The organism is Klebsiella sp. CN_Kp066 (genome assembly GCF_040065135.1).
Taxonomy (GTDB): Bacteria; Pseudomonadota; Gammaproteobacteria; order Enterobacterales; family Enterobacteriaceae; genus Klebsiella; species Klebsiella oxytoca.
Window position 1 is genome coordinate 57,672 of sequence record NZ_JBEAIU010000027.1, and the last position, 113,523, is coordinate 171,194.

Genomic DNA, 113,523 nt, shown 5'->3' on the forward strand with positions numbered 1-113,523 from the left:
GGTACCCCGCTGTATGTGCAGCTGCTGGTGTTCTATTCCGGTATGTACACGCTGGAGATCGTCAAAGGTACAGAACTGCTGAACGCCTTCTTTCGTAGCGGTCTGAACTGTACGGTACTGGCGTTGACGCTGAATACCTGCGCTTATACCACGGAGATTTTTGCCGGAGCGATTCGTTCAGTGCCGGCGGGAGAGATCGAAGCCGCCCGCGCGTACGGTTTTTCTGCGGTCAAAATGTATCGCTGCATTATTTTGCCTTCCGCGCTGCGTATTGCTCTGCCTGCCTACAGCAACGAAGTGATCCTGATGCTGCATTCCACCGCGCTGGCCTTTACCGCCACGGTGCCGGATCTGCTGAAAATTGCCCGTGATATCAACTCGGCAACCTACCAGCCATTTACCGCTTTTGGCATTGCCGCAGTTCTGTATTTAATTATCTCCTATGTGCTGATTAGCTTATTCCGCAGGGCGGAAAAGCGCTGGCTGCAGCATATCAAACCTTCTTCGACGCATTGAGAACGCCATGTCCGACAATAAATTAAATGTAATCGATCTGCATAAACGTTACGGCGAACACGAGGTGCTGAAAGGCGTTTCGCTGCGGGCGAAAGCCGGGGACGTGATCAGTATTATTGGCTCATCCGGTTCCGGTAAAAGCACCTTTCTGCGCTGCATTAACTTTCTTGAAAAGCCCAGCGAAGGGACAATTGTGGTTAACGGGCAGAACATTGGTCTGGTTCGTGATAAAGACGGTCAGCTCAAGGTGTCGGATAAGAACCAACTGCGTCTGCTGCGGACTCGCCTGACGATGGTGTTCCAGCATTTCAATCTCTGGAGCCATATGACGGTGCTGGAAAACGTGATGGAAGCGCCGATTCAGGTTTTGGGCCTGAGCAAACAGGAAGCGCGCGAGCGGGCGGTGAAATATCTGGCGAAGGTGGGGATTGACGAACGCCAGCAGATTAAATATCCGGTGCATCTCTCCGGCGGCCAGCAGCAGCGCGTGTCCATCGCCCGCGCGCTGGCGATGGAACCCGATGTGCTGCTGTTTGATGAACCGACGTCGGCGCTTGATCCTGAACTGGTGGGTGAAGTGTTGCGCATTATGCAGCAGCTGGCTGAAGAGGGGAAAACCATGGTCGTGGTCACCCATGAGATGGGCTTTGCGCGCCACGTCTCCTCTCACGTAATCTTCCTGCATCAGGGCAAGATAGAAGAAGAGGGGCACCCTGACGAAGTCTTCGGTAATCCGAAAAGCCAGCGCTTGCAGCAGTTCCTGAAAGGCTCTTTAAAGTAATCCCTGTCCTGCCCCCGGCGGAATACTCTCCGTCGGGGCGGCTAACGCTCCAGCCGATATACCCAGTCGTCGTAATCAATTCCGTTCAGGCGATAGGCTTTTTCGAGCACCTGAATGCGGATAAAACCGTGTTTTTCCAGCAGACGAGAGGAACCAGCGTTACTGCCCAGCACCCAGGCATTGATGGCGTGAACGCCGAGCTGCTGAAAACCGTAGTCGCAAATCGCTTTTAGCGCTTCGCTGGCGTACCCTTTCCCCTGAGCTTCGGGCAGGAGTGCGTATCCGACATCCGCTTCGTGCGGGTTTTTACTGCTGATGCGCAGCCCGATATCGCCAATTGCCGCGCCGCTGGCATCACGTAAAACGAATACGCCAGGGTCTGCGCAGCGGGACTCAAACAGCGTCCGCAGCGCCGGCTCCTCAAGAAGTTCTCCCATATAGCGCATCACTTCTGGATCTCGCCGTAAGCGCAGAAAAAAAGGCCAGTCGGATGCGTTAAACCCAGAGAGACGCAGGCGCGGAGTGGTGAGTGTTATCATAAAGCAGTCCATACAAGTGGATTCTTCCGCCACCTTAACACCATAAAGCCGCGGAATGTTTATGCCTTTAAGCAACCGTCGGTGAAGCCTGGCGCTGACTTTCCAGCCCGCTAAGATAGTGCAACACGGTTTTGCTCTCCCGCGTAGCCCTCAGCTGCAGCGCCAGATTGAGATCGTCCAGCACCTCGGCGTGGGCGACCAGCGCTGAGTCTTCAGCAAGTCGTCCCTCCGTTACCAGCCAGCCAACGATGGTTTTCCAGCGCCATAGCGGCGAATTGCCTTTAACGCGCTGCACCGGTCCCGGAAACTGGCCCGAGCCTCGCGCGCCATCTTTCAATAAGGCGACGGCCTGTCGCGTCAGGCCGGTGAGTTCGGCAATATCGCTTAATCCTACCAGCGCGGAATCGACGGATTCGACTCGCGCATTCAGAGCCGGAGCGGATTCGATATCAGCAATGGCTGACAGAATAGCCTGCTCAAGAGAGTCTCTTTCGCGATCGAACTCCAGATAGACCGCCGTTCCGTAAAAACAGACCAGGGCGTCAGCGCAGCCTGCGGCATGCAGTGCATCTTCCAGACCCACGGTACGAGAAGTTACGCCGGAGAGGGTGAGCGTAAAATTATACAGCGCCATTGTTTAATCCTTCTTGTGGTTAAGCTGACCCGAGGCAGGCGGCTGGCAGCGGTCGACCATTCTGATAATTTGCCTGGCGTGGTTAATGGGTACCGCAGGCGTTGACCAGATGCTCATCATATGTTCCCGGTGCCGGGCCGTCCCACACATCAACCTGCCAAAACAGTGAACGCTTTTGCCGCCAGTGATAAAAATCCAGCCCCGTGCCAGCGAGTAGTCAATAGCTGCTCTGATATGTTTATCCGGATGTTCCTTCATCAATTCATCCTGGTAATGTTGAATAAGTTGTTGACGAATGTCAACGGTGTGGTGGTGTTAAATTACACACAGGGGTTATGGCAGAGTGAAAGACATATCACTGGAATAAGATTCACAGTTAAGGCGACAGAGGAATGGTGATTTTTGCGCGCTGCGAGGCGGGTTCAACAAATTAATTAATCAGGGAGAGCGATACTCTCCCTGAGAGACCTGGACTACCGCAGCACGTCGGCCAGCGCCTCTTCCAGATCGTACCAACGAAAGCCAAATCCGGCCGCTTCCAGGCGTTTAGGCAGCGCGCGCTGGCCGCCGAGTACCAGAACGGAAGATTCTCCCATCAGCAGACGAATAGCCGCCGCCGGGACGCGGAAAATCGCCGGACGGTTTAGCGCATGGCCCAGCGCATGAGCGAACTGCTCGTTACGAACCGGGTAAGGGGAAACCATATTAAACGGCCCGCGCAGGTCGTTATCAAGCAGCCACAGTATACCGTTGACCATATCGTCGATGTGGATCCAGGCCAGATACTGTCTGCCGCTGCCGATAGGGCCGCCGAGGCCAAGCTTAAAGGCGGGCGCCATTTTGGCCAGAATGCCGCCTCGCGGCGCCAGCACCACCCCGGTACGCAGCAGGCATACGCGGGTGCGATCGCTCTGCGCTTCGCAGGCAATCTGCTCCCAGCGGGCGCAAAGCTTGTGGGTAAACTCATTATGCGGCGGCTCTTCTTCGGTGACGACAACTTCGCCGAGATCGCCATAATAGCCGGCGGCTGAACCGCTAATCAGCACCGCGGGCGGCGCGTCGCTGGCGTTGATTAGGGTGACCAGCTTTTGGGTGATATCCCAACGGCTGTGGCAGAGGCGCTGCTTCTGCTCCGCCGTCCAGCGTTTATCGGCGATAGGTTCGCCTGCCAGATTGATGACGGCATCAAAACCGTTAAGATTCACCTGATGCTCAAAATCGCGCCACAGAGTGACGCGAGAATCGAGGCGGTTTTTCGCCTTTTCAGGGCTGCGGGTTGAAACCGTTACGCGATGCCCCAGCTCCAGCAGCCGGGGTATCAGATGCCGGCCAATCAGGCCGGTACCGCCAGTAAGCAGAACGTTCATAGCGCCTCCCGAAGATGCATCTAGCGCCGCCAGCTCATCGTCATGGAGACGGAATCGGCGTAGCGCAGTGCATGCAGTTTGTCGATCTCTACTTCAGCATATGTGACCCAGTGATGTTCGCGTGCGATGTCGAGCACATCCTGAGTTAATTTTTCCAGTAGAGAAAAGCGGTTATTTTCGATATGACTAATAATGCGCTTAGTAATGGTGCGGTAGTTCAGCGCATCGTTAATATCTTCGCTGTTGCGTGATTTCTCCGCCGGATAGTGGATAGCGACGTTGACCACCACATCCTGGCGGTTGGCGATCTCTTCCTCTTTAATTCCGATAAAAGTACGCAGGCGCAGGTTCTTAATTCGAATAATGGCGTCTGGTTGAGACATTGCAGGCTTCCTCCGGGTAGTAATTTCCGCCATCATACATCAAAGCTTCCCGGCCGAGCAGGGGGTTACCAGGCTTCTGTTTTCAGAAGCGCCTCAACGGTCGCCGGGCGATGACGAATGCGTTCAAACCAGTTGTGAACCGCCGGAAAACTGGCGAGGTCGATGCGCTGGCGCTGATGGGCATTCACCCACGGCCAGCAGGCGATATCGGCGATACTGTAGTGGTTGCCGCCCAGCCAGGGGCTCTCGCCAAGGCGCCGGTTGAGCACGCCGTACAGCCGCTGAGTTTCAACCTGATAGCGCTCGATGGCATAGGGTACCGCCTGCGGGGCGCAGTGGTTAAAGTGGTGGTTTTGCCCGAGCATCGGCCCTAAACCGCCGACCTGCCAGAATAACCACTGGAGCGTAGCGTGGCGCTCGCGGAGCTCACCGCTCAGTAACTTGCCGCTTTTTTCTGCAAGGTAGAGCAGGATTGCTCCGGACTCAAACAGGTTTAACGGGCCACCGCCGTCGGCGGGTTCATGGTCAACGATCGCCGGGATCTTGTTATTTGGCGAAATCGCAAGGTAGGAGGGTTGGAACTGCTCCCCTTTGCCGATATCCACCCGGATGAGACGATAGGCCAACTGAGCTTCTTCGAGGAAGAGCGTGATTTTGTGGCCATTGGGAGTGGGTGCGTAGTAAAGATCGATCATGAAAATCCCTCGCCGTTACGGGTCGCAAACTTTTCGAGTATAGGTGAACTGACGTTATTCGGCAGGCTAACCGAATCCGGGATGATTTTTGCCAGGCAAGTTCACCGCAATTAAGTATGTAAGATCCTCAAGGCGACGGTCAGTGACATCTTCTGAAAGACAGGCTATGTTGGCTTATCGCCCCATTACATTAGCCATTGAGGATGCTATGAGCCAGTCCGCGATTACCCTGTGGTCCGACGCCGATTTTTTCTCGCCCTATGTGATGTCCGTGTACGTTGCCCTGCAGGAAAAGAGCCTGCCTTTTACTCTAAAAACCGTCGATCTCGACAGCGGCGAGCATCTGCAAAGCGGCTGGAAAGGCTACAGCGTGACGCGGCGCGTACCGCTGCTGGAGGTCGGTGAGTTCTTCCTGAGCGAATCCTCCGCGATTACCGAATATCTCGATGAACGCTTCGCGCCTCCGGAGTGGGAGAGGCTGTATCCGCATGACCTGCAAAAGCGCGCGCGGGCGCGTCAAGTGCAGGCCTGGCTGCGTAGCGATTTAATGCCGATTCGTGAAGAACGCTCGACGGCCGTGGTTTTTGCCGGAGAAAAGAAACCGCCGCTCAGCGAAGCCGGGAAAAAAAGCGCCGGCAAGCTGTTTGAAACGGCTGGCGTTCTGCTATCCCATGGCGGGCAGAATTTATTTGGCGAATGGTCTATAGCCGATACCGATCTTGCGCTGATGCTCAATCGTCTGGTTCTGAACGGCGATGAGGTTCCGACCGCGCTGGCTGATTATGCCACCTTCCAGTGGCAGCGAGCGTCAGTCCAGCGCTACGTCGCACTCTCAGCCAAACGAGCGGGCTGATAAGCGTCAGCGGTTCCGTTATCATAGCGGCATCGTAATGCGTGGAGATGAATTGTATGAAGCTGATGTTTGCCTCGGATATCCATGGCTCTCTACCTGCAGCCGAACGCGTGCTTGAGCTGTTCGCGCGAAGCGGGGCGCAGTGGCTGGTTATTCTCGGTGATGTGCTGAATCACGGACCGCGTAACGCGCTTCCTGAAGGTTATGCCCCGGCCCAGGTCGCAGAGGCGTTAAACCGCGTAGCGGAGCGGGTGATTGCCGTTCGCGGCAACTGCGACAGCGAAGTCGATCAGATGCTGCTCCATTTCCCCATAACCGCCCCCTGGCAGCAGGTTTTGAGCGAGCGAACCCGCCTGTTTCTCACTCACGGACATCTGTACAGCCCCGATAATTTGCCTCCACTCGCCGCTGGCGATGTGCTGGCTTACGGCCATACTCATATTCCGGTAGCCGAGAAACGCGGCGAGATTTTTCTCTTCAATCCCGGCTCGGTCAGCATCCCTAAAGGGGGATTTACCGCCAGCTACGGTCTTCTGAACGAGGGGCGATTGCAGGTTTTAGCACTCGATGATCATCAGGTTATTGCAGAGGTCGCAATTTACCCGTAATTTACCCCTCAATCGTATAGACGCGCCGCGAGAGCGCTTTAAAAAGTAAGGTTTCCTGATGGCGGAACAGAATCATTTGGCAAGCACAGAATGGGTCGATATTGTTAATGAAAACAACGAGGTGATAGCACAATCCAGCCGCGAACAAATGCGCGCGGAGTGTCTGCGTCATCGCGCGACCTACATTGTTGTTCATGATGGGATGGGCAAAATCCTGGTGCAGCGTCGTACCGAAACGAAAGATTTCCAGCCGGGCATGCTGGACGCCACCGCCGGTGGCGTAGTGCAGGCTGATGAGCAAATGCTGGAGTCCGCGCGCCGCGAGGCGGAAGAAGAGCTCGGCATTGCCGGCGTGCCCTTCGCTGACCACGGGCAGTTCTACTACGAAGATAAGCACTGCCGCGTCTGGGGCGGTCTGTTTAGCTGCGTATCGCACGGACCGTTCGCGCTGCAAGAAGAAGAAGTGAGCGAAGTGTGCTGGCTGACGCCGGAAGAGATCACCGCCCGCTGCGATGAGTTCACTCCGGATTCATTAAAAGCGCTGGCGCTGTGGATGACCCGCAATGCCAACAATGAGCCAACAAAAGCCGAAAAACAGGAAGAGGCGGAATAGCCTTTAGCAGCTATCCCGCATGCATAAACTGGACGCGATGGGTTTCCTGTCGCTCCAGTTTCCCTCATTAAAACGCTCCAGAAGGGCTCGCCCGGCTTCTATACCAATCTTGTGGTGCGGCACAGCCATGGTCGTTAACGGCGGCTGGCACACCCGACTCACGTCACTGTCGCCAAAGCCGACGACGGCTAAATCATCAGGCACCTTGATACGCCGACGCTGGCACTCATACAGCGCCCCGCATGCCAGCTCATCGGAAACGCAGACCAGCGCATCGAGTTCTGGCCATGCCAGCAAAAACTCCGGCAGCTGCGAAGCGCCGGTGGAAAAGTTGGCCGGTAGCGCAGCGTTAATCACCCGGTTAGGCGACATATGATGGCGCAGCATGGCCTTGTACCACCCCTGCAAATGCTGCTGAAAAATCCACTGTTCCTGATTGGCGCACAGTAGACCGATATTCTGATAGCCGCGGTGAATGAGCATCTCCGTCAGCTCGAACATCGCCGCTACGTTATCAATGCCGATATTCATGTCGATAGGATCGGCGCGCATCGCCCCCATTTCCACCACCGGAATCGAGGCGTTTTGCAGCCAGTGGCGTACGGTATCGCTATGTTCAACGCTAAGCAGAATGGCGGCGGCGATATTCGAAGCCAGCAGCGTTTCCAGCAACTTTTCTTCCTGCTCAAGACGGTGCTGCGATTCCGCGAGCATGATTTGATAACCCGCCGGCTGTAGTACCTGCTGAAGCCCGGCAAACATCGCTGAGCAGCCCGCCTCCGCCAGATTGGGGACCACCATCGCGATAGTTCTTGAAGAGGCTGATGCCAGGGCGCTGGCGGCGAGGTTAGGCATATACCCGAGTTCTTGCACCGCCGCTTCGATTTTTTCACGGAGTTTATCGGAAACTTGTTCCGGCGTGCGAAGCGCGCGGGATACGGTCATGGTTCCCACACCTGCCAGCTGAGCAACATCGGCGATCGTCACTTTACCGGTACTACGCCGTTTTCGGGTTAGAGACATACATATTCCTGCTAAACAGACGTTTTTTATTTTCATCCATTCCTTCACGTGTCAGGGAGTATACGCCTTAACCGGGGCTTTTTGCTGCGTTTTCACAGGATGATTGTGAATTGATAGCGCTATCACAAATCTGAATGTTCCTTTTTGGTAGCGCTATCTTTGTGATCGTTCTCGCAGATAACTCTTCCCTGCTTGCATAAAGTTTGCCCATCTTTTGCTAAAAGACGGGGGATAAAATGCTCAACACATGGCTCTCTGATGCCACCATTGCGCTGCGGCAGAACGTAGACAGCTGGCCCCAGGCGCTGGATATCTGCGCCTGGCCGCTGCTCGAGGCCGGCGTTATCGAACCTGCTTACGTGAAGGCGATCGTGGAGCAGCATCGCAGGCTGGGGCCGTATTACGTGCTGGCGCCGGGACTGGCGATGCCGCATGCGCGGCCAGAGGAGGGGGCAAAGGGCTTAGGACTATCGCTGTTGAAACTGGAACAGGGCGTATCGTTTGGCTCTGAGGAGTTCGACCCGGTTGATATTATCATTATGCTTGCGGCACCGGATAAACATAGCCATCTCGAAATGATCGCGGCTCTGGCGGAATTATTTTCCAGCGATGAAGATATGCATCAATTACATCAGGCAACCGGCCTTGAGGAGATTAAAAAAATCATCGCACGCTTCTGAGTTAATTTAAACATCCGACTTATCGGACATTACGCGCCTGCGTGATGCGGACCTACTCTACCCAAAAAAGGTGATAACAATGAAAATTATGGCAATTTGCGGTTCTGGCCTGGGCAGCAGTTTTATGGTTGAAATGAATATTAAAAAAGTGCTTAAAAAGCTCGAAATCGAGGCCGAGGTAGAGCACTCCGATCTGTCGTCGGCAACTCCTGGCGCGGCGGATCTGTTTGTGATGGCGAAAGATATTGCTGCCAGCGCCAGCGTACCGGAAAGCCAGCTGGTGGTGATTACTAACATCATCGATATTAATGAACTCGAAGCGCAGCTGCGCGCGTGGTTCGCCAGACAATAACTATTTATAGCGAGGTGGATATGTTTATCCTTGAAACGCTGAATTTTGTTGTTGATATTCTTAAAGTCCCTTCAGTACTGGTCGGTTTAATTGCGTTAATTGGTCTGGTGGCGCAAAAAAAATCTTTCTCCGACGTTGTGAAGGGAACAATTAAAACTATTCTGGGCTTTATCGTTCTCGGCGGTGGTGCGACGGTATTAGTCGGCTCGCTGAATCCATTGGGGGGGATGTTTGAACACGCATTTAATATTCAGGGAATTATCCCTAATAATGAGGCGATAGTTTCTATTGCGCTGGAAAAATATGGTGCTTCAACCGCGCTGATTATGGCGTTTGGGATGGTGGCAAATATTGTGGTCGCCCGGTTTACGCGCCTGAAGTACATTTTTCTCACCGGGCACCACACCTTCTATATGGCCTGCATGATTGGCGTGATTCTCACCGTGGCGGGTTTTGAGGGGGTCGGGCTGGTATTTACCGGTTCGCTGATCCTTGGCCTGGTCATGGCATTCTTCCCGGCGTTGGCCCAGCGCTATATGAAGCGTATTACCGGAACCGATGACATTGCTTTCGGCCACTTCGGCACTCTGGGCTACGTACTGTCGGGGTGGATCGGTAGCGTTTGCGGTAAAGGCTCGCGTTCAACAGAAGAGATGAACCTGCCGAAAAACCTGAGCTTCCTGCGCGACAGCTCCATCTCTATTTCGCTGACCATGATGATCATCTATCTGATTATGGCGGTGAGCGCAGGGCGTGAATACGTTGAAAGCACCTTCAGCGGCGGCCAGAACTACCTGGTCTACGCCATCATTATGGCGATCACCTTCGCTGCCGGGGTGTTCATCATCCTGCAAGGGGTACGCCTGATTCTGGCGGAAATCGTACCGGCTTTTACCGGGTTTTCGGAAAAGCTGGTGCCCAATGCCCGTCCGGCGCTGGACTGTCCGGTTGTTTATCCCTATGCGCCCAATGCGGTACTGATTGGCTTCCTGTTTAGCTTCCTCGGCGGGCTGGTCGGGCTGTTCCTCTGCGGGCAATTTAAGTGGGTGTTGATTCTGCCCGGCGTGGTGCCGCATTTCTTTACCGGCGCGACCGCTGGGGTGTTTGGCAACGCGACCGGCGGGCGGCGCGGGGCAATGATCGGCGCGTTTGCCAACGGTCTGCTGATCACCTTCCTGCCGGTGCTGCTCCTTCCTGTACTGGGGGCGATTGGTTTTGCCAACACCACTTTCTCGGATGCTGATTTCGGCGTCGTCGGCATTGTGCTGGGTAACCTGGCCCGCTATCTGTCGCCGTTTGCGATAACTGGCCTGGTTGTGGCGTTGTTCGTACTGCTGGTGGCGTACAACGTTTTTGCGAAAAAGAAATCTGTGGGCCGCGGCGCGCAGGAGAACAGCGGAGCGAAATCATGAATGTGCAAGAAGTGACTAAACTGGCGCGAGACATTCGCGTCGCAACCCTTAAATCGCTGACGGATCTCGGTTTCGGCCACTACGGCGGCAGTATGTCGGTCGTGGAAACGCTGGCGGTACTGTACGGCGCGGTGATGAAAATTGATCCCGCCGATCCGGACTGGCCCGAGCGCGACTACTTTGTGTTATCGAAAGGCCATGCCGGCCCGGCGCTGTATAGTACGCTGGCGATAAAGGGATATTTCCCGATGGAGGAACTAAGCACGCTGAACAAGAACGGTACGCGGCTGCCAAGCCATCCGGATCGGCTAAAAACGCGCGGCGTAGACGCTACAACGGGGTCGCTGGGGCAGGGGATTTCCATCGCTGGCGGGATGGCGCTGTCGCATAAGCTGGCGGGACGGACGAATCGTGTGTTCTGTATCGTTGGAGACGGTGAACTGAATGAAGGCCAGTGCTGGGAAGCATTCCAGTTTATCGCCCATCATCGCCTGAATAATCTGACCGTGTTTGTTGACTGGAACAAGCTACAGCTTGACGGCAGGCTGGATGAGATCATTCGCGCTTTTAATCTGGAAGATAAATTCCGCGCCTTTGGTTTTGATGTCGTGACCGTTAAAGGCGATGACGTTCCCGGACTGCTGGCTGCGGTACAGCCCGTTCCGCCCGTCGATGCGCGACCGCGGGTAGTCATTCTCGATAGCGTGAAAGGCCAGGGCGTGCCGTATCTCGAAAATCTCAGCAACAACCACCATTTGCGCCTGACGGGCGAAATGAAAGAGACGCTAAACGAGGCAATTCGCCAACTGGAGGCCGAACATGATTAAGCTTGCACCTGCAGGGCAAAAAGATGCCGTAGAGATGCGTAAGGTTTATGCCGGGTTCGTCGCAGAGCAGATTGCAGACAAGAGCCCAATCATCGCGCTGGAAGCGGATTTGATGAGTTCCATGGCGATGGACGGCGTCGCGCGGGAGCATCCGCAGCACGTCATCAACTGCGGCATCATGGAAGCCAACGTGATAGGCACTGCCGCCGGGCTATCGTTGACCGGACGCAAGCCGTTTGTGCACACCTTTACCGCTTTTGCCAGCCGCCGCTGTTTCGACCAGCTGTTTATGTCGCTCGATTATCAGCGGAATAACGTCAAAGTAATTGCTTCCGATGCGGGGGTGACCGCCTGCCATAACGGCGGAACCCATATGTCGTTTGAAGATATGGGGATTGTGCGCGGCCTGGCGCATTCGGTCGTGCTGGAAGTGACCGATGCGGTGATGTTCGATGAGATTCTGCGTCAGCTTATCGATCTCGACGGCTTCTACTGGGTTCGCACCATTCGCAAACAGGCGCCGAGCGTGTACGCGCCGGGTTCAACGTTCACCATTGGCAAAGGGAATGTGCTGCGCGAAGGTGAAGATATCACGCTGATTGCCAATGGGATTATGGTGGCGGAAGCGCTGGAGGCGGCGCGCCAGCTTGAGCAGGAAGGCGTTAGCGCGGCGGTGATTGATATGTTTACCCTGAAGCCCATTGACCGCATGCTGGTGAAAAATTACGCCGAAAAAACCGGGCGCATCGTGACCTGCGAAAACCACAGTATTCACAATGGACTGGGATCGGCGGTGGCGGAGGTGCTGGTGGAAACCTGTCCGGTACCGATGCGGCGCGTAGGAGTGAAAGAGCGCTACGGTCAGGTGGGAACGCAGGAGTTCTTGCAGAAGGAGTATGGCCTGACGGCGCATGATATTGTCTCAGCGGCGCGCGAGCTGCTGTAAATAAAAAAGGCGACCACCCGGTCGCCTTTTTTCATGCAGCGGGCAGATTATGCTTGCTGCTGGGACGACTGAATCGCGGTCAGGGCGATGGTATAGACGATATCGTCAACCAGCGCGCCGCGGGACAGGTCGTTCACCGGCTTACGCATGCCTTGCAGCATCGGCCCGATGGAGATCAGGTCGGCGGAACGCTGTACGGCTTTGTAAGTGGTGTTACCGGTGTTCAGATCCGGGAAGATGAACACGGTAGCGCGTCCGGCAACCGGGGAGTTCGGCGCTTTGGATTTCGCAACGTCAGCCATTACCGCAGCATCATACTGCAGCGGGCCGTCGATCATCAGGTCAGGACGTTTTTCCTGCGCCAGACGAGTTGCTTCGCGAACTTTCTCTACATCGCTGCCTGCGCCTGAAGTGCCGGTGGAGTAGGAGAGCATGGCCACGCGCGGCTCGATGCCAAAGGCAATTGCGGATTCAGCAGACTGAATGGCGATTTCAGCCAGCTGCTCAGCGGTCGGATCCGGGTTGATCGCGCAGTCGCCGTAAACGTAAACCTGTTCCGGCAGCAGCATGAAGAATACGGAGGAGACCAGAGAGCTACCAGGGGCCGTTTTGATCAGCTGCAGTGGCGGACGGATGGTGTTGGCGGTGGTGTGAACCGCGCCGGAGACCAGACCGTCAACTTCGTCTTGCTCCAGCATCAGGGTGCCAAGAACCACGTTGTCTTCCAGCTGCTCGCGAGCAACCGCTTCGGTCATACCCTTGCTCTTACGCAGCTCGACCAGGCGAGCTACGTAGCTTTCGCGAACCACTTCCGGATCGACGATTTCAATCCCGGCGCCCAGCTCTACGCCCTGAGACGCGGCAACGCGGGTGATTTCTTCCGGGTTGCCCAGCAGGACGCAGGTGGCGATACCGCGCTCGGCGCAGATAGCGGCGGCTTTAACGGTACGCGGTTCGTTACCTTCCGGCAGAACAACGCGCTTGCCTGCTTTACGCGCCAGCTCGGTGAGCTGATAGCGGAAGGCTGGCGGAGAGAGGCGACGGCTACGCTCGGAAGTCGCGGTGAGCGACTCGATCCAGTCAGCGTTAATGTAGTTAGCCACGTATTCCTGAACTTTCTCGATGCGCTCGTGATCGTCAACCGGAACTTCCAGGTTGAAGCTCTGCAGGCTCAGGGAGGTCTGCCAGGTATTGGTGTTGACCATAAATACCGGCAGGCCGGTCGCGAATGCGCGTTCGCACAGCTTGCTGATGCGCTCGTCCATTTCGTAGCCGCCGGTCAGCAGGATGGCGCCGATTTCCACGCCGTTCATCGCGGCCAGGCAGGCGGCGACCAGAACGTCGGGACGGTCTGCGGAAGTGACCAGCAGCGATCCTGCGCGGAAGTGCTCCAGCATGTGTGGAATGCTGCGTGCGCAGAAGGTCACGGACTTCACGCGGCGGGTATTAATGTCGCCTTCGTTGATGATGGTGGCGTTCAGGTGACGCGCCATATCGATCGCGCGGGTGGCGATCAGATCGAAGCTCCACGGCACCGCGCCCAGAACCGGTAATGGGCTACCGTTCTGCAGCTGAGCCGGATCGATCTTCACGACTTTCGCTTTGGAAGAGTCGTCGAAGATTTCTGACAGGTCAGGGCGAGTACGGCCCTGTTCGTCAACTGGCGCATTCAGCTTGTTGACGATTACGCCGGTAATGCTGGTGTTTTTCGCGCCGCCGAAGCTGCTGCGAGTCAGCTCAACGCGTTCTTTCAGCTGTTCCGGAGTATCGGTACCCTGGGACATGACGAAGACGATTTCAGCGTTCAGCGTTTTGGCGATTTCGTAGTTCAGCGACTGGGCAAACTGATGTTTGCGGGTCGGGACCAGACCTTCAACCAGCACCACTTCAGCATCCTGAGCGTTGGCGTGGTAGTTGGCGATGATCTCTTCCATCAGCACGTCTTTCTGGTTGCTGGAGAGCAGCGACTCAACGTGGCTCATCTTCAACGGTTCTGCGGCCGGAAGGTCGGAGTTCGCGCGAATGATGGTCGTCGTCTGGTCTGGCGCATCGCCACCGGCGCGTGGTTGAGCGATTGGTTTAAAGACGCTCAGGCGCACGCCTTTACGTTCCATAGCACGGACAACACCGAGGCTGACGCTGGTCAGGCCTACGCTGGTTCCGGTAGGGATCAGCATAATTGTACGGGACACGATATATCCTCTTTCGTTACCGCCAGTATCGGGCGGGATACAAAACTGCACCACCAGCTTCCCGTCATACTTCAAGTTGCATGTGCGTTGGCTTTACTTGCTCACCCCAGTCACGTACTCCTCATACGCTCCTGGGGATTCGCTGCGTCGCCGCCTTCCTGCAACTCGAATTATTTAGGGTTATGGCTGGCGGTGTGGAATCAGGCGGTCAGACGGTTGGCGTCTTGCGCGATGACCAGCTCTTCGTTGGTCGGAATGACGATAGCCGGGCGAGTGCCTTCTTTGTTGATGAAGCCAGACTTGCCGAAACGGGCAGCCAGGTTGCGCTCGTGATCAACTTCAAAGCCCAGTACGCCCAGTTTGCCCAGAGACAGTTCGCGAACCATCGCCGCGTTCTCACCGATACCGCCGGTGAAAATAACCGCGTCCAGACGGCCATCCATCAGCGCGGTGTAGGAACCGATATATTTTGCCAGGCGGTGGCAGTAAACGTCCATAGCGCGTTTAGCATCCGCTTTGTCCTGGTAGTTGTCTTCAACATAGCGGCAGTCGCTGGTCACTTCGGTCAGGCCGAGTAGACCGGACTCTTTGGTCAGCATTTTGTTGATGGCGTCTACGCTCATGCCCAGGGCATCGTGCAGATGGAAAATGATTGCCGGGTCGATATCGCCAGAACGCGTACCCATAACCAGGCCTTCCAGCGGAGTCAGACCCATAGAGGTGTCAACGCATTTACCGTTACGGATAGCGGAAACGGAACCACCGTTGCCCAGATGGCAGGTGATGATGTTCAGCTCTTCAACCGGTTTGTTCAGAACTTTCGCAGCTTCCTGAGTCACATAGAAGTGGCTGGTACCGTGCGCGCCGTAGCGACGTACGCCGTGTTCTTTGTACAGGCTGTACGGCAGGGCATAGAGGTAAGATTCTTCCGGCATGGTCTGGTGGAACGCGGTGTCGAACACGGCAACGTTCTTATCTTTCAGATGCGGGAAGGATTTCAGCGCTTCAGCGATACCGATCAGGTGCGCAGGGTTGTGCAGCGGAGCGAAAGATGCGGAATCTTTAATGCCCTGAATGACGGAGTCATCGATAACAACGGAGCTGGTGTATTTCTCACCGCCGTGAACGATACGATGGCCGATTGCGGTCAGCTGAGCAGACAGTTCTGGTTTTTGTGCCAGAATAGTGTTAACGATAAAGTTCAGCGCTTCACTGTGAGCAGCGCCAGCGCCTAGCTCGGCTTCTTGTTTGCTGCCATCCATTTTCCATTTGATACGGGCTTCTGGAAGATGGAAACATTCTGCTAAACCGGACAGGTATTCGTCACCGTTGACGGCATCAAGGATAGCGAATTTCAGAGAGGAGCTACCGCAGTTCAGAACCAGTACTAACTTACTCGACATGGAAGTACCTTTTATGATACGTGGCTAAAAAAACGTCAGTGTGTCACAAAGCGTAGCGCAGGATGACATCGACATTTATGATTAACATCATGCCTTGCACTGTTTTCGGCACGATGGGAGAAGTACATTTGATTTTATGTCATTTTGCATAATTTTCAGCCAGTGGCAGAATATGCGATAATTTGACTAACCTGGTAAAAGGGTCTAACCGCCCCTCAGGTGCGCACAGAATACCTGATTGAGGCCGCCATTGCCAAAATCTTTTGAACGTTGTCATACACAGTTGGTGTTTTGCACAAATTTTTTAAGTTTTATATGTAAAGTTGAGGTAAGCCATGTCTGGTCCAGAAAATCGCCCTGTAAGTTTTTTCGGCTTGTTTCGCCACGGGCAGCATTATGCAAAGACCTGGCCTCTGGATAAGCGCCTTGCCCCGGTGTTTATCGAAAACCGTATTATTCGCGCCACGCGCTATGCGATTCGTATCATGCCGCCCGTAGCGATTTTCACGCTGTGCTGGCAAATCGCCCTTGGCGGCCAGCTTGGCCCGGCCGTGGCTACCGCGCTGTTTGCGCTGAGCCTGCCGATGCAGGGATTATGGTGGTTGGGCAAGCGCTCGGTGACGCCGCTGCCGCCGTCGATTTTAAACTGGTTTTATGAAGTGCGCGGTAAATTGCAGGAGGCCGGACAAGCATTAACGCCGGTCGACGGTAAGCCTGATTATCAGGCTTTAGCTGACACGCTTAAGCGCGCCTTCAAACAACTGGATAAAACTTTCCTGGATGATTTGTAATTGCATCAGGAAAACGCATATAAAAGAAGGCGCATAATTCATGCGCCTTCTTTTTTCACGCCGTAAAAAGTGCAACAGGAGTCAAAAATGGAAATGACCAATGCGCAACGTCTGATTCTGTCGAATCAGTACAAGATGATGACGATGCTCGACCCGGACAACGCCGAACGCTATCGCCGTCTACAGACCATCATTGAGCGTGGATACGGGCTGCAGATGCGCGAGCTGGACCGCGAGTTTGGCCAGCTTACCGAGGAAACGTGTCGTACCATCATTGATATCATGGAGATGTATCATGCGCTGCATGTCTCCTGGACCAACCTGAAGGACGCCAGCGGAATCGACGAGCGTCGGGTCACATTCCTCGGTTTTGACGTTGCCACTGAAGCTCGCTATCTCGGCTACGTTCGCTTTATGGTCAACGTTGAGGGACGCTACAGCCACTTTGACGCCGGGACTCACGGCTTTAACTCCCAGACCCCGATGTGGGAAAAATACCAGCGTATGCTGAGCACCTGGCACGCCTGCCCGCGTCAGTATCATCTGAGCAGTAACGAAATTAATCAAATTATCAACGCCTGATGGAGGTTCCCGTGCAGTGTAAAGGTTTCCTGTTTGATCTTGACGGGACATTAGTCGATTCGTTGCCGGTGGTGGAGCGTTCGTGGTGCAAATGGGCGGATCGATTCAGTATCCCTCATGATGAAGTGCTGAACTTCATTCATGGCAAGCAGGCAATCACCTCGTTGCGTCACTTTCTCCCCGGCCGCAGCGAAGAAGAGATTCAGGCTGAATTCACCCTGCTGGAAACGGTAGAAGCGACGGATACCGATGGCGTTACGGCGCTGCCGGGTGCGGTTGCGTTGCTCAAAACCCTGGATGAAGCCGGGATCCCCTGGGCGATTGTGACGTCGGGTTCGATACCCGTGGCCCACGCTCGTCACCGTGCCGCAGGTCTGCCTGAAGCTGAGGTGTTCGTCACTGCCGAGCGCGTAAAGCACGGGAAACCCGCTCCGGATGCCTATCTGCTGGGGGCCGAACTGTTGGGCCTGGCACCGGCGGATTGCGCCGTCGTGGAGGATGCCCCTGCCGGTCTGCTTTCCGGCCTGAATGCCGGCTGTCGGACTATCGCGGTCAACGTACCCGCCGATGCACCGCGTCTTGATGAAGCGGATTTAGTATTAACGACGCTGGAAAGCCTGCAGGTTGAGCGTCTGCCTGACGGCAAGGTGAATGTTAGCCTTAAAAACTAATCTCATGATTTAGCCCCGCGTTGGCGGGGCTTTTTTATGCCAAACTTCCAACTCCATCTTCTGACAAGGATAAGTTGTGAACGGTGAATTGATTTGGGTGTTATCTCTTCTTGCCGTAGCCGTCGTGCTCTTTGCCACCGGAAAAGTGCGCATGGACGCTATCGCTTTGCTGGTGATTGTCGCGTTTGTCCTCAGCGATACCTTGACGCTCAGCGAGGCCTTCTCCGGTTTTAGCGATCCCAACGTTATCCTTATTGCCGCGCTTTTCATTATTGGCGATGGGCTGGTGCGTACCGGGGTTGCCACTAAAATGGGTTCCTGGCTGGTGAAGGTTGCCGGTAACAGCGAAACCAAAATGCTGGTTTTTTTGATGCTGACCGTTGCCGGGCTGGGCGCTTTTATGAGCTCGACGGGCGTGGTGGCCATTTTTATTCCGGTGGTGCTCAGCGTATCAATGCGCATGAACACCTCGCCTTCGCGGTTAATGATGCCGCTCAGTTTTGCCGGGCTTATCAGCGGGATGATGACGCTTGTCGCCACGCCGCCCAACCTGGTCGTCAACAGCGAACTATTACGCGAAGGGCTGCAAGGATTCAGCTTTTTTAGCGTCACGCCGATAGGCCTGGTGGTGCTGGTTCTGGGCGTTTTCTATATGCTGGTGATGCGCTTTATGCTTAAGGGAGATGAAAGCGAACAGGTCAGAGATGGGCGTAAACGCAGCACCTTTCGCGATCTCATCAAAGATTATCATCTGACCGGCAGGGCGCGTCGCCTGGCTATTCGCCCCGGCTCGCCGATGATTGGCCAGCGCCTGGACGACCTGAAACTACGCGAGCGCTATGGGGCGAACGTCATCGGCGTTGAGCGCTGGCGGCGCTTTCGGCGGGTTATCGTGAACGTTAATGGGGTATCAGAATTCCGCGCCCGTGACGTTTTGCTGATCGATATGTCGGCTTCGGACGTTGATTTACGCCAGTTTTGCGGCGAGCAGATGCTTGAGCCGATGGTGCTGCGCGGTGAATATTTTTCCGATCAGGCGCTGGACGTAGGGATGGCGGAAGTCTCTCTGATCCCGGATTCAGAGCTGATTGGCAAGTCGGTGCGCGAAATCGCTTTTCGTACCCGTTTTGATTTGAACATCGTGGGCCTGAAGCGCGATGGCAAAGCCATTGATGGCGCGGTCACCGATGAACCCCTGCAGCTTGGCGATATCATGCTGGTGGTTGGCAACTGGCGGCAGATAGCCCTGCTGGCCAAGCGGGGGCGGGACTTCGTGGTGCTGAATATGCCCATTGAGGTCAATGACGCCTCGCCGGCGCACAGCCAGGCGCCGCACGCCATTTTCTGTCTGGTGCTGATGGTGGCGCTTATGCTGACTGACGAAATACCTAACCCTATAGCGGCCATCATTGCCTGCCTGCTGATGGGTAAATTCCGCTGCATCAACGCGGAAAGCGCCTATAAAGCCATCCACTGGCCGAGCATTATTTTGATCGTCGGAATGATGCCTTTTGCCCTGGCGCTGCAGAAAACCGGCGGGGTGGATCTGGTTGTGAAAGGCCTGATGGACGTGGCGGGGAGTAAAGGGCCCTATCTGATGCTGGGCTGCCTGTTCGTGATGTGCGCGGCTATCGGCCTGTTTATTTCCAATACCGCTACCGCGGTGCTGATGGCGCCGATTGCGCTGGCTGCGGCGAAGTCGATGGGCGTATCGCCATATCCCTTTGCGATGGTCGTGGCTATGGCGGCTTCTGCGGCGTTTATGACGCCGGTATCATCACCGGTGAACACGCTGGTGCTGGGGCCGGGTAAGTACTCATTTAGCGATTTCGTCAAAATTGGCGTACCGTTTACCATCATGGTGATGGTGGTGTGCGTACTGCTAATCCCGGTACTGTTCCCGTTTTGATAGCGCTGTAAAAATTCCCGGTCAGGCGCGCGCCGGCCGGGAAGTGATTTATAAAGGTGAATCCTGGCTAATTTCATCAAGGGAAAGATGGAAGCTCGGTACAAATACCCGCATAAAGTAGTCCATCTCTGGACTGCGGCGCGATTCCAGCGTTTTCTCCAGGCGGCCCTTGGCCAGCAGAAATTCATTGTTACCCGCCGATAGCTCTTCCAGACACTTCAGGTAGGCGCAAAGCGCATCGGCCTGTTTGACAATGGATTTTTCCTCTTCGCTATAGTGATGTTCGTCAATGAGTGGCGCAAAAATGTCGCGCAGCTCGTCAGGAACCATATCGACCAGCTTCTGCTGGGCGATTTTCTCGATGGCTTTGTACTCTTGCGCAATTTGCGAATTGAAATACTTCACCGGCGTCGGCAGATCGCCGGTCAGCACTTCCGAAGCATCATGATACATCGCCAGCAGCGCGATTCGCTCAGCGTTAACCTGACCGCCAAATTTGCGATTTTTAATCGCCGCCAGCGCATGGGCAACCATGGCGACCTGTAAGCTGTGTTCGGAGACGTTTTCTGTGCGGACATTGCGCATCAGCGGCCAGCGGTTGATCAGTTTCAGGCGGGAGAGGTGGGCAAAGAAATGACTCTGACTCATAGGAACCCTTAATCAGTTACGACGTCGGGTGCCATTGTGCGCAGGGATCGCCGCCGGATGCAAATACCGGCGGCTGGACAGGCTAAATCAGAGCTGATGGTAGCCGGAAAGGAAGCGTCCGAAGCGGGTAATCGCCATTTCAAGATCGTCTTCGCGCGGGAGGGTCACAATACGTACGTGATCCGGCCACGGCCAGTTAAAGGCGGTTCCCTGAACCAGCAGGACTTTCTCCTGCAGCAGAAAATCGAGCACCATTTTTTGGTCATCGTGAATATTAAAGCGTTTAGCATCGATTTTCGGGAACATATACAGCGCGCCTTTCGGCTTAGTGCACGAGACGCCGGGGATTTCGTTAATCAGCTCCCAGGCGCGATTACGCTGTTCATATAAACGGCCGCCGGGAACGATAAACTCGCTGATGCTCTGATAACCGCCGAGGGCCGTTTGAATTGCATGCTGGGCCGGAACGTTGGCGCACAGGCGCATGGAAGCCAGCATCTCCAGGCCTTCGATGTAGCCTTTAGCGTGTTTCTTCGGGCCGTTAAGCACCATCCAGCCCTGGCGGAAGCCGGCGACGCGGTAGGTTTTTGACAGACCATTAAAGGTTACGGTGAGCAGATCCGGGGCCAGCGGGGCTATCGAATGGTGCTGCGCATCATCGTAGAGGATCTTATCGTAGATCTCGTCGGCGAAAATAATCAGGTTATTCTGCCGGGCGATCTCTACGATCTCCATCAGCAGCTCTTTTGAGTATACCGCCCCGGTTGGGTTATTCGGGTTGATAATCACAATGCCGCGGGTGCGCGGGGTGATTTTGGCGCGAATATCGTCGAGATCCGGGAACCAGTCGGACGATTCATCGCAAAGATAATGCACCGCTTTACCGCTGGAAAGCGCGACCGCGGCGGTCCAGAGCGGATAATCCGGCGCCGGAACCAGCATTTCATCACCGCTGTTCAGCAGGGCCTGCATGGCCTGGACGATAAGCTCGGAAACGCCGTTACCGATATAGATGTCTTCGACCGTCACATCGCGCATACCGCGGGCCTGATAGTGCTGCATGATGGCCTTACGCGCGGAATAAAGACCTTTTGAATCGCTATAGCCCTGGGAGGTGGGGAGATTGCGGATGACGTCAACGAGGATTTCGTCAGGTGCGTCAAAGCCGAACGGCGCTGGGTTGCCGATGTTCAGCTTCAGGACTTTATTGCCTTCTTCTTCAAGGCGTTTCGCCTCTTTCAGAACCGGGCCGCGGATGTCGTAACAGACGTTATCTAACTTGCTGGATTTTTCGATGGGGGACATGAACCTTGACCTTTTAGCTGTTATCGCCACTCCCTGCCGTGGAAGTCAGCACGGAACAATGTACTCCGCATCCCCGCTGTTTTGAAGGGTTAACAGGAGAAGATTTTGCTATTCATGTTTTTTTGGTTTAATCAATTTCCCTGGCGTCAGGCGATTTTGTTTATACATTATGCCTTCTCTGGTTTTATAATTGGTCTTATATTGTGTGATGTCGTGTTTTTGCGAACGTTTATATGGTTTTTTCTGCCTGGAGGATGAGCGGATTATTTTTTGCGCAATAAAGCGTCTCTTAAATGAGAACGTTTATTTCACAATACACAGTAGGTTGTAACAACTTGACGCGCTATTTTTAATGAAAGTATTTAATCGATAAATGAGCTTTATTTTACATAAGGAATATTCTTAGATTTGTTAATTTAATTAAGGTTCTGAAAAGCGTTTAAAATTAGCTGAGTTAATACTGATTAACTCTTATAAATATTGTGGTTTTCGGTTAGAATATCGCCGTTAATACGGACGTAGAGCTATACCCGGTAGCTAGTCTTTTTATTAATACATTGTTATTGCAGGTTTTTGTTATCTTCCTGAGGGCTATGGCAAGTTTGTCGCCCGTGAGGATGCCGAAGATGGCCATCGCTGGCTGTTTTTTTGCGTCACATCACAAAAAGCCAGCGCGTCGTAATTAAAAGCGCTTAGGCCTACGAACAAAATATTACTCAGAAATTCCGCACATTTGCTGCGGATGAGTGCTTTCTAATGCAATAACGTTCGTCCAGTTGTTCATTCGCCTCTCTCCTGGCGGATAACGCGAAGCTGAAGGATTAGCCGGAAACCTGGAGCACAGCATCAACAAGGCAGGTAAGCATTAGCCGCCTGAAAGTGAAGCAAATATGATAAATGAAAATCGTTCGATACTAAATTTAGACCTCGACCTCTTGAGAACCTTTGTTGCCGTCGCCGATCTCAGTACATTTGCCGCTGCCGCCGTTGCGGTGTGCCGGACTCAGTCAGCGGTAAGCCAGCAGATGCAGCGGCTGGAGCAGTTGGTCGGCAAAGAACTTTTTGCTCGCCACGGGCGCAATAAACTCCTGACAGAACAGGGTATTCAGCTGTTAGGCTATGCGCGGAAGATTCTGCGTTTTAACGATGAAGCCTGTATGTCGCTCATGTTCGGCAGCCTCCAGGGGACGCTGACAGTGGGTGCTTCTGATGAGACAGCGGATACCATTTTACCGTTCTTATTAAATCGGATCGGCAGTTTTTATCCCAAGCTGACCCTTGAAATTAAAGTCCTCAATCATCCCGATATAGTAGATATGCTGAACAATGGGGCGATCGATCTCGCGCTAACGACCCGACCAACGAAGGGTTCGGAAATGCTGACGCTACGCACTTCGCCAACCCTGTGGTACTGCGCGGCGGATTACGTTCTCCCGCAGGGCGAGTCGGTCCCGCTTGTATTGCTGGATGCCGCAGATCCGTTTCGCGAAGATATCACTACGGTACTCGATGTTGCCCGGGTTCCCTGGCATCTGTCCCATACGGCGTCATCAATGGCTGGGGTCAAAGCGGCGGTGAAAGCCGGACTTGGCGTAACCGCGCAGCCGGTAGAGATGATGAGCCCGGAGTTTCGCGTGCCGGGCAGAAGCGACGGGTTACCGGTGCTGCCGGATACCCACTACATGTTGAACTGTAACCCTCAGAAGGCAAGCGAGCTCACTCAGGCGATTTTCCAGTCGTTGAGCACGGAGTACCAGCCATGGTCTAGCCAGCGCATTTATACCCCTGAAGGGGGAGATAATTCCCTTGTTTCCTGAAGGGAAAAAGCTAACAAACATCACAAAAACTGGTAACAAAATGTAAGTGCAAAAACGAACCACAGACCTGCAAAATGGCCACTGTGGTTCGTTTTTTTCAAATTTTATTGATGAATTAAATGTTTTGTTGGTTTCTTTGCATCTAAATCAGTGGCTTAGTTCTGCTCTTCCTCTCATTTCTCCACTTTTCTCTGCACTTTCAATACTTCCTGCTAATGTTAAAAAACCATCTGGTTTGTTGCTGTTTTCTTGGTTGAATTAACAAAAGCGTGTCGCAGATCAAGAAAATACCCCTCCTTAGGGGGAGGAATCGTGTCTGAATCCTGTCAAAATAGACGGGTAATTTTGATTTACGGCGGAAACGGACACGATTCAACAACACTAAAGCCGAACAGTATGCAAGGTTATTCCGCATGAAAGGGCATTTAATGTTAATGAAAAAAATCCAATGTAAATTAATGTTGTGAAAACTTTTGTTAAAGTTGACAAAAGGTTAATGAAAGGAGTAAAAAGCCACCGCAACTGGCCTTCCACATCACCCAGGGACGCTTTTTTGCACGGCATTTTTTTTATTCCTCCCCGTGAAACGCTGTGGCGTTCATCTGCCAGTAAGAGCAGAGGGTTTTAGCGCTACACTTTTTTGGTTAAGCAATGCGTATGTCAACATCCACTGAAGTCATCGCTCATCATTGGGCATTCGCTATATTTCTCATCATCGCTATCGGCCTGTGCTGCCTGATGCTTGTCGGCGGCTGGTATCTTGGCGGACGCGCGCGCGCGCGTAGCAAGAACACGCCGTTTGAATCCGGGATCGACTCCGTCGGTTCGGCTCGCTTACGTCTTTCTGCGAAGTTTTATCTGGTAGCCATGTTCTTCGTGATTTTCGACGTGGAAGCCCTGTATCTCTACGCATGGTCGGCCTCTATCCGTGAAAGCGGCTGGGTCGGCTTTGTGGAAGCCGCAATTTTCATTTTAGTGCTACTGGCTGGTCTGGTTTACCTCGTTCGTATCGGCGCACTGGACTGGACGCCTGCGCGCTCCCGTCGCACGCTGGTTAACCCGGAAACAGACAGTCCCACTAACCGTCATACGCAGTAAAAGCGAGGCAATAAGATGGATTATACGCTCACCCGCATCGATCCTAACGGTGAGAACGACCGTTACCCCCTGCAAAAACAGGAGATCGTAACCGACCCCCTGGAGCAAGAAGTCAATAAAAGCGTGTATATGGGGAAACTCGAACACGCCTTGCATGACATGGTGAACTGGGGCCGTAAGAACTCAATCTGGCCTTATAACTTCGGCCTTTCTTGCTGCTACGTGGAAATGGTGACGTCATTCACCGCGGTGCATGACGTTGCGCGCTTTGGTGCAGAAGTATTACGTGCCTCCCCGCGTCAGGCTGACCTGATGGTGGTTGCGGGGACCTGCTTCACCAAAATGGCGCCGGTCATTCAGCGTCTTTATGACCAGATGCTGGAGCCGAAGTGGGTTATCTCGATGGGCGCATGCGCCAACTCCGGCGGAATGTACGATATTTACTCAGTCGTCCAGGGCGTGGATAAGTTTATTCCGGTCGATGTTTACATCCCGGGCTGTCCACCGCGTCCGGAAGCTTACATGCAGGCGCTGATGCTGCTGCAGGAATCCATTGGTAAAGAACGCCGTCCGCTCTCGTGGGTGGTAGGCGATCAGGGCGTGTACCGCGCCAATATGCAGTCGGAACGCGAGCGTAAACGCGGCGAGCGTATTGCAGTGACCAATCTGCGGACTCCGGACGAGATTTAACTTGCGCCTGCGGGCGGGATAAAAACTTCGCAAATCAATCTACTACAGCGCGAAGCCTCGCCAGCAGTCACCACGGACCTTTTGCAATGGTGAACAATATGACCGATTTAACCGCGCATGACGCCGCACCAGCCTGGCAAACCCGCGATCACCTAGATGACCCGGTGATCGGCGAACTGCGCAACCGTTTTGGGCCGGATGCCTTTACCGTTCAGCCTACCCGCACCGGCGTTCCGGTGGTTTGGGTTAAGCGCGAACAGTTGCTTGAGGTGGGTGATTTCCTGAAGAAATTGCCGAAGCCTTACGTGATGCTGTTCGACCTGCACGGCATGGACGAACGTCTGCGCACGCACCGCGACGGTTTACCCGCCGCGGATTTTTCCGTTTTCTATCACCTGATTTCAATAGACCGCAACCGCGACATCATGCTCAAGGTTGCCTTGTCTGAAAACGATCTGCATCTGCCGACCTTCACCAAACTGTTCCCTAACGCTAACTGGTATGAGCGTGAAACCTGGGAGATGTTTGGCGTGACCTTCGACGGCCACCCGAACCTCAGGCGCATCATGATGCCGCCGACGTGGGAAGGCCATCCGCTGCGTAAAGACTATCCGGCGCGCGCCACCGAATTTGACCCGTTTGAGCTGACCAAAGCCAAACAGGATCTGGAAATGGAAGCGCTGACCTTCAAACCGGAAGAGTGGGGCATGAAGCGCGGGACCGAAAACGAGGACTTCATGTTCCTTAACCTCGGCCCGAACCACCCTTCAGCGCACGGTGCGTTCCGTATTATTCTGCAGCTCGATGGCGAAGAGATTATCGACTGCGTGCCCGATATCGGTTACCACCACCGCGGCGCGGAGAAGATGGGCGAACGCCAGTCCTGGCATAGCTACATTCCTTATACCGACCGTATTGAATATCTTGGCGGCTGCGTTAACGAAATGCCGTACGTACTGGCGGTAGAGAAACTGGCGGGTATTACCGTGCCGGACCGCGTCAACGTGATCCGCGTGATGCTCTCCGAGCTGTTCCGCATCAACAGCCATCTGCTGTACATCTCCACCTTTATCCAGGACGTCGGGGCGATGACGCCGGTATTCTTTGCCTTTACCGACCGCCAGAAGATCTACGATCTGGTGGAGGCGATTACCGGTTTCCGTATGCATCCGGCCTGGTTCCGCATCGGCGGCGTCGCGCACGACCTGCCTCGCGGCTGGGATCGCCTGCTGCGCGAATTCCTCGAGTGGATGCCGAAGCGTCTGGATTCCTATGAGAAAGCCGCGCTACGCAACACTATCCTGATCGGTCGTTCGAAAGGGGTTGCCGCCTATAATGCGAAAGAAGCGCTGGAGTGGGGCACCACCGGCGCGGGCCTGCGCGCCACCGGCATCGGTTTCGACGTACGTAAATGGCGTCCCTATTCTGGTTATGAAAACTTCGACTTTGAGATCCCGACCGGCGGTGGCGTCTCCGACTGCTACACCCGCGTGATGCTGAAAGTGGAAGAGCTGCGCCAGAGCCTGCGCATTCTTCAGCAGTGCCTCGATAACATGCCGGAAGGCCCGTTCAAGGCGGATCACCCGCTCACGACGCCGCCGCCGAAAGAGCGCACGCTGCAGCATATCGAAACCCTGATTACGCACTTCCTGCAGGTTTCCTGGGGCCCGGTGATGCCGGCGCAGGAATCCTTCCAGATGATTGAAGCGACGAAGGGGATTAACAGTTACTACCTGACCAGCGACGGCAGCACCATGAGCTACCGTACCCGCGTGCGTACGCCGAGCTTCGCGCACCTGCAGCAGATCCCGGCCGCCATTCGCGGCAGTCTGGTCTCTGACCTGATTGTCTATCTGGGTAGTATCGATTTTGTTATGTCAGACGTGGACCGCTAATTATGCACGAGAATCAACAACCACAAACCGAGGCTTTTGAGCTGAGTGCGGCAGAGCGTGAGGCGATTGAGCACGAGAAGCACCACTACGAAGACCCGCGTGCGGCGTCCATTGAAGCGCTGAAGATCGTTCAAAAGCAGCGCGGCTGGGTGCCGGACGGCGCAATCTACGCTATCGCCGATGTGCTGGGGATCCCGGCCAGCGACGTAGAAGGCGTGGCGACGTTCTATAGCCAGATTTTCCGCCAGCCGGTAGGGCGTCACGTGATTCGCTACTGCGATAGCGTGGTGTGCCATATTACCGGGTTCCAGGGCATTCAGTCGGCGATCGAGAAGAAGCTGGATATCAAACCGGGTCAAACGACCTTTGATGGCCGCTTCACTCTGCTGCCGACCTGCTGTCTGGGCAACTGCGACAAGGGGCCGACGATGATGATTGATGAGGACACTCACAGTTATCTGACGCCGGAAGCGATTCCTGACCTCCTGGAGCGGTATAAATGAAAACCATTATTCGTACTGCCGAAACCCATCCGCTGACCTGGCGGCTGCGCGACGACAAGCAGCCGGTCTGGCTGGATGAATACCAGAGCAAAAATGGCTACGCCGGGGCGCGTAAAGCGCTCTCCGGGATGGCGCCGGATGAAATCGTCACGGCGGTAAAAGACGCTGGCCTGAAAGGGCGCGGCGGCGCGGGCTTTTCCACCGGTTTGAAGTGGAGCCTGATGCCGAAAGACGAATCCATGAACATCCGTTATCTGCTGTGTAACGCCGATGAAATGGAGCCGGGTACCTATAAAGACCGCCTGCTGATGGAGCAGCTGCCGCACCTACTGGTGGAGGGTATGCTGATCTCCGCTTTTGCGCTGAAAGCTTACCGCGGCTACATCTTCCTGCGCGGAGAATATGTTGAAGCGGCTCAGCATCTGCGCCGGGCGATTGCCGAAGCGACCGAAGCGGGCCTGCTCGGCAAAAACATACTCGGCACCGGTTTTGACTTCGAGCTGTTCGTCCATACCGGGGCAGGGCGCTATATTTGCGGCGAAGAAACCGCGTTGATTAACTCTCTCGAAGGCCGCCGCGCGAACCCGCGCTCGAAGCCGCCGTTCCCGGCCAGCTCCGGCGTATGGGGCAAACCGACCTGCGTTAACAACGTTGAAACCCTGTGCAACGTGCCGGCGATTCTGGCTAACGGCGTTGAGTGGTATCAGAACATTTCCACCAGTAAAGATGCCGGCACCAAGCTGATGGGCTTCTCCGGGCGGGTGAAAAATCCGGGCGTCTGGGAGCTGCCGTTCGGCACCACCGCGCGCGAGATCCTCGAAGATTACGCCGGCGGCATGCGCGATGGCCTGAAGTTCAAGGCCTGGCAGCCGGGCGGCGCGGGTACCGACTTCCTGACTGAAGCGCATCTTGACCTGCCGATGGAGTTCGAAAGCATCGGTAAAGCGGGAAGCCGCCTGGGGACGTCGCTGGCGATGGCCGTTGACCACGAGATCAACATGGTATCGCTGGTGCGCAACCTCGAAGAGTTTTTCGCCCGCGAGTCCTGCGGCTGGTGCACGCCTTGCCGCGACGGTCTGCCGTGGAGCGTGAAAATTCTGCGCGCTCTCGAGCGCGGCGAAGGGCAGCCGGGGGATATCGAGACGCTTGAGCAACTGTGTCGATTCCTCGGACCGGGTAAAACCTTCTGCGCGCACGCGCCGGGTGCGGTTGAGCCGCTACAGAGCGCGATTAAATATTTCCGCGAAGAATTCGAAGCTGGCATTAAACAGCAGTTCAGCAATACCCATGCAATCAACGGGATTCAGCCGAACCTGCTTAAGACGCGCTGGTAATGTATCCACAAGATCATTCAGGTTGCATCAAGGCGGCAACTGAGTGAACCCCCAGGACTTACTACAGTAAGTGACCGGGGTGAACGAAGGCAGCCAACGCAGAGGCCGCCTGAATGAAGAAGTGGAAAAGATTTTTTTACTTTGGAAGCACGCTAATGGCTACGATTCATGTAGACGGCAAAGAGTACGAGGTCAACGGAGCGGACAACCTGTTAGAAGCTTGTCTCTCTCTGGGTCTTGATATTCCTTACTTTTGCTGGCATCCGGCGCTGGGAAGCGTTGGTGCTTGCCGCCAGTGTGCGGTGAAGCAATATCAGAACGCGGAAGACACGCGTGGCCGCCTGGTGATGTCCTGTATGACTCCGGCATCCGACGGCACTTTTATTTCTATCGACGACGCAGAAGCGAAGCAGTTTCGCGAAAGCGTAGTTGAGTGGCTGATGACCAACCACCCGCACGACTGTCCGGTGTGCGAAGAGGGCGGCAACTGTCACTTACAGGATATGACCGTGATGACCGGTCATAGCTTCCGTCGCTACCGCTTTACCAAGCGTACCCACCGTAACCAGGATCTGGGGCCGTTCATCTCCCACGAAATGAACCGCTGCATCGCCTGCTACCGCTGCGTTCGCTACTATAAAGACTATGCCGACGGTACCGACCTGGGCGTCTATGGCGCTCACGATAACGTCTACTTCGGTCGCCCGGAAGACGGCGTGCTGGAGAGCGAATTCTCCGGCAACCTGGTTGAAGTCTGTCCGACCGGCGTCTTTACCGATAAAACACACTCCGAGCGCTATAACCGTAAATGGGATATGCAGTTTGCACCAAGCATCTGCCAGCAGTGTTCCATCGGCTGTAACATCAGCCCCGGCGAGCGCTACGGCGAACTGCGTCGTATCGAAAACCGCTATAACGGTACCGTTAACCGTTACTTCCTCTGCGACCGCGGACGTTTTGGCTACGGCTATGTGAATCTGAAAGATCGCCCGCGTCAGCCGGTTCAGCGTCGCGGCGACGATCTGATTACCCTTAACGCCGAGCAGGCGATGCAGGGGGCGGCAGATATTCTGCGCCAGTCGAAGAAAGTGATTGGTATCGGCTCCCCGCGCGCCAGCATTGAAAGCAACTTTGCGCTGCGTGAGCTGGTCGGCGCCGACAACTTCTATACCGGCATCGCGAAGGGCGAACAGGAACGCCTGCAGATGATGCTGAAAGTGCTGCGCGAAGGCGGTATTCATACCCCGGCGCTGCGCGAGATCGAATCTTACGATGCGGTGCTGATCCTCGGTGAAGATATTACCCAGACCGGCGCGCGTATCGCGCTGGCGGTGCGTCAGGCGGTGAAAGGCAAAGCGCGCGAAATGGCGGCGGCGCAGAAGGTCGCCGACTGGCAGATCGCCGCGATCCTTAACATCGGCCAGCGTGCAAAGCATCCGCTGTTCGTGACCAACATCGACGACACCCGTCTTGATGACATTGCGGCATGGACCTATCGCGCGCCGGTGGAAGATCAGGCGCGTCTTGGCTTCGCCATTGCCCACGCGCTGGACGATAGTGCGCCGGCGGTCGAAGGTCTGAGCAGCGAGCTGAAAGGCAAAATCGAGGTGATCGTTCAGGCGTTAGCCGGAGCGAAAAAACCGCTGATTGTTTCCGGAACTAACGCTGGCAGCATCGAGGTGATTCAGGCCGCAGCGAACGTGGCGAAAGCCCTGAAAGGCCGCGGCGTCGATGTTGGCGTGACCATGGTCGCCCGGGCAGTGAATAGCGTTGGTCTCGGGATGATCGGCGGCGGCTCGCTTGAAGAGGCGCTGAGTGAACTGGAAACCGGCGCAGCCGATGCGGTTATCGTGCTGGAAAACGATCTGCACCGCCACGCTTCAGCCGCCCGCGTAGATGCGGCGCTGGCGAAAGCGCCGCTGGTGCTGGTGGTTGACCATCAGCGAACGGCGATTATGGAAAAAGCGCATCTGGTGCTCTCCGCGGCAAGCTTTGCGGAAAGCGATGGCACCGTGGTCAACAACGAAGGTCGCGCCCAGCGCTTCTTCCAGGTTTACGACCCGGCCTATTACGATGCGAAAACCGTGATGCTGGAAAGCTGGCGCTGGCTGCACTCGTTGCACAGCACAGTGAACAATCGTCAGGTTGACTGGACGCAGCTGGACCACGTGATTGACGCCGCCATTGCCGCCCTGCCGCAGCTGGCCGGGATCAAAGACGCCGCGCCGGATGCGACCTTCCGCATTCGCGGTCAGAAGCTGGCTCGTGAACCGCACCGCTACAGCGGACGTACGGCGATGCGCGCCAACATCAGCGTGCATGAACCGCGTCAGCCGCAGGATAAAGACACCATGTTCGCCTTCTCTATGGAAGGGAACAACCAGCCGTCCGCGCCGCGTTCGCAAATTCCGTTTGCCTGGGCTCCGGGCTGGAACTCCCCTCAGGCGTGGAACAAGTTCCAGGATGAAGTGGGCGGTAAACTGCGCCACGGCGATCCGGGCGTGCGTCTGATTGAAGCCTCCGCCAGCGGTCTTGAGTACTTTACCGCGGTTCCGGCAAGCTTCCAGGCAGAAGAAGGGAAATGGCGTATCGCGCCTTACTACCATCTGTTCGGCAGCGACGAGCTGTCGCAGCGTTCTCCGGTATTCCAGAGCCGTATGCCGCAGCCGTACGTTAAGCTCAACCCGGCAGATGCCGCGAAGCTTGGCGTGAACGAAGGGGCGATGGTTTCCTTCAGCGTTGATGGCCAGGCGCTTAGCCTGCCGCTGGTAATCTCGGCGGGGCTGACGGCAGGGCAGGTTGGCTTACCGATGGGCTTGCCAGGGATTGCGCCGGTGCTGACCGGAGCGCGTATTGATACTCTGCAGGAGGCGAAAGCATGAGTTGGTTAACTCCCGATCTCATCGACATTCTGTTAGGCATCCTTAAGGCGGTAGTGATTCTACTGGTGGTGGTCACCTGCGGCGCGTTTATGAGCTTTGGCGAACGTCGTCTGCTGGGCCTGTTCCAGAACCGTTACGGACCTAACCGCGTGGGCTGGGGCGGTTCGCTGCAGCTTGTCGCCGACATGATCAAAATGTTCTTTAAAGAGGACTGGGTTCCGCGCTTCTCGGATCGTGTGATCTTTACTCTGGCGCCGGTGATCGCCTTTACTTCGCTGCTGCTGGCCTTCGCCATCGTGCCGGTCAGCCCGACGTGGGTGGTGGCCGATCTGAACATCGGTATCCTGTTCTTCCTGATGATGGCGGGCCTGGCGGTCTATGCGGTGCTGTTCGCCGGCTGGTCGAGCAACAACAAATACTCGCTGCTTGGCGCGATGCGTGCTTCTGCCCAGACCCTGAGCTACGAAGTGTTCCTCGGCCTTTCCCTGATGGGCGTAGTGGCGCAGGCCGGTTCATTCAACATGACCGATATCGTCAACAACCAGGCGCATCTGTGGAACGTCATCCCGCAGTTCTTTGGTTTCGTGACCTTTGCGATTGCGGGCGTGGCGGTATGTCACCGTCACCCGTTTGACCAACCGGAAGCGGAACAGGAGCTGGCTGACGGTTACCACATCGAATACTCCGGCATGAAGTTCGGTCTGTTCTTCGTCGGTGAATATATCGGGATTGTTACCGTATCGGCGCTGATCGTGACGCTGTTCTTCGGCGGCTGGAATGGCCCATGGTTACCTCCTTTCATCTGGTTCGCGCTGAAAACCGCGTTCTTTATGATGATGTTCATTTTGATCCGCGCATCATTACCGCGTCCGCGCTATGACCAGGTAATGTCCTTTGGCTGGAAGGTATGCCTGCCGTTAACGCTGATCAACTTGTTGGTAACGGCGGCTGTCATTCTCTGGCAGGCGCAATAAGGGGTGAATTGACCATGACCTTAAAAGAATTATTGGTAGGGTTTGGCACCCAGGTCCGCAGTATCTGCATGATCGGGATGCACGCCTTTGCCAAACGTGAAACTCGGATGTACCCGGAAGAGCCGGTATATCTGCCGCCGCGCTACCGTGGCCGCATCGTGCTGACGCGCGATCCGGACGGCGAGGAGCGCTGCGTTGCCTGTAACCTGTGTGCGGTAGCTTGTCCGGTAGGCTGTATCTCTCTGCAAAAAGCCGAAACTAAAGACGGCCGCTGGTATCCGGAGTTTTTCCGCATCAACTTCTCACGCTGCATTTTCTGCGGTCTGTGCGAAGAAGCATGCCCGACGACGGCGATTCAGTTGACCCCGGACTTTGAGCTGGGCGAATACAAACGTCAGGATCTGGTGTACGAAAAAGAGGATCTGCTGATTTCCGGTCCGGGTAAATACCCGGAATATAACTTCTACCGGATGGCGGGTATGGCAATCGACGGCAAAGATAAGGGCGAAGCAGAGAACGAAGCTAAGCCTATCGACGTCAAGAGCCTGTTACCGTAAGGAGAGGGCAATGGAATTCGCTTTTTATATCTGTGGCCTGATAGCCATCCTCGCTACCCTGCGGGTGATCACCCACACCAATCCGGTGCATGCGCTGCTGTACCTGATCATTTCGCTGTTGGCGATTGCCGGGGTGTTCTTCTCGCTAGGGGCTTACTTTGCCGGTGCGCTGGAAATTATCGTCTACGCCGGGGCCATTATGGTGCTGTTCGTGTTCGTGGTGATGATGCTCAATCTGGGCGGCAGCGAAATTGAGCAGGAGCGCCAGTGGCTGAAACCCGGGATCTGGATTGGCCCCGCCATCCTCTCTGCGGTACTGCTGGTGGTTATCGTTTACGCCATCCTCGGTATTAACGATCAGGGAATTGACGGTGCGGCGATTAACGCCAAAGAGGTCGGTATTGCGCTGTTTGGTCCGTACGTTCTGGCGGTGGAGCTGGCCTCCATGCTGCTGCTCGCGGGCCTGGTTGTTGCCTTCCATATCGGCCGCGAAGAGCGCGCCGGGGAAGTGCTGAGCAACCGCCCGAACGACAGCGATAAAAGAAAAACGGAGGAACACGCATGATCCCCTTAACACATGGACTGATCCTCGCCTCTGTCCTGTTTGTCCTCGGCCTGACGGGGCTGGTTATCCGCCGCAATCTGCTGTTTATGCTGATTAGCCTGGAGATCATGATCAATGCCGCGGCGCTGGCTTTCGTGGTTGCAGGAAGCTACTGGGGCCAGACCGATGGCCAGATAATGTATATCCTCGCCATCACCCTCGCCGCCGCGGAAGCGAGTATCGGCCTGGCGCTGCTGCTGCAGCTCCATCGTCGTCGCCAGAACCTGAACATCGATTCAGTAAGTGAGTTGCGCGGATGAACATGCTTACCCTAACCATTCTTTTGCCATTGATTGGCTTTGTTTTGCTGGCCTTCTCTCGCGGACGCTGGTCGGAGAATTTATCCGCCACCGTGGGGGTGGGTTCGGTCGGTCTGGCGGCGCTGGCGACGGCGTTTGTCGGCGTCGACTTCTTTGCCAACGGCAAACAGGCGGTCAGCGTTCCGCTGTGGACCTGGATGTCGGTGGGCGACTTCAATGTTGGCTTCAACCTGGTGCTGGACGGTCTCTCTCTGACCATGCTGTCCGTGGTCACCGGCGTCGGTTTCCTGATCCACATGTTCGCCTCCTGGTATATGCGCGGTGAAGAGGGCTACTCCCGCTTCTTCGCTTATACCAACCTGTTTATCGCCAGCATGGTGGTTCTGGTGCTCGCTGATAACCTGCTGCTGATGTACCTCGGCTGGGAAGGCGTGGGCCTCTGCTCCTATCTGCTGATCGGTTTCTACTACACCGATCCGAAGAACGGCGCGGCGGCAATGAAAGCGTTCGTAGTGACCCGCGTCGGCGACGTGTTCCTGGCGTTCGCGCTGTTCATTCTCTACAACGAACTGGGCACCCTGAACTTCCGCGAAATGGTTGAGCTGGCGCCTGCGCACTTTGCCGCCGGTAATAACATGCTGATGTGGGCAACCCTGATGCTGCTGGGCGGCGCGGTGGGTAAATCTGCGCAGCTGCCGTTGCAGACCTGGCTTGCGGACGCGATGGCTGGTCCAACGCCGGTCTCCGCGCTGATCCACGCCGCCACCATGGTGACCGCCGGCGTCTACCTGATTGCGCGCACGCATGGCCTGTTCCTGATGACCCCGGAAATTCTGCATCTCGTCGGGATCGTTGGGGCGGTAACGCTGGTGCTGGCAGGTTTCGCCGCGCTGGTGCAGACCGATATCAAACGCGTACTCGCGTATTCCACCATGAGCCAGATTGGCTACATGTTCCTCGCGCTCGGCGTGCAGGCGTGGGATGCGGCGATTTTCCACCTGATGACCCATGCGTTCTTCAAAGCGCTGCTGTTCCTGTCGTCCGGCTCGGTGATCCTCGCCTGCCACCACGAACAGAATATCTTCAAGATGGGCGGCCTGCGTAAGTCTATTCCGCTGGTGTACGTCTGCTTCCTGGTGGGTGGCGCGGCGCTGTCCGCACTGCCGCTGGTGACGGCAGGCTTCTTCAGTAAGGATGAGATCCTGGCGGGCGCGATGGCGAACGGTCATCTGAATCTGATGGTGGCCGGTCTGGTCGGGGCATTTATGACCTCCCTGTACACCTTCCGTATGATTTTCATCGTGTTCCACGGCAAAGAACAAATTCATGCTCACGCAGGGAAGGGGATTACCCATCATCTGCCGCTGATTGTGTTGCTGGTGCTCTCAACCTTCGTTGGCGCGCTGATTGTGCCGCCGCTGGATGGCGTACTGCCGCAGACCACCGAGCTTGAGCATGGACGCGTCATGACCCTGGAGATTGCCTCCGGAGTGATTGCCATCGCCGGTATTCTGATTGCCGCCTGGCTGTGGCTGGGTAAACGCACGCTGGTCACATCGATTGCCAACAGCGCGCCGGGTCGTCTGCTCGGGACCTGGTGGTACAACGCCTGGGGCTTTGACTGGCTGTACGACAAAGTGTTCGTCAAGCCGTTCCTCGGCGTGGCGTGGCTGCTGAAGAGCGATCCGCTGAATGCGCTGATGAACATTCCGGCGATCCTTTCCCGCTTCGCAGGTAAAGGCCTGGTGGTAAGCGAGAACGGCTATCTGCGCTGGTATGTGGCTTCAATGGGCATTGGCGCTGTCGTGGTGCTGGCGTTACTGATGGTATTGCGCTGAGTTTGAGGATTGTGGGCGTTGTCGGTTAACCCGACTTACAAGCAGTAGGCCCGGCAAGCATAGCGCTGCCGGGCAATAACACCCGCAATCCGAAGTGAATTTTCTGTGAGAATTCGTTGAAAATCGGTCCTGAACGGGACTTTAACAAGGAATAAAGATCGCCATGTTATTACCCTGGCTAATATTAATTCCCTTCATCGGCGGCTTCCTGTGCTGGCAGACTGAACGCTTTGGCGTGAAGATGCCGCGCTGGATCGCGCTGATCACTATGGGATTGACGTTTCTGCTTGGCCTGCAGTTGTGGATGCAGGGCGGCTATTCTCTCACGCAATCTACCGGTATTCCGCAGTGGCAGTCGGAATTCGTGATGCCGTGGATCCCGCGATTCGGGATTAGCATTCATCTGGCTATCGACGGTCTGTCGCTGCTGATGGTGGTGCTGACCGGGCTGCTCGGCGTGCTGGCGGTGCTCTGTTCATGGCGCGAAATCGAGAAATATCAGGGTTTTTTCCATCTTAACCTGATGTGGATCCTCGGCGGCGTGATCGGCGTATTCCTGGCTATCGACCTGTTCCTGTTCTTCTTCTTCTGGGAAATGATGCTGGTGCCGATGTACTTCCTGATCGCGCTGTGGGGCCATAAGGCTTCCGACGGTAAAACGCGTATCACGGCGGCAACCAAGTTCTTCATTTATACCCAGGCGAGCGGTCTGGTGATGCTGATATCCATCCTGGCGCTGGCGTTTGTGCACTTCAACGCTACCGGCGTATGGACCTTCAACTATGAAGAGCTGCTGAAGACGCCGATGTCGCACGGCGTGGAATACCTGCTGATGCTGGGCTTCTTTATCGCTTTCGCGGTAAAAATGCCGGTGGTTCCGCTGCACGGCTGGCTGCCGGATGCGCACTCTCAGGCGCCGACCGCGGGTTCCGTTGACCTCGCGGGGATCCTGCTGAAAACCGCGGCCTACGGCCTGCTGCGCTTTGCGCTGCCGCTGTTCCCGAACGCTTCCGCCGAATTTGCGCCGATCGCGATGTGGCTTGGCGTGATCGGTATTTTCTACGGCGCGTGGATGGCCTTCAGCCAGTACGATATTAAGCGTCTGATCGCTTACACCTCCGTCTCCCATATGGGCTTCGTGCTGATTGCTATCTACACCGGCAGCCAGCTGGCTTACCAGGGTGCGGTGATTCAGATGATCGCTCATGGTCTGTCAGCAGCCGGTCTGTTTATCCTTTGCGGTCAGCTTTACGAGCGTCTGCATACGCGCGATATGCGCCAGATGGGCGGTCTGTGGAGCAAAATTAAGTGGCTGCCGGCGCTGTCGATGTTCTTTGCGGTGGCGACCCTCGGGATGCCGGGCACCGGTAACTTCGTCGGCGAATTTATGATTCTGTTCGGTAGCTATAAGACCGTGCCGGTGATTACCGTTATTTCTACCTTTGGTCTGGTGTTCGCTTCCGTATACTCGCTGTCGATGCTGCATCGCGCGTACTTCGGTAAAGCAAAAAGCGAAATCGCCGCCAAAGCGCTGCCGGGAATGTCCCTGCGTGAACTGTCGATCATCCTGCTGCTGGTTGTTCTGCTGGTGCTGCTGGGCTTCTTCCCGCAGCCGATTCTGGACACCTCGCACTCTGCGATGAGCAACATTCAGCAGTGGTTTGTTAATTCTGTTTCTACTACAAGGCCGTAATTCGCCATGACAATAACTCCACAACAACTGATCGCACTGCTACCGTTGCTGATCGTCGGCTTGACGGTGGTGGTTGTGATGCTCTCCATTGCGTGGCGACGCAATCATTTCCTTAATGCCACGCTGTCGGTTCTCGGCCTTAACGCCGCGCTGATCTCACTCTGGTTCGTAGGCCAGAACGGGGCGATGGACGTCACGCCGCTGATCCGCGTTGACGGCTACGCCATGCTCTATACCGGCCTGGTGCTGCTGGCCAGCCTGGCAACCTGCACCTTTGCCTACCCGTGGCTTGAGGGTTACAAGGACAATAAAGAAGAGTTCTATCTGCTGGTGCTGATTGCCGCGCTGGGCGGCATTCTGCTGGCGGGCGCGAACCATCTTGCGGCGCTGTTCCTCGGCATTGAACTGATTTCGCTGCCGCTGTTTGGCCTGGTCGGCTACGCTTTCCGCCAGAAACGTTCGCTGGAGGCCAGTATCAAATATACGATCCTGTCCGCCGTTGCCTCTTCGTTCCTGCTGTTCGGTATGGCGCTGGTGTATGCAAATTCCGGTAACCTCTCCTTCCTGGCGCTCGGTAAGAGCCTGACGGATGGCATGCTGCATGAGCCGCTGCTGCTGGCCGGTCTCGGCCTGATGATTGTCGGTCTTGGTTTTAAGCTGTCGCTGGTGCCGTTCCATCTGTGGACGCCGGACGTCTACCAGGGCGCGCCTGCCCCAGTATCGACCTTTCTGGCCACCGCCAGCAAGATTGCTATCTTCGGTGTGGTCATGCGTCTGTTCCTTTACATGCCGGTGGGTGACAGCGAGGCAGTGCGGGTGGTACTGGGTCTGATCGCCTTTGCATCGATTATCTTTGGTAACCTGATGGCCCTGAGCCAGACCAACATCAAACGTCTGCTCGGCTACTCTTCCATTTCCCATCTTGGCTATCTGCTGGTGGCGCTGATTGCCCTGCAGAGCGGTGAGATGTCGATGGAAGCGGTGGGCGTCTATCTGGCCGGATATCTGTTCAGCAGCCTCGGCGCTTTCGGCGTGGTGAGCCTGATGTCCAGCCCGTATCGCGGACCGGATGCGGATTCGCTCTACTCCTATCGCGGCCTGTTCTGGCACCGACCTATTCTGTCGGCGGTGATGACGGTGATGATGCTGTCTCTTGCCGGTATCCCGATGACGCTGGGCTTTATCGGTAAGTTCTACGTGCTGGCGGTGGGTGTGCATGCGCACCTGTGGTGGCTGGTCGGGGCGGTGGTCGTGGGTTCGGCGATTGGCCTCTACTACTATCTGCGCGTGGCGGTGAGCCTCTACCTCAGCGCGCCGGAGAAACTGAATCGCGATGCGCCGTCTAACTGGCAGTACAGCGCCGGCGGCATCGTCGTGCTGATCTCCGCGCTGCTGGTGCTGGTGCTCGGCGTGTGGCCGCAACCGCTCATCAACATCGTACAGCTGGCGACGCCGCTGATGTAATGCTGCACGCAGATTGGGAACGAACAAGGACCGCTTCGGCGGTCCTTTTTTTATCTCTACCAGCAAGCGATGGGAATTTTCTTTAATATTGCCTATTTTTCGTATTATTCATGCTTTTTATCATATTAATCTCACTTTACGTTTCCACTCATCCTCTTATTTTCCGTACTATTATTGATACGCACACTGTTGTGTTCTGTAGATGGAGAAAGTGAATGAAAACAAGGCGTAAGCATTTGACTGTCGGTGAAGTTCAGCGTTTGGTTGATGCAGCCAGGCGGGGGGCTAACCCGGAACGCGATGTCTGTTTATTGTGGATGTGTTTTAATCATGGATGCAGGGTGAGTGAAATTCGTCACTGGAAGCTCTCGGATATCGATATTCAAAGCGGGGTTATTTATATTCGACGGTTAAAAAATGGCTTTTCAACGACCCATCCCATATATAAACAAGAGGTGAAAGTTCTTAATGAATGGCTGCGCGTGCGTAAGGATTATCCCGGTAATCATTCCGGCTGGCTCTTTTTATCGCGCAATGGTCAACCTTTATCCCGGCAGCGAATATATCAGATGATGAAGAACCTGAGTCTTGTCGCCCAGCTGGAGATCAGCGCTCATCCCCATATGCTGCGCCACGCCTGCGGTTTTGCGCTGGCTAACAACGGTGTCGATACGCGATTAATCCAGGATTTTCTCGGGCACAGGAATATTCAGCATACGGTCATTTATACAGCAAGTAATGATGCAAGATTTAGAGAGGTTTGGTAAATGAAATAGTCATTTTGTATCAAACTGTCTCCTATGCTATCCACAGGTGGTAACAATGTCAATTTATGATTAACAATATTTTTTGTTATGTTTTTCATATGCTTAAATTATATATTAGTGTCATTTATTCTTGGGGTTATTTAAATTAGTTTAATGCATGAGTTGTCTCTCCTTTCGACCCTTAGTGTTTTATCGTGTTTATTAAGGTTTCACCTGGCAAATATAAAATCAAATATGCCTTCCCTGGCAATTTATATTTCAATTAATTGAAGTGGTCAAATTGATACAAAATGACCACTTCAAAATATTATATCCATTCATGGGTCAATGTTTTGAAACGTTATTAATATCAAGCGTAAATAAAAGGATGCGCTCAGTATTGCGCTTTTAAATTAATGCATTGACTGCATTGAAAAGGATAAATCATGAAAAAAACATTACTTGCTGCTGTAGTTGCCGGTTGCGCGGCGTTCTCTGGTGCTGCGCTGGCGGATGACGGTCAGGTGAAGTTTCTCGGCGAAATCATCGATGCTGGCTGTGACGTGGTTAACGACATGACCAACCCGCTGGAAGTTCATATGGGGCAGATTGCCAAGACCGCGTTTAGCGGTACCGGTTCTACTGCGGCTGAACAGGATTTCTCGATCAAACTGGAAAACTGCCCGACGACCGTCGCCAAAGCATCGGTACTGTTCTCCGGCCCTAACGTCAACGGTGATAATGAAAAACTGGAGCTGACCGGCGCCGGTACCGATCCTGACGTTGCCGAAGGCGTGGCCCTGCAGCTGGTTGATGGCAGCAACAACAATACCCTGCCGCTGTTCACCCGTTCCACCAGCCTGAATATTCCGGCTACCGGCAAAATCGATCTGCCGTTCCGCGTTCGTTATATCCAGACTGATACCACAGTGGTTGCCGGTAAGGCAGACGGTAGCGCGAACTTCACTATCAGCTACAACTGATTCTCCGTTTGTATGACAGTGTTAGCGAGCCCTGCGTGGCTCGCTTTTCCAGGGAGCTGGAGATGAAACGATACCTGAAAGTGCTAATGGCTGGATGGCTGTTAGTGGGCGCTGCGGCACATGCGGGCGTCGTCACCGGGGGCACTCGCCTGATATATCCCGGGGGCAAAAAAGAGTCCTCTCTGAGCGTTACCAATACCGATGCTACGCCTTATCTCATTCAAAGCTGGGTTGAAGCTGCGCAGGGGGCCGCCCCTTTTCTGTTGACTCCGCCTTTATTTCGCCTGGATGGCGAGCAGCAAACCCGTCTGCGGGTGATTTATAGCGGCGGCCTGCCGGAAAACAAAGAGAGCATGTTCTGGATGAACATCAAAGCGATTCCTTCTTCGCAAGCGAAAGCCGGGGCCAACACCCTGCAGATCGCGATCAAAACGCGCATCAAACTCATCTATCGACCTAAATCCGTCGTGGGTTCGCCGGAGATGGTAACGGAACAGCTTCGCTGGGCGCGTAGCGGTAACACGCTCCAGGTAACCAATCCGACCGCGTTCTATATGAATTTCGCCGAGGTCAAAATAGGCGGGGCCGAAGTCAAGGACGCCAACTGGGTGGGGCCAGGGGAAACGGCGCGCTTTGAACTACCGCGCGGTAGCGCCGGCGCTTTGCAGTGGAAGCTGATTAACGATTACGGCGGAATCGGCGCGCAGCACCGCGCTAATTTGTAGAGGCTGTCTGGCCAGGGAGTTCCAGAGAAAATGAAAAATAATCATAAAAAATGGCGGCTTAACCGGATAGCCGGAGCTCTGGCCGTTGCGCTGTTACCGCTGTGTGACGAGGTCCTGGCGCGGGATGTTTTCAACCCGGCCCTGTTGGAAATGGATGGACCTCAGACGGGCATCAGGGATTTATCAGCCTATGAGCAGGTCGGAGGCCAGCAGCCGGGCAGCTATCGGGTGGATATTTACCTTAATAACGTTTTTATGGATACCCGCGATGTGACTTTTCAGCAGGGGGAAGGCGCCGGGAAAACGGAACTGCAGCCGTGCCTGAAGGTCGAAGAGCTTGCGGAATGGGGCGTGCGCGTCTCCCGATTTCCAGATTTAGGGCGAAAGTCAGCAAACTGTGCGGATATGAGCGTCATACCGCAGGCGAAAGCCGAGTTTCGTTTCAGCCAACAGCGGCTGTTATTAAGCTTCCCTCAGGCGGCAGTGTCCAGCGCAGCCCGGGGCTGGGTCGATCCTAAACAGTGGGATGACGGGGTGACGGCGCTGCTGCTGAATTACGCTTTTAGCGGAGCCAACAACTGGTCGCGCAAGAACGACACGCCGGATAGCGATAATCAATACGTTAACCTCCGTCCCGGTATTAACATCGGACCGTGGCGTTTGCGTAACTACACGACCTGGACCCGCAGCAGCGGCGGCGGCGAGTCGAGTAACAGCTGGGATACGGTCTACACCTATGCGCAGCGCAATATTAATGCTCTGCAAGGGGTGATGACGCTGGGCGACAGTAGCACCGACGCCGACGTTTTTGAAGGCATTCCCTTTCGCGGAGCGATGCTGGCTTCCGATGACGATATGCTGCCGGAAAGCCTGCGCGGCTATGCGCCGGTTGTGCGCGGGATCGCGCGGACTAACGCCCAGGTCATTATTCGCCAGAACGGCTATGAGATTTATCAGACCTACGTCTCCCCCGGGGCATTTGAAATCACCGATATGTATCCGACCGGGGGGTCTGGCGATCTGTCGGTGACTATCAAAGAGGCCGATGGCAGCGAGCAGAACCTGATCGTGCCCTATGCTTCACTCCCCGTTCTGCAGCGTGAAGGGCGTCTGAAATATAGCGTAACTACTGGGGTGTATCGCGCCTACGACAACAGTATTGACGAGACGCCTCTCTCTCAGGCAACGGCCATCTACGGTCTGCCATGGGGATGGACGTTGTACGGCGGCGGTCAGTTTAGTAGCAAATATCAGTCGCTGGCGTTGGGTATGGGCAAAAACCTCGGCGAACTGGGAGCCGTGTCGACCGACGTTACCCAGGCCTGGTCGAATCGCCAGGATAAAGATAAAGAGAGCGGTCAGTCGGTTCGTCTTCGTTACAGCAAAGATCTTCCGGGATTAGGGACCAACGTCAGCCTGGCAGGATATCGCTATGCCACCAGCGGTTACTGGGATATGCAGGAGGTGCTGGATACCTATCGCGATGACGCCTATACGCCTTCAGTGGAACGGCGGCGCAACCGGGGAGAGGTGACGATCAGCCAGAGTCTTGGCGATGAGATGGGGTCGCTATCGCTAAGCTATATTCGCGAGGACTACTGGAGCACTGGTCGTACCATGGAGTCCGTGGGCGTCGGTTACAACAATAGCTGGCGCGGCATCAGCTATAGCATGAACTATAGCTACAATCGCAATACCACCGATCAGAACACCGGTAAACGTAATGATGAAGACCATCTGTTCGCCTTAAGCATCAGCATACCGCTGGGCGAATGGCTACCTAATCCGGTCTATGCCAACTACTCCCTTAACAGCAGCAAAAATGGCTCCACGACCAACAACCTGGGCCTCTCCGGTACCTTGCTGGAGCGTAACAACCTGAGCTGGAGCGTACAGGAAGGTTACACCAGCCAGGGAAGAGGGGAGAGCGGCAGCGTTAACGCCGACTGGCGTGCGACCTACGCGGAACTGACCGGCGGCTACAGTCATGATAAATATAGCCACCGCCTTAACTACGCCCTGCGCGGCGGAGTTCTGGCGCATGAGAATGGGCTGACGCTCGGGCAGCCATTTGGTGAAACCCTCGCTTTAGTTAAAGCCCCGGGCGCCGCTGGCGTTGGCATCAACAACCAGACCGGCGTCAGAACCGACTGGCGGGGCTATGCCCTGGTGCCTTACACCTCGCCGTATCGTAAAAACACCTTAACGCTTGATACCAGCACGATGCCGGATGATGTCGACCTTGAGCTAACGACGCAAACGGTGGTGCCAACCCGCGGGGCGGTAGTGCGCGCTAATTACGCTACCAGCGTCGGTAGCCGGGTGCTGATGACGGTGCGTCAGGATAACGGGCGGCCGGTGCCTTTTGGCGCCATGGTCAGCATTCCTGGAGCCGCGTCATCTGAGCAAGCTTTTATCGTTGGCGATAGCGGCCAGGTCTATCTGACCGGGCTGGAATCTAGCGGCGTACTTAACGTGAAGTGGGGGGCCAGCGCGCAAGATCGCTGCCGGGTCCAGTATGCGCTGCCGTCAGGGAAAAGCCTCACCGGCATTATCGTAGCCCAGGGGCTATGCCGTTAATCGAAAGGATGCAGAGACAATGAAACGATTTTCATGGGGATTACTGACCGGTCTGGCGGCGCTGGCGATATCGTCGCAGACTATGGCGGAAACGGGCTGGTGTCAGAATACGGGTAATGGCGGAGCTCCTTTCCAGGACAGCTTTTCATTTATTGAAACTTTTACTAACCCTTCGCAAAACCAGGCCGGAATGGCGTTCCCTCGTCTGTACCATTGGACTACCGGGGGAACCTATCAGGCGAAATGTGATTGCGGTAGCGATGTTACTGGTACTACGTATTTTCGAGCCACGGTTCCGGGATTAGTCGCGACGCAAACCCGAAGCGGCTTGAATTATTATCAGCTGAATAAATACCTGGAAATCGCCAGCGAGCTATTTATTGCCGGCGGGGTGAATCAGTATTTACCGACGCCCATTCAGGATAAAAGCAATCTAAATAATCAGGGTTATGCCTGTAATCCGGGCGGTACGCTGTTTAATACCGGTTCAGTGGGATATATCTCGCTCTACTTTACCCGGCCGTTCGTCGGTCAGGTGACGATCCCGCCAACGGTGATCCTGAACGTTTACGGGTCGCGGAAAACGGGGAGCTATAGCAGTATTCCTCTCACGCAGATCTCAATGAGCGGCTCGGTAACAGTACCGCAGTCCTGCGAGATTAATACCGGTCAGCCGATTAATATCGACTTCGGCGATATTGCCGCGAATAACTTTAAAACTTCAGGTCAGATGCCGACGGGCTTTACGCCGCATGTTGTCAATATGACGGTAGCCTGTACTAATATTTCCTCAGGGGTAAAAATTGCGCTTTCCTTCCAGGGAACGGCGGATACGAATGACAGTACCGCGCTGGCGACCACAAATAGTGATATTGCGGTTCGTATAGAAAATATTACTGGTGTCAAAATCCCCGTTATATCCGGAATGCTGCCGGTCAATCTGAATTACGCGACCCAGAAAGGGGACACGACCATGAAAATCTATCCGATTAATACCACCGGGAATGTACCCGATGGCGGCGGATTTACGGCGACGGCAACCATTCAAGCAGAAATCGAATAGCAGGAGTGAATAATGAAAAAGGCGCTATGGCTGGCATTGCTGCTGCCTGTTTTTTCATCCTGGGGCGGCATCCCTCTGAACGTGAAGGGTAATATTTATTATCTCCCCTGCGACGTCAGCACCGATACGAAGTATCAGGAGGTGAATTTCGGCACGCTGCTGAATATCGATTTTCAAACTGCCGGCACCGCTTCTGAGTGGAAAACCTTTAGCCTGAACGTTGAAAATTGCCCGGTGGGTACGACGAAAGCGACGGTGAAATTTGATGGCGTGACCGACGGCGATGATGCCACGCATTTCGCCAATATGGCCGCCAGCGATGCGGCGCAAAATATCGCGCTGCAGATAACCAATACCGATCATTCCACAACCTATAAAAACCAGGATCGGATGACTATTGCTATTAACGGTAGCACCGGCAAAGGCGAATTCCCGCTGGCCGCGCGCTTATATTCAACGCAGGGCGGAGCAAAAGTGGGAAAATTCGAGTCGGTGGTGCAGCTGACTTTTACCTATCAGTAATTGTATGTATTAAATGGATGAAAAGGAATGTCATATGCAGGATGAGACGGAATATCTGAGCGTTAAAGACGTTGAGCGCCTGGTGCTTGCCGCACATTATTGTGCGCACCCCGAGAGAAATAGCTGCATGATCCAAATGTGCTTTTTGCACGGTTGTCGGATTAATGAAATTACCGCATTAACTTTGCGGGATGTCGACCTGCCGGGAAAACGAATTTATATTCGCCGGGCGCGTCACGGTATCTCGGGGTATCATCCATTACAACCCAAAGAGATTATCTCATTACAGCGCTGGCTGTTGGCCAGAGAGTGTTATCCAGCCCATAATGATTTACTCTTTATCTCTTCGCGGGGAAATCAGATGACTCGCCAGCGTTTTTATCAAATCATTCGTGAATGCTGTGAGCTGGCGAAACTGAAGCAAAATATTCACCCGCGGATGCTGCGCCATGCTTGCGGATATGAATTGGGTAAAAAAGGCATAGATGATGACTCTATCCAGGATTATCTGGGCTATCGCAATTTAAAATCTATTCTGCGTTATAACGGTTATGTTGAAGAGTAATTTTTGGCGTAATCGCGGGTAACGTTCATCTCCCGCGTTACGCCTGTTTTTTTATTCGATGTTATAAACCAGAAAATCTTCCGCCAGCACGGTAGGGGGAAAGACCTCCCGACACTCAGCCAACAGCCGCTGACAGCCTTCGGCATCATAGCGCGAGCTAAAATGAGTGGCGATAAGCGTCCCGACACCTGCTTCCCTCGCTAACGCCGCCGTTTGCTGGCTGGATGAATGCCCGCGACCGTTGGCTTTTTCCGCCATCGCCTGTTCGAGCGTAACCTCATGAACCATAACGTCCACGCCGCGCGCCAGCTCCAGCGCCTCCGGGCAGGGGGCGGTATCGCCGAAAATCGCCAGCTTCTTACCCGGCGTTGCCGGCCCAAGGTAGCGGCTGCCGTCAATCAACCGACCATCTTCCAGTTCAACCGTCAGCCCCAGTTTTAAGCGGTGGAACAACGGACCGGGAGGCACGCCCTCGGCGATAAGCTGTGCGGCATCAAGGGTACCCGGCTTATCATGCTGTTCGATCCGATAGCCGTAGCACTCAACCGGATGGTTTAACGGCCAGGCGGTGACCCGGAAACCGGCTTCATCAAATACCAGACCCGGTTCGACTTCGACGATAGCCAGTGGATAATCGGTCCAGGAACCGCTAAGACGCAGAGCGGTTTCCACAAACTCCTTAAGCCCCTTTGGCCCGTACAGCGTTAATGGCAGAGAATTACCCTGCATTGAGCGGCTGCACAGCAGGCCGGGAAGACCGAAAAGATGATCGCCATGTAAATGGGTAATAAAGATCTTATTCAGCTTGCCGGGATGATAAGGGGTGTGGAGAAACTGATGCTGCGTTCCCTCCCCGCAGTCGAACAGCCACATCTCCGCCATAGTTGGCTGTTGCAAATTCAGCACCATCGACGTCATATTACGCGTACGGGTTGGCACGCCAGCGGATGTCCCCAAAAAGAGTAATTCCATCGTCCAGTGTCCTCAGGGCGTGGGTCAAAAAACAAAGTATACCAACTAAGGAACCGCAGATGATGACATGGCAGGATCTTCACCACGCTGAACTGACCGTCCCCCAACTCTATGCTGTGCTGAAATTACGCTGTGCGGTGTTCGTTGTCGAACAAACCTGCGCCTATCAGGATATCGACGGCGACGATCTGGTAGGGGAGAACCGCCATCTTCTCGGCTGGCGCGGCGATGAACTGGTGGCCTATGCGCGCATTCTCAAGAGCGATGATGAATATGAGCCGGTCGTGATTGGCCGGGTGATCGTCAGCCCGGCGGTGCGCGGCGAAAAGCTGGGCTATCAACTGATGGAGCAGGCGCTGGCCAGCTGCCGTCAACACTGGCCGCAGAAGGCCATTTATCTTGGCGCCCAGGCGCATCTGCAAAAATTCTACGCCAGCTTCGGCTTTGTGCCGGTGACCGACGTCTACGACGAGGACGGCATCGACCATATTGGCATGGCATACGAAATCGCCACCCACTAGCCGCCGGGCTGATTAAAAGCCGCTCCCTCATCGTGGGTACTGCTATTCCGCAGCAGTACCCCGTATAATGTGGGGTTTTTACTCCGTGGAGGTTTGCGTGCTGTCTGTGTCCACCGCGCTGGAAAGCTTGTACCGCTGCCTGGATGAAGCGTTTCCGCCATCGCCCGGCTGGCGCATCTTCGATATCCCCTTCGCGCTGAATGACGCTTTTGATCCGCTTCTGTGGTGTACCCATCAGCAGCAGTGGCCGCAGTTCTACTGGCAGCAGCGCAGCGGCGATGAAGAGCTGGCCGCTCTGGGGGCGGTAAAAATCTTTTCCTCTCTGCCGCAGGCGCACGCTTTTCTTCAGCAACAAGCGCGTGACGATCTGCGGATTTGCGGCCTTAACGCGTTTGATCCGCAGCGCGGCATGCTGCTGTTGCCGAGGCTGGAGTGGCGTCGGCTTGGCGGTCACGCCACGCTACGCCTGACGCTGTATAGCGATACCTCACTCCGTGACGATGCCTGCGCGGCGCGCGAGTTTCTCCGCTCGCTGACGACCCGGCAAGCGCAGCCTGGCACGCTTCCTTCTCTGCTCAGTGAGCAGCATTTCCCGGCTTATCCGCAGTGGCGAGATCTGGTTGCACAGGCGACACAGGCGATAGCGGCAGGGGAGATGGATAAAGTCGTGCTGGCGCGCGCCACCGATTTACAGTTTGCCGCCCCGCTGAACGTCGGGGCGATAATGGCCGCCAGCCGCCGCAGCAATCTGCACTGTTTTCATTATCTGATGGCCTTTAATCCGCAAGAAGCCTTCTTCGGCTCAACGCCGGAACGGCTATGGCGACGGCGCGGCGCGCTGATGCGTACCGAGGCGCTGGCGGGAACAGCGGCCAGCCATGAGGACGATCGCCAGGCGCAGCGCCTGGGCGACTGGCTGATGGGCGATGACAAGAACCAGCGGGAAAATATGCTGGTGGTTGAGGATATCTGTCAGCGTATGCAGGCGGAGACGCGCGCGCTGGAGGTGCTGCCGCCGCAGATCGTCCGTTTGCGTAAAGTGCAGCATCTGCGGCGCTGTATATGGGCCGAGCTGGACGTCCCCGATGATGCCCGCTGTCTGCGCCAGCTCCAGCCCACGGCGGCGGTCGCCGGGCTGCCGCGTCAGGTGGCGCTGGATTTTATCACCCGGAACGAGCTTTTTACCCGCGACTGGTATGCGGGCTCTGCCGGTTATCTGTCGCTGGCGCAAAGCGAATTTTGCGTTTCGCTACGCTCGGCGAAGGTACGGCAGCATACGCTCAGGCTCTACGCCGGAGCAGGCATCGTCAGCGGCTCTGACCCGGAGCAAGAGTGGCAGGAAATTGAAAATAAAGCTGCAGGATTGCGTTCGTTACTGCTCACAGAAGCAGAGATAAAACGATGCATATCAAAACGGCAATAACGGGCTTTATCTATACTTAGCGTCAATATTTGATATCGGACAAATTCATGTCAGTAAGCGCATTTAACCGACGCTGGGCGGCGGTGATCCTCGAAGCTTTAACGCGCCACGGCGTGCAGCATATCTGCATTGCGCCCGGATCGCGCTCGACCCCTTTGACCCTGGCTGCGGCGGAAAACCGCGCGTTTATTTACCATACCCACTTTGATGAACGCGGCCTTGGCCATCTGGCGTTAGGGCTGGCAAAAGCCAGCGGCCAGCCGGTGGCGGTGATTGTCACTTCCGGCACCGCCACGGCCAACCTCTATCCTGCGCTGATAGAAGCGGGTCTGACCGGCGAAAAACTCATTTTACTGACCGCCGACCGGCCGCCGGAGCTCATCGACTGCGGTGCGAACCAGGCCATTCGTCAACCGGGCATGTTTGCTTCGCATCCGTCGCAGACCCTGGCCCTGCCGCGCCCATCGCAGGATATCTCCGCCCGCTGGCTGGTCTCGACCCTCGACCAGGCGCTCGGCGCGCTGCACTGCGGCGGCATTCATATCAACTGTCCTTTTGCCGAACCGCTGTACGGCGATATGGACGACACCGGGGTCGCGTGGCAGCAGCAGCTCGGCGACTGGTGGCAGAGCGACAAGCCCTGGCTGAGTCACAATCTGCATCTGGAAAGCGAAAAGCAGCGCGACTGGTTTTTCTGGCGGCAAAAACGCGGCGTCGTGGTTGCCGGACGAATGAGCGCGGAAGAGGGCCTGAAGGTTGCCGAATGGGCGAAAACGCTCGGCTGGCCGCTGATTGGCGATGTCCTTTCGCAAACCGGGCAGCCGCTCCCCTGCGCCGATCTGTGGCTCGGTAACGGTCAAGCGGTTAGCGAACTGGCGCAGGCGCAAATTATCGTTCAGCTGGGCAGCAGCCTGACCAGCAAACGCGTTTTGCAGTGGCAGGCCACCTGCGAACCTGAAGAGTACTGGCTGATCGACAACCTGCCGGGTCGTCTGGATCCCGCCCAACATCGTGGTCGCCGACTGGTGTGCGCCATCGACCGCTGGCTTGAACAGCATCCGGCGGAAAAGCGGCAGCCGTGGGCTACCGTCATTCCTGCGCTTTCACGCCAGGCATGGCAGGCGGCTGTCGCCAGCAGCGAGGATTTCGGCGAGGCCCAGTTGGCGCAGCGAATCCGTCGCTACCTGCCGGATCAGGGCCAGCTGTTTGTCGGCAACAGTCTGGTGGTGCGCTTAATTGACGCCCTGTCGCAGCTTCCCGCAGGCTACCCGGTCTACAGCAATCGCGGGGCCAGCGGAATAGATGGTCTGCTGGCGACGACGGCCGGCGTGCAGCGTGCCAGCGCGCGTCCGACCCTGGCCATCGTCGGCGATCTCTCGGCGCTTTACGACCTCAATTCGCTGGCGCTGCTGCGTCAGGCCTCCGCGCCGCTGGTGCTGATTGTCGTCAACAATAACGGCGGGCAGATTTTCTCCCTGCTGCCAACGCCGCAGGAGCAGCGCAGCCAGTTCTATCTGATGCCGCAGAATATCCATTTTGCGCACGCGGCGGCGATGTTCGATCTGACTTATCATTGCCCCGCGGACTGGAGTGAGCTGGAGCGCGCGCTGGACGTTGCCTGGCGAGCGCCCGGCGCAACGCTGATCGAGCTGGTGGTTAATGAAACCGACGGTACGCAAACCCTCCAGCAGCTGCTTGCGCAGGTGAGTCAGCTATGATTCTGCACGCGCATGCGGAACGCGGGCTACCGGGCTATCCCTGGCTGGTCTTCTTGCATGGTTTTGCCGGCGATAGCCTCGAATGGCGGGCGGTGGGGCAGGCGTTCGGCGCGTATCCGCGTCTCTATATTGACCTGCCGGGCCACGGCGGCTCGGCGGATAGGGCAGTTAACCGTTTTACGGATGTCAGCGAGCTGATTAAGAATACGCTAATTAGTTACAACATACATAAGTACTGGCTGGTGGGGTACTCCCTCGGCGGACGGGTGGCGATGTATTATGCCAGCCAGTCGCATGAGGGGCTCTGCGGGCTGGTCGTCGAGGGAGGGCATCCGGGTCTGGCGGACGATAATCAGCGTGCGCAGCGCCGGCGCAGCGATGCCGCCTGGGCTGAACGCTTTCGCCGAGAGCCGCTTACGCAGGTCTTTGCCGACTGGTATCAGCAGCCGGTCTTCGCCTCCCTGGACGCAGCGCAGCGTGCGGCGCTGGTTGCGCTACGCAGCTGCAACAACGGCAGGGCGTTAGCAGCGATGCTGCAGGCCTGCTCACTGGCTGAACAGCCCGATCTGCGCGAGGCATTACGGGCGCGCGATTTCCCATTCCATTACCTTTGCGGCGAACGCGACGGCAAGTTTCGCGCCATCGCCGATGAGCTATCCGCCATCACGCACGTGATTAATCATGCCGGACACAACGCGCATCGGGAAAACCCCGATGCAGTCGTGGCTTGTCTGGCGCAGTTTTTAGCGAGTTAACCGAAGGACACTTTATGATCTCTCTTGATGAAGCAATGCTTTACGCTCCGATTGAATGGCAGGACTGCTCCGAAGGCTACAGCGATATTCGCTACCACAAATCGGCGGACGGGATTGCCAAAATAACCATCAACCGCCCGCAGGTACGTAACGCGTTTCGTCCGCTGACCGTCAAAGAGATGATTCAGGCGCTCTCGGATGCCCGCTATGACGACAATATCGGCGTGATCGTCCTGACCGGTGAAGGCGATAAAGCTTTTTGCGCCGGCGGCGATCAGAAAGTCCGCGGCGACTACGGCGGCTATCAGGATGACTCCGGCGTTCATCATCTCAACGTACTCGATTTTCAGCGCCAGATCCGCACCTGTCCGAAACCGGTAGTGGCGATGGTGGCGGGGTACTCCATCGGCGGCGGCCACGTTCTGCATATGATGTGCGATCTGACCATCGCCGCGGAAAACGCAATCTTCGGTCAGACCGGCCCGAAAGTTGGTTCTTTTGACGGCGGCTGGGGCGCCTCCTATATGGCGCGCATTGTCGGGCAGAAAAAAGCCCGTGAGATCTGGTTCCTGTGCCGCCAGTACGACGCGCAGCAGGCGCTGGATATGGGGCTGGTCAATACCGTCGTGCCGCTGGCTGATCTGGAAAAAGAGACCGTGCGCTGGTGCCGTGAAATGCTGCAGAACAGTCCGATGGCGCTGCGCTGCCTGAAGGCCGCGCTGAACGCCGACTGCGATGGTCAGGCGGGACTGCAGGAGCTGGCGGGCAATGCCACCATGCTGTTTTACATGACCGAAGAGGGTCAGGAGGGACGCAACGCTTTCAATCAGAAGCGCCAGCCGGACTTCAGCAAATTTAAACGGAATCCGTAATGCGGCAGGCGCAGGTCTACCGCTGGCAGCTACCGATGGACGCGGGAGTGGTGCTGCGTGAACGGCGGTTAAAAACCCGCGATGGCTTGCTTCTGCAGCTGCGCGATGGCGAGCGCGAAGGCTGGGGGGAGATTTCTCCCCTGCCTGGATTCAGTCTGGAAACGCTGGATGAGGCGCAGGCAGCGCTGCTGGCATGGGCGAACGCCTGGCGCGAAGGCCAGGATGGCGCGTTGCCGACGCCGCCTTCAGCCGCCTTCGGGATAAGCTGCGCACTGGCGGAGCTGGGCGGTGAGCTGCCGCTGGCGGCGGATTATCGCGCCGCGCCGCTCTGTTCCGGCGATCCGGACGAACTGTTCGCCAGGCTTTCGCAGATGCCCGGCGAGAAGGTCGCCAAGGTCAAGGTCGGCCTGTATGAGGCGGTGCGCGATGGCATGGTGGTCAATCTGCTGCTGGAAGCGATTCCCGATCTGACGCTGCGTCTCGACGCTAACCGCGCCTGGACGCCGCTGAAGGCGCAGCAGTTCGCTAAATACGTGAGCCCGCACTATCGCACCCGTATCGCCTTTCTCGAAGAACCCTGCAAAAACCGCGATGATTCGCGCGCGTTTGCCCAACAAACGGGCATCGCTATCGCCTGGGATGAGAGCCTGCGCGAAGCGGACTTTACGTTTGCTGCCGAGCCGGGTCTGCGCGCGGTGGTGATTAAACCGACGTTGACCGGCAGTCTGCAAAAGGTCCAGCAGCAGGTCGCGCAGGCTCATGCGCTGGGGCTGACGGCGGTTATCAGTTCAGCCATTGAGTCCAGCCTTGGCCTGACGCAGCTGGCGCGAATTGCCGCCTGGCTGACGCCGAATACCATTCCCGGTCTGGATACCCTGAGCCTCATGCGCGGCCAGCTGGTTCGCTGCTGGCCGGAAAGCGAGCTGCCGTGTCTGACCGTCGATGAACTGGAGCCGCTGCTGTGACCTTTAGCGACTGGCCCTGGCGCCATTGGCGCCAGCAGCGAGGGGAGGCGCATGCGCTGCGCCTGAACGAGCGGCGGCTAAGCTGGCGGGAACTGTGCGCGCAAATCGATGTGCTGGCGGCAGGACTGCACGCCCAGGGCGTTCGCGATGGTGATGGCGTACTGCTGCGGGCTGACAACCAGCCCGATGTTTTGCTGGCATGGCTGGCGCTCCTGCAGTGCGGTGCGCGCGTGTTGCCGCTGAATCCGCAGCTGCCCGGGCCACTGCTGGCTGAACTGCTGCCGACCCTGGACCTGCGCCACGCGCTGGTGCTGAACGGCGGCGATCTTCCGGTAACGCTTAATCCACTGACTCTGTACCCCGTCAATGGCGAGCGCGCGGCTGACTGGCGAGAAGATCGTATGGCTTCCATGACGCTGACCTCGGGGTCGACGGGGCTACCGAAAGCGGCGGTACACGCTTTTCGCGCCCATATTGCCAGCGCTGAAGGGGTACTGGCGTTGATACCCTTTGCGCCGCAGGACGACTGGCTGCTGTCGCTGCCGCTGTTTCACGTCTCCGGCCAGGGGATTCTCTGGCGCTGGCTGGTTGCCGGCGCAGGCCTGACGGTGCGCGACAAACAGCCGCTGGCGCTGGCGCTACGCGGCTGTACTCACGCCTCCCTGGTGCCAACCCAGCTCTGGCGGCTGCTGAGCGGCGATGACGAGGTGTCGTTAAAAGCAGTTTTGCTCGGCGGCGCGGCCATCCCGGTGGCGCTAACCGAACAGGCGCGCAGGCGCGGTATCCGCTGCTGGTGTGGCTACGGACTGACCGAGTTTGCCTCCACGGTATGCGCCAAGGAAGCGGATGGCCTGGCGGATGTCGGGCTGCCGCTGCCGGGGCGCGAATTGCGCATCGTGGATGGCGAAGTGTGGCTTCGATCGGACAGCATGGCCGCAGGCTACTGGCGAGGCGGCCAAACGATACCGCTCACCAACGCCGATGGCTGGTTTGCCACCCGCGATCGGGGCCGGCTTGACAACGGCAGGCTGACCATCCTTGGAAGAATGGATAATCTTTTTTTTAGCGGCGGAGAAGGCATTCAGCCGGAGGAAGTCGAGCGGGTTATCGGCGCACACCCGTTGATTGAGCAAGTTTTTATCGTGCCGCAGGATGATGCGGAGTTTGGCCAGCGGCCGGTGGCGGTAGTAGAGTGTCGCGATCATGGCGATCCATCCGTGCTGGCTGACTGGTGCGCCGATAAGCTGGCGCGCTTTCAGCAGCCTGTGCGCTGGTTACGGCTGCCTGAATCGCTGAAAACCGGCGGAATTAAAATTTCCCGCCGGGCGTTACGTGACTGGGTCAACCAGCAGCAGAGCTCCGCCTCAGATGCGCTGGACGTGCAGTAGCTGCTTCGTATGCCAGCGGCCCAGCGCAAAAACGGTGGTCAGCGCGCCGAGCAGGGCGCAGAACATATCGGACTGAGTATCCCAGGGATCGCCCTGGGTGCCGAGAAAATCATCCGCCCCCTGTCCCAGCGCCAGCGCCGCCCACCATTCGATCAGCTCGTAGACGGCGCTAATCGCCAGCGCAATGCAGCAGACCACGAAAGCGAGCATTTTACGCCCGTGAACGTAGCCGCCGCGCAGCAGAATCTCCCGCACCGCCAGGGCCGGCACCAGCCCCTGGAAAAAGTGCCCCAGCTTGTCGTAGGGATTACGACTCAAACCCAGCCACGCCTGGACATCAAAGCCGATGGGCACTTTCGCGTAGGTGTACATACCGCCGACCATCAAAATGATGGCATGGAAGAAAATCAGCACATAAAGCAGCGTCGTCAGCGGATAGCGAGAGCGCGTGGCCAGCAAAAGCGGAACGATGATAATCACCGGCGTCACTTCCATCAGCCAGGTAAGTTTTTCCCCTGCGCTGATACCGGTATAAATAAGAATCAGGGCCAGCGCCAGCGCTGCGAATGTTAACCCCGAGCGGGATGCTGCGACGGTCATAACGGATCACCAGAAAGTTAAAACCATAACTATCAGGCAGGTGCGGTGAAAATTCAACGTATACCGAGACTGGCGGCGCTGAGCGACCGCCAGTTTCGTTGCGCATCAGGAAGAGGGCAGGTCGCCCTGCGTGTTAGGCTGGCGCTTGCGCCAGTAACGCAGCAGCGGAGGGACAACAAGCACCGCGATGGCTAACACCAGGAGCGTTTTAGTTACGCCGCTTTGCCACAAAATTCCCACGTTGCCGTTACTGATGGACAGCGCGCGTCGCAGGTTTTGCTCCAGCATCTCGCCCAGCACAAACCCTAAGATCAACGGCGACATCGGGAAGTGCATCTTACGCATAATGTAGCCCAGCACGCCCAGCCCAACCATCAACAGCAGGTCGAAGGTAGTGCTGTGTACCGCGTAGACGCCGACTGCGGACACAGCGGCGATGGCCGGGGCCAGAAACCACAGCGGGATCGTCAGCATGCGGGTGAACAGACCGATCAGCGGAATGTTCATAATCAGCAGCATCACGTTGGCGATCAGCAGCGCGGCAATTAATCCCCAGACGATATCCGGCTGCTCGGTAAACATCGCCGGACCCGGAGTGATATTGTAGAGGGTCAGGGCGCCCATCATCACCGCGGTAGTTCCGGAGCCGGGGACACCGAGGGTAAGCATCGGAATGAACGATCCGCAGGCGGAGGCGTTATTTGCCGCCTCCGGCGCCGCCACGCCGCGAATATCGCCCTTACCGAAGGTATCGCTGTTACCGCTGAGCTTTTTCTCGGTCATATAGGTGATGGCGCTGGCAATGGTCGCCCCCGCGCCCGGCAGAATACCGACAAAAAAGCCCACCACCGATGAACGCAGCGTCGCGCCCACGCACTGGCCCGCCTCTTTGGCGTTAAACAGCATGCGCCCGGTTTTCCGTACCAGCCTCTGTCCGCTGCTGGTGCTCTCCAGCATCAGCAAAATCTCCGAAACCGAAAAGAGCCCAATCACCACCACGATAAACTGCACGCCGTCGGAAAGATGAACGCTATCGAAAGTGAAACGGTACACCCCGGTATTGGCATCAACGCCCACCGTCGCCAGCCCCAACCCGATTAACGCGGCGAGAAACGATTTCAGCGGATTTTGCGCCATCATGCTGCCGAGGCAGGCGATGGCAAAAATCATCAGGGCGAAATATTCCGCCGGACCGAACGCCAGCGACCACTGCGCCAGCACCGGCGCGAACAGGATGATCCCGCCGATAGCGATCGTTGAACCCACAAAGGAGCTCACGGCAGAGATCGACAGCGCCACGCCGCCGCGTCCCTGCTGCGCCATCGGGTAACCGTCGATGGCGGTCATAATGGCGGCGGCATCGCCGGGCACGTTGAGCAGGATCGACGAAATACGCCCGCCGTATTCACATCCAATATAGACCGTAGCCAGCAGAATTAACGCCGATTCTGCGGGCAGGTGCAGGGCAAAGGCCAGCGGCAACAGGATCGCCACGCCGTTAATCGGGCCGAGACCCGGCAGGAGTCCGACGATGGTGCCGACGAAGCAGCCGATCAGCGCGATCGTCAGGTTGCCCGGCGTCATGGCGACGGCGAAGCCCTGCGACAGATAAATCCAGATATCCATAACCTTCTCCGTTAACTCAACCAGCCGCCGAGCGGCAGGGTGACATCAAGCAGGGCGTCAAAGACGTACCACAGCGCGATGCCCATCGCGACGCCAGCTACCCCAGAAGCGGGCAGGGTGGCGCCAAACAGCAGGCCAAAAACAGCGGTCAGCAGCGCGGTGGCCAGAGGAAACCCCAGCCATTCAAAACCCCACGCATAAACCGCCAACGCCACGACCATCGTCAACAGCCGTTGTAAAACCAGACGCCCGGGCCAGGAGATTGCGTCGGGCCGCCGCAGTAGCAGCAAAACGGAGCACAGCAGCATCAGGCCGATAATGCCGACCGGAAAGGGGCGTGGGCCGACGGGTTCATAGGCGTATTCGCTGTGGATTTGCCAGGCGATAAACATCCCCCCTACGCAGAGCAGCAGCCATATTCCGGCAAAAATACGATCGCTCATCGCAGCCTCCGTGGGTTATTTGGCCAGGCCAAAAGATTTCGCCTGCAGGCGATACTCTTCCACCTGCTCTTTGACGTAGGCGTCCAGCTCTTTCCCGTTCAAATTGAATTCAAACAGGCCGCGCAGCTCGCGCTGTTTTTTAAACGCGTCGGTCTGCTGCAGTCGAGTAAACTCCGCCACCCACCACTGATAATCGGCATCGCTGACTTTCGGGCCGACGAAGAAACCGCGAATAATCGGCCACACCAGGTCATAGCCCTGCTCTTTGGCGGTAGGGACATCGGCGAGCGCGCCGGGCAGCCTTTCGTTAGCGAAGACCGCCAGCACGCGGATTTTATTGCCCTGGAGATAAGGCACCATTTCGCTGAGATCGCCGGATACTGCCTGCACGTGATTACCCAGCAGCGCGGTGACCGGTTCGCCGCCGCCCTCAAACGCTACGTAGCGCATTTTGTGCGGATCGACGTTTGCTTTCTGCGCCAGCAGCGCCGCTTTCATCCAGTCCTGGCTGCCGATTGAGGCGCCGGCGCCGATGACGATACTGGCGGGATTTTTTTCCATTGCCGCCATAAACGACGGCAGATCTTTCCACGGCGAGTCGGCGCGGACGGCAATCATGCCGTAATCGGTGCCGACGCTGGCCAGCCAGCGGACATCATCCACGCCGTAGCGGCCAAACTTGCCCTGCGCCAGGTTGAGCAGCGAGCCGCCGGAGAAGGCGACAACGGTGCCGGGTTCTCCGGGGCGCTGGGCGACGATAGCGTTATAGGCCACTGCGCCTACGCCGCCGGGCATATAGGTGACGCGCATCGGTTTTTGGATGGCGCCGGTTTCCATCAGGCTCACCTGAATCAGCTTACAGGTGAGATCGAAGCCGCCGCCGGGCTTGGCGGGCGCGATACATTCGGTACGGGAAGGCGCTTCGGCGGCCCAGGCAGAGGCGGTAAAAAGGCATAACGCGATAGCGCTAAGAGGGCGAAGGAACGGGATATTCATAGGCTTCCTCAGTCAGATACAGGGGACGTTTTTTTGATTATGTGAACCGGCTTGTGGCTATTCGGTTGCGTGATTGTTAAAACAATTACCTTTCATTTCCCTTTCAATGCGGCAGCAACTTTACAGGATGTGATATGCGTCTCTTACTGGCAGAAGATAACCGTGAGCTGGCTCACTGGCTGGAGAAAGCGCTGGTACAGGGCGGGTTTGCCGTGGACTGCGTATTTGATGGCCGGGCGGCCGATCATCTGTTGCAAAGCGAAAAATACGCGCTGGCGGTACTGGATATCGGCATGCCGGGCTTCGATGGCCTGGAAGTCGTGCAGCGTCTGCGAAAGCGCGGACAAACCCTTCCCGTTTTACTGCTGACCGCACGCAGCGCGGTGGCGGATCGGGTAAAAGGGCTCAACGTCGGCGCCGATGACTATTTACCAAAACCGTTTGAACTTGAAGAGCTCGACGCCAGGCTGCGCGCACTGCTACGGCGTAGCGAAGGCCAGGTGCATGAGACTCAGCAGATCGGCTCTCTGGAATATCGCGATGAAGGCTATTTTTTACTGCGCGGACAGACGCTATCGTTGACCCCGCGCGAGCAGGCGCTGCTGACGGTGCTGATGTTTCGCCGCACGCGTCCGGTGTCGCGCCAGCAGCTGTTTGAACAGGTCTTCAGCCTTAACGATGACGTCAGCCCGGAAAGCATCGAGCTATATATCCATCGTCTGCGGAAGAAACTTCAGGAGAGCAACGTGCGAATTGTGACCCTGCGTGGCCTGGGTTACGTGCTGGAGCTCGCCGATGAGGTGGGGTAAGCCGCAGTCGTTATTCGCTCAGCTGCTGCTGTTTCTTGGCCTGCCGCTGGTGTTACTGTGGGGGCTGTCGGCATTCAATAGCTACGTCAGCGCTCTGCAGGCGGCGACCCAGGCTTACGATCGTACGCTGCTCTCCTCCGCCCGCACGGTGGCGGAACGCCTGGTGGTACGCGGCGGCAGACTGGAGGTGAATGTCCCCTGGGTGGTGCTCGATAGCTTCGAGCTGAATATGAACGATCGCCTGTACTATAAGGTACTCGATCCCGGTAAACGGGTGATTTCCGGTTTTGACGATCTGCCATCGATGCCGCCCTCAACCTCTCGTACCGAGCTCTATCCGGCACTGGCGTGGTTTTATCATACCGAGTATCGCGGTCAGGCCATCCGCGTGGCGCGGCTGCTGCAGCCGGTTAACGAAGGCGGCGTTGTGGGAATGGCGGAAATCTATATCGCCGAAACGCTGCAGTCGCGGCGCTGGCTGGCGGGACAGCTGCTGTTTTCATCGTGGATCTCGCAGGGGCTATTGGTGCTGTTGACGCTGGTGCTCACCGGCTGGCTGCTGCGTCGGGTGCTGCGGCCGATGCGTCGGCTTTCGGCGCTCATGGTGCGGCGCGAACCCGGCCTGTTGACGCCGCTGCCGGAACTGCTGCCGTGGTCGGAAACCCGTTTATTGATTGTTGCTTTTAACCGCTATATCGACCGGCTGCGGGCGATGATCTCCCGGCAGGAGCGGTTTAGCGCCGATGCTTCTCACCAGTTAAAAACGCCGCTGGCGGTGCTGAAAACCCAGGCTTCGGTGGCGCTGGCGAGCGGCGATCCCCGGCTGTGGCGAGAGAGTCTGGAGGCGATGAGCGGCACGCTGGACAGTACGATTCTGCTTACCGAACGCCTGCTACAGCTGGCTACCATCAAACGTAAAGAGCAGGGAGAACACGCGTTTCCGCCGGTGGATCTGTATGAGATCGTCCACAACAGCTGCTTTTCCCGTCTTCAGCAGGCGCGGAGCAAAGCTATCGATCTCGGCTATGAGGGGGAACCCTCAACGGTGACTATCGCCGGCGATGGCGTGCTGTTGAGCGAGCTGTGCGCAAATCTGTTGGATAACGCGATCCGCTATACGCCGCAGGGCGGTATCGTCACGGTCAGCCTGCATCGTGAAGGGGAGGCGGTGCTGCTGGATGTTGAAGACAGCGGGCCGGGAATCGATGATGCGCAGATCCAGCAGGCGCTCATGCCGTTCCACCGTCTGGAAAACGTTGGTGATAATCCCGGCGCCGGGCTCGGACTGGCGCTGGTCAGCGATATTGCACGCCTGCATCGCAGCCATCCGCAGCTGCTGCGTAGCGAAACGCTGGGCGGGCTGAAGGTCAGGCTGCGCTTTTTGACTGTGGGTTCAGAGTAGGCCTTTCAGGGTGAGCGTCTTCCGGGTCGCCTCGTTCAAATCATAGTGGGGAAGATCTTCCGCTTTTACCCAGGCGTAGTCCTGAAACTCCTCGTTGATGGTTACTTCGCGATTGGCGCTGACGCAGTCGAAGATAAGATAAATCATATATATTTCTTCCTGACGGCCATCGGCGTAGGTTTTAACCCGTACGTCATCGCTAAAGGTCCACGGTGTGATGTGGGTTAGCTGCAGTTTTTCGCCCAGCTCTTCGCGAATTTCCCGCCGCAGCGCCGCTTCGATGCGTTCGCCAGGCTCGACGCCGCCGCCGGAGAGCGCCCACTGCCCGGGAAATACCCCGCGATCGTCGGCCATTTTGCACAACAGATAGTGACCCTCATGTTGAATGAGCGGGCAGACAATAGTCCTTTGACGCATAACTTCTCCTTAATGATGGCAGGGATATATCACGGGATGGTCCAGTTTGCGAGCTGCCTCGGCAAACCGCAAGCGAAAATACGCGTTGAGCGCGAGCGGTGGTAGGGTGAGCGCAGGTTAATGGGTTGGGGCCATCATTAGCTGCCGCTGGTTATTCCTCTGCTGTTTTATCACGGCAGAATCAGTCCCTACCCGCACTCAACGCGCTGGCTGGACGGTTTTTCTCTACCAGAGGTGGCCGAGCGGCTCTATAGCCAGAACTTTCCACTAATAGACGTGACTGAGATCCCAGATGACCAGCTGATACAGCACCGGCGGGTCGCTATGCTGGAACTGTTGCAAAAGCATATTCGGCAGCGGGATAGGATGGGCATCTCAGAGCAACTGGTCAGAATATCCCCCCGGGATACACTACCCGTCGGCAGTTTAAAACGTTGCTGAATTATATGCTTCAGGCGGGCAACGCCGCCGATCCGGTGGCTTTTTTACGCAAGCTAGCGCAAAAGACGTCACTCAAGCCGCATAAGGAGACGCTGATGAATATTGCTCATTTTCCCGAAGAGCGAGGTCGCAAAGAGGGGATGCTTCAGGGAATGAAGGCGGGGATAGAAAAAGGTTTGCGCAAGGGCCGACAGGAAGGTCGTAATGAAGGCAGAAATGAAGGGCAACTAGCGGCGACAAAACGCATCGCCCGGGCGATGCTGGAAGAGGGGCTTGAGCCTGCGCAAAGCTAACCGGACTGTCGCTGCGGCAGCTCGCTAAGCTTCAGCACTAACCCCTAAAACGTTTTCGTCAAACGGCAGCCGCACTTGGGCTGCCGTTTGTGTTTACAGGGTTTTCTGTAAGACTTTCAGCGCCGCGGCCACGCCCGCGCCGTAGTCGGGATGGACTTGACTAAACAGGCCAATTTGTCGCTGCTGGATAAATTCAGGGATATCCCGCATATCGCTGGCGATTCGATGGAACATACGCTGATGCTCGTCTTCGCTTAATAGCCCGAACAGCGCGCGCGGTTGGCTAAAATAGTCGTTATCTTCCCGATGATTCCAGTGAGCCGCCGCGCCTTCAAGATTTAAAGGCGGTTCGCTAAAGTCCGGCTGCTCCTGATAGAGGCCGAAGCTGTTTGGCTCATAGGTGACGCCGTTGCCGCTATTGCCGTCGACGCGCATCGCGCCATCGCGATGGTAGTTATGGAACGGGCAGCGCGGCGCATTGACCGGAATCTGATGATGGTTAACGCCCAGGCGGTAGCGCTGGGTGTCGCCGTAGGAGAATAAACGACCCTGCAGCATGCGATCCGGAGAGAAGCTGACACCAGGCACCACGTTAGCCGGATTCATCGCAACCTGCTCAACCTCGGCGAAATAGTTGTCCGGGTTGCGGTTGAGCTCAAGTACCCCCACTTCAATCAGCGGATAATCACTATGCGGCCATACTTTGGTCAGATCGAAAGGATGGTAAGGGACCCGGCTGGCTTCTGCTTCCGGCATGATCTGCACGTAAAAGGTCCAGCGCGGAAAATCGCCTCTTTCAATCGACTCATAGAGATCGCGCTGCGAACTCTCGCGGTCCTCGGCCACCAGACGTTTTGCTTCATCATCCATCAGGTTGGCGATCCCCTGCTGGGATTTAAAGTGGAATTTCACCCAAAAACGTTGATTGTCGGCATTTATAAAGCTGAACGCGTGGCTGCCGAAGCCGTGCATATGGCGATAAGAGCGCGGGATGCCGCGGTCGCTGAAGTCGATAGTCAACTGATGCAGCGTTTCGGGCAGCAGGGAGAAAAAATCCCACTTCCAGGTAGGGTTGCGCAGGTTGGTGCGCGGATCGCGCTTCACTACGTGGTTCAGGTCCGGGAATTTCAGCGGGTCGCGAAGATAAAAAACAGGGGTATTATTGCCTACCAGATCCCAGTTGCCCTCTTCGGTATAAAACTTGATAGCGAAGCCGCGGATGTCGCGCTCGGCGTCTGCGGCGCCGCGTTCTCCGGCAACGGTGGAAAAGCGCAGGAACAGATCGGTGGTTTTACCGACCTCGGCGAACATTTTTGCGCGCGTGTAGCGGCTGATATCGTGAGTGACCGTTAATTTACCGTAAGCGCCGGAGCCTTTTGCGTGCATTCGGCGTTCCGGGATAACCTCCCGGTCGAAGTGGGCCAGTTTTTCCAGAAACCAGACATCCTGCAGCAGCATCGGGCCGCGAGGACCTGCGGTGATGACTTTGTTATTATCGACAACCGGCGCGCCGGAGCCGGTGGTTAATCCTTTTTTGCTCATCTTTATCTCCTGACAAAGTTTTATGTAACTTATTCATTTCCCGCAAGGGCAGAATAAGCTGAGCGCTATTTGTAGAATAAATATCCAACACGGACAATCTGGCTCTGGCTATCGATTTGATACCCGCGTCCGTTGGCCTGGCTCCGGTAGCAACTGGTTACAATCACAATGGTAAAGCTCGTCTTAGCGCATTGATTCCTTAACGTTCGGCAGTACAATTTCGCGGTTTTTTGGGACTTTTTAATTCTTGTTTGTTGGATAGAGTAAAAATGAAAAAAAGTATATTTGCGGCCCTCGCTGGCATGATGTTCGTCTCAACGGCGGCGCATGCGATCAGTTTCAGCGGACAGGCCGGCGAGCACTACACGAACCTTGGCGTCGGATTTGGCACGGAATCTACCGGCCTGGCGGTAACCGGCAACTGGCTGCATAACGATGACGACGGCGATGCGGCAGGCCTGGGACTGGGGCTGAACATCCCTTTAGGTCCATTCCTTGCCACCGTTGGCGGTAAAGGGGTTTATACCAATCCGAATAACGGCGATGAGGGCTACGCAGCAGCGGTTGGCGGCGGCCTGCAGTGGAAGATCGGCGACAGCTTCCGCCTGTTCGGCGAATATTATTATTCTCCTGATTCGCTCTCCAGCGGTATCGACAGTTATCAGGAAGCTAATGCCGGCGCGCGCTTTACCATTATGCGTCCTCTGAGCATTGAAGCCGGTTATCGCTACCTTAACCTGGCGGGTAAAGAAGGCAACCGCGATAACGCGGTCGCGGACGGCCCGTACGTCGGCGTTAACGCCAGCTTCTAACCCCTTCGGCGCGGTATTCCGCCGCGCCTGATTTTCAGGCTTTTTCGCCAGCCGCTTTGCGATATAGTATTTCTACTTATCAGGCTGGAGTTGACAATGTTAAACGTGGAAATGCTGTCCACCGGCGATGAAGTGCTGCATGGGCAAATCATCGATACCAATGCCGCGTGGCTGGCGGATTTCTTTTTTAATCAAGGATTACCTTTAAAGCGTCGCCATACCGTGGGTGACGATCTTGACTCCCTGGTGGCGATTTTACGCGAGCGCAGCGAGCATGCCGACGTGCTGATCGTCAACGGCGGTCTGGGCCCGACCAGCGATGATTTAAGCGCGCTTGCCGCAGCGACCGCCAAAGGTGAAGGGCTGATTCTGCATGAAGCGTGGCTGGAAACCATGACCCGTTTCTTTGCCGAGCGCGGAAGGCCTATGGCCGCCAGCAACCGTAAACAGGCGGAAATTCCGCAAAGCGCCGAGATGATCAACAATCCGGTCGGAACCGCCTGCGGTTTTGCTGTGCAGCTAAACCGCTGCCTGATGTTTTTCACTCCCGGCGTGCCGTCTGAATTTAAGATAATGGTCGAGCAGGAAATCTTACCGCGCCTGCGCGAACGTTTTCCGCTGCCCGCCGCGCCGCTGTGTCTGCGTCTGACCACCTTCGGTCGTTCCGAAAGCGAGCTGGCGCAGAGCCTCGAGCATTTACAACTGCCGCCGGGCGTGGTGATGGGCTATCGTTCCTCAATGCCGATTATCGAACTGAAGCTGACCGGGCCTGCCGAACAGCGCGAGGCGATGCTGGCGCTGTGGCCGGAAGTGCAAAAAGTGGCCGGAGAGAGCATCGTTTTCGAAGGCACCGAAGGCCTGCCGGCGCAGATCGCCCGTCGTCTGCAGGAGCGCCAGCTAAGCCTGACGCTAAGCGAGCAGTTCACCGGCGGTCTGCTGGCGCTACAGCTTTCACGGGTCAATGCCCCGCTGTTGGCCAGCGAAGTCATTCCGGCGCAGGAGGAGACCCTGGCGCAGTCTGCGCGCTGGGCGGCGGAACGGCGCGAAAAACACTTTGCCGGTCTGGCGCTGGCGGTGAGTGGTCAGGAGAGCGATCACCTGAACTTTGCGCTTTCCACGCCGGACGGCACCCACGCGCTGCGGGTGAAGTTCGCGACCAACCGCCACAGCGTGCAGGTGCGTCAGGAGGTCTGCGCGATGATGGCTCTCAACATGCTGCGCCGCTGGCTGAATGGCCAGCCCGTGGCCGGTGAACACGGCTGGATTAACGTCGTTGACTATCTCGCCGTTTAGATAAAACACCGCGTCGGGAGCCCTACCCGACGCGCAATCAGTCCAACCTGCTGTACTTGCTTTTAAAAATTCTGTGCACTATCTCGCATTTCTATCCCCTTGAACGTCCACCCTGCTGGAATAGCGTCGTCATTTGAAGTCGCTCACAATTTACAGACCCGACAACCGCAACACTGATTCCAGTATTCAGGATTGGAGTCCAGTATGTTGGAATCAAGCAAAGTCCCGGCGCTAACCCGCGCCATCGATATTCTCAATTTGATCGCCCGCATTGGTCCGTGCAGCGCGGCGACCATTATTGACGAACTGGGTATTCCGAAAAGCACCGCTTACCTGCTGCTGGGAGAACTGAGAAAACAGCGCTTCCTCAGCATGGATAATCAGGACAACTACTGTCTGTGGACCAAACTGGTTGAGCTGGCCGGTCATGCGCTGAGCAAAATGGATCTGCGCGAACTGGCGCGTCCGCGCCTGACGCAGCTAATGGATCAGTGCGGACTGCTCTGCCATCTGGGCATTATCGATGGCGGTAACGCCTACTACATTCTGAAGATTGAATCCCCGGCCACCATCAGCGTGCGTTCCCACGAAGGTAAAAGCCTGTCGCTGTACCGCTCCGGTATCGGTAAATGCCTGCTTGCCTGGCAGCCCGAGCGGGTTCAGGAGTCAATTATCAGCGAGCTGCAGTGGGAGAGGGCAACGCCAACCACCATCACCAGCGCCCAGCTGCTTCGCGATGAACTGGGGCGTATTCGCGCCCGCGGCTGGAGCTTCGATAACGGCGAAGATTATCCCGACGTTCGCTGCGTGGCGGCGCCGGTTTTTAATGCCAATAACGAGCTGACCGCCGCCATCTCCGTGGTGGGTACTCGTCTGCAAATCAATGAAGACAATCGCGATTATCTCGCTGGCAGGGCGATTGCCTGCGCCAAGGACATTTCTCGTCTGCTGGGGTGGAAAAGCCCCTTCGAACAACAAGCCTCATAATAAGGAGAAGATCATGACCCTACCGAAAATTAAACACGTCCGCGCCTGGTTTATCGGCGGCGCTACCGCAGAGAAAGGCGCTGGCGGCGGCGACTATCATGACCAGGGAGCAAACCACTGGATTGACGATCATATCGCCACGCCGATGAGCAAATATAAACAGTATGAACAGTCCCGCCAGTCGTTTGGCATCAACGTTCTCGGCACGCTGATTGTTGAAGTCGAAGCCGAAAACGGCCAGACCGGCTTTGCGGTATCAACCGCCGGCGAGATGGGCTGTTTTATTGTGGAAAAGCACCTGAACCGCTTTATCGAAGGGAAGTGCGTCAGCGATATCAAACTGATCCATGACCAGATGCTCAACGCCACCATGTACTACTCCGGCTCCGGCGGCCTGGTGATGAATACCATCTCCTGTATCGACCTGGCGCTGTGGGATCTGTTCGGCAAAGTGGTGGGATTACCGGTATACAAACTGTTGGGCGGCGCGGTACGCGATGAAATTCAGTTCTACGCTACCGGGGCCCGTCCGGACCTGGCGAAAGAGATGGGCTTTATTGGCGGCAAGATGCCGACCCACTGGGGCCCGCACGATGGCGATGCGGGGATCCGCAAAGATGCCGCCATGGTGGCCGATATGCGCGAAAAATGCGGCCCGGACTTCTGGCTAATGCTGGACTGCTGGATGAGCCAGGACGTTAACTACGCCACTAAACTGGCCCACGCCTGCGCGCCCTATAACCTTAAGTGGATCGAAGAGTGCCTGCCGCCGCAGCAGTATGAAGGCTATCGCGAGCTGAAACGCAATGCCCCGGCCGGAATGATGGTCACCAGCGGCGAGCACCACGGCACGCTGCAATCCTTCCGCACGCTGTCGGAAACCGGCATCGATATTATGCAGCCTGACGTAGGCTGGTGCGGCGGTCTGACCACGCTGGTGGAGATTGCGGCGATCGCCAAATCGCGCGGCCAGCTGGTGGTACCGCACGGCTCGTCGGTCTATTCGCATCATGCGGTCATTACCTTTACCAACACGCCGTTCAGCGAATTCCTGATGACCAGCCCGGACTGCTCAACGATGCGTCCGCAGTTTGACCCGATTCTGGTTGATGAGCCGGTACCGGTGAACGGGCGCATTCATAAAACCGTTCTGGATAAACCGGGTTTTGGCGTCGAGCTGAACCGCGACTGCAACCTGAAACGTCCTTATAGCCACTGATCCCGTCGTGCCGCACAGCGCTGATGTGCGGCCTATTGTTGAGGATATTACGATGAGCAACACCTTGCTTGAGAGCGTGGTGAAGAAAAACCGCGCCCGTTTGATCCCCTTTATGCTGGCGCTGTACGTGCTGGCGTTTCTTGACCGTTCGAATATCGGCTTTGCGAAAGAGACCTATCAACTGGATACCGGCCTCAGCAATGAAGCTTACGCGCTGGGGGCGGGGATTTTCTTTGTGGTGTACGCCTTTCTTGGGGTACCGGCCAACCTGCTGATGCGCAAATTCGGCGCGAGAAAATGGATTGGCTGCACCACCTTGCTGTGGGGCATTCTTTCAGCGGCGATGGCGTGGGCGGATACGGAAGCGAAATTTCTGCTGGTACGCACCCTGCTTGGCGCCGCCGAAGCAGGTTTCTTTCCGGGCATGATCTACCTGACCTCACAGTGGTTTCCGCAGCAGAACCGCGCCAGCATTATGGGGTTATTTTATATGGGTGCGCCGTTGGCGCTGACCCTCGGGTCGCCGCTCTCCGGCGCGCTGCTGGAAATGCACGGTTTTATGGGGCATCCCGGTTGGTTCTGGATGTTTATTATTGAAGGCTTACTGGCGGTCGGCGCGGGTTTCTTCACTTTCTTCTGGCTTGACGACACGCCGCAAAACGCCCGCTTCCTGACCGCTGCCGAAAAGCAGGCGCTCATCAGCGAGCTGGCCAGCGAAGAGCAGAAAAAGATTACTTCGCGTTTGTCCGATGCGCTGCGCAACGGCCGCGTCTGGCAGCTGGCGATTATCTATCTCACCATTCAGGTGGCGGTTTACGGCCTGATCTTCTTCCTGCCGACCCAGGTTGCGGCGCTGCTCGGCACTAAAGTGGGGTTTGTAGCATCGGTGGTGACCGCGATCCCGTGGGTGGCAGCGCTGTTCGGTACCTGGCTGATTCCTCGCTACTCCGACCGCACCGGCGAGCGGCGTAATATTGCGGCATTGACCCTGCTGGCGGCGGCAATTGGCATTGCGGTCTCCGGGCTGGTGTCGCCGGTACTGGCCATCATCGCGCTGTGCGTTGCCGCCGTCGGCGTCATTGCCGTACAGCCGGTCTTCTGGACTATGCCGACGCAGCTGTTATCCGGCACGGCGCTGGCCGCAGGCATTGGTTTCGTCAACCTGTTTGGCGCGATCGGCGGATTTTTAGCGCCGATTATACGCGTCCAGGCTGAAACGATGTTCGGCAATAATTCTGCCGGATTATTGACGCTCGCCTGCGTGGCGGTTATCGGGGTTGTTATTATCTTTTCACTGCGCGTGAGCCGCACGGTACCGCAGGCCGGCAGCGTACAGCATTAATTTAAGGGAGAACTATGAACGCAATTTTATCGAACCCATTTAAAGCGGGGTTATTGCAAGGGGAAGCACAAATTGGCCTGTGGCTGAGCTCGACCTCCTCTTATATGGCTGAGATTGCCGCCACCTCGGGTTACGACTGGCTGCTGATTGACGGTGAACATGCGCCGAATACTATTCAGGATCTTTATCATCAGCTACAGGCCATTGCGCCCTACGCCAGCCAGCCGGTGATTCGTCCGGTAGAGGGCAATCGTAGCCTGATTAAACAGGTGCTGGATATTGGCGCCAGAACGCTGCTGATCCCCATGGTCGATACCGCAGAACAGGCGCGGGACATTGTCTCGGCGACGCGCTATCCGCCGCTGGGGACCCGCGGCGTCGGCGCCGGGGTAGCTCGCGCCGCGCGCTGGGGAAGGGTAGAGAACTATATGGCGCAGGCCAACGATGAGCTGTGCCTGCTGATTCAGGTTGAGAGCAAAACCGCCCTCGATAATCTGGATGCGATCCTTGAAGTCGAGGGGATTGACGGCGTCTTTATCGGCCCGGCGGACCTGTCGGCCTCGCTGGGCTACCCGGATAACGCCGGTCATCCTGAAGTGCAGCGGGTTATTGAACAGAGCATCCGCCGCATTCGCGCGGCGGGAAAGGCGGCCGGATTCCTGGCCGTCGATCCGGAGATGGCGCACAAAGCGCTGGCGTGGGGGGCGAATTTCGTTGCCGTTGGCGTCGATACCAACCTCTATACCAGCGCGCTGGATAAACGACTGGCGATGTTCAGGCCGGTAGCCGAACAGGCGGAGGGCAAGGGGAGCTACTAGCCCCCCGGTGTTGGCGCTGGCGTCAGGCCAGCGCCTGCGCCAGCAGAGTGATGGGATGCTCGCAGCGTTTACTGGTGGACATCTCTATCTGCCATTTACAGGTTTCACAGTCGGTCACTACCAGGTCCGCGCCGCTCTCCTCAATTTGTCGGAACAGCGGCGCGCCAATCGCCTGCGATGAGTCGTAATTCTCCGACTTGAAGCCGAAGGTGCCGGCAATACCGCAGCATTGCGAGTCGAGCACCTCCAGCTGCAAGCCGGGGATCAGCCGCAATAGCTCAAGGGTATACAGCGACCAGCCCATCTTCTCCATATGGCAGGGCGTGTGATAGATCACCTTCAGCGGCAGCGATTTCAGCGCCAGCTTCCGTCCGGCGTCCAGCTGACGCCAGATCCAGCGGGTCGCCAGTTCAACCCGGTCGCGCACATCGTGATTATCGATATCAAGGACGTGCGGATATTCATCGCGCAGCGTAAAAGTGCAGGTCGAGGACGTCGCCACCACTGGCAGGTTATTTTCCCGCATCGCGGTAACGTTGCTCTGTGCCTGTTTACGCGCCTTCGCAAAAAAACCGTTGGCAATGAGCGGCACGCCGCAGCATTTTTCTTTATGCAATAGCTGCACGCCGATGCCCATGGCGTTGAGCACCCGGATAAGATCTTTACCCAACTGCGGATTGTTGTAGTTCACATAGCAGCCGTGAAAGAAGGCCACCTGCTCGGCGTACTGCGCCTGTTGGCCAGCCAGCTGTCGATACGCGCGGCGAAAGGTGCCGAAGCCATATTTGGGCAGCGAGCGGCGGTGATCGATTTTGAGCGCGGCATCCAGTACCCGACGTACCGGCATCAGTCCGGTGGCGGCGTTTACCAGCGGAGCAAACGGCGTGGAGAGGGTGCCCATCAGATCGGTGTGGCTGAGGATGGTATCGCGCAGCGTGGGCTTTTGCCGGCCGTATTCCATGCGCGCCCGCTGGATAATATCGCCGATTTTGACGTCTGAAGGGCAGGCGACTTCACAGCGTTTACAGTTAATGCAGTATTTTAACGCCTCGTCGTAGAGCGCGCCGTCTTTCAGGCGCAGGCGCTCGCCGTCCGGCCCGGCCTGTTTTGGCCCCGGGTAGCGCGGATTAACCCGGCTGACCGGGCAGGCGGTGGTGCAAACGGTGCATTTAATACAGTGTTCAAAGCGCGTGTCGTTCATGACTCACCTCCGGCAAGCTCGCCAATTAGCCCTGCGGCGTGAAGCGCGGTCACTGCGCACACGCCGCCGCCGCATCCCAGCGCGATGGCATCAAAACCGCCGAGGATCGAACCGACGGCGAACAGATTCTCCAGCGTCCGCCCCTGACGCTGGGGACGCAGAGCCTCATCGGTTTTCAGGCCGAAACGCTGCCAGGGCTGCGAGGCAAAAAAATCCTGCTGATACCAGCTTTCGCGCGGCAGCGTCTGCTGCAGATCCAGACCGAGGATCGGCTCGCGCACGCCGCTACGTTCGGCGACCAGCCCGTTGCTGAAAAAGCTGCCGCTGGCCAGCACAGCGAAGCGCGGGCGCAGCGGAATATCGCCGTGATTGCGCGTCCAGATCGCGTTAACCCTACCGTCCTGGTGGCTGATATCAATGACTTCATCCCCGGTCAGCCAGGTCCCGCCGCTGCGGATAAATTGCCGCTGCAGCTGGGCGTGCAGGCGCATCCCCGGCACCGATGGCGGCAGGGTAGGCAGCAGGCGCAGCGGGCAGGGCAGACGCTGCCGCAGCCACTGGTACAAGCGATCGTCGGCGAGGCCGAAGCAGGCGGGCATAATCAGTAAATTATGCTGCTGCGCCAGCGGGCGCAGCGCCGCCAGCAGGGCAGGCCAGTGCGCTTCATCGTCCAGCCGGCGGGCGATATTGGCGGCGCGAAATTCGGATGGGCTATCGCGCAGAACATCAAGAAGGGGTAATTCTATCTCGTGTGCTACGGCGGTCACGCCGTGCTGGTGCAGAGAGGCCGCGGCAAGATGCGGCTGGAAGTCGCCGAACCCGCTGATGCCAACGACGCAGACGCCGCTGACGGGCAGCGGCGCGGTGGCGATTTCCTGCGGAGAAAGCCAGGCCGCGCGTAAGATTCCCAGCGGCGTCAAGCGCAGATGCGGCTGGCTGGCATCGCCCTGCATGGCAATCCCGCAGTCGGAAAACAGCGCCTGAGCCTGGCGGGCGTAATTCATCACCCTTTCTGCGCCGAGCCTGGCATAAGGGTGTTCGGGAAGCTGGCGGGCCAACTGGCCGATACCGTAAGCAACATCGGTGACGGTTTCGCCATTCGGCAGCGTCGAGAGCAAATCCAGCGAGGCGGAAGAGAAGTGCAGGGCGCTTTGGCCCCGGCTGATAATCACGCTGCGCAGGCCGCGCTGGTTGAGCGCCAGCCCGCAGAGCAGCCCGGCAAGGCCGCCGCCAATAATCGCGCAATCAAACTTCATCCTGGTGCTCCTTTTCTAATCCGCACAGACCGAGATAAACCCAGCGGGTAAACTCGCTTTCGCGCAGCGCATCCCCCCAGGCCACCGGCTGAACGCCTTTCCAGCGTTCGTTCAAAAATTGGGACAGCTGGGTGAGGGACCGCGCGGAGGTGGTGACGTTAAAACGCGCGAGCAGCCCGGCGGCGCGGCAGGCGCACAGTTCGCCCTGACAGGTTCCCATGCCGACGCGGGTACGGCGGCGCAGGTCAAGCAGGTTTTTCACCGCCAGGTTTTCAACCGCGTACTCTACTTCTCCGGCAGTGACCGCCTCGCATTCGCAGACCAGGCTACGCCGCTGGCGGCTATCGCCAAGCCATGCCGGGGTGCGATCGCCGTGGCGGTAGATGGCCGACCCGCGCAGCGGCGCAGGTAACGAGATGATTTTACTTAGCGTGGCTTCCGCCGGTTCCTGCGAACCGGGTAGCGGCGTATCGGCGGTCGTGCAGGGGGCGGTATTTCCGAGCTTGCGGCATAGCGCATCCGTGGCCCACTCCGCCATCAGACGATAGGTCATCAGTTTACCGCCGGTGATGGTGATGAAGCCTTCCATACCGTCGCGGCGGGCGTGGTCGAGCAGCACGATACCGCGGCTGACGCTACGGCCACTGGGATCGTCATCGCTGGCGACCAGCGGGCGTATACCGGAATAGGCGCGAAGGACCCGCGTCCGCCCCATGATCGGCGCCAGCTTTTCCCCCTCCCGCAGCAGCGTTTCGACTTCCTCGGTGGTTACACGGTTGTCGTCAATTTCGTCATAAGGAATATGCATTGAGGTGGTGCCAATCAGCGAAATAGTATCGCCGGGCACCAGGATATCGGCGTCAGCTGGTTTGCGGCAGCGGTTGATAACCTGACGGTTAATGCGGTGGTCGAGGATCAGCAAAGATCCTTTTGCCGGAAACATCGCGATGCGCAGGTCGGCGTACTCTGCGATGCGCTGCCCCCAAATCCCGGCGGCGTTGACCACCACCTGAGCGCGCAGCGTGCGCGATTCTCGGCGCTGATGATTGTAGATCGCGACGCCATGGACGCGATCGCCCTGCCGCAGCAGACCGGTGACTTCGCAGCCGGTGAGGATCGTCGCGCCATGTTCGCGGGCATCGAGCATATTCGCCGCGGTGAGGCGGAAAGGATCGACGGTGCCGTCGGGAACCTGTACCGCGCCGAGCAGCGCCGGGTTAACCGCGGGCTCAATACGCAGCGCTTCGGCGGGCGTTAGCGGCTGGGCTTCGATGCCTGCCTGCTGACAGGCGCTGATAAAGGTGTACTGGTACGCCGGGTCATCTTCCGGCAAGGTAATAAACAGGCCGCTGGTGGGCTCTATGCAGTGGCGGGCGATACGGCGCAATATACGGTTTTCGCTAATGCACTCGCGCGCTGATTCGCTATCGGTGACCGCATAGCGCGCGCCGCTATGCAGCAGACCGTGGTTGCGGCCAGTCGCGCCGGTGGCGATATCGTAGCGCTCCACCAGCGCTGCCTTTAGCCCGCGCAGCGCGCAGTCGCGCGCGATCCCGGCGCCGGTGGCGCCGCCGCCAATAATAATGACGTCATATTCACGACTATCGGCCATCTCCCCGTCCTCTGTTTTCGTTTTACATCATTTAGCCATATCGACAGCATTTAATGTTTGATTTCGAGCATATTTGCGCGCAATTCGAGCGTTTGTTGTGACTTTGTGCGCATATTAGAAAATGCTGTCATATTTCTGTAACAAAGTGTGCGACATTTCACAGTATTAGATTTACGCTTTGCCTACTATCGCGACCAAATCAGAAGTTGGTGAATAAATTACGTTTTTTTGCGTCGACGTCAGAAGAACAGCAATGGCCACGGAGGCTGATATGTTAAGTATATTTAAACCCGCAGCGCATAAAGCGCGATTGCCAACCGCGGAAATCGATCCTTTATATCGTCGATTACGCTGGCAGATCTTTATCGGTATTTTCTTCGGATATGCTGCTTACTATTTGGTTCGTAAGAACTTTGCTTTAGCAATGCCCTACCTTATCGAGCAGGGGTTCTCCCGTGGCGACCTCGGTTTTGCCCTTTCCGGTATCTCCATCGCCTACGGATTTTCGAAATTCATCATGGGGTCGGTTTCCGACCGCTCGAATCCGCGCATTTTTTTACCGGCAGGCTTGATTCTTGCCGCGCTGGTGATGCTGGTGATGGGCTTCGTCCCTTGGGCGACCTCCAGCATTATGGTGATGTTCGTTCTGCTGTTCCTGTGCGGCTGGTTCCAGGGGATGGGCTGGCCGCCGTGCGGACGTACGATGGTGCATTGGTGGTCGCAGAAAGAGCGAGGCGGTATCGTGTCGGTATGGAACTGCGCGCATAACGTCGGCGGCGGGATCCCGCCGCTGCTGTTCCTGCTGGGAATGGCGTGGTTTAACGACTGGCATGCGGCGCTGTATATGCCGGCTTTCGGCGCGATCCTGCTGGCGATTTTCGCCTTCGCGATGATGCGCGATACTCCGCAGTCCTGCGGTTTGCCGCCGATCGAAGAGTATAAAAACGATTATCCTGATGACTACAGCGAGAAGCATGAAGAGGAGCTGACCGCAAAGCAGATCTTTATGCAGTATATCCTGCCGAACAAGCTGTTGTGGTACATCGCCGTTGCAAACGTGTTTGTTTACCTGCTGCGCTACGGCATTCTTGACTGGTCGCCAACGTACCTGAAAGAGGTTAAGCACTTCGCGCTGGATAAATCCTCCTGGGCCTACTTCCTTTATGAATATGCGGGGATTCCGGGCACTCTACTGTGCGGCTGGATGTCGGATAAAGTGTTTAAAGGCAACCGCGGCGCGACCGGCGTCTTCTTTATGACCCTGGTCACCATCGCCACCGTTGTCTACTGGCTGAACCCGCCGGGTAACCCGGGCGTGGATATGGCCTGTATGATTATTATCGGCTTCCTGATTTATGGCCCGGTGATGCTGATTGGCCTGCATGCGCTGGAGCTGGCGCCGAAAAAAGCCGCCGGCACCGCTGCGGGCTTCACCGGCCTGTTCGGTTATCTCGGCGGTTCCGTGGCCGCGAGCGCCATCGTTGGCTATACCGTCGATTTCTTCGGCTGGGACGGCGGCTTTATGGTGATGATCGGCGGCAGCGTGCTGGCGGTTGTGCTGCTGATTATCGTGATGCTGGGTGAACGACGCCACCATCAACAGATGAAACAAGGTTAAGGTGCGGCGATGAAAAGTCAATTAACCACCCTGATGAGCGGAGTGCTGCTGGCCGCCACGGCGCTCTCCTTCAGCGCCGTGGCGGGAGAGAAAATCGTTATCGCCCACCGCGGCGCCAGCGGCTATCTGCCGGAACATACCCTGCCGGCGAAAGCGATGGCCTACGCGCAGGGGGCGGATTACCTTGAGCAAGACCTGGTGATGACCAAAGATGACCGGCTGGTGGTCCTGCATGACCACTATCTGGATCGGGTGACCGACGTGGCCCAGCGTTTCCCGCAGCGGGCGCGTAAAGATGGCCGCTTCTACGCTATCGACTTTACCCTCGCTGAGATAAAGTCGCTGAAGTTTACCGAAGGGTTTGAACCGAAAGATGGCAAGAACGTGCAAACTTATCCGGGTCGCTTCCCGATGGGGAAATCTGATTTCCGCATTCATACCTTCGAAGAGGAGATTGAGTTTGTCCAGGGGTTAAACCATTCGACCGGCAAAAACATTGGCATCTACCCGGAAATCAAAGCGCCGTGGTTCCACCATCAGGAAGGCAAGGATATTGCCGCCAGCACGCTGAAAGTGCTGAAGGAATATGGTTACACCGGCAAGCAGGATAAGGTGTATCTGCAGTGCTTTGACGCCAACGAGCTCAAGCGTATTAAGCATGAGCTGGAGCCGAAAATGGGGATGGATCTCAATCTGGTGCAGCTTATCGCCTATACCGACTGGAATGAGACCCAGCAGCGGCAGGCTGACGGCAAGTGGGTGAACTACAGCTATGACTGGATGTTCAAACCAGGGGCAATGGCGCAGATCGCCCAGTACGCTGACGGTATTGGTCCGGACTACCATATGCTGGTGGCGGAAGGCTCGAAACCGGGAGACGTGAAGCTGACGGCAATGGTGAAAGAGGCGCACGCCAGCGGCATGCAGGTACATCCATACACGGTTCGCGCGGATCAATTGCCTGACTACGCCATCGACGTCAATCAGCTCTATAACGTGCTGTACCATCAGGCGGATGTCGACGGCTTGTTCACCGATTTTCCGGATAAAGCCGTGCAGTTTCTGCACGCTAAGTAGTAAAAAGCCGGGTTTACCCGGCCTGTGAACGGCAGTTTTGTCGGGCGCATAAGCGTTATGCCGCCCGACAAAACTTACATCTCAATTTCGATATCGCCTTTTGCCCGGCAGCAGCAGGGCAAAATCTCTCCCGGCTGGACAAACGCCAGCGGCTCGGTGAGCCAGTCAACCTGACCGGAAACCAGCCGCAGACGACACGATCCGCAGTATCCTTCGCGGCACTGATACTCCACGTCGATATTGTGCGATTCCAGGGCCGCCAGCAGGGAGGGATGTTCATCCTGACACTCAAGGCGAGTGTCAGAAATCTTCAAGAAAATGCGTTTCATCAGAGCTGGAAGTTGCTCAGATCGTCAGCGTCGACTTCGGAATCGATCTGCCCGACCAGATAAGAGCTGACTTCCACTTCCTGCGGCGCGACCTGCACGTTATCGGACACCAGCCAGGTGTTGATCCACGGGATCGGGTTGGAGCGGGTCTGGAACGGTAGATCGAGACCTACCGCCTGCATGCGGATGTTAGTAATGTACTCAACGTACTGGCAAAGAATATCTTTGTTCAGGCCGATCATCGAACCGTCGCGGAACAGATAATCCGCCCACTCTTTCTCCTGCTGTGCCGCCAGCACGAACAGGTCGTAGCACTCCTGCTTGCACTCTTCGGCGATTTCCGCCATTTCCGGATCGTCAACGCCGGAGCGCAGCAGATTCAGCATGTGCTGAGTGCCGGTCAGGTGCAGCGCTTCGTCACGGGCGATCAGACGGATAATCTTGGCGTTACCTTCCATCAGCTTGCGCTCGGCAAAGGCGAAAGAGCAGGCGAAGCTGACGTAAAAACGGATGGCTTCCAGCGCGTTCACGCTCATCAGACACAGGTACAGTTTCTTCTTCAGCTCGCGCAGGTTCACGGTAATGGTTTTACCGTTCACGCTGTGGGTGCCTTCGCCCAGCAGATGCCAGTAGCTGGTCAGCTCAATCAATTCATCGTAATAGCTGGAAATGCCTTCCGCGCGTTTTTGGATCTGCTCGTTGGTGACGATATCGTCAAATACCATCGCCGGATCGTTAACGATATTGCGGATGATATGGGTGTAGGAGCGCGAGTGGATGGTCTCCGAGAACGCCCAGGTTTCAACCCATGTTTCCAGCTCAGGAATGGAAATCAGCGGCAGCAGGGCAACGTTCGGGCTGCGTCCCTGGATCGAGTCCAGCAGCGTCTGATATTTCAGGTTGCTGATAAAAATGTGTTTTTCGTGTTCCGGCAGCGCCTGGTAGTCGATACGGTCGCGGGAAACGTCAACTTCTTCCGGACGCCAGAAGAAAGAGAGCTGTTTTTCAATCAGCTTTTCGAAGATGTCATATTTTTGCTGATCGTAGCGGGCGACGTTCACCGGCTGACCAAAAAACATCGGCTCAAGCAGCTGATCGTTTTTAGTCTGAGAAAAAGTGGTATATGCCATTGAAGTGAGTCCTGTTGAGATTGTATCGCCCGGCGGCAGTGAGTTTGCCGGGCCTACAAAACCTTAGGCCGGGCCAGCATCGCGCCGCCCGGCAAAAAACTTAGATCTTACATGCGCCGCTTTCGCAGCCGTCGTCCTGAATAGACGGCGCCAGGTCATCCTGGGCATCTTCCGCGCCATCGCGAGTGTTGTGATAGTACAGCGTTTTGACGCCGAACTTATAGGCATTGAGCAAGTCTTTCAGCAACTGCTGCATCGGCACTTTGCCTGACGGGAAGCGCGTCGGGTCGTAGTTGGTATTGGCGGAAATCGACTGGTCGATAAACTTCTGCATAATACCGACCAGCTGTAAATAACCGTCGTTGTTCGGCATTTCCCACAGCAGCTCGTAGCCGTTCTGCAGTTTTTCGTAATCCGGCACCACCTGGCGCAGGATACCGTCTTTTGACGCTTTGATGCTGACGTGACCGCGCGGCGGTTCAATGCCGTTGGTGGCGTTGGAGATCTGCGAAGAGGTCTCGGACGGCATCAGCGCGGAGAGCGTGGAGTTACGCAGGCCGTGCGTTTTGATCGACTCGCGAAGCCGCTCCCAATCGTAGTGCAGAGATTCGCTGACGATAGCATCCAGGTCTTTCTTGTAGGTATCGATCGGCAGAATGCCTTTTGCATAGGTGGTTTCGTTAAACCACGGGCACGCGCCTTGTTCGATCGCCAGCTCGTTAGAAGCTTTCAGCAGATAGTACTGAATCGCTTCGAACGTTTTATGCGTCAGGTTGTTAGCGCTGCCGTCGGAGTAGCGTTTACCGTGCTTCGCCAGATAGTAGGCAAAGTTAATCACGCCAATACCCAGCGTACGACGGCCCATCGCGCCGCGTTTGGCCGCCGGGATCGGGTAGTCCTGGTAATCCAGCAGGGCATCCAGCGCGCGAACGGCCAGCACCGCCAGCTCTTCCAGCTCATCCAGGCTATCGATAACCCCGAGGTTGAAAGCGGACAGGGTGCACAGCGCAATTTCACCGTTCTCGTCGTTTACATCTTCCAGCGGCTTGGTCGGCAGGGCGATTTCCAGGCACAGGTTGGACTGGCGCACCGGCGCGACAACCGGGTCAAATGGGCTGTGGGTGTTGCAGTGGTCCACGTTCTGGATGTAGATACGACCGGTGGAGGCACGCTCCTGCATCATCAGCGAGAACAGCTCTACGGCTTTAATGCGCTGCTTGCGGATGCTGTCGTCCTGCTCGTATTGGGTATACAGGCGCTCGAACTCGTCCTGGTCGGCGAAGAACGCATCGTACAGGCCCGGAACGTCGGACGGGCTGAACAGGGTGATGTCTCCGCCTTTCAGCAGGCGAGTGTACATCAGCTTGTTGATCTGTACGCCGTAGTCCATATGACGAACGCGGTTGGCGTCGGTACCGCGGTTGTTTTTCAGCACCAGCAGGCTTTCGACTTCCAGATGCCACATCGGGTAGAAGAGGGTGGCAGCACCGCCGCGGACGCCGCCCTGCGAGCAGGATTTCACTGCGGTCTGGAAGTGCTTATAGAACGGAATACAGCCGGTGTGGAAAGCTTCACCGCCGCGAATCGGGCTACCCAGCGCGCGGATGCGGCCGGCATTGATGCCGATACCGGCGCGCTGAGAAACGTATTTAACAATCGCGCTGGAGGTCGCGTTAATAGAATCCAGGCTATCACCGCACTCGATCAGCACACAGGAGCTGAACTGACGGGTCGGGGTACGCACGCCGGACATAATCGGCGTCGGCAGCGAGATTTTAAACGTCGACACCGCGTCATAGAAACGCTTGATATAGTCCAGACGCGTCTCGCGCGGATAGTTGGAGAACAGGCAGGCGGCCACCAGAATGTACAGGAACTGGGCGCTTTCGTAGATCTCACCGGTGACGCGGTTCTGTACCAGATATTTGCCTTCGAGCTGCTTAACCGCAGCGTAGGAGAAGGTCATATCGCGATCGTGCTCGATGAACGAATCCATCTGCTTGAACTCTTCTTCCGTGTAGTCTTCCAGCAGATGAGTATCGTATTTGCCGTTTTTCACCATTTTCGACACGTGGTCGAACAGCGCTGGCGGCTCAAACTGGCCGTAGGCTTTTTTGCGCAGGTGGAAAATCGCCAGACGAGCGGCGAGATACTGGTAGTCCGGCGCGTCGCGGGAGATCAGATCCGCAGCGGCTTTGATAATGGTTTCGTGAATATCGGCGGTTTTAATGCCGTCATAGAACTGAATGTGGGAACGCAGTTCTACCTGGGAGATGGATACGTTATTCAGCCCTTCTGCCGCCCAATCCAGCACGCGGTGGATTTTGTCGAGATTGATGCGCTCGGTGCTACCGTCGCGCTTTGTCACCAGCAGACTCTGATTCATGTGGTTTATACCTGTCCGTGAAAGAAAATATCCCCCACTTATCCACAGATCGCCGTTGTGACTAACTCTGTGGATAAATACTATATGTAGGGGGTGGTCGATAAAAGAAACGCTATATGGTGAGTATTCTAGTAAGGATTCTTTTGAGTACAAGAGTTGATTTTGACGTTAAATTGAGGTTGCGGAAGGGTAATAATCGCGAAATCCACGCCCCATAAGGCCTGGAGAAGATGTCAATAAATCTGAAAAAAAAATGAAAATTTGATCGAGTGCTGATTTCTTCATCGGAAGAAATAATCACGCGGCTTGATGCCGCGCAATCATCATAGGAAATACTGCTGACGTTATGCTTTTTTCGCCGTTGTATGCAACATATAGTTAACATCCACCCCCGGCGCCAGCTTGAAGGTATTGGTCAGCGGATTGTAATGAAGACCGGTAATGTGCTGCTCTTTCAGAATTGTCTCATCCACCCAGCCGAGCAGCTCCGCTGGTTTAATGAATTTCTTCACATCGTGGGTTCCCTTCGGCACCATCTTCATGATGTACTCGGCGCCGACAACCGCCATCAGCCAGGCTTTACCGTTACGGTTAATGGTAGAGAAGAATACTTGGCCGCCAGGCTTGACCAGACGCGCGCAGGCGTGAACGACCGACTGCGGGTCCGGCACGTGCTCCAGCATCTCCATGCAGGTGACGACATCGTACTCCCCGGCGTGCTTCGCCGCGTGTTCTTCCACGGTTTCCTGGACATAGTCGACCTGAATACCGGTCTCCAGAGCATGCAGTTTCGCGACCTGAAGCGGTTCAAACCCCATATCCAGACCGGTGACCGTAGCGCCTTCCCGCGCCATGCTTTCTGCCAGGATGCCGCCGCCGCAGCCGACATCCAGCACTTTCTTACCAAACAGGCCGCCTGAGCGCTCCGCAATATAGCCAAGACGCAAGGGATTAATGCGATGTAACGGTTTGAATTCGCCCTCTAAATCCCACCAGCGCGATGCGACGGCTTCAAATTTAGCGATTTCATTATGATCAACATTGTGGGCCACCGACGTTTTTTCGGCATTCATGGGCGCTATTACTCCTGTTCAGTTCAGACCGACAAGTATATCAGGCCTCCGCGATGAATAAACCGTCTATCCCTGTCCCTGTTACAGCGCGAAAATCATTGGGTATAGGTTTACCCGTATCACCGCGGCTGTGTTATAATTTGCGACCTTTGAATCCGGGATACAGTAGAGGGATAGCGGTTAGATGAGCGACCTTGCGAGAGAAATTACACCGGTCAACATTGAGGAAGAGCTGAAGAGCTCCTATCTGGATTATGCGATGTCGGTCATTGTTGGCCGTGCGCTGCCGGATGTCCGAGATGGCCTGAAGCCGGTACACCGTCGCGTACTATACGCCATGAACGTATTGGGCAATGACTGGAACAAAGCCTATAAAAAATCTGCCCGTGTCGTGGGTGACGTCATCGGTAAATACCACCCTCATGGTGATACTGCCGTATACGACACCATTGTACGTATGGCGCAGCCATTCTCCCTGCGTTACATGCTGGTAGATGGCCAGGGTAACTTTGGTTCGGTCGACGGCGACTCCGCCGCAGCGATGCGTTATACGGAAATCCGTATGTCGAAGATCGCCCATGAACTGATGGCCGACCTCGAAAAAGAGACGGTGGATTTCGTCGATAACTATGACGGCACGGAGAAAATCCCTGACGTTATGCCGACCAAAATCCCGAACCTGCTAGTCAACGGTTCGTCCGGTATCGCGGTAGGTATGGCGACTAATATTCCGCCGCACAACCTGACCGAAGTGATCAACGGCTGTCTGGCCTACGTTGAAAACGAAGACATCAGCATTGAAGGGCTGATGGAACATATTCCCGGCCCGGACTTCCCGACCGCTGCGATCATCAACGGTCGCCGCGGCATTGAAGAGGCCTATCGTACGGGTCGCGGAAAAGTGTACATTCGCGCTCGCGCGGAAGTGGAAGCTGACGCGAAGACCGGCCGCGAAACCATCATCGTGCATGAAATTCCGTATCAGGTGAACAAAGCGCGCCTGATTGAGAAAATCGCCGAGCTGGTCAAAGACAAACGCGTTGAAGGCATCAGCGCGCTGCGCGACGAGTCTGATAAAGATGGCATGCGCATCGTGATTGAAGTGAAGCGCGATGCGGTGGGTGAGGTGGTGCTTAACAACCTCTATTCGCAGACTCAGCTCCAGGTCTCCTTCGGTATCAACATGGTTGCCCTGCACCATGGTCAGCCGAAGATCATGAACCTGAAAGAAATTATTGCCGCGTTCGTGCGCCACCGCCGCGAAGTGGTGACCCGTCGTACTATTTTTGAACTGCGTAAAGCCCGCGATCGCGCGCATATCCTCGAAGCGCTGGCGATTGCCCTGGCCAACATCGATCCGATTATCGAACTGATTCGCCGCGCGCCGACTCCGGCGGAAGCGAAAGCAGCATTAATCGCGCGTTCATGGGATCTGGGCAACGTTTCCGCTATGCTGGAACGCGCAGGCGATGACGCCGCTCGTCCGGAATGGCTGGAGCCTGAGTTCGGCGTACGCGACGGTCAGTACTACCTGACCGAACAGCAGGCGCAGGCGATTCTGGATCTGCGTTTGCAGAAACTGACCGGTCTTGAGCATGAAAAACTGCTCGATGAATATAAAGAGCTGCTGGAACAGATTGCGGAACTGCTGCACATTCTGGGCAGCGCCGATCGCCTGATGGAAGTTATCCGTGAAGAGCTGGAGCTGGTCCGTGAACAGTTCGGCGACGCGCGTCGTACCGAGATCACCGCTAACAGCGCGGATATCAACATCGAAGACCTGATCAACCAGGAAGATGTTGTCGTGACCCTTTCGCATCAGGGCTACGTGAAGTACCAGCCGTTAACCGATTACGAAGCACAGCGTCGTGGCGGTAAAGGTAAATCTGCGGCGCGTATAAAAGAAGAAGACTTTATCGACCGCCTGCTGGTGGCCAACACCCACGACACGATCCTCTGCTTCTCCAGCCGCGGGCGTCTCTACTGGATGAAGGTTTATCAGCTGCCGGAAGCCAGCCGCGGCGCGCGCGGGCGTCCGATCGTCAACCTGCTGCCGCTCGAAGCCAACGAACGTATCACCGCGATTCTGCCGGTACGTGAGTACGAAGAGGGCGTGAACGTCTTTATGGCTACCGCCAGCGGTACCGTGAAGAAAACGGCGCTGACCGAATTCAGCCGTCCGCGTTCTGCCGGTATTATCGCGGTTAACCTCAACGAAGGCGACGAGCTGATTGGCGTCGATCTGACCTCCGGTCAGGACGAAGTTATGCTGTTCTCCGCCGCCGGTAAAGTGGTGCGCTTTAAAGAGGACGCCGTCCGCGCAATGGGCCGTACCGCTACCGGCGTACGCGGCATCAAGCTGGCCGGCGAAGATAAAGTGGTCTCGTTGATCATTCCGCGCGGTGAAGGGGCCATCCTGACCGTTACGCAGAATGGCTACGGTAAACGTACCGCGGCTGAAGAGTATCCAACCAAGTCGCGTGCGACCCAGGGCGTAATCTCAATCAAAGTGACCGAGCGCAACGGTTCCGTGGTGGGTGCGGTGCAAGTTGATGACTGCGACCAGATTATGATGATCACCGATGCGGGCACGCTGGTACGAACCCGCGTTTCCGAGGTGAGCATTGTCGGCCGTAACACTCAGGGTGTGATCCTGATTCGTACCGCGGAAGATGAAAATGTGGTCGGTCTGCAGCGCGTTGCTGAGCCGGTTGATGACGAAGAGCTGGATGCCATCGACGGCAGCGCGGCGGAAGGCGATGAAGATATCGCGCCGGAAGCGGACACTGACGATGACATCGCCGAAGATGAAGAGTAATTCTCTGCGGTAATTGTTCTGAAAGGGTCGGGCTCATCCCCGGCCCTTTTTGTTTTCCCGTTGCGGGACCGTAGTTTTATCGTTACCTTAACGCCATTCTGTTGAGCCCCTGACGGCCGAGCATCGCCACATTGAAATATCTAGCTTCTTTCCATAACACGTTAAAAGTTTCACGCTATCTGTTCAGAGCGCTGGCGGTACTGCTGTGGGTGCTGGTCGCTTTTGTTTCGGTGTTTTACATCGTCAACGCTTTGCACGATCGGGAATCGGAAATTCGCCAGGAATTTAACCTCAATGCCGATCAGGCGCAGCGCTATATACAGCGTACGGCCGACGTGATTAAGGAGCTGAAATATGTTGCCGGTAATCGGCCGATAGATGGCGGCGAAGGCGGCGATACGCCGGCTCAGCGCGGCAATATTTCAATTCCTGATTTTGAACCGCTCTATCCGGATTCCGACTGTGCGCTGATGAGTTCCACCTGGCGTAATTCGCTGCAGTCATTGGCGTGGTTTATGCGCTACTGGCGCGACAATTTCTCCACGGCCTACGACCTCAATCGTATTTTTTTGATTGGTAGCGACAATCTGTGCATGGCCAACTTCGGCCTGCGTGATATCCCGCTGGAGCGGGACCAGGCGCTTAAAGTACTGCATCAGCGCATTGAGCAGTATCGCGACGCGCCGCAAAACGAGCGCGGCAATAATCTGTTCTGGATAAGCCAGGGCGTGCGCCCGGGCGTTGGCTATTTCTATGCGCTCACGCCCATCTATGTGGCGAATCGTCTGCAGGCGATGCTTGGCGTAGAGCAAACCATCCGTATGGAAAGTTTCTTTACCCCGGGCAGTTTGCCGATGAACGTGACGATCCTTGACGATAATGGACAGTCGCTGATTTCACTTGCCGGATCGAATAGCAATATCAAACCGGACGCGAAGTGGATGCAGGAGCGTCTGTGGTTTGGCTATACCGCGGGTTTTCGCGAGCTGGCGATGAAAAAAAGCCTGCCGCCGTCATCCTTAAGTATTGTCTATTCGGTGCCGGTAGATCAGGTGCTGGAACGCATTCGGATGCTGATACTGAACGCGGTGGTACTCAATCTGCTCACCGGCGCGCTCCTTTTCGCCCTCGCCCGAATGTATGAACGACGGATTTTTATTCCGGCCGAAAATGATGCCCAGCGCCTGGAAGAGCATGAGCAGTTCAACCGCAAAATCGTTGCCTCCGCGCCGGTGGGGATCTGTATTTTACGTACCCTCGACGGCACCAATATCCTGAGTAACGAGCTGGCGCATAACTATCTCAACATGTTAACTCATGAGGACCGGCAGCGGCTGACGCAAATTATCTGCGGCCAGCAGGTAAACTTTGTCGATGTGCTGACCAGCAATAATACCAACCTGCAAATCAGCTTTGTCCATTCGCGCTATCGCAACGAGAACGTGGCGATCTGCGTACTGGTGGACGTATCGGCGCGCGTCAAAATGGAAGAGTCTCTGCAGGAGATGGCCCAGGCCGCCGAGCAGGCCAGCCAGTCGAAATCGATGTTCCTCGCCACCGTCAGCCACGAACTGCGTACGCCGCTGTACGGGATTATCGGCAACCTCGATCTCTTGCAGACCAAGGAGCTACCGAAGGGCGTCGATCGTCTGGTGACAGCGATGAACAACTCTTCCAGCCTGCTGCTGAAAATCATTAGCGATATTCTCGATTTCTCTAAAATTGAGTCCGAGCAGCTTAAAATTGAGCCGCGGGAGTTTTCGCCACGTGAGGTAATGAACCATATCTCCGCCAACTATCTGCCGCTGGTGGTGCGTAAACATCTTGGGCTGTACTGCTTTATTGAGCCAGACGTTCCGCAACTGATGTCCGGCGATCCGATGCGCCTGCAGCAGGTTATTTCAAACCTGTTGAGTAATGCGATTAAGTTTACCGATACCGGCTGTATTGTCCTGCACGTAGAGCGGGCGGATGATTATCTGCGCATCAGCGTACGCGACACCGGCGAAGGGATCCCGGCGAAAGAGGTGCTACGCCTGTTTGATCCGTTCTTCCAGGTCGGTACCGGCGTGCAGCGCAACTTCCAGGGAACCGGGCTCGGCCTGGCGATTTGTGAAAAGCTTATCAGCATGATGGATGGCGATATTGCCGTCGAAACCGAACCGGGTATGGGCAGTCGATTCACTATTCGTATCCCGCTTTATGGCGTGCAAAATACGCCGCCGCTGAATATTGATGGCCTGGCTGAAAAATGCTGCTGGCTGGCGATTGATAACAGCTCGCTGGCGGTGTTCGTCGAGCAGTTGCTGACCTTCCACGGCGTTCCTGTCCGTCGTTTTGAAGGGCAAACGCCGGGAGCGGAAGATATTCTGTTAACCGATAGCGAGACGTATGAAGCCTGGGCTGGCTGCGCGATGGTGATCTTCTCTCGTCGGCATATCGGTATTCCGCAAGAGCGGGCACCCGGCGAGTGGCTGCATAGCGTCGCCACGCCGCACGAGCTCCTGCCGCTGCTGGGACGCATCTTCCATATTGCCGTAGCCAGTGCGGATAACGGCCCTGCGCTAGCTGCCGCGGATGCGCAAAACGCCAGCAATGATGACATGATGATTCTGGTGGTTGACGATCATCCGATCAACCGCCGCCTGTTGGCCGATCAGCTTGGCTCGCTGGGCTATCAGTGCGTGACGGCAAATGATGGGGTCGATGCGCTGAATGTCCTGAGCAAACAGCATATTGATATCGTGCTCAGCGACGTCAACATGCCGAACATGGACGGCTATCGCCTGACTCAGCGTATTCGCCAGCTGGGGCTCACGCTGCCGGTGATTGGCGTCACTGCCAACGCGCTGGCGGAAGAGAAGCAGCGCTGCCTGGAATCCGGTATGGACAGCTGTCTTTCTAAGCCGGTCACGCTGGATATCATTAAGCAGACGTTAACGCTCTACGCTACGCGGGTACGTAAGGGAAGGGAGTAGAGAAGCTTCCCGGATAACGCCGCGCTATCCGGGAAGAAAAGAGCTTAGTCTTTGTCGGTGGAGCTCAGGGAAACGGAAGAGAGGTAGTTCAGCAGGGCGATGTCGTTTTCCACGCCGAGCTTCATCATCGCCGATTTTTTCTGGCTACTGATGGTTTTGATGCTGCGGTTGAGCTTTTTGGCTATCTCGGTGACCAGGAAGCCTTCGGCGAACAGGCGCAGCACTTCACTCTCTTTCGGCGACAAACGTTTGTCGCCGTAACCGCCAGCGCTGATTTTTTCCAGCAGGCGCGAAACGCTCTCCGGAGTGAATTTTTTGCCTTTTTGCAGCGCGGCCAGCGCTTTAGGCAGGTCGGTTGGTGCCCCCTGTTTCAGGACAATCCCTTCTATGTCCAGATCCAGAACCGCGCTAAGGATCGCCGGGTTGTTATTCATCGTCAGTACAATGATTGACAGATCCGGGAAATGACGCTTGATGTATTTGATAAGCGTAATGCCATCGCCGTATTTATCACCGGGCATGGATAAATCGGTAATCAGGACATGTGCGTCCAGTTTTGGCAGATTGTTGATTAATGCGGTGGAGTCTTCAAACTCGCCGACAACGTTCACCCACTCAATTTGTTCAAGTGACTTACGAATACCGAACAGTACGATCGGATGGTCATCGGCAATAATTACGTTCATATTGTTCATGTATTAGGCTACCTTGCTACAGCAAGCTCTTGACGTAGTCGTCAATGTCGCTGATATATTTTTCTATGCCTTGCGCATCTTTTTCTCGAATCAGATGCTCAAGCGTTTCACATAACTGCTTGCCGGGTACCAGATTTAGCATAGCAAACGCCCCTTTGAGGCGGTGAGCGGTCTGCGCCAGCGCGGCGAAATCGCCCGTTGCCCGTTCATTATACAGCCTCTTAACATCATCTGGTACCGTGTCAGCAAACAGCGTGTAATAGCCGCTGGCATGCAGTTCGGCGTTACTTTCGCTACCGGCAGAGGAAGGCTGCTCCTCTTCCTCTGCAAGCTGCTGCTCAATCAATTGCAGGATAGCTTCCTGCAGCGCAGCGCTGATATTAAAGTTTACGCGGAGCTGACCAGGACCAATCTTATGAACCCGGGCTTCATCATCGCTTAAAAGCAAGCCCGAAGCAGTAAGATTAGACGGATTATCCGTTAAAAAGAGATCATATTGTTGACTTGTGATTCTGTCATCCGGCGTGATGCAGGTGGCCCCCCAGCTCTCCAGCTGGCGAGTCACAATACGGCGCACTTCATTGGCGGTCACATCAAGCAATATCACCACGTCATCCAGCAGATGTTCCCCTGACTCACTCTCATCTGCGCTGGCGGCCATTTTTAAATGCAGGGAGTAGCGGGTACCCAGCGACTCGCGTGCTTTGATATTGAGCTGCCCGCCGAGCTTGCGCGTCAGGCGATCGCAGAGCCAGAAGGTGAGGGCGTTGGCCTTGCCGTAGAGGTCTGCCTGCGTATCGTTGAGGAACGGAAAGTGCATATTGTCAATTTCGTTTGCGGAAACGCCGTTGCCGGTATCGAGAATACGGAAGGTCAGACGATCGTCCGCTGATTCATCTTTACTCACTTCCAGAGTGATTTTGCCAATAGGCGTGGTGGTAACCGAATACTGGATAAGCAGTAAAAGCGTACGGCGCAGGGCGTCGCGATCGCCGTAGCGTTGCTCATTGGCCGGCAAGGCGTTGTTAATCAGCAACTGTAGACCCTTACGTTTGATGATAGGTAGCACTTCAGGCACTACTTCATCTATCAGTTCCTGAATCGAGAATAGACCCTGAGCGCTCTTCCAGCTATCGCTCTCCAGCAGGTTTGCCAGCTCGATTTCATCTACTAACTGCACCAGTTCGTCCGCATGCTGGGCCAGCCTGCGGCTTTCAGCCATGCCGAGCGCCGCGGCTTCTTCCGCCAGCGTTTGCGCCGGCTGCCTGAGCGCCGCGCCGATATGCTGCATAAACGCCGTGCGGCCCTGCTGATTTTTCTCATACAGACGCTGGGCCTGCTTAAGTTTCTTATTCACCATCACCTCACGGTCCTGATCGCGAATAATAAAAATTTGCGTTCGTGGCGAAACCTGACTGCGGAACTGACGGATTTCATACAGTTCATTGTTCACCGTCGCCTGGATCACGCCCTGATGCTGATCGGCCATATTAATGATGTTTTGCAGGTTCAGATGCGGCAGCAGATGATCGGCGATCGGATTGCTGATCACCGTACGGTTAGCCTCCAGATCGTGCACCAGCAGCCCGAGCGGCAGCAGGGAAACGATCTCTTCGTGAATGGCGCGCTGAGCGCGTAGTTCACTATTGGCTGCCGAGGAGATAGCCGTTCCCGCGACGCTTTTACGTCCGCTGTAGTGACGAAAGGTGGTAAATCCGAACAGCGCCAGCGCCAGCAGACCAATGTTCAGCAACAGCGGCAGTAAAATATTTTGCAGCGATTCCAGAATCAGCTCGCTAAAGGGCACCATCCAGACCAGGCGCATACCGGTGGTATTAATGGTCGTAATAATTTCAATCTGCGGGCCGTTAAAGTTAATGCTGACGATGTCAGCAGCTTCTTTATCCGGATTGCTGGTTCCGTTCTGCGAGGGATCGGGCTCCAGACGGAAACTCTCAAGAGACATACTCGGCGGAATGAGATCGTTAATGGGCAGATCGAAGGCCACTACCGTCGCCAGATGACCGGGCTGGTTAAAGGTGGTGCGTAAGGTGAAGTAGTAGCCGTTTTGCCAGGCGAGGTGGCGCAGCGACGAAAACGTCTCGCGTTCATCAAGGGTATTGGCCTGCAGCAGCATCTCAGCCCGGCGTGATTCAACGACGCTGCTTATCGTCGATTCTTTGAAACTGGAAGAGAGATCTTTTAACGGCAGCGTTGAAACCAGTATCAGGCTGTTATCCAGGCCGTTGAGATAATACATTGACCACGGAATCGTCTCGGCGCCCCACAGGATATCGAGATAGTTGGAGATTTTTTGCGTCATTTCCAGCGTTGAGCCGTCATGAGAGCCAAAAATCAGCGCTTCGGTTTTGCGCCGCGGTTTCTCCAGATAGTAAACATCCTGCTTTAAACGCGTTTCCTGCAACCCGGTTTCGGAGGCTGAGCTGGCAGAGGTTGCGGCGATGTTGTCATAGATTTGCCAGGTGGCGTAGCGCCAGGTATCGATGCGTTTATGCAAGTCGTAGCTGACATCGACAACCTGGTAGCTTTTATCTTTTAGCCAGGCGTTAACGGCGCTTTGGATCATGACCCCCATCGTCGCCAGCAGGACGATGACCATGAGAATAAAGAAGCGGGTAATGTTGCCGGGTATCAGGGAAAATTTTTTCGGGGTCATCGTGTGAGAGTACGACTCATCAGTGTGTGTAAACGGACTGTTGCACCAAGTTAACCGGGGGCAGCGCAGATGCTACGAACAGTATAAAGGTTAACGTCCAAAATCCATACATCTGAATACCCTACAATGACTTTTTTGCCTTGAGATTTATCTTAAACCAGTAATGCGAGCGAAGATGTACACCGCGGTTGTTTTTGTACAATTATTGACGGATTGTCTTAGGGAAATAGCACTAAATAACAAGAAATTATATAAATAGCGTTGAGCTTAGACGTAAGTTGTTTGATTAATAACCGTTATTTTTTTCACGAGTAGCATGGAATAATTAAAGATGTGTAAAGAAGGGTAAAAAAAACCGGATGCGAGGCATCCGGTTGAAATAGGGGTAAACAGACATTCAGAACTGAATGACGGTAATAAATAAAGTTAATGATGATAGCGGGATTAATTTTAGTCGCAGACGAGAATTTTGTTTTACCATTCAGTGCTATAGAGATGTAACCATGTAACTCATTGACAGGAATTGAAAATTTTTATTTTTTGATTATTAGTGCTTATTTAGTTGCGCATTTGTGGCAGAAAAAAAGTTCCCTTGCATTTACAAATTGAAACATCTTGTGGGTATTTTGAAACATCTTAGAAGTTTTAGTATCATATTCTTGTTGGATTATTCTGCATTTTGCAGCACAATGAAATAGCCGACTGATTAGAAGGGTAATCAGTAAGCAGTGGCAATAATAAAAGGCATATAACAAACAGAGGGTTAATAACATGAAAGTTAAAGTACTGTCCCTCCTGGTACCGGCTCTGCTGGTAGCAGGCGCAGCGAATGCGGCTGAAGTCTATAACAAAGATGGCAACAAATTAGACCTGTACGGTAAAATCGACGGTCTGCACTATTTCTCTGACGACAAATCTTCCGATGGCGACCAGACCTACATGCGTCTGGGCATCAAAGGCGAAACTCAGATCAACGACCAGCTGACCGGTTACGGCCAGTGGGAATACAACGTTCAGGCAAACAATGTTGAAGGCTCCAGCGATCAATCCTGGACTCGTCTGGCATTTGCGGGTCTGAAATTCGGCGACGCGGGATCTTTCGACTACGGTCGTAATTACGGCGTAGTATACGACGTGACTTCCTGGACCGACGTTCTGCCGGAATTCGGCGGCGACACCTACGGTTCTGATAACTTCCTGCAGTCTCGCGCTAACGGCGTGGCGACCTACCGTAACTCCGACTTCTTCGGTCTGGTTGACGGTCTGAACTTTGCTCTGCAGTATCAGGGTAAAAACGGCAGCGTAAGCGGTGAAGGTACTTCCCCGACCAACAACGGTCGTGGCGCTCTGAAACAGAATGGCGACGGTTACGGCACCTCCCTGACCTATGATATCTACGACGGTATCAGCGCTGGTTTCGCGTACTCTCACTCCAAACGTAATGGCGATCAGAATAACCTCTCCAAAGGTCGTGGTGACAACGCTGAAACCTACACCGGCGGTCTGAAATATGATGCCAACAACATCTACCTGGCGACTCAGTACACCCAGACTTACAATGCCACTCGTTTCAGCGGTAACGGTAATTCTGACTCCATCAGTGGTTTTGCTAACAAAGCGCAGAACTTCGAAGTGGTTGCTCAGTACCAGTTCGACTTCGGTCTGCGTCCGTCCGTGGCTTACCTGCAGTCCAAAGGTAAAGACATCGAAGGTTTCGGCGATCAGGATCTGCTGAAATATGTTGATGTAGGCGCGACCTACTACTTCAACAAAAACATGTCCACCTACGTTGACTATAAAATCAACCTGCTGGACGACAACGAGTTCACCCGTCGTGCCGGTATCTCTACCGACGACGTTGTTGCTCTGGGCCTGGTTTACCAGTTCTAAGCACGCTGAAGTTTGAAAAAAGGCGCCGATGGCGCCTTTTTTTATGCCCGGTTTAACCTTGCTGGTGTACTCTTTGGGCCTTAGCAAGAGGAAGCCAATTTTATGGACATGACATTTTTCCGCGCCGCCCTGTTCGGGGCCCTGGTATTACTTTCAGGTTGTGATTCCGCCACTTCTCCCCAGACGCCAAAATCAGCCGCTACCGTACTGGACGGTAAAACCATGGGCACATTCTGGCGGGTCAGCGTCATAGACCTTGATCAGGCGAAGGCCGAGGCGCTGCGTCAGAAAGTTCAGGCTCAGCTGGATGCTGACGATCGCCTGCTTTCCACCTGGAAGAACGATTCAGCGTTGATGCGCTTTAACCATTCGCCGGAGACATCGCCCTGGCCGGTCAGCGAGGCGATGGCGGATATCGTGACGATGTCCCTGCGAATTGGCGCTAAAACTCACGGCGCTATGGATATTACCGTCGGGCCGCTGGTCAATTTATGGGGCTTTGGCCCGGACAAACAGCCGGTAAAAACGCCGGATCCGCAGCAGATTGCCGATGCCAAAGCGCGTAGCGGCTTACAGCATCTGACGGTGATCAACCGGGCCGACGGGCAGTATCTGCAAAAAGACATTGCGGATCTGTTCGTCGATCTCTCCACCGTCGGTGAAGGCTATGCTGCCGATCATCTGGCGCGCCTGATGGAACAGGAGGGGATCTCGCGCTACCTGGTCTCGGTGGGCGGGGCGCTGGTGAGCCGGGGTATGAATGCCGAAGGTCAACCGTGGCGGGTCGCGATCCAGAAACCGACCGATCGCGAAAATGCGGTACAGGCGATCGTCGATATTAACGGCCACGGTATCAGTACCTCGGGCAGCTATCGCAACTACTATGAGCTGGACGGCAAGCGCATCTCGCACGTCATCGATCCGCAAACCGGGCGACCAATCGATCACAAGCTGGTTTCGGTGACCGTTATCGCTCCGACGGCGCTGGAAGCCGATGGCTGGGATACCGGGCTGATGGTACTGGGGCCGGAAAAAGCGCAGGAGGTGGTGCGTGAACAGGGGCTGGCGGTCTATATGATTGTCAAAGAGGGGGAGGGGTTTAAAACCTGGATGTCTCCGCAGTTCCGCGCTTTCCTGGTTGGCGAGAAAAATTAAACCGCAAGATTTCGGGTTTTTGCTAACGGACTTCGGCCCAGACTGAAGTTACACTTACAGCAGGAGTCCGTGATGAAACCGATAATGTTTGATACCGATGAGCGCCGCTGGCAGGCAGTATGCGAACGCGATACCGGCGCCGATGGTCAGTTCGTTTTTGCCGTGCTGACTACCGGCGTTTGCTGCCGTCCGTCCTGCCGCTCTCGTCGCGCGCTGCGGGAAAATGTTCGCTTCTATCCTGATGTCGATACCGCGCAGGCGGCAGGCTTTCGCCCGTGCAAACGCTGCCAGCCGGAAAACAGCGATCCGCAGCAGCAGAAGGTAGATAAAGTCGCTGCCGCCTGCCGTCTGCTGGAGCAGGAGACGCCGATAACGCTGGAAGCACTGGCACGCCAGCTTGCGGTCAGCCCCTTTCATTTTCACCGCCTCTTTAAATCCGTGACCGGTATGACCCCCAAAGCCTGGCAACAGGCCTGGCGCGCTCGCCGTTTACGCGAAGCGTTAGGGCAGGGGGCGAAAATTACCGACGCGGCGCTATCCGCCGGTTTCCCGGATAATAGCAGCTACTATCAGCAGGCTGACGCCGCGCTGGGGATGACCGGCCGTCAGTTTCGCCGCGGCGGTGAGAATATGGACATTACCTGGGTATGCGGCGACGGGCCGCTGGGGCGCTGCCTGGTGGCTGAGAGCGAACGGGGAATCTGTGCCGTGCTACCGGGAGATAACGACAGCTCGCTGTATGATCAATTAGCCAGCCTGTTCCCCAATGCGCGCCTGCATCCAGGCGATGAAGTCTTTCGCCTGCGGGTTGCGCAGGTCTTTTCTCATCTTAACGATCATCGCCAGCCGTTTTCTTTGCCGCTGGATCTGCGCGGCACGGCTTTCCAGCTTCAGGTCTGGCAGGCGCTGCGCCAGATCCCGGCGGGGGAGACCCGCAGCTATCGCCAGGTGGCGCAAAGTATGGGGCGTCCCCGCGCGGTGAGGGCGGTGGCCAGCGCCTGTGCCGCCAATAAGCTGGCGCTTGTTATCCCGTGTCATCGTGTGGTTCGCGAGGGTGGGGCGCTATCCGGCTATCGTTGGGGAACGGCGCGTAAGGCGCTGCTGCTGGCGCGAGAAGCGCAATACGAGGAGACATAATGCTCGATCTTTTTGCCGATACGCCGCCCTGGCAGGAGCAACTGGCTCCGGGGGCGATAATTTTGCGCCGCTACGCCCGTGAACGCGCGCCAGCGCTTTTGCAGGCAATCACCGATATTGCCCATCGTTCGCCTTTTCGTCAGATGGTTACCCCCGGCGGCTATACGATGTCGGTGGCGATGACTAACTGTGGCGAGCTGGGCTGGACCACGAACGCGCGCGGCTATCTCTATGCCAGCGACGATCCGCTGACGGAAAAGCGCTGGCCGCAGATGCCGCCGCTTTTCCGCGAGCTGGCCTCAGAGGCGGCGGCGGCGGGCGGCTATGCGCACTTTACCCCGGATGCGTGTCTTATTAATCGCTATCAGCCCGGCACAAAGCTGTCGCTGCATCAGGATAAAGACGAGCGCGACCTGCGGGCGCCGATCGTCTCCGTCTCGCTGGGGTTGCCGGCGATATTCCAGTTTGGCGGCCTGCGGCGTAGCGATCCGCTACAGCGGGTGCTGCTGGAGCACGGCGATGTGGTGGTCTGGGGCGGCGAATCACGGCTGTTTTACCACGGCATTCAGCCGCTAAAAGAGGGTGTTCATCCGGATACCGGCTCCTGTCGCTACAATCTCACTTTCCGCCTGGCAGGGAATAAAGAATAAAAATAAGAATTATTCTTGCTGTCATCGTCGAGCAGTTTAAACTGCTGGCTGTTTTTGCTTGCCCGGATTACGCGTTATGGAACTTCTTCTTCTTGTCTGGCGTCAGTACCGCTGGCCGTTTATCTCCGTCATTGCCCTGAGCCTGCTGAGCGCGGCGCTGGGTATTGGGCTTATCGCCTTTATTAACCTGCGCCTGATAACTATCGTCGATACCTCCCTGACGGTACTGCCGGAATTTCTGGGACTATTATTGCTGCTGATGGCGGTCACCCTTGGCTCGCAACTGGCGCTTACTACGCTCGGCCACCATTTTGTTTATCGCCTGCGCGGGGAATTTATTAAGCGCATTCTGGATACGCAAATTGAGAAGATCGAGAAAATCGGCAGCGCGTCGCTGCTGGCCGGGTTAACCAGCGACATCCGCAACATTACCATTGCTTTCGTGCGTCTGCCGGAGCTGGTACAGGGGATTATTCTGACCTTTGGTTCCGCCGCTTATCTGGCCTGGCTGTCAGGAAAAATGATGCTGGTTACCGCGCTGTGGCTGGCGTTAACCATCTGGGGCGGATTTGTGCTGGTGTCGCGGGTCTACAAGCACATGGCCTCGCTGCGCGAAACCGAAGATAAGCTGTATCACGATTATCAAACGGTTCTCGAAGGACGCAAAGAGCTCACCCTTAATCGCGAGCGCGCTGAATATGTATTTAATCAGCTCTATCTCCCGGACGCGCGCGAATACCGCCACCATATTGTCCGCGCCGATACCTTCCATCTGAGCGCGGTCAACTGGTCGAATATTATGATGCTGGGCGCGATTGGCCTGGTCTTCTGGATGGCTAACAGCCTGGGCTGGGCCGATACGGCGGTGGCGGCCACCTATTCGCTGACGCTGCTCTTCCTGCGCACGCCGCTGCTCTCTGCGGTTGGCGCGCTGCCGACTCTGCTCAGCGCTCAGGTGGCATTCAATAAGCTGAATAAGTTTTCGCTCGCGCCCTACCGCGCTGAATTCCCGCAGGCGCAGGTGTACCCCCACTGGCAGACGCTCGAGCTGCGCGATATTACCTTCCATTATCCCGACAACAGCTTTGCGGTCGGGCCGATTAATCTGACTCTCAGGCGCGGCGAGCTGGTATTCCTGATTGGCGGCAACGGGAGCGGAAAATCGACGCTGGCCATGCTGCTGACCGGTTTGTATCAGCCGGTTTCTGGACAGATCCTGGTTGACGGGAAGCCGATGGCGGCGGATAAGCCGGAAGATTACCGCAAGCTTTTCTCGGCGGTCTTTACCGACGTCTGGCTGTTCGACAGGCTGCTGGGACCGGAAGGGAAGGCGGCGGATCCGGCGCTGGTGGAGAAGTGGCTGGGCTATCTGCAAATGAATCATAAGCTACGGCTGGACGATGGCAAAATTCTCGACCTGAAGCTGTCAAAAGGGCAGAAAAAGCGCGTGGCGCTGCTGCTGGCGTTAGCAGAAGACAGAGATATCATCATGCTGGATGAATGGGCGGCAGATCAGGACCCCCATTTCCGCCGCGAATTCTATCAGGTGCTGCTGCCGCTGATGAAGGAGATGGGCAAAACCCTCTTTGCCATCAGCCATGACGATCACTACTTTCAGCACGCCGACAGGCTGCTGGAAATGCGCGGCGGCCAGCTCTCAGAGCTGACCGGAAATGAGCGCGAACTGGCGACCCGCGATGCGGTTGCCCGTACCGCCTGATCGGTTTACGCCGTCCCGGAGGCGTTAGTCGACCTCCGGGGTATCTGCAGGCTGCTGTTTTTTCCGTCGACCGAATTCATAGCGGTTATTATTTCCGCCTCCTCGCGCTATGCTTAAGGCTTCCGGCCTGCTGGTCTGACAGATATTTTTACAAGGATTGCCTGACCGATGTCCGTTTTGCACAAAAAAAGCGCCAGATTGCGCGATGAAGAGCGCGCCCGCCTCATTTGGCTCCTGAGCACCGATAAAGCCGTCACATCTTCACTGCTGGGTAAATTAACCCTCGCTGAACGCTACGATGACAGTACCCTGGCCGACGATCTGGCGGAAGTGGAAATGCTGGTTTCACACCTGCCGCCGCCGGATCTTGCCGATGCGCTCGAAGCGCTGCCCTATGATGCGCGCAACGCGCTCTGGCGGCTGGTCGCCGATGACAAGCGCGGCAAAGTGCTGCTGGAGGCGTCGGAAAGCGTCTGGGGCGACCTCATCGAAGAGATGAGCGATCACGATCTGCTGTTCGCGCTGCAAAATCTCGATATCGATGAACAGGTTTACCTGCTACAGCACTTGCCCCGCGATCTGACCGGACGTTTACTGGCCACCCTGCCTGCGGATAAGCGCGCGCGTATTCGCCAGATGATGCGCTACGCCGACAATACCGTCGGCGCGATCATGGAGTTTGAGGTCATTACCGTTCGTCCGGAAGCGACTCTCGCAGCGGTGCAGCGCTATCTGCGGCGACTGGGTAAAATGCCGGAGAATACCGATAAACTGTTTGTGACCACCCGCAATAAGCTGCTGCTCGGCGAACTCGAGCTGCAAACCATTCTGCTTAACGATGCGCAGAAGCGGGTAGGGGAAGTGATGGAAGGCGATCCGGTGACCTTCCAGCCGCACGAAGACGCGGAGAAAGTGGCGCGTACCTTTGAACGTGATGACTTACTTAGCGCCGCGGTGATTGATGCCGACGGCAAGCTGATGGGACGTTTAACCATTGATGAGATCGTTGACGTGGTCTATGAGGAGACGGATAACGATTTACGCCGCATGGGCGGCCTGAGCAACGATGACGACGTGTTTGCGCCGGTGAGCAAAGCGGTGAAGACCCGCTGGGCCTGGCTGGCGGTGAATCTTTGCACCGCGTTTATCGCTTCCCGCGTGATCGATGGCTTCGAACATACTATTTCCCAACTGGTGGCGCTGGCGTCGCTAATGCCGATTGTCGCCGGGATTGGCGGCAACACGGGCAACCAGACGATCACCATGATCGTGCGGGCAATGGCGTTACAGCATATTCAGCCGGGAAGTTTTACCTTCCTGATCTTGCGCGAGATGGGCGTTGCGCTGATCAATGGGATCGTCTGGGGCGGGATCATGGGGGCTATCACCTGGTGGCTATACGACGATCCGCAACTGGGCGGCGTGATGACGTTGGCGATGATGCTCAATCTACTGATGGCGGCAATGATGGGCGTCATTATCCCAATGGTTATGGTCAAGCTGGGACGCGACCCGGCGGTCGGCTCCAGCGTAATGATTACCGCGATTACCGACACCGGCGGATTCTTTATTTTTCTTGGGCTGGCGACGCTTTTTCTGATGTAGCCTGCGCTTGAGTCCGCAGACGGCGGGGGATTAGTGCCATTGAGATCAGCCCTGCCAGAACGCCGATTGCCAGATTGCTGGTGCCGACGGTTGCGCCGACGGTCACCAGCATCACCAGCGTTTCCGGCCACGGATTGCGCGCCAGCTCAGCCGGACGAATACTGTGCCAGCTAAAGGTCTTCACCGCGACAATCACCATCACCCCGGCGAGCACGGCCATCGGGATTTTTGCCATCACTTCGCTTAAGGCAGTCACCAGCAGGAGCAGCACCAGGCCTGCGGCAACGGTCGACACGCGGCTGCGCGCTTTACCCATTTCAACATTAACGATGGTCTGGCCGATCATCGCGCACCCGGCGATACCGCCATAGAACCCGGCGAGAATGTTGGCGATGCCCAGACCCGCGCTCTCGCGCGCTTTGCTGGAAGGCGTTTGGGTTAAATCATCCACCAGCTTTGCCGTCAGAAGCGACTCCATCAGGCCGACAAAAGCGATACTCAGCGCGCAGGGCCAGATGATGTGCAGCGTGGTTAAATTCAGAGGAACTATCAGGCTGGTTAACCCCGGTAGTCCGCCGCTCATTGAGCCTTCATCGCCGACGGTCGGCAGCAGCTGGCCGCTGAAAACGGTAAACAGCGTCAGCAGTACGATAGCGATGAGCGGAGAAGGGATTGCCTTTATATAGCGCGGCGCCCACAGCACAATCAGCAGCGTTAACACGAACAGGCCGATAATCAGCGGCTGCTTGCTCCAGAAATGCGGTACCTGGGCAAAAAAGATGAGAATACCCAGCGCGTTAACAAAACCGGTCATCACCGGCTGCGGAATAAAGCGCATCAGGCGCGCCATGCCGCAAATGCCAAACAAAATTTGAATAACGCCGGCCATTATGACCGCCGGGAGAATGTAGCCGACGCCATATTGATGCACCATCGGACCAATCACCAGCGCTACCGAACCGGCGGCGGCGGTGACCATCGCTGGTCTGCCGCCGAGAACCGACATCGCCAGGCACAGCACTACGGAGGCAATCAGGCTGACTTTCGGATCAACGCCAGCGATAACCGAGAAGGAGATGACCTCGGGGATTAGCGCCAGTGCGGTGAGTACGCCCGCCAGCGTTTCACGCGTCAGCAGCGCGGGCGAGCGCAGGATCTGGCCTAATGCGCCAGCGTTGCTGGAGGTAGCGGAATCAGAAACAGGGGGCATAAAAAAATTTCGCAGAATTTAAAAAATTTGGGCCATGATCGGTCGCTGGTTACGTGCGGTCGGTCACAAAACCGAGGATAATAGCGCGGAAGCGCCTCTGATACCAGTACAAAATGTGATTTATGATACACATTTATTAAACATTTTTATAACAGATCTCAAAACTCAACTTAAAATTTAAACAATATTTAAATTTTTTTTCTTCAGTGTTACCTTTGAAGCCGAGAATCGTTTCACCTGCGCTAAATAAAAAAGCGAGTAAAGTAAGGCTCAAATCCGATGAAGAAAAAGATGGCCGTACCCAGCTCACAGGCGGTTGGTTCCAATAACACTCGGACCAACACCCGCCATGAGCAAGAGACGGATGTATTGTTGATTGGCGGCGGCATCATGAGCGCCACGTTGGGAACCTGGCTGCAGGAACTGGAGCCGGATTGGTCTATTACCATGGTCGAGCAGATGTCCAGCGTGGCGGAAGAGAGCTCGAACGGATGGAACAACGCGGGTACCGGCCACGCGGCGTTGATGGAACTGAACTATACGCCGCAAACCGCTAACGGTATCAACATCGATAAAGCGGTCGACATCAACGAATCCTTCCAGATTTCTCGTCAGTTCTGGGCCCATCAGGTGACCCGGGGCATTCTGAAAAAGCCTAAATCCTTTATTAACAGCGTGCCGCACATGAGCTTCGTATGGGGCGAAGACAATGTTAACTTCCTGCGCGCTCGATATGCGGCTTTACAACAAAGCGAGCTGTTCCGCGGTATCCGCTACTCTGAAGATCATCAACAAATAAAAGAGTGGGCTCCGCTGGTGATGGAAGGACGCGATCCGCAGCAGAAGGTGGCCGCGACCCGCTCGGAGGTGGGTACCGACGTGAATTACGGCGAAATCACCCGTCAGCTGATCGCCGGGCTGCAAACCCATGATAATTTCTCTCTCCAGCTGGGGACCGTGGTGCGCCGTTTTAAGCGCAACGCCGACAAAAGCTGGACCGTTACGCTGGCGGATGCGAACAACCGCCACCAGAAACGGGTTATCAAGGCTAAATTTATCTTTATCGGGGCCGGCGGCGCCGCGCTAACCCTGCTGCAGGAAACCGGTATTCCGCAGGCTAAAGAGTACGCGGGCTTCCCGGTCGGCGGACAGTTCCTGGTGTGTGAGAACCCGGAAGTGGTTAATCACCATCTGGCCAAAGTCTACGGTCAGGCCGAGGTTGGCGCGCCGCCGATGTCGGTTCCGCACATCGACACCCGTATTATCGACGGCAAACGCGTGGTGCTGTTTGGGCCGTTCGCAACTTTTTCGACCCGCTTCCTGAAAAACGGTTCGCTTTGGGATCTGCTGGCCTCGACCAACACCTCGAATATCATGCCGATGCTCAACGTGGGGCTGGATAATTTCGATCTGGTGAAGTATTTGATTAGCCAGGTGCTGCAAAAGGACAAAGATCGTCACGCGGCGCTGTGTGAATACTATCCGGAAGCGCGCAAAGAAGACTGGCGCTTATGGCAGGCTGGCCAGCGCGTGCAGATTATCAAGCGCGATGAGAAGAAGGGCGGCGTTCTGCGCCTCGGTACCGAGGTCGTCAGCGATGACGAAGGCACCGTAGCCGCGCTGCTGGGCGCCTCGCCGGGAGCGTCCACTGCGGCGCCGATTATGCTGCAGCTCATGGAAAAAGTGTTCAAAGAGAAGGTCAACTCAGCGGAGTGGCAGGCGAAACTGAAAGCGATTATACCAAGCTACGGTACGCGTCTGGACGGCAACGCTGCGGAAATTGAAAAGGCGCTGGCGTGGACCAGCGAAGTGCTGGAACTGCACTACGAGCCGGTTACGGTGGCTGATGAGGTACCGCAGGCGGAGCTGAAGCCGCTGCCGGAAGGTAAACCGGTCGCTGATATTGCGCTCTAACTTTTTCTCCGGCGGCTCAGGCCGCCGGATTCACTCGTACAGGGATTAACGCACAACGGCCGTGCCGATGGTTTCGTCCGCTCTCCAGATACGATATTTCACATCGATGTTGGCCGGGGTATAAACCACGATTGGCAGCTTACTGTTGTAACGCAGCATTCCCGCATCGCCCAGACCTGCCATCACAAACTGCTTCTCTTTTTTATCATCCGGACAGGCCATCATGGTCGAGACGGGGGAAGTCACTTTATCAAATACGTAGTAGTCGTAGCCCCAGCCTTCAAGGGTTTTGCTTTCCAGCTGACCGCCAAGACGATGACGATTGCAGTCGACTTCCAGCGTTTGGCCAATCATCAGCTCCACTTTTAGCGTTGACTCATCCGGCTGCTGCGGCAACTGAATCACCTGACGCTTCATCCCTTGCTCCGCTTTAGGGTAGGGAGCGATTTTTTCCAGCGGCTGTTCAGTTGCAACGGCGCTGGCGGAAACGCAGGCAAGAGCCAGCATGGAAGCGGCGAACGTAGTGATTTTTTTCACGTGGGTAATCCTTTGTTATCAATCCTCAACGGCATAAGAGTAGCATTTATCCGCTGAATGATAAGTGCAATTTACCAAAATTTTCACAAATAGCAGTTATAAATTCTGTTTATGAGAGGGAGCGTAGTCGTTAACTACTTCCCATAAGCTTAACGTCTCGGTTTAAGACGGGCGCTGAGAACGGGGTTTCATCGCAGTCGAGCAGGGGGTGCCCCCCTGCGTTTTGCTGTCCCGCGCTGTTTTTACTCATTTACCGCTCAGATAAAACGCCGATCGCCACCTGCCGGGATGGCAACATTTTACCTGTAAAGCGCTGCAATACAGCGCTGCTACTCTTCGTGATTTTTACCTTCTTCGAGGAAATCTTCATCAAGCTCATCAATGTTTCCAGCGTGATCGCGTCCGGAGAGAAGGTTCCAGCAGGCGATAAACAGCGCGGCGATCAGCGGGCCGATAACAAAACCATTGATGCCGTAAATTTCCATTCCGCCGATCGTGGTGATCAGGATCAGGTAGTCCGGCATTTTGGTATCTTTACCAACCAGTAAAGGTCGCAGAATGTTATCCACCAGACCTACGATGATCACAAAGAAACCGACGATAAACGCGCCCTGCCAGAGCTGGCCGGTCGCGAAGAGATAGATTGCCGCTGGAACCCAGATAATCGCCGAGCCCACCGCCGGGATTAGCGACAGAAACGCCATCAGGGCGCCCCACAGGATGCTGCCATCAATCCCCACGATCCAGAACGCCAGTCCCCCAAGCGCGCCCTGCGCAAGCGCCACCGCGACGGTGCCTTTTACCGTCGCCCGGGAGACGGCGGCAAATTTAGCAAAAAGATGCTGCTTCACGTGATTCGATAGCGGCAGGGATTCAAGGATCAGTCTGACCAGATACGGGCCATCTTTGAGCAGGAAAAACAGCAGATAAAGCATGATGCCGAAGCTGACGGTAAAGCCGAAGGTCCCTTTCCCAATCAAGAATGCGCTACCGGCCAGGTACTGGCCTCCTTTCAGCGCTACGTCTGAAAGCTGGCGCTGAATCTGTTCCGCGCTATCGAGATTATGCTCAGAAAGGAAGCTCCTGGCCCATTCCGGCAGATGAGCAAACAGGCTGGCTACCACGGTCGGGAACTGGGTGTCATTATGCTGCAGTTTGGTGTAAACCACGTTGAGCTCGAAGGCCAGCGACGAAAGAATGATCGCCAGCGGGGTAAAGACAATCAGGCAGATAATGACGATGGTCAGCAGCGCCGCCAGGCCGTTGCGCTCGCCGAGCCGATCGCGCAGTTTGTTTTTCACCGGGTGGAAGATCACCGCCAGAATGGCCGCCCATAAAATGGCTGAATAATAGGGGGAGAGAACGTCGAAAAAAGCCAGGGTGACGATCAGCACGATCAGGATGAAAAATCCTTTCGTAAGTCCATTAACTCTCATGTAAATCCTTCAGAAAAATGACGTGTACAGTCAAATAATAGAAGTTTCTCGGCAATTTACAATCATAGCTGCTGCGGCGATGTGTAGAAGAGCTGTATTGATGGGAGATATCATTTCTGCTCATACTTTAAACACACCGGCAGAATGGATTCGCGCTATTTTTGTTCTCGCTTTCTCTGTCCGGCTCGCCAGGACGAGTAATCAGCCGCTGAGACTGCCAGGTATTATTTGGCTCTTTTATATTAAATTCTCTTTCCATTATTATCACGATATTAATACCCACTATTATTATTCCCTTACAGCGGGTATGCATGAAAATATTTAAACTTCTATTGATTGTGCAGAGTGTTTTCAGTTCCAGGAATAATTGTTATCCCTAGAGTGCATTGATTTATATCAATTAAATGGTTTTATTTATATATGAATGCAAAGTTTATTCATACGTCTGCTATGAATTTAGTCATTAAGCAGAATGAATAATTAGTATTTTTTACAGAGAGTTGAATTTCTTAATTGAAACCCTGGTTAAAAGCGGGAGGCTTACTGGTTGACCTGTTACAATACTTTGTTCTACTATGGTTTTATTCAGGCTATTCATTATTTTACTCTAAGGTCCCTCAAAGGAAGAGATTGCTATGGCCGCTACGACTCAGAATACAAGCCGGGTTAACGTATTAATTTACCCTTAAGACTGTATATCGGTGGCGTACAGAGGAGTGTCGATCTACGACTAAAACTTCTAACCACCAGCGATTGTCAGTCGTAATACAGCAGCCGTTTATTCTCTGAAGGAGAAAAAATCATTATCAATAAAAATTATTTCAATATCGGGCTGTTTTAATTTAGCCCGGACATAATCTTCAACGTGCAAAATATGCTGGCAGGGACGGTTCGGAATAAAAGTTGATGCTGAATGTTGCCTGTATTAAAGACTTTAATCAGGAAATAGCTGCTCGAAGAGATCGTAACATCGCGCCATGCTGGCGACGCCGCTCTAATTGCTGGCTTCTTAATAACGCTACTTTTCAGGAAATAACCTGGAAATATTTTTAAAAGTCCCAGGGTGGTCAGAAACGTTAGCTGACGAAATGCGCGAACCTGGCAAAAACACACAATCAGCCTGTCAGGCCTGATGCGCTTTGGTAAGTCAGCAGCGATGGGCGGTAGCGTGCCCGCAAACGATAAAGAGAGACTCCTGTGAAAACCCCGCCATGCCGCAACGCCAACTTAATTCCTGCTGTACCGTGCTGCAGAAGGAGTGCGCCAGACCCGGGCGAGCGGGCAAATCCTGCCCGGGCACTGTCAGCCGGCGCAGACGGGCCCGGTTCCGGCCTGCAATAAAGAGGAGCAGCCTGCGATGACGTTTGAGAAAGAGGTGAACGAATGGGTGATATCCCGGCACAGCAGTTCAGCCACAACCATCCTCTGTTAACGGTGCGCGGCTGCCGCGCCCTCCTGGACGTGCTGGCCTTTGAAGGCGATGAGGCCCTGAGCGAACCGTTCAGCTACCAGATTGAATTCACCAGCGCCGACAAAACCCTCACGCCGCAGCAGATGCTGATGCAGGATGCCGCCTTCACCCTGCAGGCCCCGGTTGACCAGGGCTTCGGGGTAAAAATCCGGCAGCCGGTACGCACGATTCAGGGCGTGGTGACGGCGTTTGAGCGCCTTTCCGCCTCCCGGGACGAAACGCATTATTCCCTGACTCTGCAGCCGCGTCTGGCGCTGCTCTCCCGGAGCCACCAGAACCGGATTTACCAGGATATGTCGGTGCCGGATATCGTGGAGCATATCCTGCGCACCCGCCACGGCATGCGCGGGGAGGACTTTATCTTCACGCTGGCGCAGGCGTACCCGCGGCGCGAGCAGGTGATGCAGTACGGCGAGGACGACCTGCGCTTTATCACCCGCCTGCTGAGTGAGGTGGGTATCTGGTTCCGCTTCACCGCCGACACCCGGCTGAACATTGACGTGGTGGAGTTTTACGACGACCAGCGGCACGACGGGCAGGGGCTGATTCTGCCGTCGGTGCCGCCCTCCGGCCAGCACGACAGCGGTACCGAGTCGGTGTGGGCGCTGAAAAGCCGGCATCGCGTGGTGCCGCAGTCGGTGTTCACCCGGGACTATAACTACCGCAACGCGCCGGCGGAGATGAGCCTCAGCATCGATGTCAGCCGGGGCGACAGCACCACTTACGGCGAGGCGTACCACTGGGGGGATAACTACCTGACGCCGGGCGACAGCCATCCGCGCGACCCGGCGCCGGAGAGCGGGGCGTTTTATGCCCGCCTGCGTCACGAGCGCTACCTGAACGACCAGACCCGGCTGAGCGCAAAGAGCAGCTGCGCAACGCTCGCCCCCGGTCAGGAACTGAAGGTGAGCGGCGGCGAAGAGGTCACCGGCACCTTCCGTGAGGGGGTGGTGATAACCCACATCCACAGCCGCGCCCGGCGCGACCGCAGTTTTGAGGTGGCCTTCCACGCCATCCCGTATTCGGAAGATTACGGCTTCCGCCCGGCCAGTATCGCCAGGCCGGTGATGGCCGGGACGCTGCCGGCGCGGGTCACCAGCACGAAAAGCAGTGATATCTACGGCCATATCGACCGCGACGGACGTTACAGGGTCAGCCTGCTGTTCGACCGCGACCACTGGCAGCCGGGAGAAGAGAGCCTGTGGGTACGCCAGGCGCGCCCGTATGCCGGTGACACGTACGGCCTGCATCTGCCGCTGCTGGCGGGCACCGAGGTGGCCATCGCCTTTGAACAGGGTGACCCGGACCGGCCATATATAGCCGGTGTCCTGCACGACTCGGCGCACCCGGACCCTGTCACCATCCGGAACTATAAACGTAACGTGCTGCGCACGCCGGCGAACAACAAAATCCGCCTCGACGACGCGCGGGGAAAAGAGCACATCAAGGTCAGCACGGAGTACGGCGGCAAGAGCCAGCTGAACCTGGGGCATCTGGTGGACGGCGGAAAACAGCCGCGCGGGGAGGGATTCGAGCTGCGTACCGACAGCTACGGAGCGATACGGGCCGGGAAAGGGATATTCATCACCGCTGATGCGCAGATGAAAGCGCAGGGGCAGCAGCTGGCGATGGAGCCTGCGTTGTCGCGGCTTTCAGCGGCGCTGGTGGAAATGCAGTCGCTGGCTGCCGGTGCACAACAGGCACAGGCGCTGGCTGCAGATGTGGGGCGTCAACAGAAGTTGCTGCAACAGAAAATAGAACAGATTCAGAAGGAAATATTGCTGGCGACGGCCTCTCAAGGCGTGGCGCTGGCAAGTGGTGACGATATGTTGCTGTCAGCGCAGGAGAATCTGACGCTGATCGCCGGTAAACAACTGGATCTGGGTGCGCAAAAGGACTTCACACTGGCAGCAGGAAAACAAATTAGCCTCTGGAGCCAGAGGGGGGCTAAATGGTTCGCATCGCAGGGGGATATTGATATTCAGGCGCAGAGCGGAAATATTACCACCTGGTCAACGCAGGACACGTATATTTCGAGTGGTAAGAGACTGGTAATAACGGCACAGGATGAGCTGACGCTGATATGCGGGGGCGGATATATCAAAATCAAAGGAGGGAATGTTGAAATTGGCGGTCCTGGAAAGTTGCTGATAAAAAACACCGGTATTAAGAAAGCAGGTTCGGGTAGTATGCAGGCAGTAATGAAGTCGTTTGAGTCGGGAAGTTTTGATGAGAAGTTTATTATTACTCATCCGGTTTCTGGAAAGGCTCTGGCAAATCAGAAATATGAGATTCACTTGCCGGACGGAAACGTAATGTCTGGCATGACGAATGCGATGGGACATTCTTCGCTTATAAATTCACAGACAATTGATATGCTGAAAATTATCCTGAAAAAATAACAGGAAGAAGAATGTACCACATAAATTAACTATGTGGTTTCTCCAGCCGCTGTTAAGTGGTGTTCCGGGAATAGAGCGCGTAAGGATGACTATTTATTACGCCCAGGAGGCTCTATTCGGTAAGTTCAATTATATAGTGAAGCAGGGGGGGGGCTTGATTATAAAAACACACGGGCTGATTGTATAGCGAGGACCGTTATTAAATTGTCCAATTACACATTATGAATTTTTTTAGATAACGAAGCAGATATGTCAGTCATAATTCTGGTTATGCTTGTCCCCTTATTCGCTTGCAACCTCGAAATAAATAGATGGAATGAAGACTCTTTTGAATAAATAACTGGGGTAAGAATATGATAAATAAATTAATCGTATTATTTTTGGAACTAGTGTTGTTAAGCTGTTCTCTTTTTTCATTAAGCGGTTGCGTTACTGAAGGGGCCGCATTCGGTCTGGGGGCAGGGAGCCTGCATGAAACGGTAATGACAGAAAAAGACAAAAATGCACCGTCACCGGTATATGGTCTGCCGCAGGTGATCTACCGGATAGATAATAATCGTTATTTTACATTGGAGAATTATACCCGCTGCGAGAATGGGCAAACGTTTTATAATAACAAAGAAAAAGATATTCATGTCAAAGTATTGGACGGTTCAGGATACCTGTTTAAAGGCCGTTTATTCTGGTTGTCCATACGTGATGATTATCTGGCATTTCCAGCAACAATAGATACAAATCATGCAGCTTGTATGGGAGCAGATAAAGGTTGTATGAATGCCGTCATTGTCACAACTGATGGTGGAAAAACACTCTACGGCGTTGAATATGGCAGCCATACTCAGGATCCAACAGGTGATACAAAAGATTATGATATGTTAGTCATGGATGAGGGATTTTATTTGATTGTATATCATTCTTCTAAACGATCGCCAACGAATGCTTATGCCCTAAAATGGACATTTTACCCAAATGCAGAGTCTGCCAAAAAAATAGGCTATCCCGGAGTGACTGGACCAGTTTATCAACCAGAACTTTCTATAGATGTATCTCAAATTCTTCAGGAAAAAATGCAATGCGACCGACGATTAGAACCCGTAAAATTTTCAGGGATAGTCTCTCATGAATAATAAATCCTCACCAACCAGAAAAGTAGAGGTGCATACAACCGATAATGGCACGCCATTTTCCTACTCAATGACTTCCCATAAAAATATAAAAGTGAAAGCGGAAGTTCAACCGCCATTGCAGTTGCCTGGATTAATTATATTCGTACATGGAGTTAATTCAGAAGGCGAATGGTATAAAGAGGCTGAAGTATCATTATGTAATGGTTTGAATAATCGACTTGGGTTATCTGACAAAGATACTGTACATCAATTGCAAGCTAACGAATACGCAGATGCTCACTGGAACAAAGATGGCACCAAATGGATTGTTCCTGCCAGGAAAATTATCAAAGAAAACCGCTCCCCAGTTATCCGCTTCTACTGGGGTTATCGTGCTGCTAATAACGAAACCGATAGATACGCCATTCCGTTAAAAAACAAGAAAGGTGATAATTACTATGATCTTTCTCCCGAAGAGCGCAAAACGAAAGGCCCATGGTTCTGGGGCGGCGGGCCGTTCCAGAACGGCTGTAATCAATTGGTCAGCCTGTGGAGTGAGAAGGGATTTGACAACTGGCCGAATGTGCTGGGTATGCCGATCCCCTTCAGCACTCAATTGATTAATGGTGAGCGTGATCGCCTGCTGACCGCGGCGCCGCCGCGCCACTATTATGCGCACGCCGCCGGGCGTCTGGCGGACCTGATAAAAACCATCCGCAGTAAATATCCTGAAGACACAGTTACGGTGCTGTCACACAGCCAGGGGACAATGGTTGCGCTGGCGGCAGCAGCCATTGAGGCACCGGATGCGCTGTTCGTCATGAATTCACCTTATGCGCTGGAAAACGAACTCACCACCTATATTTCCTATCCGGTGAAAGAGATCATCAGTAGGGAAGCCCGGGAGGCTACGTTTGCCGATATCGTTAGAAAGGTTGCGGAAAACAAAACCCGCCTTGCGCAGCAGGGCTACGATCGCCTGTTGGCAGGCGTCAGCAGCGATGGCGAAAGCTGGACGCCGGAAGGGAAAACCCACGCTGGACTGCCGGAGCGCGATAACCACGGTACCACGTGGATTTACTGTAATCCGCATGACCGGGTGATGGGCTCGGCTCCGCTGCGAAGTATTGGCTGGCAGGGGTTACCTAATACAAAAGAAAGTGATTATAGTGAATCCCATTCTTTATTTAAGCTGGCAGGCGACACACTTTATGTCCGTATGCTGGGGCGTAATACACCGTGTGGAAATGCACCGGATACACAAACCCATTTCAGTAATCTTGGGGATGGTAAGCCATTCTGGGACAGTACGACCACGGTGCTTCAGAAGATGACCTGGCTGGAACCAGACAAAGGACAAATGCTGACGGTTAATGCGCCGCAGGTACCAGAACCACTGACTTCTGAGGAACTGAAAAATTTTGACCAGGATTATGCCAGCACTGAAAAGCAAACTGGCTCAATAGGATACGGCTACGGACAGATTAACCCGACGACGAAAAGACCCGTTGACATAGACTACCGTTATTACATTTCACTATACGGTTATTTTGACCAGAAGATGGTGCCTAAAACACCTTCCTCCTGGTATCAACCTGGGCCGGGATCGAAAGAGGATCGGGTGAAATATGAAAAACAGTCGAGAACTGAAATGCTGGAAGATATAAGGACCTATGTTCAGCGCCCGACCGATCACAGTACCCTGCCAATGAATGAACATTTTATGAGTCGAGTTGTGGCCTATGATCTACCGCTAGGGTATTGCTGGCATTCATGGGATCGGGCAAGCCTGGCAGAATTGCGCAGGCAGGCGGACTGGTTGGAAAGTGATGATTATTATTTCACAGGCGAACTGAATAAGCCGGATATTCCCCCGGCAATCCGGCAGGATGTGGCAGAAGATGCGGTGAAGAGAAAGGCCGAAGAAATAGCCCGATGTATCGGGAAGAAATGAAAAATTATCATCGCTGAAAGTAGTTACTGTATTTACCAGCAATGGAATTAATCACATACATATTCTATGACTTAAAGTTTATTAGCTGAACGTCGTTGTGTGAGACATTTTATTGCCTGATATGTCAATCGATAACTTTAATTATGAAGGTTTTTACGGTTGGTAATTATTGCATTAATGTTTCATGGGTTTTTTGGTATGAACGCAGGGCTCATGAGTGAAAATAAATATTAGGAACAGTTAGTAATAGGTGGTAAATATGGCTAGACGTGTTGTTGTTATCAATGATGTCACTTCTCATGGCGGAAGAGTTATTTCAGCATCGTCCACTTTTAATATTGAAGGAAAAAACGCGATGTTGCTGAATGACCAGGTGTATTGCCCGGAGCACGGCGCTAACCCGATAGTGGAATGTGATATGAGTTATGAGGAAAACGGCAGGGGAATCGTGGTGCATGGCTGTAAGAGTGCCTGTGGTTCTGTGGTCTACGCTAGTTTGCCGGATGTGGAGATAGGTTGATGGGCTGGTCATTACCAGAGGTTCCCGCGAGGCCTGATGCACAACCCTGGTCACCCTGGATATGCCTGTCAATTACTTTCGCCGGTGTATTTATCGCGTTAGTGCGGGTGGTACTGTATTCACCCTCCGGTGATTTACCAACGCTTGCAAGCGGTTACTGGCTACCACTGACCGGATATACTTTGGTGGGTGTTACTGTTGCCGTAACCTTTTATTTGTTATGGTGGGAAATACAGACTTTCCGCGTCCGTAACTGGAATAACTGGCGACGAAATATGCATCTGGCATGGCGGCATCAAGCACACCTGCATTTATGCGTGACCAGATGTGTGGTATTAACCGCAGACCCACAATTGCTTTCTCGACTGGCGGGTGTTATGCCTGAAAACAGTGACGAAACTCCTTTATTAACATTGCTTCCTGAGGAAAATTTAATTCCTGGTATTTCACGCTTTGAACAACTTTGTCGTTTGTTAATAAACCAGATTAAAACAATACTTTTCCAGTCCTGTCCTTCAGGTCCGTTAACGGTGGTAATACAGACATCTGCTCCTGATAAAGAACAGGAGCTCCAGTATTTTTCCCTTCTCTGGGAAGATGAAGAATTACCATGGATGCCAGATATTCATGCCTTACCCAGTTCGTCAATTTTTAATAACTGGAATAAATTCCTGTCTACTGCTCGTTATCCACTACTGGTGCTGGCGCTGCATTACCGCCAGCCAGAAGAAAACTTACCGGAATTTGCCTGTGCGTTGCTGCTGTTGCCCGATGCGATGCTGAAATCGTCAGAACAGCGCGATGCGGTGCGAGTATTTCGCGCCATGCCGCTGAATACTGATGCATTGCCCCGTGAATTGACGGAATTACGTGATATGGCGCAGCAGCCTCCCGGGGTAAAACATCTGGTCTGGCACAGTGGGTTATCTGCGCCGTCCGCGCAGGCGCTGGGGCGGGTGGTTAATGAGTTACCTTTGCCCCTGCAGACTGATATCGCCGCCGGTGGTATTGTCGATTTTGCGAAAATCAGCGCTAACTACGGGCCTCTGGCCGGATGGCTGATGGTGGCTGCGGCAGCAGAGATGGTCAGTTACGGTCCGGGGAGCCACTGGCTGCTACAGGCGGATGGCAAACAGGCCAGTGCGATGGTTGTCGGCAACAGTCTGCCGGTTACCCATGATGAAGATGTAAGATTGGCTCCGTTACCTTATCCGGCTGGGTCGCTCAGCCTTGCGGTATTGCTCAATATTGCGGTTTTTGGAGCAACTGCCCGTTTTTTCCCGGACTGGCTGTTTTCCTGGTACGGCGTGTTCAGCGTGCTGCTGTCGCTGGCCGTGTCTCTGCCCGGCGCTGTTTTCCTGCTGCGCCGTGCCCTCACTGCTCTGCAACGCCCCCATTTTATTCAGGCAGCCGGACTTGCCCGCAAGGAATAATCCAATATGAAAAGGTTTTTATACATCCCGGGAGCGGGTCTCTGTGTCCTGGTTGTTTTGTTGGCTCTGTTGTTTATTCTGGCCCAGACAACTCATCTTTTTTTTGAATGGACGGGTGAACGCGTATTCTGGATTTCGCTGCTGGGTACGGTTTTTCTGACCAGTTCGTTAAGCGTGCTTATTTTTTTCCTTATCCCTTTCCAGAAAAACGACATCCCGTTGACGCCGCATGACCCTCGCCTGACAGGCGAGGTGGCCGGGGCAGAGGAACGAAATGTACCTCTTTCTTCACTAAGACAATATCTCCGCCGCCGCTATACCCGTTTCTGGCGCCACAAAGTCCGCCTGCTGCTGGT

The 113,523-nt window shown here is 55.5% G+C and carries 97 protein-coding genes and 2 pseudogenes (1 of these 99 cut by a window edge); 69 read left to right on the forward strand and 30 right to left on the reverse strand.

Annotation, left to right across the window (positions count from 1 at the left end):
- Window positions 1-516, forward strand: partial view of a histidine ABC transporter permease HisM gene (hisM, locus tag ABLV75_RS08630; protein ID WP_004104118.1) — the 3' portion only. It extends 201 nt beyond the left edge of the window; the window shows 516 of its 717 coding nt (coding positions 202-717); the start codon falls outside the window, past its left edge; it ends in the stop codon at window positions 514-516.
- Window positions 517-523: 7 nt separating this feature from the next.
- Complete coding sequence (gene hisP, locus ABLV75_RS08635; protein ID WP_004104116.1) at window positions 524-1,297, forward strand: histidine ABC transporter ATP-binding protein HisP; 774 nt, start codon at window positions 524-526, stop codon at window positions 1,295-1,297.
- 41 nt (window positions 1,298-1,338) lie between these two features.
- Here the strand turns inward: hisP and ABLV75_RS08640 are convergent, their stop codons facing one another.
- From ABLV75_RS08640 to yfcG, 6 genes are all read right to left on the reverse strand, one after another.
- Window positions 1,339-1,836 (reverse strand): GNAT family N-acetyltransferase, encoded by a 498-nt coding sequence (locus tag ABLV75_RS08640; RefSeq protein WP_004104114.1) that lies wholly within the window; start codon window positions 1,834-1,836, stop codon window positions 1,339-1,341.
- A 67-nt stretch (window positions 1,837-1,903) separates the two neighbouring features.
- Window positions 1,904-2,470, reverse strand: coding sequence for a hypothetical protein (locus ABLV75_RS08645; RefSeq protein WP_004104113.1), 567 nt, complete (start codon window positions 2,468-2,470; stop codon window positions 1,904-1,906).
- A gap of 3 nt (window positions 2,471-2,473) precedes the next feature.
- The gene (locus ABLV75_RS08650) at window positions 2,474-2,728 is read right to left on the reverse strand and encodes a hypothetical protein (RefSeq protein WP_004104111.1); all 255 of its coding nucleotides are present in this window, start codon (window positions 2,726-2,728) and stop codon (window positions 2,474-2,476) included.
- A gap of 215 nt (window positions 2,729-2,943) precedes the next feature.
- Window positions 2,944-3,837 (reverse strand): TIGR01777 family oxidoreductase, encoded by an 894-nt coding sequence (locus ABLV75_RS08655; RefSeq protein ID WP_004104109.1) that lies wholly within the window; start codon window positions 3,835-3,837, stop codon window positions 2,944-2,946.
- A 20-nt stretch (window positions 3,838-3,857) separates the two neighbouring features.
- Window positions 3,858-4,220, reverse strand: coding sequence for a dihydroneopterin triphosphate 2'-epimerase (gene folX, locus ABLV75_RS08660; RefSeq protein WP_004104107.1), 363 nt, complete (start codon window positions 4,218-4,220; stop codon window positions 3,858-3,860).
- Window positions 4,221-4,285: 65 nt separating this feature from the next.
- A complete protein-coding gene (gene yfcG / locus ABLV75_RS08665) occupies window positions 4,286-4,915 on the reverse strand; it encodes a GSH-dependent disulfide bond oxidoreductase (RefSeq protein WP_004104106.1) in 630 nt (209 codons plus the stop codon).
- 208 nt (window positions 4,916-5,123) lie between these two features.
- On the opposite strand from yfcG, the gene yfcF reads away from it, so the two are divergent.
- The 3 genes from yfcF to yfcD are packed head-to-tail and all read left to right on the forward strand — an operon-like array spanning window position 5,124 to window position 6,989.
- Complete coding sequence (gene yfcF, locus ABLV75_RS08670) at window positions 5,124-5,768, forward strand: glutathione transferase (RefSeq protein ID WP_004104105.1); 645 nt, start codon at window positions 5,124-5,126, stop codon at window positions 5,766-5,768.
- A gap of 56 nt (window positions 5,769-5,824) precedes the next feature.
- Window positions 5,825-6,376, forward strand: a complete 552-nt coding sequence (gene yfcE, locus ABLV75_RS08675; protein ID WP_004104104.1) for a phosphodiesterase — start codon at window positions 5,825-5,827, stop codon at window positions 6,374-6,376.
- Between the two features lie 58 nt (window positions 6,377-6,434).
- Window positions 6,435-6,989: an NUDIX hydrolase YfcD gene (gene yfcD, locus ABLV75_RS08680; RefSeq protein ID WP_004104103.1), complete on the forward strand. Its 555-nt coding sequence runs from the start codon at window positions 6,435-6,437 to the stop codon at window positions 6,987-6,989.
- Between the two features lie 3 nt (window positions 6,990-6,992).
- On the opposite strand, the gene ABLV75_RS08685 is transcribed toward yfcD, so the two are convergent.
- Window positions 6,993-8,012: a LacI family DNA-binding transcriptional regulator gene (locus ABLV75_RS08685; RefSeq protein WP_004104102.1), complete on the reverse strand. Its 1,020-nt coding sequence runs from the start codon at window positions 8,010-8,012 to the stop codon at window positions 6,993-6,995.
- 236 nt (window positions 8,013-8,248) lie between these two features.
- On the opposite strand from ABLV75_RS08685, the gene ABLV75_RS08690 reads away from it, so the two are divergent.
- The 5 genes from ABLV75_RS08690 to ABLV75_RS08710 all read left to right on the forward strand — a co-directional run bounded on the left by ABLV75_RS08690 (window position 8,249) and on the right by ABLV75_RS08710 (window position 12,229).
- The gene (locus ABLV75_RS08690) at window positions 8,249-8,692 is read left to right on the forward strand and encodes a PTS sugar transporter subunit IIA (RefSeq protein WP_348854925.1); all 444 of its coding nucleotides are present in this window, start codon (window positions 8,249-8,251) and stop codon (window positions 8,690-8,692) included.
- A 79-nt stretch (window positions 8,693-8,771) separates the two neighbouring features.
- Window positions 8,772-9,044, forward strand: coding sequence for a PTS sugar transporter subunit IIB (locus ABLV75_RS08695; RefSeq protein WP_004104098.1), 273 nt, complete (start codon window positions 8,772-8,774; stop codon window positions 9,042-9,044).
- A 20-nt stretch (window positions 9,045-9,064) separates the two neighbouring features.
- Window positions 9,065-10,456, forward strand: a complete 1,392-nt coding sequence (locus tag ABLV75_RS08700; RefSeq protein ID WP_004104096.1) for a PTS ascorbate transporter subunit IIC — start codon at window positions 9,065-9,067, stop codon at window positions 10,454-10,456.
- Complete coding sequence (locus ABLV75_RS08705) at window positions 10,453-11,283, forward strand: transketolase (RefSeq protein ID WP_004104095.1); 831 nt, start codon at window positions 10,453-10,455, stop codon at window positions 11,281-11,283. The genes ABLV75_RS08700 and ABLV75_RS08705 overlap by 4 nt, the downstream gene beginning before the upstream one ends.
- Window positions 11,276-12,229: a transketolase family protein gene (locus ABLV75_RS08710; RefSeq protein WP_004104093.1), complete on the forward strand. Its 954-nt coding sequence runs from the start codon at window positions 11,276-11,278 to the stop codon at window positions 12,227-12,229. The genes ABLV75_RS08705 and ABLV75_RS08710 overlap by 8 nt, the downstream gene beginning before the upstream one ends.
- A 47-nt stretch (window positions 12,230-12,276) precedes the next feature.
- On the opposite strand, the gene pta is transcribed toward ABLV75_RS08710, so the two are convergent.
- Both pta and ackA read right to left on the reverse strand, forming a co-directional pair.
- Window positions 12,277-14,421 carry a phosphate acetyltransferase gene (gene pta / locus ABLV75_RS08715; RefSeq protein WP_004114247.1) on the reverse strand — a complete coding sequence of 715 codons (2,145 nt, stop codon included), beginning with the start codon at window positions 14,419-14,421 and terminating at the stop codon, window positions 12,277-12,279.
- Window positions 14,422-14,621: 200 nt separating this feature from the next.
- On the reverse strand, window positions 14,622-15,824 hold the full coding sequence (ackA, locus tag ABLV75_RS08720) for an acetate kinase (protein ID WP_004104091.1): 1,203 nt from the start codon (window positions 15,822-15,824) through the stop codon (window positions 14,622-14,624).
- A gap of 335 nt (window positions 15,825-16,159) precedes the next feature.
- On the opposite strand from ackA, the gene yfbV reads away from it, so the two are divergent.
- From yfbV to ABLV75_RS08740, 4 genes are all read left to right on the forward strand, one after another.
- Window positions 16,160-16,615 (forward strand): terminus macrodomain insulation protein YfbV, encoded by a 456-nt coding sequence (gene yfbV, locus ABLV75_RS08725; RefSeq protein WP_004104090.1) that lies wholly within the window; start codon window positions 16,160-16,162, stop codon window positions 16,613-16,615.
- A gap of 87 nt (window positions 16,616-16,702) precedes the next feature.
- A complete protein-coding gene (locus tag ABLV75_RS08730; protein WP_004104089.1) occupies window positions 16,703-17,197 on the forward strand; it encodes a YfbU family protein in 495 nt (164 codons plus the stop codon).
- Window positions 17,198-17,208: 11 nt separating this feature from the next.
- A complete protein-coding gene (locus ABLV75_RS08735) occupies window positions 17,209-17,868 on the forward strand; it encodes a sugar phosphatase (protein ID WP_016808374.1) in 660 nt (219 codons plus the stop codon).
- A gap of 76 nt (window positions 17,869-17,944) precedes the next feature.
- The gene (locus ABLV75_RS08740) at window positions 17,945-19,777 is read left to right on the forward strand and encodes an SLC13 family permease (protein WP_004104087.1); all 1,833 of its coding nucleotides are present in this window, start codon (window positions 17,945-17,947) and stop codon (window positions 19,775-19,777) included.
- 48 nt (window positions 19,778-19,825) lie between these two features.
- Here ABLV75_RS08740 and yfbR read toward each other — a convergent pair whose 3' ends face one another.
- Both yfbR and alaA read right to left on the reverse strand, forming a co-directional pair.
- Window positions 19,826-20,425, reverse strand: coding sequence for a 5'-deoxynucleotidase (yfbR, locus tag ABLV75_RS08745; protein WP_004104086.1), 600 nt, complete (start codon window positions 20,423-20,425; stop codon window positions 19,826-19,828).
- A gap of 87 nt (window positions 20,426-20,512) precedes the next feature.
- Window positions 20,513-21,730, reverse strand: a complete 1,218-nt coding sequence (gene alaA, locus ABLV75_RS08750; RefSeq protein WP_004104085.1) for an alanine transaminase AlaA — start codon at window positions 21,728-21,730, stop codon at window positions 20,513-20,515.
- An 890-nt stretch (window positions 21,731-22,620) separates the two neighbouring features.
- On the opposite strand from alaA, the gene ABLV75_RS08755 reads away from it, so the two are divergent.
- From ABLV75_RS08755 to ABLV75_RS08860, 22 genes are all read left to right on the forward strand, one after another.
- Window positions 22,621-23,547, forward strand: a complete 927-nt coding sequence (locus tag ABLV75_RS08755; protein WP_004104083.1) for a LysR family transcriptional regulator — start codon at window positions 22,621-22,623, stop codon at window positions 23,545-23,547.
- A 46-nt stretch (window positions 23,548-23,593) separates the two neighbouring features.
- Complete coding sequence (locus ABLV75_RS08760; protein WP_142473059.1) at window positions 23,594-23,809, forward strand: hypothetical protein; 216 nt, start codon at window positions 23,594-23,596, stop codon at window positions 23,807-23,809.
- A 389-nt stretch (window positions 23,810-24,198) separates the two neighbouring features.
- The gene (gene nuoA, locus ABLV75_RS08765) at window positions 24,199-24,645 is read left to right on the forward strand and encodes an NADH-quinone oxidoreductase subunit NuoA (protein ID WP_004104081.1); all 447 of its coding nucleotides are present in this window, start codon (window positions 24,199-24,201) and stop codon (window positions 24,643-24,645) included.
- 15 nt (window positions 24,646-24,660) lie between these two features.
- Window positions 24,661-25,335 carry an NADH-quinone oxidoreductase subunit NuoB gene (gene nuoB, locus ABLV75_RS08770; RefSeq protein WP_002913178.1) on the forward strand — a complete coding sequence of 225 codons (675 nt, stop codon included), beginning with the start codon at window positions 24,661-24,663 and terminating at the stop codon, window positions 25,333-25,335.
- A gap of 86 nt (window positions 25,336-25,421) precedes the next feature.
- Window positions 25,422-27,230, forward strand: a complete 1,809-nt coding sequence (gene nuoC / locus ABLV75_RS08775; RefSeq protein WP_004104077.1) for an NADH-quinone oxidoreductase subunit C/D — start codon at window positions 25,422-25,424, stop codon at window positions 27,228-27,230.
- 2 nt (window positions 27,231-27,232) lie between these two features.
- Window positions 27,233-27,733, forward strand: coding sequence for an NADH-quinone oxidoreductase subunit NuoE (gene nuoE, locus ABLV75_RS08780; RefSeq protein ID WP_004104075.1), 501 nt, complete (start codon window positions 27,233-27,235; stop codon window positions 27,731-27,733).
- The gene (gene nuoF, locus ABLV75_RS08785) at window positions 27,730-29,067 is read left to right on the forward strand and encodes an NADH-quinone oxidoreductase subunit NuoF (protein ID WP_004104072.1); all 1,338 of its coding nucleotides are present in this window, start codon (window positions 27,730-27,732) and stop codon (window positions 29,065-29,067) included. Before nuoE ends, nuoF begins: the two co-directional genes overlap by 4 nt.
- Before the next feature lie 155 nt (window positions 29,068-29,222).
- A complete protein-coding gene (gene nuoG / locus ABLV75_RS08790; RefSeq protein ID WP_004104069.1) occupies window positions 29,223-31,949 on the forward strand; it encodes an NADH-quinone oxidoreductase subunit NuoG in 2,727 nt (908 codons plus the stop codon).
- Complete coding sequence (gene nuoH, locus ABLV75_RS08795; RefSeq protein WP_004104068.1) at window positions 31,946-32,923, forward strand: NADH-quinone oxidoreductase subunit NuoH; 978 nt, start codon at window positions 31,946-31,948, stop codon at window positions 32,921-32,923. Before nuoG ends, nuoH begins: the two co-directional genes overlap by 4 nt.
- 14 nt (window positions 32,924-32,937) lie before the next feature.
- Window positions 32,938-33,480, forward strand: a complete 543-nt coding sequence (gene nuoI / locus ABLV75_RS08800) for an NADH-quinone oxidoreductase subunit NuoI (protein ID WP_004104066.1) — start codon at window positions 32,938-32,940, stop codon at window positions 33,478-33,480.
- Window positions 33,481-33,490: 10 nt separating this feature from the next.
- Window positions 33,491-34,045 carry an NADH-quinone oxidoreductase subunit J gene (nuoJ, locus tag ABLV75_RS08805; RefSeq protein ID WP_004104064.1) on the forward strand — a complete coding sequence of 185 codons (555 nt, stop codon included), beginning with the start codon at window positions 33,491-33,493 and terminating at the stop codon, window positions 34,043-34,045.
- Window positions 34,042-34,344 (forward strand): NADH-quinone oxidoreductase subunit NuoK, encoded by a 303-nt coding sequence (gene nuoK / locus ABLV75_RS08810; protein WP_004104062.1) that lies wholly within the window; start codon window positions 34,042-34,044, stop codon window positions 34,342-34,344. Before nuoJ ends, nuoK begins: the two co-directional genes overlap by 4 nt.
- Entirely contained in the window at window positions 34,341-36,182 is a 1,842-nt protein-coding gene (nuoL, locus tag ABLV75_RS08815; protein WP_004104060.1) for an NADH-quinone oxidoreductase subunit L, read from the forward strand. Before nuoK ends, nuoL begins: the two co-directional genes overlap by 4 nt.
- A 163-nt stretch (window positions 36,183-36,345) precedes the next feature.
- Window positions 36,346-37,875 carry an NADH-quinone oxidoreductase subunit M gene (gene nuoM / locus ABLV75_RS08820; RefSeq protein ID WP_004104059.1) on the forward strand — a complete coding sequence of 510 codons (1,530 nt, stop codon included), beginning with the start codon at window positions 36,346-36,348 and terminating at the stop codon, window positions 37,873-37,875.
- Between the two features lie 6 nt (window positions 37,876-37,881).
- Window positions 37,882-39,339 carry an NADH-quinone oxidoreductase subunit NuoN gene (nuoN, locus tag ABLV75_RS08825; protein WP_004104058.1) on the forward strand — a complete coding sequence of 486 codons (1,458 nt, stop codon included), beginning with the start codon at window positions 37,882-37,884 and terminating at the stop codon, window positions 39,337-39,339.
- Between the two features lie 215 nt (window positions 39,340-39,554).
- Entirely contained in the window at window positions 39,555-40,106 is a 552-nt protein-coding gene (locus ABLV75_RS08830; protein WP_004104057.1) for a tyrosine-type DNA invertase, read from the forward strand.
- Window positions 40,107-40,531: 425 nt separating this feature from the next.
- Window positions 40,532-41,068: a fimbrial protein gene (locus ABLV75_RS08835; protein ID WP_004104056.1), complete on the forward strand. Its 537-nt coding sequence runs from the start codon at window positions 40,532-40,534 to the stop codon at window positions 41,066-41,068.
- 62 nt (window positions 41,069-41,130) lie between these two features.
- On the forward strand, window positions 41,131-41,793 hold the full coding sequence (locus ABLV75_RS08840; protein ID WP_004104055.1) for a molecular chaperone: 663 nt from the start codon (window positions 41,131-41,133) through the stop codon (window positions 41,791-41,793).
- A gap of 30 nt (window positions 41,794-41,823) precedes the next feature.
- Window positions 41,824-44,373, forward strand: coding sequence for a fimbria/pilus outer membrane usher protein (locus ABLV75_RS08845; protein WP_032734290.1), 2,550 nt, complete (start codon window positions 41,824-41,826; stop codon window positions 44,371-44,373).
- Window positions 44,374-44,392: 19 nt separating this feature from the next.
- Window positions 44,393-45,436: a fimbrial protein gene (locus ABLV75_RS08850; protein WP_004104053.1), complete on the forward strand. Its 1,044-nt coding sequence runs from the start codon at window positions 44,393-44,395 to the stop codon at window positions 45,434-45,436.
- A 12-nt stretch (window positions 45,437-45,448) separates the two neighbouring features.
- Complete coding sequence (locus ABLV75_RS08855) at window positions 45,449-45,958, forward strand: fimbrial protein (protein WP_004104052.1); 510 nt, start codon at window positions 45,449-45,451, stop codon at window positions 45,956-45,958.
- A gap of 34 nt (window positions 45,959-45,992) precedes the next feature.
- Complete coding sequence (locus tag ABLV75_RS08860; RefSeq protein ID WP_004114230.1) at window positions 45,993-46,523, forward strand: tyrosine-type recombinase/integrase; 531 nt, start codon at window positions 45,993-45,995, stop codon at window positions 46,521-46,523.
- A 51-nt stretch (window positions 46,524-46,574) separates the two neighbouring features.
- Here ABLV75_RS08860 and rnz read toward each other — a convergent pair whose 3' ends face one another.
- Entirely contained in the window at window positions 46,575-47,495 is a 921-nt protein-coding gene (rnz, locus tag ABLV75_RS08865; RefSeq protein WP_004104045.1) for a ribonuclease Z, read from the reverse strand.
- A 59-nt stretch (window positions 47,496-47,554) separates the two neighbouring features.
- Here rnz and ABLV75_RS08870 point away from each other — a divergent pair, with 59 nt between their 5' ends.
- The 7 genes from ABLV75_RS08870 to menE all read left to right on the forward strand — a co-directional run bounded on the left by ABLV75_RS08870 (window position 47,555) and on the right by menE (window position 55,137).
- Window positions 47,555-48,016, forward strand: coding sequence for a GNAT family N-acetyltransferase (locus ABLV75_RS08870; RefSeq protein WP_004104042.1), 462 nt, complete (start codon window positions 47,555-47,557; stop codon window positions 48,014-48,016).
- 97 nt (window positions 48,017-48,113) lie between these two features.
- Window positions 48,114-49,439, forward strand: a complete 1,326-nt coding sequence (gene menF / locus ABLV75_RS08875; protein ID WP_050545148.1) for an isochorismate synthase MenF — start codon at window positions 48,114-48,116, stop codon at window positions 49,437-49,439.
- Window positions 49,440-49,486: 47 nt separating this feature from the next.
- A complete protein-coding gene (gene menD, locus ABLV75_RS08880; protein ID WP_004104038.1) occupies window positions 49,487-51,157 on the forward strand; it encodes a 2-succinyl-5-enolpyruvyl-6-hydroxy-3-cyclohexene-1-carboxylic-acid synthase in 1,671 nt (556 codons plus the stop codon).
- Entirely contained in the window at window positions 51,154-51,912 is a 759-nt protein-coding gene (gene menH, locus ABLV75_RS08885; protein ID WP_004104036.1) for a 2-succinyl-6-hydroxy-2,4-cyclohexadiene-1-carboxylate synthase, read from the forward strand. Before menD ends, menH begins: the two co-directional genes overlap by 4 nt.
- Before the next feature lie 14 nt (window positions 51,913-51,926).
- Window positions 51,927-52,784 (forward strand): 1,4-dihydroxy-2-naphthoyl-CoA synthase, encoded by an 858-nt coding sequence (gene menB / locus ABLV75_RS08890; RefSeq protein ID WP_004104035.1) that lies wholly within the window; start codon window positions 51,927-51,929, stop codon window positions 52,782-52,784.
- A complete protein-coding gene (gene menC, locus ABLV75_RS08895; protein ID WP_004104034.1) occupies window positions 52,784-53,749 on the forward strand; it encodes an o-succinylbenzoate synthase in 966 nt (321 codons plus the stop codon). The genes menB and menC overlap by 1 nt, the downstream gene beginning before the upstream one ends.
- Window positions 53,746-55,137 carry an o-succinylbenzoate--CoA ligase gene (gene menE, locus ABLV75_RS08900; protein ID WP_004104033.1) on the forward strand — a complete coding sequence of 464 codons (1,392 nt, stop codon included), beginning with the start codon at window positions 53,746-53,748 and terminating at the stop codon, window positions 55,135-55,137. Before menC ends, menE begins: the two co-directional genes overlap by 4 nt.
- Here the strand turns inward: menE and ABLV75_RS08905 are convergent.
- From ABLV75_RS08905 to ABLV75_RS08920, 4 genes are all read right to left on the reverse strand, one after another.
- Window positions 55,114-55,737: a DUF2238 domain-containing protein gene (locus tag ABLV75_RS08905; RefSeq protein ID WP_004104032.1), complete on the reverse strand. Its 624-nt coding sequence runs from the start codon at window positions 55,735-55,737 to the stop codon at window positions 55,114-55,116. The two genes, menE and ABLV75_RS08905, sit on opposite strands and share 24 nt — an antisense overlap.
- A gap of 105 nt (window positions 55,738-55,842) precedes the next feature.
- Window positions 55,843-57,363 (reverse strand): tripartite tricarboxylate transporter permease, encoded by a 1,521-nt coding sequence (locus ABLV75_RS08910; protein WP_004104031.1) that lies wholly within the window; start codon window positions 57,361-57,363, stop codon window positions 55,843-55,845.
- 11 nt (window positions 57,364-57,374) lie between these two features.
- On the reverse strand, window positions 57,375-57,806 hold the full coding sequence (locus ABLV75_RS08915; protein ID WP_004104029.1) for a tripartite tricarboxylate transporter TctB family protein: 432 nt from the start codon (window positions 57,804-57,806) through the stop codon (window positions 57,375-57,377).
- Window positions 57,807-57,821: 15 nt separating this feature from the next.
- Window positions 57,822-58,802, reverse strand: a complete 981-nt coding sequence (locus ABLV75_RS08920; protein ID WP_004104027.1) for a tripartite tricarboxylate transporter substrate binding protein — start codon at window positions 58,800-58,802, stop codon at window positions 57,822-57,824.
- 134 nt (window positions 58,803-58,936) lie between these two features.
- Here ABLV75_RS08920 and tctD point away from each other — a divergent pair, with 134 nt between their 5' ends.
- Complete coding sequence (tctD, locus tag ABLV75_RS08925) at window positions 58,937-59,611, forward strand: transcriptional regulator TctD (RefSeq protein WP_004104025.1); 675 nt, start codon at window positions 58,937-58,939, stop codon at window positions 59,609-59,611.
- Window positions 59,598-61,013 (forward strand): sensor histidine kinase, encoded by a 1,416-nt coding sequence (locus tag ABLV75_RS08930; protein WP_004104022.1) that lies wholly within the window; start codon window positions 59,598-59,600, stop codon window positions 61,011-61,013. Before tctD ends, ABLV75_RS08930 begins: the two co-directional genes overlap by 14 nt.
- Here the strand turns inward: ABLV75_RS08930 and nudI are convergent.
- The gene (gene nudI, locus ABLV75_RS08935; RefSeq protein WP_004104021.1) at window positions 61,005-61,430 is read right to left on the reverse strand and encodes a nucleoside triphosphatase NudI; all 426 of its coding nucleotides are present in this window, start codon (window positions 61,428-61,430) and stop codon (window positions 61,005-61,007) included. The genes ABLV75_RS08930 and nudI overlap by 9 nt on opposite strands.
- 111 nt (window positions 61,431-61,541) lie before the next feature.
- On the opposite strand from nudI, the pseudogene ABLV75_RS08940 reads away from it, so the two are divergent.
- Window positions 61,542-62,205 (forward strand): annotated as a pseudogene (locus ABLV75_RS08940) (Rpn family recombination-promoting nuclease/putative transposase); the annotation flags it as partial.
- 52 nt (window positions 62,206-62,257) lie between these two features.
- Here ABLV75_RS08940 and ABLV75_RS08945 read toward each other — a convergent pair.
- Window positions 62,258-63,706, reverse strand: coding sequence for a catalase (locus ABLV75_RS08945; protein WP_004104019.1), 1,449 nt, complete (start codon window positions 63,704-63,706; stop codon window positions 62,258-62,260).
- Window positions 63,707-63,975: 269 nt separating this feature from the next.
- Between ABLV75_RS08945 and ABLV75_RS08950 the strand changes: the two genes are divergently transcribed.
- The 6 genes from ABLV75_RS08950 (at window position 63,976) to yfaU (ending at window position 70,177) form a co-directional block, all read left to right on the forward strand.
- Window positions 63,976-64,518, forward strand: coding sequence for a YfaZ family outer membrane protein (locus tag ABLV75_RS08950; protein ID WP_004104018.1), 543 nt, complete (start codon window positions 63,976-63,978; stop codon window positions 64,516-64,518).
- Window positions 64,519-64,614: 96 nt separating this feature from the next.
- Window positions 64,615-65,811, forward strand: a complete 1,197-nt coding sequence (locus ABLV75_RS08955) for a nicotinamide mononucleotide deamidase-related protein YfaY (protein ID WP_004104017.1) — start codon at window positions 64,615-64,617, stop codon at window positions 65,809-65,811.
- 204 nt (window positions 65,812-66,015) lie between these two features.
- The gene (locus tag ABLV75_RS08960; protein WP_004104016.1) at window positions 66,016-66,798 is read left to right on the forward strand and encodes an IclR family transcriptional regulator; all 783 of its coding nucleotides are present in this window, start codon (window positions 66,016-66,018) and stop codon (window positions 66,796-66,798) included.
- Between the two features lie 13 nt (window positions 66,799-66,811).
- A complete protein-coding gene (gene rhmD, locus ABLV75_RS08965) occupies window positions 66,812-68,017 on the forward strand; it encodes an L-rhamnonate dehydratase (RefSeq protein WP_004104015.1) in 1,206 nt (401 codons plus the stop codon).
- Between the two features lie 52 nt (window positions 68,018-68,069).
- The gene (locus ABLV75_RS08970; protein WP_004104014.1) at window positions 68,070-69,359 is read left to right on the forward strand and encodes an MFS transporter; all 1,290 of its coding nucleotides are present in this window, start codon (window positions 68,070-68,072) and stop codon (window positions 69,357-69,359) included.
- A 14-nt stretch (window positions 69,360-69,373) separates the two neighbouring features.
- Window positions 69,374-70,177, forward strand: a complete 804-nt coding sequence (yfaU, locus tag ABLV75_RS08975) for a 2-keto-3-deoxy-L-rhamnonate aldolase (protein WP_004104012.1) — start codon at window positions 69,374-69,376, stop codon at window positions 70,175-70,177.
- Window positions 70,178-70,199: 22 nt separating this feature from the next.
- On the opposite strand, the gene glpC is transcribed toward yfaU, so the two are convergent.
- From glpC to glpA, 3 genes are read right to left on the reverse strand one after another with little or no spacing between them, the layout of a single operon-like run.
- Window positions 70,200-71,378 carry an anaerobic glycerol-3-phosphate dehydrogenase subunit GlpC gene (glpC, locus tag ABLV75_RS08980; protein WP_004104007.1) on the reverse strand — a complete coding sequence of 393 codons (1,179 nt, stop codon included), beginning with the start codon at window positions 71,376-71,378 and terminating at the stop codon, window positions 70,200-70,202.
- Window positions 71,375-72,634: a glycerol-3-phosphate dehydrogenase subunit GlpB gene (gene glpB / locus ABLV75_RS08985; RefSeq protein ID WP_004104006.1), complete on the reverse strand. Its 1,260-nt coding sequence runs from the start codon at window positions 72,632-72,634 to the stop codon at window positions 71,375-71,377. The genes glpC and glpB overlap by 4 nt, the downstream gene beginning before the upstream one ends.
- On the reverse strand, window positions 72,624-74,246 hold the full coding sequence (gene glpA, locus ABLV75_RS08990; protein WP_004104005.1) for an anaerobic glycerol-3-phosphate dehydrogenase subunit A: 1,623 nt from the start codon (window positions 74,244-74,246) through the stop codon (window positions 72,624-72,626). Before glpA ends, glpB begins: the two co-directional genes overlap by 11 nt.
- A gap of 271 nt (window positions 74,247-74,517) precedes the next feature.
- On the opposite strand from glpA, the gene glpT reads away from it, so the two are divergent.
- A complete protein-coding gene (glpT, locus tag ABLV75_RS08995; protein WP_004104004.1) occupies window positions 74,518-75,864 on the forward strand; it encodes a glycerol-3-phosphate transporter in 1,347 nt (448 codons plus the stop codon).
- A gap of 9 nt (window positions 75,865-75,873) precedes the next feature.
- Window positions 75,874-76,941, forward strand: a complete 1,068-nt coding sequence (gene glpQ / locus ABLV75_RS09000; protein ID WP_004104003.1) for a glycerophosphodiester phosphodiesterase — start codon at window positions 75,874-75,876, stop codon at window positions 76,939-76,941.
- Window positions 76,942-77,015: 74 nt separating this feature from the next.
- Here glpQ and yfaE read toward each other — a convergent pair whose 3' ends face one another.
- From yfaE to ubiG, 4 genes are all read right to left on the reverse strand, one after another.
- Window positions 77,016-77,270 (reverse strand): class I ribonucleotide reductase maintenance protein YfaE, encoded by a 255-nt coding sequence (gene yfaE, locus ABLV75_RS09005; RefSeq protein ID WP_004104002.1) that lies wholly within the window; start codon window positions 77,268-77,270, stop codon window positions 77,016-77,018.
- On the reverse strand, window positions 77,270-78,400 hold the full coding sequence (nrdB, locus tag ABLV75_RS09010) for a class Ia ribonucleoside-diphosphate reductase subunit beta (protein WP_004104001.1): 1,131 nt from the start codon (window positions 78,398-78,400) through the stop codon (window positions 77,270-77,272). Before nrdB ends, yfaE begins: the two co-directional genes overlap by 1 nt.
- Window positions 78,401-78,500: 100 nt before the next feature.
- The gene (gene nrdA, locus ABLV75_RS09015; protein WP_004104000.1) at window positions 78,501-80,786 is read right to left on the reverse strand and encodes a class 1a ribonucleoside-diphosphate reductase subunit alpha; all 2,286 of its coding nucleotides are present in this window, start codon (window positions 80,784-80,786) and stop codon (window positions 78,501-78,503) included.
- A 344-nt stretch (window positions 80,787-81,130) separates the two neighbouring features.
- The gene (gene ubiG / locus ABLV75_RS09020) at window positions 81,131-81,859 is read right to left on the reverse strand and encodes a bifunctional 2-polyprenyl-6-hydroxyphenol methylase/3-demethylubiquinol 3-O-methyltransferase UbiG (protein ID WP_004103998.1); all 729 of its coding nucleotides are present in this window, start codon (window positions 81,857-81,859) and stop codon (window positions 81,131-81,133) included.
- 184 nt (window positions 81,860-82,043) lie between these two features.
- Between ubiG and gyrA the strand changes: the two genes are divergently transcribed.
- Together gyrA and rcsC are read left to right on the forward strand one after the other, a co-directional pair.
- Entirely contained in the window at window positions 82,044-84,677 is a 2,634-nt protein-coding gene (gene gyrA, locus ABLV75_RS09025) for a DNA topoisomerase (ATP-hydrolyzing) subunit A (RefSeq protein ID WP_004103997.1), read from the forward strand.
- A gap of 131 nt (window positions 84,678-84,808) precedes the next feature.
- Complete coding sequence (gene rcsC, locus ABLV75_RS09030) at window positions 84,809-87,655, forward strand: two-component system sensor histidine kinase RcsC (RefSeq protein WP_134883996.1); 2,847 nt, start codon at window positions 84,809-84,811, stop codon at window positions 87,653-87,655.
- A 44-nt stretch (window positions 87,656-87,699) separates the two neighbouring features.
- Here the strand turns inward: rcsC and rcsB are convergent, their stop codons facing one another.
- Both rcsB and rcsD read right to left on the reverse strand, forming a co-directional pair.
- A complete protein-coding gene (gene rcsB, locus ABLV75_RS09035) occupies window positions 87,700-88,350 on the reverse strand; it encodes a response regulator transcription factor RcsB (RefSeq protein WP_004103995.1) in 651 nt (216 codons plus the stop codon).
- A gap of 16 nt (window positions 88,351-88,366) precedes the next feature.
- Window positions 88,367-91,027 carry a phosphotransferase RcsD gene (rcsD, locus tag ABLV75_RS09040; RefSeq protein WP_194308135.1) on the reverse strand — a complete coding sequence of 887 codons (2,661 nt, stop codon included), beginning with the start codon at window positions 91,025-91,027 and terminating at the stop codon, window positions 88,367-88,369.
- 771 nt (window positions 91,028-91,798) lie between these two features.
- Between rcsD and ABLV75_RS09045 the strand changes: the two genes are divergently transcribed.
- From ABLV75_RS09045 to mgtE, 6 genes are all read left to right on the forward strand, one after another.
- Window positions 91,799-92,917: an OmpK36 porin gene (locus tag ABLV75_RS09045; protein ID WP_032728567.1), complete on the forward strand. Its 1,119-nt coding sequence runs from the start codon at window positions 91,799-91,801 to the stop codon at window positions 92,915-92,917.
- A 102-nt stretch (window positions 92,918-93,019) separates the two neighbouring features.
- Window positions 93,020-94,072, forward strand: coding sequence for an FAD:protein FMN transferase ApbE (gene apbE, locus ABLV75_RS09050; protein WP_004103991.1), 1,053 nt, complete (start codon window positions 93,020-93,022; stop codon window positions 94,070-94,072).
- A 72-nt stretch (window positions 94,073-94,144) separates the two neighbouring features.
- Window positions 94,145-95,209 carry a bifunctional DNA-binding transcriptional regulator/O6-methylguanine-DNA methyltransferase Ada gene (ada, locus tag ABLV75_RS09055; protein WP_265815817.1) on the forward strand — a complete coding sequence of 355 codons (1,065 nt, stop codon included), beginning with the start codon at window positions 94,145-94,147 and terminating at the stop codon, window positions 95,207-95,209.
- Window positions 95,209-95,859, forward strand: a complete 651-nt coding sequence (gene alkB / locus ABLV75_RS09060) for a DNA oxidative demethylase AlkB (RefSeq protein WP_004103987.1) — start codon at window positions 95,209-95,211, stop codon at window positions 95,857-95,859. Before ada ends, alkB begins: the two co-directional genes overlap by 1 nt.
- Window positions 95,860-95,935: 76 nt before the next feature.
- On the forward strand, window positions 95,936-97,579 hold the full coding sequence (locus tag ABLV75_RS09065) for a multidrug ABC transporter permease/ATP-binding protein (protein ID WP_049129130.1): 1,644 nt from the start codon (window positions 95,936-95,938) through the stop codon (window positions 97,577-97,579).
- Between the two features lie 168 nt (window positions 97,580-97,747).
- Entirely contained in the window at window positions 97,748-99,184 is a 1,437-nt protein-coding gene (mgtE, locus tag ABLV75_RS09070; protein WP_004103983.1) for a magnesium transporter, read from the forward strand.
- Here mgtE and ABLV75_RS09075 read toward each other — a convergent pair.
- Entirely contained in the window at window positions 99,147-100,394 is a 1,248-nt protein-coding gene (locus ABLV75_RS09075) for a SulP family inorganic anion transporter (RefSeq protein ID WP_004103980.1), read from the reverse strand. The genes mgtE and ABLV75_RS09075 overlap by 38 nt on opposite strands.
- Before the next feature lie 279 nt (window positions 100,395-100,673).
- On the opposite strand from ABLV75_RS09075, the gene mqo reads away from it, so the two are divergent.
- The gene (gene mqo, locus ABLV75_RS09080; protein WP_004103978.1) at window positions 100,674-102,308 is read left to right on the forward strand and encodes a malate dehydrogenase (quinone); all 1,635 of its coding nucleotides are present in this window, start codon (window positions 100,674-100,676) and stop codon (window positions 102,306-102,308) included.
- A 45-nt stretch (window positions 102,309-102,353) separates the two neighbouring features.
- On the opposite strand, the gene eco is transcribed toward mqo, so the two are convergent.
- Window positions 102,354-102,845 carry a serine protease inhibitor ecotin gene (eco, locus tag ABLV75_RS09085; RefSeq protein WP_004114163.1) on the reverse strand — a complete coding sequence of 164 codons (492 nt, stop codon included), beginning with the start codon at window positions 102,843-102,845 and terminating at the stop codon, window positions 102,354-102,356.
- A 329-nt stretch (window positions 102,846-103,174) separates the two neighbouring features.
- Window positions 103,175-104,281, reverse strand: coding sequence for an AI-2E family transporter (locus ABLV75_RS09090; RefSeq protein WP_004103976.1), 1,107 nt, complete (start codon window positions 104,279-104,281; stop codon window positions 103,175-103,177).
- 1,383 nt (window positions 104,282-105,664) lie between these two features.
- Here ABLV75_RS09090 and vgrG point away from each other — a divergent pair.
- The 6 genes and pseudogenes from vgrG to ABLV75_RS09120 form a co-directional block, all read left to right on the forward strand.
- Entirely contained in the window at window positions 105,665-108,154 is a 2,490-nt protein-coding gene (gene vgrG, locus ABLV75_RS09095; protein ID WP_348854926.1) for a type VI secretion system tip protein VgrG, read from the forward strand.
- A 353-nt stretch (window positions 108,155-108,507) separates the two neighbouring features.
- Window positions 108,508-109,281 (forward strand): hypothetical protein, encoded by a 774-nt coding sequence (locus ABLV75_RS09100; protein ID WP_004114157.1) that lies wholly within the window; start codon window positions 108,508-108,510, stop codon window positions 109,279-109,281.
- Window positions 109,274-111,214, forward strand: coding sequence for a hypothetical protein (locus ABLV75_RS09105; protein WP_024274503.1), 1,941 nt, complete (start codon window positions 109,274-109,276; stop codon window positions 111,212-111,214). The genes ABLV75_RS09100 and ABLV75_RS09105 overlap by 8 nt, the downstream gene beginning before the upstream one ends.
- 259 nt (window positions 111,215-111,473) lie before the next feature.
- Window positions 111,474-111,734 carry a PAAR domain-containing protein gene (locus ABLV75_RS09110; RefSeq protein WP_024274502.1) on the forward strand — a complete coding sequence of 87 codons (261 nt, stop codon included), beginning with the start codon at window positions 111,474-111,476 and terminating at the stop codon, window positions 111,732-111,734.
- Window positions 111,734-113,167, forward strand: a complete 1,434-nt coding sequence (locus ABLV75_RS09115) for a hypothetical protein (protein WP_004114150.1) — start codon at window positions 111,734-111,736, stop codon at window positions 113,165-113,167. Before ABLV75_RS09110 ends, ABLV75_RS09115 begins: the two co-directional genes overlap by 1 nt.
- Before the next feature lie 6 nt (window positions 113,168-113,173).
- Window positions 113,174-113,523 (forward strand): annotated as a pseudogene (locus ABLV75_RS09120) (type VI secretion protein VasK); the annotation flags it as partial.

Bases quoted from the DNA above. Each gene is read 5' to 3' on its own strand.
- nuoN (WP_004104058.1), top strand. From the start codon at position 37,882: ATGACAATAACTCCACAACAACTGATCGCACTGCTACCGTTGCTGATC.
- glpT (WP_004104004.1), top strand. From the start codon at position 74,518: ATGTTAAGTATATTTAAACCCGCAGCGCATAAAGCGCGATTGCCAACC.
- ABLV75_RS08640 (WP_004104114.1), bottom strand. From the start codon at position 1,836: ATGATAACACTCACCACTCCGCGCCTGCGTCTCTCTGGGTTTAACGCA.
- ABLV75_RS08955 (WP_004104017.1), top strand. From the start codon at position 64,615: ATGTTAAACGTGGAAATGCTGTCCACCGGCGATGAAGTGCTGCATGGG.
- mgtE (WP_004103983.1), top strand. From the start codon at position 97,748: ATGTCCGTTTTGCACAAAAAAAGCGCCAGATTGCGCGATGAAGAGCGC.
- ABLV75_RS09090 (WP_004103976.1), bottom strand. From the start codon at position 104,281: ATGAGAGTTAATGGACTTACGAAAGGATTTTTCATCCTGATCGTGCTG.
- glpC (WP_004104007.1), bottom strand. From the start codon at position 71,378: ATGAACGACACGCGCTTTGAACACTGTATTAAATGCACCGTTTGCACC.
- rcsB (WP_004103995.1), bottom strand. From the start codon at position 88,350: ATGAACAATATGAACGTAATTATTGCCGATGACCATCCGATCGTACTG.
- nuoC (WP_004104077.1), top strand. From the start codon at position 25,422: ATGGTGAACAATATGACCGATTTAACCGCGCATGACGCCGCACCAGCC.
- nuoJ (WP_004104064.1), top strand. From the start codon at position 33,491: ATGGAATTCGCTTTTTATATCTGTGGCCTGATAGCCATCCTCGCTACC.
- ABLV75_RS08835 (WP_004104056.1), top strand. From the start codon at position 40,532: ATGAAAAAAACATTACTTGCTGCTGTAGTTGCCGGTTGCGCGGCGTTC.
- menB (WP_004104035.1), top strand. From the start codon at position 51,927: ATGATCTCTCTTGATGAAGCAATGCTTTACGCTCCGATTGAATGGCAG.
- ABLV75_RS09065 (WP_049129130.1), top strand. From the start codon at position 95,936: ATGGAACTTCTTCTTCTTGTCTGGCGTCAGTACCGCTGGCCGTTTATC.
- rcsD (WP_194308135.1), bottom strand. From the start codon at position 91,027: ATGACCCCGAAAAAATTTTCCCTGATACCCGGCAACATTACCCGCTTC.
- ABLV75_RS08930 (WP_004104022.1), top strand. From the start codon at position 59,598: ATGAGGTGGGGTAAGCCGCAGTCGTTATTCGCTCAGCTGCTGCTGTTT.
- nuoA (WP_004104081.1), top strand. From the start codon at position 24,199: ATGCGTATGTCAACATCCACTGAAGTCATCGCTCATCATTGGGCATTC.
- nuoG (WP_004104069.1), top strand. From the start codon at position 29,223: ATGGCTACGATTCATGTAGACGGCAAAGAGTACGAGGTCAACGGAGCG.
- rhmD (WP_004104015.1), top strand. From the start codon at position 66,812: ATGACCCTACCGAAAATTAAACACGTCCGCGCCTGGTTTATCGGCGGC.
- gyrA (WP_004103997.1), top strand. From the start codon at position 82,044: ATGAGCGACCTTGCGAGAGAAATTACACCGGTCAACATTGAGGAAGAG.
- ubiG (WP_004103998.1), bottom strand. From the start codon at position 81,859: ATGAATGCCGAAAAAACGTCGGTGGCCCACAATGTTGATCATAATGAA.
- menC (WP_004104034.1), top strand. From the start codon at position 52,784: ATGCGGCAGGCGCAGGTCTACCGCTGGCAGCTACCGATGGACGCGGGA.
- ABLV75_RS08755 (WP_004104083.1), top strand. From the start codon at position 22,621: ATGATAAATGAAAATCGTTCGATACTAAATTTAGACCTCGACCTCTTG.
- hisP (WP_004104116.1), top strand. From the start codon at position 524: ATGTCCGACAATAAATTAAATGTAATCGATCTGCATAAACGTTACGGC.
- ABLV75_RS08845 (WP_032734290.1), top strand. From the start codon at position 41,824: ATGAAAAATAATCATAAAAAATGGCGGCTTAACCGGATAGCCGGAGCT.
- ABLV75_RS08860 (WP_004114230.1), top strand. From the start codon at position 45,993: ATGCAGGATGAGACGGAATATCTGAGCGTTAAAGACGTTGAGCGCCTG.
- ABLV75_RS08910 (WP_004104031.1), bottom strand. From the start codon at position 57,363: ATGGATATCTGGATTTATCTGTCGCAGGGCTTCGCCGTCGCCATGACG.
- menH (WP_004104036.1), top strand. From the start codon at position 51,154: ATGATTCTGCACGCGCATGCGGAACGCGGGCTACCGGGCTATCCCTGG.
- nuoL (WP_004104060.1), top strand. From the start codon at position 34,341: ATGAACATGCTTACCCTAACCATTCTTTTGCCATTGATTGGCTTTGTT.
- ABLV75_RS08960 (WP_004104016.1), top strand. From the start codon at position 66,016: ATGTTGGAATCAAGCAAAGTCCCGGCGCTAACCCGCGCCATCGATATT.
- nuoK (WP_004104062.1), top strand. From the start codon at position 34,042: ATGATCCCCTTAACACATGGACTGATCCTCGCCTCTGTCCTGTTTGTC.
- nrdB (WP_004104001.1), bottom strand. From the start codon at position 78,400: ATGGCATATACCACTTTTTCTCAGACTAAAAACGATCAGCTGCTTGAG.
- ABLV75_RS08945 (WP_004104019.1), bottom strand. From the start codon at position 63,706: ATGAGCAAAAAAGGATTAACCACCGGCTCCGGCGCGCCGGTTGTCGAT.
- vgrG (WP_348854926.1), top strand. From the start codon at position 105,665: ATGGGTGATATCCCGGCACAGCAGTTCAGCCACAACCATCCTCTGTTA.
- ABLV75_RS08700 (WP_004104096.1), top strand. From the start codon at position 9,065: ATGTTTATCCTTGAAACGCTGAATTTTGTTGTTGATATTCTTAAAGTC.
- ABLV75_RS09075 (WP_004103980.1), bottom strand. From the start codon at position 100,394: ATGCCCCCTGTTTCTGATTCCGCTACCTCCAGCAACGCTGGCGCATTA.
- ABLV75_RS09045 (WP_032728567.1), top strand. From the start codon at position 91,799: ATGAAAGTTAAAGTACTGTCCCTCCTGGTACCGGCTCTGCTGGTAGCA.
- yfaE (WP_004104002.1), bottom strand. From the start codon at position 77,270: ATGAAACGCATTTTCTTGAAGATTTCTGACACTCGCCTTGAGTGTCAG.
- ackA (WP_004104091.1), bottom strand. From the start codon at position 15,824: ATGTCGAGTAAGTTAGTACTGGTTCTGAACTGCGGTAGCTCCTCTCTG.
- nuoI (WP_004104066.1), top strand. From the start codon at position 32,938: ATGACCTTAAAAGAATTATTGGTAGGGTTTGGCACCCAGGTCCGCAGT.
- ABLV75_RS08650 (WP_004104111.1), bottom strand. From the start codon at position 2,728: ATGAAGGAACATCCGGATAAACATATCAGAGCAGCTATTGACTACTCG.
- ABLV75_RS08695 (WP_004104098.1), top strand. From the start codon at position 8,772: ATGAAAATTATGGCAATTTGCGGTTCTGGCCTGGGCAGCAGTTTTATG.
- nuoF (WP_004104072.1), top strand. From the start codon at position 27,730: ATGAAAACCATTATTCGTACTGCCGAAACCCATCCGCTGACCTGGCGG.
- ABLV75_RS08645 (WP_004104113.1), bottom strand. From the start codon at position 2,470: ATGGCGCTGTATAATTTTACGCTCACCCTCTCCGGCGTAACTTCTCGT.
- rnz (WP_004104045.1), bottom strand. From the start codon at position 47,495: ATGGAATTACTCTTTTTGGGGACATCCGCTGGCGTGCCAACCCGTACG.
- yfcF (WP_004104105.1), top strand. From the start codon at position 5,124: ATGAGCCAGTCCGCGATTACCCTGTGGTCCGACGCCGATTTTTTCTCG.
- ABLV75_RS08870 (WP_004104042.1), top strand. From the start codon at position 47,555: ATGATGACATGGCAGGATCTTCACCACGCTGAACTGACCGTCCCCCAA.
- ABLV75_RS08905 (WP_004104032.1), bottom strand. From the start codon at position 55,737: ATGACCGTCGCAGCATCCCGCTCGGGGTTAACATTCGCAGCGCTGGCG.
- ABLV75_RS08655 (WP_004104109.1), bottom strand. From the start codon at position 3,837: ATGAACGTTCTGCTTACTGGCGGTACCGGCCTGATTGGCCGGCATCTG.
- glpQ (WP_004104003.1), top strand. From the start codon at position 75,874: ATGAAAAGTCAATTAACCACCCTGATGAGCGGAGTGCTGCTGGCCGCC.
- ABLV75_RS09110 (WP_024274502.1), top strand. From the start codon at position 111,474: ATGGCTAGACGTGTTGTTGTTATCAATGATGTCACTTCTCATGGCGGA.
- ABLV75_RS08855 (WP_004104052.1), top strand. From the start codon at position 45,449: ATGAAAAAGGCGCTATGGCTGGCATTGCTGCTGCCTGTTTTTTCATCC.
- ABLV75_RS09100 (WP_004114157.1), top strand. From the start codon at position 108,508: ATGATAAATAAATTAATCGTATTATTTTTGGAACTAGTGTTGTTAAGC.
- ABLV75_RS08970 (WP_004104014.1), top strand. From the start codon at position 68,070: ATGAGCAACACCTTGCTTGAGAGCGTGGTGAAGAAAAACCGCGCCCGT.
- tctD (WP_004104025.1), top strand. From the start codon at position 58,937: ATGCGTCTCTTACTGGCAGAAGATAACCGTGAGCTGGCTCACTGGCTG.
- nuoH (WP_004104068.1), top strand. From the start codon at position 31,946: ATGAGTTGGTTAACTCCCGATCTCATCGACATTCTGTTAGGCATCCTT.
- yfcG (WP_004104106.1), bottom strand. From the start codon at position 4,915: ATGATCGATCTTTACTACGCACCCACTCCCAATGGCCACAAAATCACG.
- ABLV75_RS08850 (WP_004104053.1), top strand. From the start codon at position 44,393: ATGAAACGATTTTCATGGGGATTACTGACCGGTCTGGCGGCGCTGGCG.
- alkB (WP_004103987.1), top strand. From the start codon at position 95,209: ATGCTCGATCTTTTTGCCGATACGCCGCCCTGGCAGGAGCAACTGGCT.
- glpB (WP_004104006.1), bottom strand. From the start codon at position 72,634: ATGAAGTTTGATTGCGCGATTATTGGCGGCGGCCTTGCCGGGCTGCTC.
- nrdA (WP_004104000.1), bottom strand. From the start codon at position 80,786: ATGAATCAGAGTCTGCTGGTGACAAAGCGCGACGGTAGCACCGAGCGC.
- folX (WP_004104107.1), bottom strand. From the start codon at position 4,220: ATGTCTCAACCAGACGCCATTATTCGAATTAAGAACCTGCGCCTGCGT.
- mqo (WP_004103978.1), top strand. From the start codon at position 100,674: ATGAAGAAAAAGATGGCCGTACCCAGCTCACAGGCGGTTGGTTCCAAT.
- ABLV75_RS08920 (WP_004104027.1), bottom strand. From the start codon at position 58,802: ATGAATATCCCGTTCCTTCGCCCTCTTAGCGCTATCGCGTTATGCCTT.
- ABLV75_RS08830 (WP_004104057.1), top strand. From the start codon at position 39,555: ATGAAAACAAGGCGTAAGCATTTGACTGTCGGTGAAGTTCAGCGTTTG.
- apbE (WP_004103991.1), top strand. From the start codon at position 93,020: ATGGACATGACATTTTTCCGCGCCGCCCTGTTCGGGGCCCTGGTATTA.
- yfbV (WP_004104090.1), top strand. From the start codon at position 16,160: ATGTCTGGTCCAGAAAATCGCCCTGTAAGTTTTTTCGGCTTGTTTCGC.
- ABLV75_RS08730 (WP_004104089.1), top strand. From the start codon at position 16,703: ATGGAAATGACCAATGCGCAACGTCTGATTCTGTCGAATCAGTACAAG.
- ABLV75_RS08690 (WP_348854925.1), top strand. From the start codon at position 8,249: ATGCTCAACACATGGCTCTCTGATGCCACCATTGCGCTGCGGCAGAAC.
- ada (WP_265815817.1), top strand. From the start codon at position 94,145: ATGAAACCGATAATGTTTGATACCGATGAGCGCCGCTGGCAGGCAGTA.
- ABLV75_RS08840 (WP_004104055.1), top strand. From the start codon at position 41,131: ATGAAACGATACCTGAAAGTGCTAATGGCTGGATGGCTGTTAGTGGGC.
- glpA (WP_004104005.1), bottom strand. From the start codon at position 74,246: ATGGCCGATAGTCGTGAATATGACGTCATTATTATTGGCGGCGGCGCC.
- ABLV75_RS08950 (WP_004104018.1), top strand. From the start codon at position 63,976: ATGAAAAAAAGTATATTTGCGGCCCTCGCTGGCATGATGTTCGTCTCA.
- ABLV75_RS09105 (WP_024274503.1), top strand. From the start codon at position 109,274: ATGAATAATAAATCCTCACCAACCAGAAAAGTAGAGGTGCATACAACC.
- nuoE (WP_004104075.1), top strand. From the start codon at position 27,233: ATGCACGAGAATCAACAACCACAAACCGAGGCTTTTGAGCTGAGTGCG.
- ABLV75_RS08685 (WP_004104102.1), bottom strand. From the start codon at position 8,012: ATGTCTCTAACCCGAAAACGGCGTAGTACCGGTAAAGTGACGATCGCC.
- ABLV75_RS09115 (WP_004114150.1), top strand. From the start codon at position 111,734: ATGGGCTGGTCATTACCAGAGGTTCCCGCGAGGCCTGATGCACAACCC.
- nudI (WP_004104021.1), bottom strand. From the start codon at position 61,430: ATGCGTCAAAGGACTATTGTCTGCCCGCTCATTCAACATGAGGGTCAC.
- nuoB (WP_002913178.1), top strand. From the start codon at position 24,661: ATGGATTATACGCTCACCCGCATCGATCCTAACGGTGAGAACGACCGT.
- alaA (WP_004104085.1), bottom strand. From the start codon at position 21,730: ATGTCCCCCATCGAAAAATCCAGCAAGTTAGATAACGTCTGTTACGAC.
- nuoM (WP_004104059.1), top strand. From the start codon at position 36,346: ATGTTATTACCCTGGCTAATATTAATTCCCTTCATCGGCGGCTTCCTG.
- menD (WP_004104038.1), top strand. From the start codon at position 49,487: ATGTCAGTAAGCGCATTTAACCGACGCTGGGCGGCGGTGATCCTCGAA.
- ABLV75_RS08705 (WP_004104095.1), top strand. From the start codon at position 10,453: ATGAATGTGCAAGAAGTGACTAAACTGGCGCGAGACATTCGCGTCGCA.
- ABLV75_RS08710 (WP_004104093.1), top strand. From the start codon at position 11,276: ATGATTAAGCTTGCACCTGCAGGGCAAAAAGATGCCGTAGAGATGCGT.
- yfaU (WP_004104012.1), top strand. From the start codon at position 69,374: ATGAACGCAATTTTATCGAACCCATTTAAAGCGGGGTTATTGCAAGGG.
- yfcD (WP_004104103.1), top strand. From the start codon at position 6,435: ATGGCGGAACAGAATCATTTGGCAAGCACAGAATGGGTCGATATTGTT.
- yfcE (WP_004104104.1), top strand. From the start codon at position 5,825: ATGAAGCTGATGTTTGCCTCGGATATCCATGGCTCTCTACCTGCAGCC.
- yfbR (WP_004104086.1), bottom strand. From the start codon at position 20,425: ATGAGTCAGAGTCATTTCTTTGCCCACCTCTCCCGCCTGAAACTGATC.
- ABLV75_RS08915 (WP_004104029.1), bottom strand. From the start codon at position 57,806: ATGAGCGATCGTATTTTTGCCGGAATATGGCTGCTGCTCTGCGTAGGG.